Origin of the sequence: Vibrio sp. Vb1755 (assembly GCF_033338635.1) — a bacterium.
Classification (GTDB): Bacteria; Pseudomonadota; Gammaproteobacteria; order Enterobacterales; family Vibrionaceae; genus Vibrio; species Vibrio alginolyticus.
Genome location: NZ_JAWOTA010000002.1, coordinates 173,015 through 288,357 on the forward strand (window position 1 = coordinate 173,015; position 115,343 = coordinate 288,357).

Sequence of the window (115,343 nt, forward strand, 5' to 3'; positions counted from 1 at the left end):
GGATTGCTGCAAAAAGCACAGCGTCATTTAGAGCAAGTCATCACCATCAATGAACATCAAGATAGGCTCAATCACCAAGCGATAGCAGACATCAAACAACTGCTATCAGAGCTAACAACGTTAATGGCATCACATCCGAACTGGGCGAGTTTGGTCGAGCAAAAGAAAACAATGAGTGTGGAAGCCCAAGAAATCCTCACCTCTTGCTTGATCGAACTCTACCCATCTTTAGTGGATGAATTTGCTAGCCAAATGAATACGGATGAAACGTTATCTATTCCGGGCGGGAAAAAGATCCAAGATTTACTGGAAGTGTTGCAAAGCAAGTACCGCTGGGCGATTGATGCGGATTACTCACTAGCCGAGAACAACTACTGGTTCTGGTATCGCTCACAAGATAAAGAAGAGCCAAGGCTTGGTGTTCGCGGGGAAGAGGCTGGAGAAGAAAAAGAACTGCCGCTTGATATCGGCAGACAAGTGAATCGCTTGTACCAGGCCTTGCTTGACTGTGATGTAGAAATGTCCGTAGCAGAGTTTCTATTGCAAAAACCGGCTTATCGTTCGATCACACGTCGCGTATGGACGCTAGGCAACCGTGCGATGGGGGATATTCAAATGAACGTGCTGCGTAAAGATGCGTTACCAATGCACTTACTGCGCTGTAAATTGGCGATCTTTGGTGCGACTAAGTTTGATCCGCGCTCGGATCGTTGGGTTCGAGTAACTTTCTTCCAAGGTGCGCCGTTGTTAGATGAAATTCACGATCCTAAACTGGCAGACACATGGATTTTCCCTAGCATGCCGCCGCGTGACGAAATTGCGCAAAGTGACAATCAAAAAATCAACGGAGGATTTGCATTATGATCGTCTCTCACAACGAATTGGTGGCCGCGGTTAATAAGGCATTTCTTGGCATGCGCCGTCACTGTGGTGAGGCGGATGTCATCGCGAATATGGTGGCGGACTTGCAAATGGTTGGCTTACATGGAGTTCGCCATTTTAATAACGCCAGTCTGTTTCTTGGGTTAGATTCAGACTGCGCCGTATCGGTGACCAACAGCACACCGTCAAGCATAGAGGTAGAACTGCACAACGGGAGTGTAGCGTGTCATTTACCCGCTGTGTTGGATTTCGCGCTCGAGAAAATGATCAACCGTAAGTCGATTACCATTACGTTGAAACAGTGTCATAATCGTTGGCTGGGTTTCAGTGAGTTGTTGAAGCTCTCTGCGAAAGGCATCGCGTGTCGCGCACAATGGGTCAATGGCTCTAGTCCCAAGCGAACGCTTTATGTGTTAAACCGCGGACGAATCGCACCAGAAGTCTTTTTCTCGGATCAGTTTGATGGGCATGATACGGATTTGCATAGTATGGTTATCGAGCTCTCCGTGAACGATTTCGATATCGAGAAAAGTGCACAAGGATATACCACCCACATTGAAGGCGATGAGTTAAGCCGTACGCAACAAGCTTCTTGGCAAAATGGTATCTTTGTCGAAGACCAAGAATGGGAAACACTGAAACAAACCGCAACCGCGTTGCTGGTGGAGAACAGTGAGCGTTCTATGCTCGGTGCTGGTGGTGTGGTTTAAGCTATGAAAGGCGATGATTCCAAGTAGAAGTGATGAAGGCTGCTGTTTAGCGGCCTTTTTTGTGCGCGATGTTCAGTCACTTCTGAAGTTCGAAGACTATGATTACCGTTATCCGCAAGATGGAGCAACACAGGTAAGAAAAATGGATCTGCAAGAGAATAAAAGAAATGCCATTGCGTTTTACGAAACCGCCTATCGAGGTAATCCAAGAAAAGCGGTTGAAGACTATGTTGGCGATGAGTACATCCAGCACAATCCATTAGTTGGAAATGGCCCCGAGGCTTTTATCGAGTATTTTGAGCGGATGCAAAATGAGTATCCCAATAAAGACATTACGTTTGTGCGAGCCATTGCTGAAGGGAACTTGGTGGCACTACACACTCACCAAACATGGCCTAATGATATTGAATACGTGACGATGGATTTCTTTCGTTTTGATCACAATGGGAAGATCGTTGAACATTGGGACGCTCTGCAAGAGATTCCTAAAGAAACATTGAATGGTCACACCATGTATTAACGAGTCGTTGACGAGTCTCCCATGCCGTTTATTCAAACGGTATGGGAGGTTAAATGATTTGTGGCACTTTAAGTATTAATCATCAAAGCGCTTTTTCGATTCTCACCGCGACGTCTTCAGATACCCAGCCTTTCCACAAGTCAGGGTAGGTATTAAAGAAGTAAAACATCGCTTCTTCACCGTCCGCGTAGTTATCTTCCATCCATGCCAGCATTTCACTCATTTGCTCGTTGGTAAATCCGCGTTTCTGCAAGTACGCGAATGCTTGGGGTTCTTTGCTCGCAAACGCCTCAGTTGTTACTGTGCGAACTGGAGAAGGTGGGTACATTGTTACTTTTGGTGAAGCGCAATCAGGCTGAGTGGTACAGTTGCGATACTCTTCTAAATCTGTTCCGCTACCAAAATCCACTTTGACCATATCATACTTGCCCAATACGGGGGTCGGTGACCAGTAGTAACCAAACCAAGGCATTTTGCGATCATAGGCTTTGGCGATGGTGCCAGCTAATGCTGCGCCAGATCCTGGGTCAACCATCTCAAAGCCGTGCTCACTTAACCCTAATGCATTAAACAAGTGACCGGAGGTGATTTGGCATGTCCAACCAGCAGGGCAGCTATAGAACGCGAACTTGTCATCATCTTCTGGGTGTTCAAATAGTTTGGCGTGCTTGATGACGCCTTCTATCGTCGCGAGTTCTGGATACTGTTTTACCAGATAGGCGGGAACCCAAAACCCTTCTTCACCACCATTGACAAGCGATTCACTAGCGATGCGCAAGCGTTTATCCGCAATCCCTTTATCAAGTGCTTCTTTAATACCGTTTGTCCATAACTCTGGCGCAACGTCAGGCTGTCCCTTTTCAATCATAGAGGTGCCTGTAGGAACGCTATCACCAGGAATCAATTCCGCATCGCACTGGTAGCCTTCATTTAAGACAAATTGGTCGATGTGCGCCATTAAGCTGGCCGAATTCCAATTCATGTCTGCGATGGTTATTTTTCCGCATTCGTCCGCATTTGCATGAGTAGATAATGCTGATAGCAGCAGAACAGAGAGCATTGAAGGTGTCGTCTTCATGTGACTGAATTTCCTTGTCGTTGTCATTTACTTCAGTATATACATCGGTTTATAAAGATTCAGTGAACAAGTTTTTTTCAGTGACGTTAAGCATAAAAACGGTGATTTATGAAGCGTTTGGTGAGGCGTGTTGAAAGGGAGTTAATACAGCAAGAACACTCCTTCGTAGCCGCCAATCTCAATATGAGAAACATAGTCGCCGATGTTACCGTCTTGATCTACAGGTCGCATAGGCTCTGGAAGCACGATTGTCATCTTCGGTGAGGTGAAATAATCGATATTCTTGCCAAAGAAATCAGTTCGATACAGCACTCGGCCTTTAGTGAATTCGCGGGCTAACACCATCTCTGTAGGGCCATGCATCACTACCATATCGTCTGAGTGATACGCAAAGTACGTATGGGTTGGTAACAAATCGATAGCGCCATTGGGCAAGTCAGGATGAGCCACTTTGCTCATAGAAGCATCTCCAATCACCGTGTAATCGGCAGGATAGGGCGTGCTGGTGGACATCATTACCGGAGTCGCCTGATACCCCTCTGGTATTTGATTGGCAGGCTCTCCCAAATCAACGGCAAGCAAGGTGCTAGGTTGATAAGCAATATTCATTGGTACGCCTGCCTTCCAGAAGTTGTCACTTGTTGTGTTATTACTTCCATATAAGTAGCCATTGTTCCACTGATTAAAGTAACTGCGCTCAGGGTGATAGTTTAAGTAGAACACTGCTAGTGCAGAGTATTGGTCCTGTTTCCAATTGTCTTCTTTGTTCCCAAAGTATTGAACGCGACCATAACGCGTTGTCGCTTGATAAATCACTTTCTGGCCCGCTTTGGCGAGTGCAGAGTTATCCCAAAATTTAGCCAAGCCAGCATAGCCACTAAAGCCGGTAGCAGGGAAAAGGTAGTGCTCGCGCAAGTACAAGGAGCCAGCGTTAACCAAGTGGTTTTGCCCATTACGACCGAATAAGTTTGCCGTACCTATGTTGAGGCCAATTAACGCATCTTCATCCAGCGTTGCCAGTTTATTCAAGAACGCCGAGAATTGCGCTTTGTAAGCATCGTCAGCGGCTTGGCTTCCCGCCACCAAACCAAGTTCATCCACTGTGCCTCCGGAATATATGTAGAACTGACTTGCACCGAGTAACTTATTCGTATCGTCGTTGTACGCACCATTTAAACCTTGTTTCGCCCATTCAGCTTGGTAAGAGTGGCGCATTGTATTGGCAAAAAAGGGATTGCCGAGATTGGTCAATGCCCAAGAAGAGGTTTGATTCCACATACGACCAAATGGAATAACGCGTGACTCCCAACGAAATCGTGCGGTTGCATTCTTATTTGAACGGTTTTTGTATTCATTCCAAGAAAGATAATTGTCTTGGTTTCGATCTGCAGATTTGTCGAAGCCACGAATTTTACGCCAGCGTTGAATGGTTTGACCTTCCGGTGTCTCCGTTGGTGCTCCTGAGATATTGACGGCAGGGAAGCTATTTTTGAGTTGAATGTTTTCGAGACGTGGGCGGTTTTCTATGTTGCCGTCATGCCAAGTAATTTTCGCAAAGTAAAGGCGGCCGCCGTCGCGTAAAAAGGTGGAGCCAAAGTACTGACCGCCACCATAAGTTTTTCCGCTACCATCATGCGTTGTAGCGCGAACCCAATCCGAAGGAACAGACCAGTTTACTGTTTGGTTTTTAGTCATGTTCTCAGTTTTGTCTTTTTTAATCGCGAAGCGTTTCCATTCTGTTACCCGACCAAACGAGTCGATAGCAGAAGGGTATTCAATCGTGAAGCTGCCGCCTTGAGCAAACTGAGAGAACGTAAAGGCTAAGCGGTCGAACTTCTCTGAGTGATAGACATAGAGGGCTCCACCATTATTCGCCTGGCCAAATACATCAGCATCCCATGGCGGTGGTTGATATAGCCAAAAGCCGGCGTGGTCAGCGCTGGCGGTATAGCCAACGATCATCGGTTTTCGATTGAGTAATGTATTTTCACCATGGCTTGAGTCGACTTCAGCTAGGATAGTGTCTTCAGAAAAGTGGAGAAAGAAATCTTCGTAGTCAATTCCATTCAGTTCTGCTTGGTTACGTATATCGTTTTCCAGCCAACCTGAGTTAAGTTCCAGCTTTTGGTTGTACATGTAACCAAGTGCTTGTACACGCTCATTATGACTTTTACTTTCGTAAGCGCCGAATACGATATCAGCATAATCCAGTTCCCATTCACGTGTAGCCGCAGCAGAGATAGGCTTATCTTGAAGATCAATACCCTGTTCATGCAATCCAGGTAACACGATTGCTGTTCTACTCCAAACGCTGGGTATAGAAAGTAAGCTCAGAGAAGCAAGTGCAATGAGAGAAAAACAATGCGACTTCAACATGGAGTTATCCCATTAATACTTAGATGACTCAAATTAAGAGTCAGATACAAAAAGAAATTATAGTCCATTCACAAAGTCCTAATCAGGAACTCGCCGATAGAAGGCTTTACCGGAAATCGAGGGGGGAAGCCCGGCAAAAATGAGAAGGTCTGCGTCGGGTGTAGTACGTTCAAAGACTCAAAATTCCGTCTACACAAGCACAAAAGTAACCAGAATTTTAACCTTGTTTCGATTGCCATCATATTGTTGGATTTTCATCAACAATTTCAGTTAAAACCAACTGATTAAACCAGTCATATTCTCTGTTGTATTGATTGCTTATCATACAAAAATTTAACAAAATTAATTTTTATACATTTTTATTGCATAAAAAATCCTTTTGAGTAATATAAATGCCAAGTGACAATTAATGCGGTATGTCAGCATGACTATTCAGGTAAGCGGAATCAATAAATCCTACGGTGAGACACAAGTCCTTCACGATGTCAGCTTTAAGTGTGAAAGCGGCGAAACACTGGTGTTACTCGGTCCGAGTGGTGCAGGGAAGAGCTCTCTACTACGTGTTCTTAACCTTCTTGAAGGAGCGGATAACGGCCAGTTAAACATCGCTAATGACGCATTCGACTTTTCAACTGAAATCAAAGAGAAGCAAGGTTTAGCGCTTCGTCGTAAAGTGGGCATGGTGTTCCAACAGTACAACCTATGGCCGCATATGACAGTGATGGAGAACCTGATTGAGGCTCCGGTAAAAGTCGCTGGCATGGATAAAGAAGAAGCGAAGAAGCAGGCAATGCAAATTCTTGCGACGCTGCATTTGGCAGACAAAGCGGATGCATGGCCTATGCAACTTTCTGGTGGTCAGCAACAACGTGTGGCGATTGCCCGCGCTCTGATGATGAAACCAGAAGTCTTGCTTTTTGATGAGCCTACCGCGGCGCTTGACCCTGAAATCACGAACCAAGTGGTCAAAATCATTAATGATTTAAGCGAAACCGGAATTACACAAGTAGTTGTGACGCACGAAGTGGATTTCGCCAAGAAAATCGCTAGTCACGTACTGTATTTAGAAAAAGGACACATCGTTGAGCACGGCACAAATGATTCGTTTTCTAACCCGCAAACCGCCCAGTTTGCTGACTACTTAAATCACTAAATCACGTTTTTAAAGTTCAGTCTATTTAACAGATAAGCTCGGCTGTCATTGCGAGTGTCAGCCCACTAAGTACACACGGAGTATTGCAATGAAAAAGATTCTACTAGCTTCACTAATCGGACTTGTCTCAGCAAACGCAGCAGCACAAGAAGAGATCAAATTCGCGATGGAAGCGACGTACGCCCCATTCGAATACATGGATGAAAACAACCAAATCCAAGGTTTTGATGTGGATCTGGCGAATGCACTATGTAAAGAAATCGAAGCAAAATGCACCTTCCACAACCAATCTTTTGACAGCCTGATCCCAGCATTAAAATTCAAGCGCTACGATGCGGCAATCTCTGCAATGGACATTACTGAGGCGCGTTTGGAGCAAGTGAATTTCACGAATGCATACTATGACAACTCAGCAGCGTTTGTTTCTATCAAAGAAAAAGTGGCTGATCAAAAAGCACTAGAAGGTAAGCGTGTTGGTGTTCAAAACGGTTCAACACACCAAAGTTACCTGATTGAGCAAATGCCAGGTGTAACTGCGGTTCCTTACTCAAGCTACCAAGACGCATTCATCGATATGAAGAATGGCCGTATTGATTCTGTATTCGGTGACACAGCAGTCGTAGCAGAATGGTTCAAGAAAGAAGACAACCTAGCTTACGTGGGTGAGCACGTCACTAACCCTAAATACTTCGGTAACGGTTTCGGTATCGCAGTAAATAAAGGTAACGACGAGCTAGTGAACAAGCTGAACACAGCACTGAAAACAGTGAAAGCAAACGGCGAATACGACGTAATCTACAACAAATACTTCGGTAAGTAATATGGCACTAACGGGTTACTCTTTATCGCTTGTTCAAGCTAGTTGGATGACTGTCCAGCTAGCCTTCACAAGCCTCTTAGTCGGTTTGATTCTGGCAGTGGTATTCGCCAGTGGTGAAATGTCTCGCCGCGTTTTCGTTAAATGGCCAATGACGGCGTTTGTGACGATTGTACGCGGTTTGCCAGAAATCCTTGTCGTGTTGTTCATCTATTTTGGTTCGACGCAGGTTCTGTTTTTAATCACCGGCGACTTTATTGAAGTTAGCCCGTTCTTGTCTGGCGTGGTGGCGTTGTCATTGATCTTCGCTTCTTACGCTTCTCAAACTCTACGTGGCGCATTAAAAGCGGTTGGAAGAGGGCAGAGAGAAGCAGCAAGTGCACTTGGTATCAGTCAAGCACACGCTTTTGTTCGCATTGTTTTGCCACAAGCAGTAAGACACGCACTACCAGGTTTAACTAACCAATGGTTGGTTCTGCTGAAAGACACCGCGCTTGTATCACTGATTGGCGTGACGGATTTGTTGAAACAAGCGCAGCTAACATCTGCAGCGACCCATGAAGCGTTTACATGGTACGCAACCGCTGCGGCGATTTACCTAGGCATTACTTTGATTACACAACGTGCCGTCAAACTGATTGATAAGAAGTTCTTAATTCAAGGCATGAGCATGGGACAGGAGGTAACCGCATGAACGAACAACACGTTTGGCAAATGCTGGATGGCTTAGGTACCAGCCTTCAATTGACCGCCGCTTCCTTGGTTGTGGGCTGTCTCTTAGCTCTGATGATGACGCTGACTCTGATCCTACGTACTCCGGGTTTGCATTGGGTAAGTCGTGGCATCATCACCTTGTTCACTGGTACGCCTTTGTTGGTGCAGATCTTCTTGGTGTACTACGGTCCGGGTCAGTTTGATGCTGTAAGAGAAAGTGTATTTTGGACATGGTTAAGCCAACCTTGGTTCTGTGCGATGTTAGCGCTAGCGTTGAATACCGCGGCGTACAGTACTCAGTTGTTCAAAGGGGCGTTTAACGCGATTCCTTCCGGTCAATGGCAAGCGTGTCGTGCATTAGGTATGAACAAAACCGCAACACTGAAAGTGCTGTTGCCATACGCTATTCGTCGTGCAGTTCCGGCATACTCGAATGAAGTGATTTTGGTCTTCAAAGGTACGTCACTAGCAAGCACGATTACGATCATGGAGCTGATGGGTTACGCGCAGCGCATTAACGCACAAACTTACGATACGTTGACGGTATTTGGTATTGCGGGCGCATTTTATTTAACGGTAAATGGTGTGCTAACTCTTATTTTCCGTCAGGTAGAGAAGAAAGCATTGGCGTTCGAAGCCGCATAAACCTTCAATCAACACTCATCATCTCGTTCCACAGTGCCTTTGCAAATGACTCTCTTGCAGGGGCATTTTTTATATTCGTTATGGCAAATCCCTCAAGTTCCACCAAACTTAATTCAATGCAATTGTATTGGTGGCACCATGGAAAGAAGACACTTTTTAGCGCTGTGGACATTGTTGTTCGCACCCTCTTTAAAAGCGACGACACCAATGCGGCCGACGCCAGCACAAACAGAAGGGCCATTTTATCCAGTAGTGGATATTCCTCTTCGTCAAAACTTGATTCTGCAATCAGAAGGCTTGGTCGGTGAACCTATCGTGTTGCAAGGCAGAGTAGTAGATACATCGGGAAACCCTGTCTCAGGCATCAAAGTAGAAACCTGGCAATGCGATGGGCAGGGGATTTACGATCATCCTAAGCAGCCAAATAATGATAAGTTTGATGCTCACTTTGCAGGCTTTGGCGCATTCGAAACTCAATCGGATGGTCGCTACTTATTCCAGACTTTGTATCCTGTGCCTTATGCCTCTCGTCCTCCGCACATTCACGTTAAGTTGTGGCGGGATAACCAAGAGCTTCTGACCACTCAGTTGTACTTAAAAGGCAATACTGGTGACGAATGGTGGGGTGGTAAAGCCCGTGATTATCTACAGTTTGAAACCATACGAATCGACGGGCGATTAACGGGCGAATTTAACTTTGTCATTGGCTAGCGAATCCAGTTAAGCCATTAACTCAACCAATTGCGCCAAGCATTCTTTATCCAGTATCGGATGAGGCTCGACGCCCGTGACCAAAACGATATCCACGGAAGGTAGCGATGGCATATCGTCTAAGATCTTAAGATCCTCGCTAACGCTAATACTGCCCATCGCACCGATAGCCATGCATGAACGTACAATTGCTCGTTGTGCAGAAGCCGTATTGCAACATGCCAGTAGTTGATAAGGAGTGCCACGTTTGGTTAATCCGTCTACTGCTGCCGCATGGTATTTACAGTCGGTTTGGAATAGGGCGAGAGGGAGAGGTTGGGCGTTCTCAATGTCAAAATCAGGATGAGCAATCCACACGCCTTTGTCGCTTGCTAGCCAGTAACCTTCCTCACTGTCCGGTGCTCTTGTCACAATAGCGGCGTCTAGCTTTCCTTCATCAAGTTTTTCTCTCAAGGTGATGCTTGGCTCACTGAAGACTTGAATTGAACATGTGGGCTCAGATTGCTGTAATACGCGGATGACTTTAGGCAGGATATTGTCGTTGTAATCCTCGGGGCAACCTAAGCGAAGAGGGCGCTTGTTTTCATAGCGCCTCACTTGTTTCAGTGCTTGATTGTGCAAGCTGACCAATTGCTCGGCGTGAGAGCGCAGTGCCAGTCCCGCTTCACTCAATACGAGGTTACGGCCTTCTTTTTCAAACAAGCTGACGCTGAGTTCGTCTTCTAGCTTACGCATTTGTGCACTGAACGCTGATTGGGTGCGATTAATCTGCTTGGCTGCACGAGTGAAACTGCCCGTTTCTACAAAAGCCAGAAAGCTGCGTAACGCATCGATATCCATATCTAAAACTCATCCATCGTTTTTGTTGAAGTGTTCTATCAAAACTATCCGTTAGTCCCCTTAAATACAATCAGATATTGTGAATGGGTAATCAAAACACGAACCGCATGGAGGCGTCATGAAACTGTTTATTGCTAATCAAAACTACTCAAGCTGGTCACTGCGCGCATGGTTGATCTTTTCTCAATTCAAACTAGATGTCGAAGTCACCAAGCTCAAATTATTCACAGAAGATTTTTATAAGACCTTGGAAGGTATTACACCAACCGCGAAAGTACCTACCTTGGTGGATGGTGACGCAACCGTGTGGGATTCATTAGCGATTTTGGAATACGTTAACGAGCAATATTTACAAGGTAAAGCTTGGCCAAGCAACTCCGCAGAACGAGCTAAAGCACGCGCCATTGCATCAGAAATGCATTCGGGTTTCTTTGATTTAAGAAACGAACTCCCAATGAACATCCGCGCACACAGAAAAGTCGACTTAACGAAGGGTGCGCTTAAAGATATTGCTCGTATTGACGCCATTTGGGCAGAGCAAGAAGAACTGCATCCAAACGGTTGGCTATTTGGAGAATGGTCGATAGCGGATGCTATGTATGCACCTGTGGCATTGCGTTTCCAAACTTACGGCATCGAGTTATCGGAAGGTGCCAAAGCTTACCAACAAAAGGTGCTAGCAAGTGAATCTTTACAGCAATGGTTGGAAGAGGCGAACCAAGAAACGGATATCGTAGAAGAAGATGAAGCAGGGGTAGAAGTATAAGCGCATCTTGCGATCGCCTGTAGCAAGGGAAAGCATGACAAAGCACGCTTTCCTCTTCTAGGATGGTTGTAGTTTCCGGCGCGTTTAAGCTAGGTGTTCAACAATCGCTCTGCCTACGCCGTGTGCGCTCGTTGGGTTTTGACCTGTGATGACACGATCATCCACAATTACAAACTCTTGCCATGGTTGCACTTTAGAGTAGCGCGCTGCGCCACGAGCAAGAGACTCTTCCAATAGGAATGGGATGTCGTTGATGGTGCCGAAGTCGATTTCTTCTTCACGAGTGAAACCTGTTACTGATTTAGATGAAAGCAGTTTTTCGCCATTGCTAAGCGTGATAGGGAGAAGAGCGCCTGGACCATGACAAACTGCTGCCACAATACCGCCATCTTCATAGTGTTTTGCAGAAATCTTGGCAAAATCTTCGTTGCTTGCTAGGTCTGAAAGAAGACCAAAGCCACCCGGATAGAAGATCGCATCGTAGTTGTCACCGTTGATTTGTGATACTGGAATCGTGTTGTTGATGCGGTTCTGGAAATCATCATCCGCTAAGATTTTCTCGTTGACTGCGTCGCCTTCGATGTCGGTTCCGTACAGTGGTGCTTGCCCGCCTTTGATAGAGGCAATGTCGTAATCGAAGCCTGCACCTAGTAGCTCGCTAAGGGCATGAGTGAGCTCTGGCGCGTAAGTTCCATTTGCTTGGTCAGTTTCACCTAGGGTCGCATGGTTCGTCACAATGATGAGTACTTTCTTCATGATGGTTTCCTTTTTGGCTTACGTGTATTTGTTGAACACCTTCATACTAATTGCTAAACAAATAAGTGATAATACGATTAATTGGCAAAACATTATTGCTATATAGCAAAGGTAAGTATGGACAGTTTTGAAGGCATCAATGAGTTTGTTACGGTTGCTGAGAGCTTAGGTTTTTCTGCAGCGGCAAAACAGTTAGGTTGCAGTACCAGTCATGTCAGTCGCCAAGTCACAAGATTAGAAGAGCGATTAGGTGTCGCTTTGTTAGCCCGTTCGACAAGAATGGTGAGTCTAACGGAAGCGGGGCAAGCGTATTATCAGCAGTGTAAAGAATTGGTGATTGGGCTTCAGCAAGCCAATGAACAGCTCACCACGCAGCAAACTCAGTTGAGTGGTACGTTACGCGTGAGTGCCGCTGGTGCGTTTTCTGAGAACCATGTAGCGCCTGCCTTGATGGCGTTTGCCAAGCAACATCCTAATCTCACGGTTGAAATTAACTTCAACACCAGCATGGTCAACTTTATTGAAGATGGTTTCGATTTTGCCATTCGTTACGGCAGGTTGAGTGATTCAGGCTTGGTTGCGAGAAAGCTGGTGGATCGTCCCATGGCAGCGGCAGCCAGTCAGCGTTATCTCGATGAACATGGTTTACCAACGCACCCAGAGCAACTCAAGCGTCATAGCTGCATTATTGCCAATAAGGACGTTTGGTTGTTTGAAAAAGACGGCAAGCCTTTAGATGGCGTAAAAGTGCAGGGCAGATGGAAGAGCAATAACGCACACACGGTCTTGCAAGCCTGTGCAGAAGGATTAGGTGTGGCGTACTTACCGAAGAGTAGTTTCAACGATGCTATTTCGTCTGGTCGTTTGGTGCCAATACTAGAGCCGTATTGGGGAAGCGGCAACAGCAGCTGGATTGTTTATCAGAATCGTCACTTTCTACCACTACGAGCGCGATTGGCTATCGACTTCTTGCTTGATCATTTTGTCGATTGGCAGGAGTAATGAGGCTCTGCCAATCGGTTTGTTTATCCATTTGTTAGATCGTCAACATACTAACGTATCTACATGTTTTGATAGCTCGGTCCACCGCCGCCTTCTGGTGCTTTCCATGTGATGTTTTGTGAAGGATCTTTGATGTCACAGGTTTTGCAATGCACACAGTTGGCGGCATTTATCTGAAACTTCAACTTATTGTTCACTTCCACCACTTCATAAACCCCAGCGGGGCAATAGCGCTGACTTGGTTCGTCATACATACCTAAATTCACATCAATTGGAATGTGAGGGTAAGTCAGAACAAGGTGACAAGGTTGATTCTCTTCGTGCTGTGTTCCCGACAAAAATACCGACGAAGGCTTATCAAAACTGATTTCACCATCTGGTTTTGGGTATGCAATTGGGTGGCACTCTTGTTTAGGTTTTAACTGCTCATGATCGTGCGAATAGTCCTTGATAGACCAAGGTAACGGCTTCTTAACCAGTGGTTGCCACAGGTTGTGTTCAAAAGTCGAAAGAGCACCGCCAAGTATGCTGCCCAACTTATGAATGTTCGCGCCAAAGTTACGCGTTTCGGCGAGTTCGTCATACAACCATGATGATTCAAACAACGACTGGTAGTCTGGCTCAGAAGCTCCAGTTTGTCGGGCCGTATGTACCGCTTCTGCTGCAATGATTCCGGATTTCATTGCTGTGTGGCTGCCTTTAATTTTTGCGACGTTCAAAGTCCCCGCATCACAACCAATCAATAAACCGCCAGGGAATTGCTGTCTCGGCAGAGAGGAAAGCCCACCTTTCGCAATGGCTCTTGCGCCGTAAGCGATGCGCTGAGCACCTTTCAAATGTGTTTCAATAGCAGGATGGTGCTTAAAGCGTTGAAATTCGTCAAACGGACTCAAGTAAGGATTGCTGTAATTCAAGTCGACAATAAGCCCGACGGCGATTTGGTTGTTCTCCATGTGATAGAGAAAACCGCCGCCTGTGGTATTTGTTTCACTCAAGGGCCAGCCAGCGGAATGGATAACACTGCCAGATACATCCTTACTGTCAGTGGGTAACTCCCATATCTCTTTTAGGCCAAGCGCGTAGTGCTGTGGTTGCTTTCCTGCGTCTAGGTCGAACCTTTGAATAAGTTCTTTACCCAGATGTCCGCGACAACCTTCAGCAAAAAGGGTGTATTTTGCCCTTAGCTCGATACCTGGTTCAAAGTTAGGTTTGGCCTGGCCGTTCTTATCTAGTCCCATATCGCTCGTGTTAATGCCTGTCACGGCGCCAGTCTGATCATAATTGATGCTTGCAGCGGCAAAGCCCGGAAAAACTTCCACCCCAAGATTTTCTGCTTGGTTAGCGAGCCAACGGCAAAGGTTGGCAAGGCTAATTACGTAATTATTCTCGCCATTTATCATTGGACGCGGTGTAAGGATGTGAGGAACTCGAATATGGTTTTGTTCAGTAGTAAGATAAAGGAAATTATCTCGTTGAACCGAGGCTGCTAGCGGGGCCTCCATTTCTTTCCAGTCGGGGAAAAGCTCATCTAAGGCACTAGTTTCAAAAACAGCGCCAGATAAAATATGTGCGCCCACTTCTGAGCCTTTTTCTACAACGCAAATTGAAAGTGCGTCACCTTCACTGTCTTGGTTGAGTTGAGCTAGCCGACAAGCGGCGCTTAAGCCTGCGGGTCCGGCCCCCACGATCACGACATCAAACTCCATGCATTCTCGTTCCATCTTTATGCTTCCTTTCTATTATCGTCATCTGCGTGACAGGTTTTGGTTTCTATACAGAAAACTATAGCTCAGTTGACGTTAACGTGAAGTGGACTAAGCTCAAGTAATGGAGCTGACGTGTTATATGAGGCATGACCATGGAAGACCGACCATTAGCAACACTTGTGCTCGCAGAGCATGACAACCAATCGTTGGCTGTAGGGACGCTGTGTGCAATTAAAGCGGCATTTGAGATTAAGGATGATGATAAATCGCTTCCTGTTTCTGTGTTGCTTATTGGTTATCAGTGCCAATCAGTTTTGGATGAGTTGAATTGTGTTCAAGGTGTTGCAGAAATTATCTGGGTTGATGCGAAGGGATATGAACATGGATTAGCGGAAAATATCGCACCTTTGATCTCACAAGTAGCCAAAAACTACTCACACATTCTTTCTCCTGCCAGTACATTTGGTAAGAATGTGATGCCTCGTGTGGCGGCGTTGCTTAATGTTGGTCAACTTTCTGACGTGATGACAATCGAGTCTATCGATACGGTGATTCGTCCAATTTATGCTGGAAATGCATTGGCGAGAGTCACGTCGAATGATCCCTATAAAGTGATGACCATAAGAAGTACGGCTTTTGATGCCGCAGAGCTATCTGACACGCCAGTTGTCCCTAAGCTTACTCAAGTCGACACGGTGATTATCAATAAACTTAGTGAGTTTGTTTCGCAACAAACGCCAGAAAGTGAGCGACCAGAATTGCCAGTGGCTAGAGTAGTGGTGTCGGGGGGGCGTGCATTCGGGAGTAAAGAGAAGTTTGTTTTAGTAGAACAATTGGCTGACAAGCTAGGTGGAGCGGTAGGGGCGTCACGAGCGGCGGTCGATGCGGGCTATGTGTCTAATGACCATCAAGTCGGGCAAACCGGCAAAATTGTTGCACCGGAGTTATACATTGCCGTCGGAATTTCTGGCGCGATCCAGCATTTGGCGGGAATGAAAGATTCCAAGGTGATTGTTGCAATTAATAGCGATCCTGATGCGCCTATTTTTGACATTGCAGATTATGGATTGGTCGGCGATTTGTTTGTGGTAATGCCTGAGCTGTTAGAGAAGCTGTAGATATAGTCTTGTTCCCTAAAACAAAAGGCTTCCAAATTGGAAGCCTTTATCATTTGATTTTAATAAGTTACTTTTCGCTCGGACGTTGCAGGTGCTCTGCAAGTACTTTCGTAAACCTTGCAGCTTCACCACCAGTACAAGCGCGATGATCAAACGTTACGGATAGCGGCATTGCTTTCACCGAAATTGCCTGACCATTTCTTATCACAACTCGGTCGAGTATTCGGCCCGCGCCTACAATAGCGACTTGTGGCGGTGTGACGACAGGTGTTGCGTAAATACCGGCAATCGCGCCGAAGTTGGAAAGCGTAATCGTCGCGTGCTGCAATTGCTCACGACCGATTTTTCTCTCTCTGATCCCTTCAACGGTTTGATCGAGCCAACGACGAACATCTTGTGGCTCGTATTCATCTGCGTGGCGCAAGACTGGTACGTACAATCCATGACGGCTATCTACTGCAATTCCTACATTGACCGTTGTGTGTACACAGCGTGTCATGGTTTCGGCATCAAACCAAGCGTTTAAAGCAGGCTCTTCTTGACACGCATGAACAATCGCTTGAACAAGGCGGATACTGATATCTTCGTTTGGCAGCCAATCTTCCAACAACGCTTCTTCCGTAATGGTTACGGCGGCAACATGTTCGTGCGACTCGGTCATAGACGATACCATGGTACGTCGAGCGCCTTTCAAAACTTCGGTGCCTGGACGCTGTTTTCCGGCTTCGTCGTAAATATCGGCATCAACGATAAGTCCGTTCGGGCCACTACCTGACACGAGGTTAAGATCTACCCCAAGTTTTTGTGCCAACAAGCGAGCCGAAGGCAGGGCGGTAACGAGGTTACTTTCTGTCGTGTTGTGGTTGCCACCTATCCAGAAATCATCAACGTTTACATGATGCGCTTGGTGAGAAACGCTGCCGACGACGGTTGCGGCGTCAGCAGTGGCTTTTTTCTCTGTCGTTACTTCTCTCCCGGCACCTGTTTCATCAATCTCTAGCAGTAATGCACCAATATTGACGATTTCACCTTCCTCACCATGACGGCTGACCACACGGCCCGAGTAGGGGGCAGGGACGTCGACCGTCGCTTTTGCTGTCTCTACGGTTAAGATCACTTGATCTAATTTAACCATGTCTCCGACATTAACGTGCCATTTTACAATTTCTGATTCAGCGAGGCCTTCGCCGAGATCGGGTAAGTTAAACGTCTTCATTTCCAATCCTCCACGAGTTCGCGCGCCGCGGTCACAATGTCTTCTTCCTGAACCATGAAATAATCTTCGTTACGGTAATAAGGCATAATGGTGTCCATTCCAGTTACTCGTTTAGGTGGGGCTTTAAGTAAGCACATGGCATGTTCAGCGGTTCGAGCTAATAGCTCAGAGCCCACACCACAAGTTTTACTCGCTTCATGAACAACGAGTAAACGTCCAGTTTTTTCTAGTGAGCTGAAAATCGTCGCGGTATCAATTGGCTTAATACTCGCCAAATCAATCACCTCGACTTCAATCCCCTGACTAGACAAGGTTTGCGCGGCCTGAAGTGACTCTACGACGCATGCGCCCCAAGTAACGAGCGTGATATCTCGCCCCTTACGCAAGGTGAAGCAGGTGTCGAGTGGGAGTGCTTCGCCGTTATCAACGACTTCAGATTTAACTGTGCGATATATGCGCTTCGGTTCGAAGAACATGACGGGATCATTGCTTCTAATTGCAGCGAGAAGTAAGCCGTATGCGCGTTGTGGAGAAGAAGGAATCACTACTTTAAATCCAGCAGTGTGAGCAAATAGCGCTTCCACGCTTTCTGAGTGGTGTTCCGGAGCGTGGATACCGCCGCCAAATGGCGCACGAAAAACCGCGGGACAAGTGAGCCGACCGCGAGTTCTGTTACGCATTCGAGCCGCGTGGCACATTAAGTGCTCCATCGCAGGAAAAACGAAACCTTGAAACTGAAATTCGGCGACAGGTCGTAATCCTTGCGTTGCCATACCGACCGCAACCCCGCCGATTAAGGCTTCAGCGAGTGGCGTATCGATGACTCGTTTAAGACCAAACTCTTGCTTGAGTCCAACAGTGGCACGAAATACACCACCATTATCGCCCACGTCTTCACCTAATACGACAACATTGGGGTCTTGTTGCATTTCGTGGTGCAGGGCAAGGTTTACTGCTTCAACCAACGTTAGCTCAGCCATGTCTGCCTCCCTGCATTCTCATTGCCTTGTTGATGAGTTCATCTCTTTGTGCATGAAGCTCTTGAGGTAGCGATTCATACAAATAATCGAAACCGGTTTCTGGTGCTTGTGGCGGTAAGCTCAGATAGCGTTCAACAGCTAACTCTACTTGCTCTTTACAGTAATCTAGCCATTGCTGTTCTTGTTCGTCGCTCCAAGCGCCTTGATTAAGGAGATACGTTTTAAGACGTGCGATAGGTTCGTATTGCCATGCGGTTTGAACATCATCTTCTTTACGATAACGAGTCGCATCATCGGCCGTAGTGTGGTCACTCAGTCGGTAACTCACCGCTTCGATGAGTGTTGCGCCTTTCCCTTTTCTTGCTCTCTCAAGGGCGGTTTTAGTTGCATCATAAACGGCGACGACATCGTTACCATCGACAGTAATACCCGGTATACCTGCACCTTGCGCTTTTGCTGATAAGAAATCGGCGGCACATTGTAGACTACGCGGCACTGAAATTGCCCACTGGTTATTGTTTACGACGAAAACAAGTGGAATATTCCAAGTACCTGCGCAGTTTATTGACTCAAGAAAGTCCCCTTTGGATGTACCACCATCGCCGCACATGACTAGCGCAGCTTCATGGTTACCTTGAATTTTTAGCGCGGAAGCCACCCCGACAGCATGCGTACATTGCGTCGCTATGGGTACACAGTAGGGAAGGTCTCGGCTAGGAACCGGACTGCCTTCAGGAGCAAAATCACTCCCGCGCTCATCGCCACCCCAGTATTGAAGGTTCTTTTCCATGCCAATGCCACGACACCACATCGCAGGCATATCGCGGTAGTAAGGAACAAACACATCATCGGCTTTAAGTGCTCTGCCGACCGCAATGCCTATGGCTTCCGCGCCTAAGTGTGAGGGATAGGTCCCTAGCTTACCGGTGCGTTGCAAGGCAACTGCTTTGTTGTCGTAAGTGCGAGTTAATACCATATCTCGGTAAAACCCGACCAATGTTTCAGTGTCAGCCCAGTTGGGTAGTTGGCCGACTAGGTCCCCACGATGGTCGATAAACCGATGCATGGGTAATGCCTGAACGTTCATCTCAAGCTCCTTTTGACGCTGCGGGTCTTTTGGACTGCAGCTGTTCATACAAAACCAGAGTTTGTATGGGTACTCAAACTCTGATATCAGCGCAAAGGCCATACCTAAGGTTGCGTGTGCTTTCGATAGCGGTAGGCATCTGTTCGTCCCTTAAACTATTTGTCGATAACATCGCTGCGACTATTTCACCGCAAGATACAGAGAAAGGCTTTTCTGTATCTAACCCTCTAACTAAATCGTGGTATAGCCAGATACAATAAGTGTAAACAAATTGTTAAATTATGCTTCATTTTGACTTTCGAACAGTAGTAAAGTTTTGCTTACACCCTGATTTTGCAGAGTAATATGCTGATATTTTGTTGGTGGTATTTTTAAACTCGAATTTAATTACTGGTTAATGAAACATATTTGCAACAAAATTTGGCTGTAAAATTTGACAAAGTGAGTCATTATTAATGAATCAACTCAAACAGTTGCTATATGATGAATTGCAAATTTTTGTTGTGCTCGAAGCCTCGACCTTATGAGAATGCATAACTTCTTCCCAACTGAGTGGAATCAAGGTAGGGTGACGGCATTACAAATGTATACCCTCGGCAGTCCTTGAGCTTATCCAAAGTAGGTGGTGCTCAAGCGGAAGTGATTATGGAGAAGTTATGTACCACGCTCATGTTTATTTTCCCCTAAGAGAACAAGATAAAGCGCAAGCCTTGAACGAGATCATCCGTCAAGAGCGTCAAGATGTGCTGCGTGTGTTTCCATTAGTTGGAAGGTTAGTTGGCCCACACAAAATGCCGATGTTTGAAATTCACCTAGAATCATTGAGTGAAGAGTTCTTGGCGTGGCTTGATACGATTCGAGGCGATTTTTCTGTGCTTATTCACCCAGTAAGCGAAGAAGAGTTGCTCGATCACACAGAACGCGCGATTTGGTTGGGCAGAGAGATTGGTGTATTTGAAGAAAAGTTAGAGAAATAGTTGCTCCTCCCGCCCATGCATGACCGCTTTGAATCCTTCTCTTCTCATTGCGGTCGCAGCTTCTGCTTAACGCCTCATCTTCATTGATGGGTGCGGAATCCCTATCTTACGCTTTGTTGTAGCTATTTTTATGCTAAACCTAAAAGTAGGCTTTCGAACTTCACGCACAAAGCGTGAAAATGTTGCTGTTTAGCATGCCATTAAATGAATTTTGGTGGTAATAAAATAATAAGTCATTGATAAATCAAATAGGTATAGCAGGGAAGTGCAGTTTACGACCCCAACGCCATTGGCAGTGGCGCCGATAATTTATGAGGGGGAAGGGTATGTTTTCAATACTCTTGGTTATACTTGCACTCTATATATTTTGGCTGTTGTTTCGCAACGGGCCTGCGTTTGCCGGGCGTACCGCTCAAAAAAAACGTGACTGGGTTGGGCCTACCGCCAACAAAGAAGAGTGGCGAGGATTTTGTACGGATGTATTTCAGCCGTTCAGTTCTCAAACGACTTTCTACGCCATTGCTTATTTTGCCAATTACGTAGCAGCAGCGAACGCAATATCTTGGTCAACGATATACGAAGGCGATTATCCGGTCATCATAAGCCGATTTGGTAGCTACTTCATTTTAAGCACGCATGATGCACTGGTCGTAGCTGGGTTTATTGCGCTTGCTTTCTTTATCATTAATTGGCAACTTGCCATGCGCTGCTCTGGTATTCTTAGCCAGTATCTAGTGCGGATTCTTATTATTAATCAAAAGCGCTTTGTCGCGATTAGCTTGGTGTTTTGCAGCTACTTTTCGTACCTACTGACGCTTGGTATATTCTGGTTGTTCCATGATGGGTATTCAATCTGGCATGGATTAATGCTTAGCCCCGTGTTCCTGTTGTTAGCTTTACTGGTAGCGGTTGTTGTGCCATCTGCAAAAAGAGAAAGTAGTGTACCTTAGATAGGTTTTCCACGTTAAATTACACTTGATTTTGGGATAGTAATTCTTATGCCATTAAGTTAGCATTGCCAGCTTTTTAACGGTCAAAAGGCCACTAATCAGTGGGACAGTGGGAGAAACAATGTTTATCGGCTTTGACTATGGTACTGCAAACTGTTCAGTGGCTAAAATGGAATCGGGTGATCCAGTACTGCTTAATCTAGAAGGAAACAGCCCTTTTATTCCTTCCACCCTTGCTGCACCGACTCGTGAATCGGTATCCGAGCATTTATTTCGCCATCGAGATATTAAACCATTAGATCAAGTTGGTGAGCAGGTTTTACGCCGGGCAATCAATTTAAACCGAGAAGAAAGTATTGACTTAGAATCCGACGACATCGCGTTTGGTCAGGCTGCACTTAATCTCTATTTGGAAGATCCTCGCGATATCTATTATGTGAAATCGCCGAAGTCTTTTCTTGGTGCATCTGGCTTGCGTGATGTGCAATTGGCTTTCTTCGAAGACCTTGTCTGCGCGATGATGGACAATATTAAGTCTCAAGCCGAAAACGATGCGCAGCAAAGTATTACCGATGCTGTGATCGGCAGACCAATTAACTTTCATGGGCGTGGCGGTGAAACGGCTAACATTCAGGCTGAACGCATTTTGTTGCGGGCAGCGAAACGTGCGGGCTTCCAAAATGTGGAGTTTCAGTTTGAGCCTGTCGCGGCGGGCCTAGAGTATGAAGCGACACTCAGCGAAGATAAAATCATTCTAGTAGTCGATATTGGCGGTGGTACAACGGACTGTTCGTTGATCCAAATGGGACCGTCTTGGCGCGGCAAAGCAGATAGGACCGCAAGCTTGTTAGCTCACAGTGGCCAGCGTGTCGGCGGGAATGATCTTGATATCGCGCTAGCATTTAAGCAGCTCATGTTCCCTTTTGGCATGGGAAGTAAAATGGAGTCAGGCATTGTGATGCCGACTACCCAATTCTGGAACCCGATAGCAATCAATAATGTAGAAGCGCAGAGTGACTTCTATTCGCGAGAGAACCTATCAGCGTTAAAGTTGCTTCAAAAGCAGGCTCAAGAGCCAGAAAAACTTGCTCGTTTGCTAGAGGTGTATCATGAGTCTTTAGGCTACAACATTGTTCGCCGTGCCGAAGAGGCAAAAGTGGCACTTTCAGAACAAGCTTCTTACCGAACTGGCATCAACTTACTATCAGAAACGATTGAAGTTGATGTACAACGTGACGAAATGATCGAAGCGATCCAGTCGCCAAAGAATAAAATGACGGCGTTGGTGACAGAAGCGGTAGAGCAAGCTGGAGTTAAACCCGATGCTATCTTTATGACTGGAGGTTCGGCACGCTCGCCAATCTTGCGCGATGCGGTGCAAACCGTACTGCCAAGTATTCCGGTTGTCAGTGGAAACTATTTTGGCTCAGTAACTGCCGGCTTAGCTCGTTGGGCTGAGGTTTGTTTCAAGTAGAAAGAAAGCCGATTAACCGTGGGTCTTTGTTGCCAAACTTATGATTTCATTTAGGCTTGCCAAGTGATGGTTGGATAACTTTGTCGAGAGGTTGAGTTTTAAGCGGGTAGGGAACCTTTTTAGGATCTTAAGTCTTTCAAGGTCATTCTGAATAGCGAGGAACGAGCGTGATTTAGAATCTCTTGCCCGAGCACGCTGTTATGATATATGACGCCGTTTCGCCAAGCGTTATTTATCACCATTGTTCTGAAGAGTCGAGTTAGGACCTGTTGGATAATGATTTTGACTAAGCTGAGATAAAAATGCCCGCTAACTCAGCGGGCACTTTTGTTTGCGTCATTAATGATGCATGTGTTTTTCCATGTGGCCTTGTTTCTCAACCGCCATTTCCACTTCAACCTTACCTGCGTTTTTAAAGGTTAATGTCATAGGGAAGCGGTCACCCTCTTTAAGAGTTTGTGTTGGATTGAAAATCATTAAATGGAAGCTGCCTGGCTTAAACAACACTGAGTCATTGGCTGGAACGCGCACTTCGTCAATCTTAATCATTTTCATCACACCATCTTCTTTCTTATGCGTGTGAATTTCGACATGCCCTGCGATTGGGCTTTCTGCTGCGATCAATGCATCTTCACTGTCACCGTGGTTGGTTAATTGAAAAAAACCACCGATAACAGGTGCGTTTGGTGGCGCTTCGCGGCTCCATGGATGGTCGATATGAATTTTTCCTGCTTCATAATCGTGCGCTAAACTCAGTGGGCTAGCGATGACAGCAATAAGCGCGATAGCGGCGGTTTTAAATGATTTAAGCATGTGTTTTTCCTTTTGAATGAATAGCTTCTCTGAATGGACAACAAACAGAGTCATCGTTATTTTTGAATAAAGTTGTCAATGATTAGATGCCTGTTAGGCAGGAAAAACACTCGGCGGAGAGTGCTTAGGCGCGATGTGTTTGTAAACGAACTTATCGCATTTTGAAAAATGATAAGTCGTCAGTGCATACTTTACTCGGCGCAGCCAATGGATGGTTGTCAGGTAAAGCCCAATCGCAACCAGAAGAAAGAATTGAACAGCTTGAAGAAGCGGACATTCAAACTGAAAGCCGTCGTGTAAGTTAAGATCTTGGATGAGCTTAGAAGAAGATTGAGCGTTAGCCTCAATCAACGTATTGATATCCACCCATTTGAAACCATCTGCGGTACACAGTAAAACCTTTTCACTTTGGACTTTGTTGAGCCAAGTTGTGCTGTGAACTTGTGTAGGATTAAGAGCGGCTGTGGACGCTAAATACAACTGAAACAACACCGCGATAATAACCGCAATAGCGTGCAAGCGATGGTGTTTGTGCTGTATTAGAGTGTTTTCCATACAATTGAGTGCTTATCTTCTTCGGCGCGGGATACTAACAAATTAACCAAACAATGTAATTATCAGTTTACTAAAAGGTGATGCAAGTGTGCATTATTTGTTTTGTTGCCTATTTTTAACGCTTTAATGTCTTGATTCGGCTGACATTCACAACCTCCAATTCAACTTGTCAGTCTTGCTTAGTCGCTTCTGAAGATACCGAATTAATCTCTCTTATATGTCACTGAAGCTTCGGTTAGTGGGTGTCGTGGTGGTGTTTTTACGTGCTAGATTTGGCTGATATCGATTCAAAATGCACACCGAATCTTCACTTGTTTTCCATTAACGGAATTATGACAGTAATTTAATAAAGGATACGGTATTCTGCGCTCCTTTGTACATGCCAGAAACGTCCGTCCTACTTAGTCGGAGGGGCGATTAATCTTAAGAAATTTCTCAAATGAAATACGAACAACAGATTGGATATCGATACCCTAAAGGTCGATTTGCCATGGTGAGTGTATATGCATTCACCGGTGCTGCGATTTTAGCATCGACTATTTTTTCTCTATTGCTATTTTTGTCTATCGACGAAAACCCGATGATGCAAACCTTATTTGGTGGTTTAGCGATCATTTTTGAAGCGGGTAAATTTTACGCTTGGTATGAATACGGTGAGCGCCGAGCCCATCGCAACTACACAGGAGCAGCAACCGCTCTCGTGTTTTATTTAGTTTTAGCTGCGATTTCCATTGGCGGTAGTATTGGTGGGATTAATAGTGCAACCAATAGTGCACAAAGTCATATTTCGGTAGAGCAGGCGAAAGTGGAAGCGTTTAATCGTCAGATTGCGGCAATCGATAAGCAGATTGAGCTCAACAATATGGCAGCGCAGAAATACATCGAGATGGAGCGTATCGCGACTGGTGTAACTCGCATTCAGGATCAAAACAAAACCTTACGTGAAGAGCAGCAACGCTTGGCTATGGAGCGTGATAGTTTACCGCCGGTTACGCAAGGCTCAGTGATTGGTTTGATTGATAGCCTAGCCAACGCATTTGGTACTACCTCTCAGCAAGCTCAGCTTGGCTTGGTTGTATTTCTTTCGATTCTTTTGGACTTCTTTGCTGCATTTTTTGTTGGCTTGATTGGTGAAGAGCAACGGTTCCGATATTTCTATCGCAGAAATGAGGGCATGATATTGAAAACAGTTCGCGATATAGACCCAGCGCCTGCGGGTTATCTTCCTCATATAAAAGAGGAAGAAGAGCAAGAAATACCAGCTGCGCCGGAGCCAGAAGAACCAAAGGAACCGAAAACCTTGTTAGAGCAAGTTAGCGATGCACTTAAAACGCATCAAATTACGTGCACCAAAAAAGCCGTTGCTAAACAGTTTAGGCTGTCTGCGGAAGAGGTAGACAAGGTATTTGAAGAATTGGCAGAGCTCGGTTTAGTGGGGAAAAAAGCCAACCACCATTATCATTGGATAGGTGAAGCAGAGACCGCATAATTGGTTATCTATTAAAGTTCGGAAAGAGCGTCAATCGGCGCTCTTTTTTTTGGGAGGGGGGAGTTTCGCTATTAAAGTTAACTACAAGAAAGCGTATCAATCTTTATTGAGCTTTTTGGTTACGTCTTTCACCGTTTTCTTCTCTTTTTCCGGTGTCATTGCATCAACAGCTTTACCCGCCATCCCTTCATCTGGCAATTTGTCTTTTCCTGCATCAACTGCGGTATCTTTCAGTGCCTCTTTAGGCGTACAGCGCCCCCCAACACCAACCACGGCTTTTGTCGCAGCGGCTTTAGCTGCCTTTTCTGCATCGCAGTCAGGATCCATCACGCTAGCTAAGCTCGTGGCTGAACCAAAAAACAAGATTAACAAAATGAGGTTGCGTTTTTTCATAGTTGTCACCAATGTTGTGAAACATAGGTAAAGTGTAACGGAGAGAAAAGGTTTTGGCTGAGAATTTGTTGGTTTGAGCTTGGGAAGCAAAGTAAGGTAAAAAGAAAAAGTGCCATCGAAGTGACACTTTTTCTTAAGCGTAGAAGGGATTAGTTGTCGTAAACGTCTAACTCCACTTCACGGGCAATATTTTGGTCGTTAATGATCACACCTTCGACTTCGACACGAGCACCATTTAGGTTAAGTTCTTCGATGCCTTGGAAGCGTGTTTGTGCATCAATCACAACGGTCGTGTTGTTTAGCAATTGATCTGCGTCGTTTTCGCAACGCTCGATTTCAAATGTTCTTGCTTCAGCATCGTAGTTTGATACGTATCCTTCACATTCAAATTCTTTACCTTGCCATTGGTTGTTATCGTCAAAGTCTGGTTGCTCAAACTCAATAACGGTAGCGATGCGTTTGCCATTTTTCATCACAGAGGTCACTTCTACTTCTTGACCTTGTTCTAGATTAGCTTTGCTACCATCCTCAAAGCGTGTCGCGTTATCAATGAAGAATGCTCCTCGGTAGTTTAGAGAGAACTCACTATAATCCTTGGCAACCCAAGTCACGATACCTTCCACATCGCTGTCATTTTTTAGATCGTCGTAGTCTTCAACTTGTACCTCATGTGCCATGAAGATACCGTTTTGCATTTCACCTTCTACTTCCACCCATTGGCCGATGCTAAGTTGGCTAATGTTGTCGTAAGATACGGTTATATTTGTACCAAGCTCAAACGTGCCAGCATTTTCATCGGTACTAGTAATGCGACCTTCCAGTTCGTAGTAGCTTCCAAGGGCTGGGTAATCGTTATCTACGTCGATTTCGACCACAGACAGCACTCGATAACCCGCATCAGCAGTTGGCAATGATGACACCATCACCCAGTCGTTGACCTCTATATCATCACTTAAACCGTCAAACTGCAGATCTACGCCGTTTACCGTAAATGTTTTCTTCACATGATCAATCGCTGTGACACGTCCTGTAATGGTTGGTTCAAGTGTGACTCGGACGCCATTATTCGAAGCTTGCCGAATATCTGACCCCACGCGAACCACCATTTTTGGTTTTACATCGGCCAGTTGCACTTGTGTGTCGTCATAAACCACCTCAGACACACGATACGTATGTCCATTGACGGTTAACGTGCTTTCTTCAGCGTTGACCGCTTCAACAGAGCCAATCGCTACACTTGGTTTCACTGCTGGTTGAGTTGATGTGCTATCGCTATTGCTGCCACCACCTGAACCACCACAACCAGACAATGCCAAACCTACTACAGAAATAAGAGCGAGTTTTTTCATTGTATTAACCTCAATTTACGAGCGAGTTTAGGAAATTGCCTGTATCTTATTGGGCATATCGTGAAGAGATCGTGAAGAAATGTGATTTTATGAAAATTTTAATTGTAGATGACAACCATAACGTCTCGGAGACGATTGCAGACTATCTTGAGCTAGAAGGCATGATTATCGATTGTGCGTTTCATGGAGAGGCTGCGATTAAGTTAATCGAGGAAAATCATTACGATGTAATCATCATGGATATCATGATGCCGAAGCTCGATGGCATCAGTACGGTACAGAAGCTTCGACAAGATAAGTTATGTGGAACGCCAATTCTCTTCCTAACGGCAAAAGATACGCTAGAGGACAAAATCGCGGCTTTTAAAGCGGGGGGAGATGATTATTTAATGAAGCCATTTGCGATGGAAGAGCTCAGTTTGCGTGTTCATGCTTTGGCTAATCGTGGTCCAAGACAAGATATCGGAACGCTCAAATTTGCAGATATTTGTTTAGATGCGCGGACAGGAAAAGTAACGAGAAAAGACAAAGAAATTAAGCTGAGTCGAATTCAAACTAAAATTTTAAAATTGCTCCTCCAACGTGCTCCAGCAGCGGTCACGCGCACAGAAGTGATCGATAGTGTGTGGGGAGACGAACCACCCGGAAGTGATGCACTTCGTAGCCATATTTACGGTTTAAGAACCGCGCTAGACAAAGGTTTTGAAGAATCACGATTAGAGACTATTCATGGACAAGGTTACCGACTTAAAGCATAACGAATATCCAAGCATTTATCGCAAGATCCGTTGGGGTTTTGGGGTCATGACGTTTGTGATGTTTACTCTTTTTTGGTCGCTGATTTATGTGGCAGAAAACAAACTGGAAGTGCTGAGTTTACATCACTGGCTAGATACTGAAGCTGCGCTTTATAGTGAGAATTTCGAGAAACAGGGCTGGGATGCGCCATTGCCAAACGTATTGGAATTCAACTCATATTGGAGTGAAGCACCGACACCCGATTGGTTGCTCTCTTTTACTTCACCTGGTTTTTACGAATACCTGCTTGGTGAAGAAGACAAACACTTTGTTGTATTGAACCACCCCTCAGGGAAGGGGCTTATGTACATTGTATTTCAAGATGACTCAGATGATTACTTGGACGAATACGAAAGCTCGCTGCATCAGTTTACGCTGCTGCTCGGTGGTTTGTTTTCATTTGTCATGGTTGGGTATGGCATTTACATGGTGCGAATATTGTCTCGGCCATTAGCGCAAATTGAAGACAAAATTAGCCAAATGTCACCGGATCAACCCGCTTTCCAAGTTGAAACTAAGTTCAGCGAAACACGCCAGATAGAGCAGACTTTGCTGGATAATAAGAACGATATCGCGGGCTATTTCAAACGAGAGCAAGAATTTAGCCGTTTTGCATCGCATGAGTTGAGAACGCCAATCATGGTGATTAAAGGCTCAACAGACATTCTGACGCGTCTTCCTGATCAACCTCGAGTTGCGCAAAAAGCCATCACGAGGATGCAGTCAGCTTGTGACGAGATGCGTGTACTGACAGAAGCGTTTCTCTTACTTGGTAAAGAGAAAATAGAGCCTCAGCATTACGGAGAGCATCAGCTTCTTACTTGTTTACAAAAACAACTGGAAGAGCTGGCTCCTTTATTTGCCAAGCAAGATTCGAACTACGCTTTGCACGAACAACATAGTGGTGTAGTGAAGGCACCGGAGAGTTTTGTGACCATTGTAATCAACAATCTGATTAAAAACGCCTTTAGCTATAGTGTGGGAGATATTGAAATTGAGTTGAAAGGTCATGCGCTTAAGATCCTAAACCGTCACGATGGCAACGAGACGTACAACGCTGGTTATGGTTGTGGGCTTGTTATCGTACAACGAATATGTGAACGGATGGGGTGGGCGTTAGTACTGGACGATGATGGTGTTCGATTTAGTGCAAAAGTGGAGTTCTGCTCTTAGCTTTGTGCGTATTGATTCAAGTGAGACTTAACGCTCTGGCTTTTTCTTGTCGTACGCATCTAACCCGCAGTCAAACAAGAAAAAACTGGAATTTGAATTAGACTGAAGTTAGTGAAGCGGAAACTCGAGGAACCGTTATGCTCTCTTATCAGGTCAGCCGAAGTATTGAAATTAATAAGAATCAAAGTGAAATTATTGGCTATCTCAAGAACTTCAAACACTGGCCCAGCTGGTCACCATGGATCATTCTTGAACCAAGCTGCGAGCTGACATTCAGTGATAATCAGGGCCACGTTGGAGCTGGTTATCAATGGAATGGTCAGCGTATTGGGACTGGCGCGATTGTACTGGAAAGTACTCAAGAGCATCGATTAGATATGGAGCTGCATTTCTTTCGTCCAATCAAGAGCCATGGAAAGGTGACTCTAATCGTGACGCCGTCACAAAATGGCTGTTTAGTCGAATGGCAAATGCAATCTCGCGTCCCTTGGTATCTGTTCTTTCTGAAAAGTATGTTTAAGTCGATGATAGAGATGGATTATCAACGTGGGTTACGCATGCTTAAAAGTAAGCTTGAAACCGGAAGAGTGCATTCAGACTTAGTCGAAATTGGGAACCGAACGTTGCCTCAAATTCATTATATTGGGATCAAGGGTGTGGCTAGCTTGCAGGAATTAGGTTCGGTAATTGAGAAGCATGTTCAGCAACTAGAACAGTTAATTAGTGACGAAACCCTATCCGTGAATGGTGAATTGTTTTGTTATTACCAGTCGATGGATATGCAGAAAGGTACATTCGAGTTTATCACTTGCTTTCCTCTTCATAACTCAGTACCAGCGCCTCAAGGGGCGGTTACCGGTACCATTCCTGAGAGTGAAACATTTGTCGTTGAACACCGAGGTGAATATCAGTTTTTGGGAAATGCATGGGCTTTAGCGATGAACTTGGTTCGTCAGAGTGGTATGAAAGTCAAAACCAGTCCTTTAGGAATCGAACGCTATCTGAATAGCCCGAAGGAAACCACGGAAGAAGAGCTAAGAACGGAAATTATTTTGTTTAAGAAATGACAGGCGCAGGCGAGTAGGGTGTTTAGGTATCATACTGGTTATGCGAAATGTTATTAAAGAATAATAGCCTATCTGTTCCTACCCATAAAAATGCCTCAGCAATCGCTGAGGCATGGTTTTACAGGCCAACTTCTCTTGTTAGAGAATTATTGTGCACGGTATTTACCGCTGTTTAGTTCAATTTTAGACGCTTTTACCCGGCTGTCTGCGTTTAGGTAGTCGCTAATACTTAGCAGATCTTGATCTTGAGATGCTTTTAACACCGCTGATTCCCCCTCTGCGAAGATAACTTCTAATTTTAACTCTTTGGCGACTGCTTTCGCTTCGTTAGGATTGTTTACGGTGATATAAACCAGTCCAGTGGCTTTGGATACGTTACTAAACGCATTCTTAAACACCTCATCACCCGCTTGAAGTTTTACGTCTTCAGATAGGGTTCTAATAGTGCCAGTTTGCACTTTTCGATAATCTTGGCCATTAATCTCAACCGCTTCTGATGGCACAAACAGTTCTGGTGCAGGCTGTTGAGAGAGCTGTTGCTCAGCGTATACACTCGACGTCATGATAACGAGAGCCAGCATAGAAAATGATTTGTATTTCATGTTATTGACTCCTTAGTGTCCAAATATGCGCATCGACCAGTTCTTAATAACACCGGGCTGAGCGTTGTTTGCCATCGGAACGTCATAGATGGTGGAAGAGTTGAAATATGCAATGTAAGAATAGACTTCATCGCCGTTCGTATCTATTGCTCGCAACGTCCATTCGCCTTTTGCATCTTCGCCATAAAATTGGTTAGACAACATTAATTGATCTTTGTAGCCAGTAATCGATGAATCAAGAGATTGACCAACAAGACCATTGCGCGGTGTTTGCAAAACGGAACGAGTCCCTGATGGCGAAATGAGCTCGATAGCTAAGTCGGGCAGACGAGCGTGGTCCAGTGTCAATGTCACTTGAACGGATTCTACTGTCAGCTCATCGGCAATGGCGATACTTGAAGAACCACCAACTAGACTTGCATCGGGTACACTTACTTCTGTAGCGTTATTAACCCATGGCGTAATGACTTGAGTTGGCAAAACACGATTCGTCATGCGAGCACGTTGCATCGCTTCATCTAAATCTACAGCGCCGAAGCCATAAAAAGTATGGAAATCTACGCCTGCTGCGTTTTTTTGCCAAGGGGCAATTGCCTCGTAGCTAACCTGTTCACCTTTATGGTTAGTAAATTCAAGCTGTACGCCTGGATGCGCTTTATCCGTTACTTTTGCTGTCTCCGCTAGTAAAGCACGTACATCACGAGCAGAAAGTGCGTGGTTGGTTGACATGATTGCCGCGATGGCACCCGATGTGTTCGGCGCAGCCGATGAGGTTCCGTTCATCGTACTGGTATAGTTACAGTTCGGATCGAGCTCCGTTCCGCCGTGTAACCCATTAATGCCAAGGCCATCACTGGTATTTTGCCCTTCTTCACAACCCATTAAATCAGTGGTGACCATAGCAGGGAAATCTTGCCCATATTCACCTGCTGGTGCTGCAACCCACACGTTCGAACCCACAGATGAGTAACTCGCTCGCGTACCATCCGCTCGTAGTGCACTAGTGACTAAATTGAAGTAATTGGCGTTATCATAAGACTGAGCAGAGTTGTGCATCGGTAAGCCTTGATTGTCTCCACCAGCAAAGAAGTTACTTGGCAATACGAAGAATCGCCCTGCATTGAAATAACGGTAACCATTACCTGCTGACTTTACAAATACAGCACCTCGACCCCAGGCGTTACTCTCGCTGACGTTTTTCATCACGTCCATTTCAAGTTTTAGTTGAGGGTCGCTTTCATCAAAAGTAATCGGGTTTATAGGGCTGAAACCGTAACTTTGGTTAAATACGCGAACATCACGTGTTGCTGGGTCCATGCCATGGGAGATTAACCAGCCTTCTAATGTCTGGTTGGCTAACCAGTTAAAACCGATGAGGGAAGAGAGAGAAGCGACACCGCGTCCGCCTTCACCGTTGTTGCCGACGGCGCTAATCAAACCGGCTACAGCAGTGCCATGACCATTAGTATCAACCGGATAACTTGGTGGGAATGAAGAGTCTTCGACGAAGTTTCTGCTACCTGTAACTATATTACCTGCAAGGTCGGGGTGATCGATCTGCACTCCAGAATCAATAACGGCAACTTTCACACCAACACCTGCAATCCCCATTGCCTGAGTGAGCTTAGTGTTTAAGTCGTTCCCAGCAACAGCAGGATTAGCCGCAAACGCAGTTTGCCCCGTGTTGTCTAAGTGCCATTGTTCAGAATAGAGTGGATCAAACGCCGAGACGGCAGGTGCAATGCCTACTGCCAACATAGCAGCAAATAGGCGATTAATGCGTATTTCCATTTTTGACCTCATGTCTTTGTTTGGAATTTTTTAGTTCCTGTTTCATATTCCGCTAACAGGAACAAACAAAGCTAACGACAAAGAATAAGGACGAAAACCATTTACAACTTGTTTACATTAAAAGTTCGATGGACAACATAAGTCTTTGTTAATTTACTGAAACTATGAGGTTTTTATATGTCGCATCGAGCATGCATGAAAAGTGAAAAGCAGAAAATACGAGTGTACCGTCTGCTTCAAGAGGGGGGGTTATTTAGTTGGAGCGGGTTGAATAGTTGCCATTGGTTTCTTAGGTTCGGCTTTTTCCTTAGGCAGCACGTTATCAATCCACTTTTTAATGTACAACTTATCGAATTCTTTATCACACCACTTTTTGTTTAATCCACGTCGATTGAACTCAGCACCAATCGCCACTTTGGTTTGGTTAGTTGCACGGTTGTAGTAGAGAGTTTCACATAGTTGAGTGTTACTCATTTGCTGGGCATATACGTTGACACTGCTGCTGCGCATTCCCAGTTGAGATGCTTGCTGATTACTACACGCCATAAGAAATAGAGGCGCAAAAGTAATAATGATTAGATTTTTTTTCATGTGTGCTTTTTTATGATGTAGGGTGAATGACGAACTGGTTTCTACCAGCTTGCTTCGCATCATACAAAGCTTGGTCTGCCAAGAAAAACCATTGATCCCATTCTTGTTTAATTATTTGTGCCGACAGTTTGTCCACTGCTCCAAGGGAAATTGTCGCGTTTAATGGTTTAGAGTCAACCACCAATGGCGTGTTTTCAACAGTATATCTCAATCGCTCCAAAAACTTAGCGCAATCTTCAGCTCGCTGTACTTCGAATAATAGGACAAACTCTTCTCCACCCCAACGAATGAGTAGGTCACCAGAGCGAGTGGATTCATTAAATAGCGTGGCAATATGAGTCAGCATTTTATCGCCAATATCGTGTCCATATTGATCATTAAAGGTTTTAAAATGATCAACATCTAAAACTGCTAAGGCAAATGTTCTATCTGGGCTTCTACGAGCCATTTTGTCCAGCCAAATGTGAAGATAGCGACGGTTATGCAGTTGAGTTAACGGATCGGTAGTATTTTCTTGAGTGAGTGCTTTATTAATACGTCTAACGCGCAGTACGTAACGAAAACCAACGACACCAATTGCCGTAATAGCGATAAAGTAGAACATTTCTCGATAGCGCTGCGAACGCAGTTCAGACGCTTGTAGCGCATTTTTTGTTTCTAGCAATTTGAGTTCTTTCTGGGCTAACTTAGCTTCGAGATCAAACTTAATGTTAATCATCTCTTCACCATGAATATGATGAGAAAACTCAGCCTCCAGCTCTCTTAATTGGGTTAAATAATGAAAAGCGGCTTCATAGTCATTAAGAATTTGATGAGCGTTTACCAGTACCGAAAGCATATCAATACGCTGCCGCAGCTCTAATTCACTGGTTGACTTGGTTTGTTCTAGAACGTTAAGCGCTGTTGTAATAGCTTTATCGTATTGTTTGTTTGCGAGGTAAGCCTCTGCAAATGCCTCGTAACAAGACGTTTTTAGCATTTCTAGATTTTTTGGAATGGGCAGTTCTACGCAACGTTGTGCGACCATTAATGCATCATCAATTTTTCCTACCGAGCTCAACATTTGTGAAAAGCTGGATAAAGAGTGGTGCTTGACTGTGTCAGACCCCGTTTGCATTGAAAGTCGAATGGCTTCATTGAAATAATATTCCGCTTTTTTGTTATCTCCGAGGCTCGAGTGAACGATGCTAAGGTTTGCGTAGATAACCCCCATAAAAAAGCTATTATCGTATTGATATTCGCTCTCTAGGTAAGTGTCGAGAGCTTGCGTTAGGTAACTGTTGGCCCGAGCCCAATCTGATGCGTCGATGTAGACCGTCCCAATGTTGTTCAGTGTCATCGCGACTTGTATTTCAAATACTGTTTTTTCTAATAACTCATAGGCATTGCGATAATATTTTAGGCCACTGCGTAGTTGATTTCGAGATACTTCTAGATTGCCTAACCAGCGGTAAGCACGGCCTTCTAATGCTAGATAACCAAGATCACGGGCTGTAGAAACAACGTCATGGAGTAACAATTCTGCGTTCCAGTTATCGTCTTGCTCAATCATTGTTACAGCCTTATTGAGCTGTGCTTCAGCGACGACCCATTCCAAATGGTGCTTTTTACCGAATTCGATTAAATCGGGCATATCTTTCGGTAATGGAACGCCTTCGTAACGCTTAAGGTACTTTCGTGCAAAGTAATACAGAGCAAGAGACTCCGCTGATGCATTCTGTGGCGCATTTAACTCACCTTTTTGAATTGATCGCGGCTTACCCATCGAGCGAAAGTAGAGTTTTAACATGGGCTTGCTTTCTGCTGAAATGTGTTCTTCCAGATAAGCTTGCTTTTCGGTACTCGCCAGTACGTTGGTGGGATGCAAGAAAAGTCCAAGTGCAGTACAAAGTGCGCAAGCCAGTTTTTTAATTGAGAAGTGCATGAGCGTATTAATAAAATGTGATCTCTTAACCGAATACCAGTTAAGTCTACCATTTCTTGTTGGTTAAGTGCGGATGGATTCCCAGTGGCAAAGTGTTTTGGGAGTGAGATACGAGAAGGAGCTCTATAATATTATGATTTATAAAACAAAATCTATTGAAAACTTATGCAATGATTAGGCGATGGTATAGACAAGGTAACGATGACAGGTAGGCGAGCATATTCGGTGGACTCAATCTAATGATTTAAGCCGCGGATTCATCGCTCAAAATCAGGGCGAAGTGTAAAAAATTACGTTTCTGTCATAAATATTTAATGTTTGTATGGGTTGTTAAAAAACTGGATATTAGACATAGTGTTATTAAGCCAATAAAAAATGGCTTTTATAATAAATAGGAGATTAACTATGCATAATGAAATGATTCAACCTTCGCACTTCGGCATTATCGGCCGTACCTGCATCGCTTCAGTACTTATGATTGCGGGTGTTTTCGCTCTTATTTAAGAGTCAAGGGTAACGATGATTACCTTTTAAAGAGTAAGAAAATTCAGGGAATCACCTTAACCTTGTGTAAGGTATTCCCCTGAAAATCCAAGCTAGTCTTTAGTTATTAGCTGAAGAAGCTAAAAATCAATGCACTTACCGCCACAATGCCTGCTGCTAGAACAAAGTAAGTAGAGACATTTCCTCGATATTGTTTCATCGCCTCGATTTTATACACCGCTAACATTGGCATAATAAATAAGATCATTGCAATAACAGGCCCTGACAATGCTTCCATCATACCAAGAATACTTGGGTTCATGATCGCGGCCGCCCAGATTGAGAAGAACAGTGCTACCACGCTGATACGATCAACACGCTTCTCAGATAGGTTAAAATGCTTGTTAATTAAACCATTTAAGCTTTCACGCGCACCTAAAAAATGCCCAAGGAAAGATGAAGTGATAGCAACAAACGCTACTAAAGGACCAAGTGTTGCAATAAATGGATTATCGGTTGCGTTCGCTAAGTAAGACAATACGGATACGTTTTGTTCTTTTGCTTGAGCCAATTGTTCAGGTGACAGTGTTAGTACACAGGAAAATACAAAAATAAGAACAAAGGCAATCAGCATGATGCTAGTGCGACGAAGAATAACTTCGGATTTGGCATCTGCCTGCTTACCGTAATGGCGACGTTGTACATTTGCAAAGCTTGAAATTGCAGCTGCGTGACTAAACGAGAAAATCACTACAGGAACTGCTAACCACATAGTGCTAGCAAAAGCTGACGCTTCTGGCACATCCATGACAGGCATGGTCCAGTTCGGTATTAAGTAAAATGATAGAAAGGCAAGAATGGCAACAAGTGGGAACACCATAATGGCAAAGGCCCGTAGCATTACTTTTTCACCCGCCATCATAATAGCAATTAGTGCAAACACTAGTACGCCAGAAAGCAAAGGTCTAGGTAAAGAAGCCATATCAGCCTGATTTACCATGAAGCTATCTACTGTGTTTGTTATTCCAACCCCATATATCAACAGGATCGGGAAGATCGAAAGAAAATACAGCAGTGAAATAGAACGGCCTGCTTTTGCGCCGAAGTGCTCTTCCACTACATCAGTGAAGTCTGCGTTTTTGATCTTAGAAGATAGTACAAAACGAGCTAAGCCACGGTGCGCAAGATAGGTCATTGGAAAAGCAAGTACTGCCATCGCGACTAAAGGCCAAAAACCACCAATCCCAAGGTTAATTGGCAGAAACAGGATGCCTGCGCCAACGGCCGTTCCAAATAGGCTAAGAACCCAATGTGTATCATGTTTTGACCAAGCTGTGGTTGTGTTTATTTCACTAGGATTTAAGGCATTTCGAGATTCTTTCACTTTAAAACTCGCTTTTATAAAAATAATAATGCTGAAAATGGTAAAGGTTTTAGTGTTTATTATCACATGCGAAGCTTGGTGAATAATGCTGTGGATTTGGTGTGGTTGTAAATTATCCAACTATGAATTTTTCAATAAACCAGAATAAAGTTCTTAATTTTAATGCACTTAATGGTTGTATGTATTGAAATTTTCATCTTGTGTGGTTTTTGATTTTGCGGTCAAAACTTAATCACGGATGTATGTTCTAAGTGAGTTAGGCCTAATTTTCAGGAAGAATATTACATTTCTTAAGCACTTAATTGAGATGTTTGTGTCCCGTCATTTAGATGAGATTTAGGTATACTGCTGCCATTCATGTTAAAGAAGGAGTCATTGAATGGACATCTTGTCTGCGCAAAAAGAGGACTTATTTGCCATATATAAGCTCGAAAATACTTTATTTGGAGAACACGCCTATCCTCAATTTTTCTTTCGGCAAGCTTTTGATTGTTGGGGAGAGACCTTACTGGTAGCAAAAGAGGGAGAGCAGGTCGCAGGGTATATATTGCTAACGACTAGCACAAATGCACATCAATATTGGATCATGTCATTGGCCGTCGATATTCAACATAGAGGTAAAGGTATTGCGCGTTCCCTCCTTGAAAACGTTATTGCGCCGTTGACGTTAGGCTCAAGCGTGAAATTGACTGTCGATCCTAAGAACCAACCTGCATTGTCTTTATACCTCTCCCTTGGCTTTAAAACGTTAGAAGAAGAAGCGCATTATTTTGGTGACGAAGAATCCAGGTTAGTCATGGAATTAGTAAAGTAATACTGCACGATAATGACCGAAATTTGCACACAATCAGTGCGTAGCATTACGTTGCTATAATTGGTTTTAAGCTAACCTTTTGTATAGTAATGGTTTTTAATCTTGGCACCTCACTTGCTTTACATAAACGTTCATCGATAACTCGATGCACCGCTCTCAATAGCAGGCGAGAGCGGTATAGGGTATTACTTTTTGAAAATGTACTAACAGCGTTAAAGGCATTGCTGCCTCTCTCGATTCGGGAGAGGCTTTTTTTTGCTAGTAAGTTGGGCTGAATCGCACTGGAGGTGTTATGTCGCAAGGATGCAAAAAAACCACTTGTCCCTATTGTGGTGTTGGATGTGGTGTCGAGGTCAATGCGAAAGGAATCGTTGGGGATGCGTGTCATCCTGCAAATGCGGGATCACTGTGCGTAAAGGGCGTCGCGTTGGCAGAGAGCTTGAATATGCCTTCGCGCTTGCTGTATCCAAAGCTTGTCACCAAGCTGCGACCTCAAGGGCAAGAAGTGCAATGGCAACAAGCCACGGATCTGATTGCAGAAAAGATTCATCAAGCGAAAGCAGAGTTTGGATCGGATTCCGTCGCGATGTATGTGTCAGGGCAGTTGTTGACGGAAGACTATTACGTCGCCAACAAACTCATGAAAGGCTATGTTGGCAGCGCAAACATCGATACTAACTCGCGTTTGTGTATGTCTTCGGCGGCTGCGGCTCATGTACGAGCATTTGGTGAAGATGTCGTTCCCGTCAATTACGACGATATTGATAAGACTGAGCTGTTGATAATTTGCGGTGCTAATACCGCTTGGACGCATCCTGTTTTATTTCGACGTATTCAACAAGCGAGAGAGAACAATCCTAACCTCAAGCTGGTGGTCATTGACCCGCGTGAAACAGTCACAGCGCAGCAAGCGGATTTGCATCTACCGATTAAAAACGATGGGGATGTGTCACTTTTTAATGGGCTGCTCAAGTTTCTTATCGAGCAGCAATGTATTGATTCTGAATACATAAACTCCTATACCGACGGGTTTGATGCGCTTGCAGAAGAAGTGTCTGACTTGCGTTACGATGTCACTAATCTAACGTCTTCCATTGGGATTTCAGAAGAAAAACTCACGACATTCTTCCAATGGTTTGCACAAAGCCCAACCGCAATCACGTTGTTTTGCCAAGGGGTTAACCAAGCCGAAAATGGTGTCGATAAAGGCAATGCCATTATTAATGCACATTTGGCGTCAGGTAAAATTGCCAAGTCAGGTTGTGGGCCATTTTCTATTACAGGTCAGCCGAATGCGATGGGTGGGCGAGAAGTCGGTGGATTGGCCAATCAGTTAGCGGTTCATCGTGCTTTTGACGCAGAGTCTATCAAGCAAGTGCAGGTGTTTTGGGATTCGCCAGAAATTGCCACTCAGCCCGGTTTAAAAGCCGTTGAGCTGTTTGAGGCGGTAGAACGTGGTGAGATTAAAGTTCTGTGGATCATGGCAACCAATCCCGTTGTCTCTTTACCAGATAACCAATTGGTAAAACGTGCACTAGAGATTTGTCCGTTTGTGATTGTTTCCGATATCACAGCGGATTCGGATGTAGCGCATTTTGCGGATCTGTTGCTGCCCGCCGCTGGTTGGGGTGAGAAGCAAGGCATGGTGACCAACTCTGAGCGTCGACTTTCAAGGCAGCGCCAGTTTCAAACGCCTCCGGGTGAAGCAAAATCAGATTGGTGGGCGATAAGCCAAGTTGGACAAGCTTTGTGTGCATTGGAAAAGACACAAAATGGCTTTGCGTTTACTTCTGAGCGGGCGGTATTCAGGGAATATGCCGCGATGACAGGCATGAATGCAGATTCGCCATTGAAGCTAGATCTTTCTCAATACGCCAACTTAACCGAGCAAGAATACGAAGAGTGGGTACCGACACAATGGGGAGGAGAGCGTCCTTTTGCTGATGGAATCTATTCGCACCCAGATGGAAAAGCGCGTTTTGTCGTGACCAGTGAATCTCCAACGCGTTTAGAAAGAACAAAAGGCTGGTGGCTCAATACGGGCAGGCAACGAGACCAATGGCATACCATGACGCGCACAGGTCATATCGCACACCTTGCCGCCTCTGAGTTAGAACCAACCGTGTACATGAACACACTCTCTGCCACTCAAAATCGCTTAAAAGCAGGACAACTCACCAAGCTGTTTCAGCCTACTTCAAACACCGGTATTTATGCCAAAGTTGCCATTGATGAAGGTTTGGGTTTTCAGGAGCTGTTTATGTCAATGCACTGGGCGGGTCGATATGGCGGTGAAAGCGGTGTTAACGCAATAGTAAACAGCGCAAAAGACCCTATTTCTGGGCAGCCTGCGTTTAAGTCGTCTTATGTTGAAGTGCAAGACGCAGCGGTCAAAACCTACGGTATGTTCATCGGTACACAGTTTGATTCCGGAAAGTTTCTCTACAGCGCATTTCAAGCAGAAAGCAATTTGGGCATTTGGCGCTTTGCACACGATAAGCGACCAAAGAAGCAGAGTTTTTGTCGAACGGAAAAGAGCCGCAGAATTACGATAGATATTGCCCAAGGTTGGCTAGCGGTGGATTACGACCTTGTTGGAGACGTTCGTATCATTCGTTCTGTTTTAGTGGTGTCTAGTGAACCGATTCAAACCGACTACACCAACTTTACCGGCTTGATTGGCAAGCCAATGGAGCTATCGCAACTGCTTACCATCACTCAATCGCAAAGCAGTGCCAAACTGGTTTGTAGTTGTTTCCGTGTTACTGATAAACAAATACATGACGCGATGGAGAAGCAAGACTGCACTTCACTGACTCAACTTCAAAACAAACTCAAATGCGGCACTAACTGTGGCTCGTGCGTTTCTCAAATCAAACAAATGGTCGACAGCCATCAGCATCAAAAGGGCAAACAGCAAGCGAACCAGCAAAGTCTGGCTATTCAAATAAAGTAAGTCATAAAGAGGATAAGCACATGGAAGCGTCTTATCAAAAGTCTTGGTTTAAGAAAGGACAAGCGAGTCAGAAACAAGAACGCTCGTCTCGCTTTTCTAAGCATGATCAAGCAAGCAAACTGAACCAACTTTTAGAAAATCACTCCACAGATCTAGATGCGAACCACAAAGGTTTTGTCTCGATTGTTGGAGCAGGGCCGCACGATCCTGACTTGTTAACGGTAAAGGCTGTGAAAGCGATTATGTCGGCAGAGGTTCTGCTGTACGACCGTTTGGTTAACAAAGATATTTTGGAGTTGGCTTCGCCACAAGCCGATTGGATTTACGTGGGCAAACGATGCGGACAACCTAGTATTGGTCAGGAAGAAATTTGTGACTTGATGGTATCGCTCGCTCAGCAAGGAAAGCGAGTTGTACGCTTAAAAGGGGGAGATCCTTTCGTATTTGGCCGTGGAGGTGAAGAGGCATTAGCACTCGTAAAACAATCAATCGCTTACGAAGTCATTCCCGGCATTACCGCTGCGATTGGATGTTCAGCAAACAGCTTGATTCCGCTGACTCATCGTGGCGTTGCTCGCAGCGTTACCTTTGTGACAGGGCAAGTGGTAACAGGCGCATTTGAAGCGTGGAGTCAACTGATGCAAAGCGGGCAAACATTAGTCTTCTATATGGGGTTAGAAAAGTCATCGCAAATACAAACGGGATTAATCAACTCCGGTTTGAGAGCAGATTTCCCAGTCGCGATCATCACTCATGGTTGTAGTCCACAGCAACAAGTATACGTTACCCAACTCAATCAGCTCAATGATTTATCGATTACACTTAAAGGCGTGAGCCCAGCATTGATTGTGATGGGAGAAGTTGTCAAACTGCGCGAACAACTAATAGAAACCGTACAGTCAGTGACGGAATACGAGGGAATATGAGCAGCATTTTGGAATGTATCAGAACAGTCGGTCGTGGCGAGCGTGGCAGAAAACCACTGAGCTTTGACCAAGCGTTTCGAGTTATGGATGAATACCTAAACGGTGAGTGCGATGATGATCAGATGGCGATGTTATTGATGCTGATCCGCGTACAGAACGAGACTCAACAAGAAATCGCTGGTTTTGTGAAAGCATTCCAATCCCGCATGCCAGCTATTGGTGCAGACATTGATTGGCCATGTTATGCGGGCAAACGTGAAGCGGCAGGTCAGCCTTGGCACCTGTTGGCAGCGAAGATCCTTGCCGATAATGGTCATAAAGTGTTAGTGCATGGCTATCACGACCGTCAATCTGGTCGTTTACACGCCGAAGATTACCTCGACACTTTTGCTATCAAGAAAGCGGAATCAGCAGAAGACGCAAAGCGTGTGTTAGAAACACAAAACATTGTGTATCTGCCGCTGAGTGCGTTTGCGGCTCAAGCAGAAACCATGATCGGTTGGAAGAATCGTTATGGGCTTAGAACGCCGATCAATACCGTGGTTCGAGCATTGAATCCGGGGCAGGCGACGGTTGGTATTCGTGGTAGCTTCCATCCTGGATTCCAACAACTTCATGCTGAAGTCGAATACGAGATTGGTCAAACTGCGCACGCCGTTGTGTCATTCAAAGGACAATCTGGTGAGTCAGAATACAACCCAAAAGTAAGCCAAACAGTATGGTTAAGCCAAACAAGCGGTGTGACGTCGCATTACTGGACGGAGCAAATGCTGTCTGAGGTGCCAATACCTGTGAACTGCCCATTTGGGACGTCAGAAGATGACATGAACCAAATGGCAAATACGGTTCTTGCTACGATGACAGTGGTCTTGTTTGCACAAATGCATGATCGAGAAAAAGCCTTTGAACGTGCCTTTAGTTATTGGCAGACGTACTGTCATTACGAGTAATTTTGAGTTGACTGGCTAAACCAAAGTATTGGTTTTAGACAAATCCACTCAAAACTAACAACGCAAAGTTGTTGAATCTGAATCCATTATCTATTGTTTGAAGAAGGTTAAAGATCCTAGCTCACCAGTGATGTGTTTCACCACCTTGCTCCGTATCAGAGAGGTGAAACTGCAGTTTTGACCTCAATTGCGCTCATTCTTTACTTCGCGTTTGAGAATTAGAAATTCCCATATGGTAAGACACAGAGGACATGGATAATGGTTCTAAAGCATACCACTCCCACTAAAAAGGCTTCTCATCCTATCCCGCAAGAAGCCTTCGATTGGTACGATGAATACGCACACGGAAAGATCTCACGCCGCGAGTTCCTCAATCGACTCGGTGGGCTCGCAGTGCTGGGTTTTAGCATGACGGCACTGGTCGATGCGCTAACCCCGAATTACGCACTCGCAGAACAAGTTTCGTTTAACGATCCTGACATCAAAGCAACTTACGAAACCTTTCCATCTCCAAACGGGCATGGAGAAGGGCGCGGTTATTTGGTTATGCCACAGAAGAAGACCCTGAAATCGCCGACCGTGTTAGTTATTCATGAAAATCGCGGATTGAACCCTTATATCAAAGACGTGGCTAGGCGACTCGCCAAAGACGGTTTTATTGCTTTTGCTCCAGATGCGCTATACCCACTTGGTGGCTACCCGGGGAATGATGATGAGGGTCGCGCAATGCAGAAAGAGATGGACAGAGCCAAGATTGAACAAGACTTTATTGCCGCAGCTAATTTCCTCAAACAGCACGAGGATGGGAACGGTAGGTTGGGGGCGGTCGGGTTCTGCTTCGGTGGATACATCGTCAATATGCTTGCAGCAGTAATGCCAGAAGAGTTGGATGCAGGTGTGCCTTTCTACGGAACACCAGCGGCGCAAGAGATTCAAAAGCAGGTCAAAGGGCCGTTGATGATTCACTTCGCAGGGCTCGATAAGCGCGTCAACGACACATGGCCTGCCTATGAGCAGCAATTAATCGCGAACGATGCGCAATATCAGGCGTTAATGTATGAGAACGTCAACCACGGCTTCCATAACGACTCAACAGCACGCTACGCACCGGAAGAAGCGGCGCTCGCTTGGGAACGCACACTAGGATTCTTCCAACAACATCTCGCTTCCAGTTAATAACGCTTCAAGTTTAGTTGGCACAGTCCTTGTTATGTCTCTCTTAGTGAGTGAGATATAAACAAGGAATGTGCATGACTCAATCAACGTCAAAAACACCCATCATAGTATGCTGTGATAGCCTCCAAGAGCAGGCTCGATTGTCCGGCTTATTGAGCAAAGATTACGACGACATCATCGGTTGCCAATTGGCACAGCTAGAAACGCTTATGCAGCGAGAGCCGTCAGCAAGCGTTGTGGTTGGATGGCAGCAACCAACCGCGGAACTGCGTTTGATCGTCGATTTCTGTCGCAGAAAATCGGCACCACTTCTTATCGTCTTAAAGCAATTATCATCCAATGATATCAATCGGTTATCAGAAAAAATGGACTATGTTCTCATGCCACATGATAGTGAGTTTGCACTTCAACCTTGGATTGAACATGCGACATTAGTGAGAGCGAAATTCGAAAGTATGCAATCGGAAATTGAATCGCTGACCCATAAGATCGAAGAGCGCAAACTGGTGGAAAAAGCCAAAGGTCTGCTGATGAAGATGCACAGCGTTGATGAAGAACAGGCTTATAAAGCACTTAGAAATTCAGCCATGCAATCGAGCCAAACGCTCGCACAAGTTGCCAAGAATTTGATAACTACTTTGGAGGTGCTTGATTAGTCGGTCTACCACTTTGGGGTTAGGGTGCGTTTTCTAACGTGGTGCGTGTTGCACTATCAGCAAGCAATAACAGGGAATAAGAAACGGTGGAATAATCTAATTTATTGTATTTAATGTAAAAAATAAGTTGGCACAGTAATTGGATTAGTAGAATTGGGTTTATTGTTGAATCGCTTATCTCAATTATCAACGGCGGTAATTGTAGACTTAGCAACGGCGCTACTGCTCTTCGGAGTAGTGGCGCTTTTTTTATGGGAGCAAACCAATGAAATGGAGTTCGATGCTGAAAGTGTCAGCAATTTCGTTATCGGTATTCACCACGGTCAGCGTAAAGGCAGAGTTGGGTGAGCCAGAGATTGAAGACCTGAAGTTTGGTTTTATTAAGTTAACCGATATGGCACCGCTGGCGGTTGCTTATGAGAAAGGCTTTTTTGAAGACGAAGGCTTGTACGTCACTTTAGAAGCGCAAGCAAACTGGAAGGTGCTTTTAGACCGAGTCATCGACGGTGAGCTTGCTGGCGCGCACATGCTTGCTGGTCAGCCATTGGGCGCGACGATTGGTGTCGGCACAAAAGCAGAAGTGATTACCGCGTTCAGTATGGATTTGAACGGCAACGCAATCACGGTTTCCAATGATACTTGGGAGCAGATGAAGCAATACATTCCAAAACAACCAGATGGCAAACCTGTTCACCCAATCAAAGCGGATGCACTGAAGCCTGTGGTCGACAGCTATCTGGATAAAGGCAAACCGTTCAACATGGGCATGGTGTTTCCTGTATCGACGCACAACTATGAGTTGCGATACTGGTTAGCGGCAGGTGGGATTCATCCAGGTTTTTATGCACCAGACTCAGGTGATAACAGTGGTCAATTGGATGCTGACGTTCTGTTGAGTGTTACACCGCCACCACAAATGCCAGCCACAATGGAAGCGGGCACGATCAAAGGGTACTGCGTAGGCGAACCATGGAACCAACAAGCCGTATTCAAAGGCATTGGTACGCCAGTCGTGACTGACTACGAAATCTGGAAGAACAACCCAGAGAAAGTGTTTGGTGTTTCCAGAGCTTGGGCTGAGAAGTATCCAAACACGCACATTCGTGTAGTGAAAGCCTTGATTCGAGCGGCACATTGGTTGGATGAAAACGACAATGCCAACCGCCAAGAAGCAGTGAAGATGCTATCAAAAAGTGAGTATGTTGGAGCGGATGCCGAAGTTATCGCCAACTCAATGACCGGCACGTTTGAATACGAGAAAGGCGACAAACGAGACGTGCCAGACTTCAACGTGTTCTTCCGTCATAACGCCACTTATCCGTATTACAGCGATGCGATTTGGTATCTGACCCAAATGCGCCGCTGGGGGCAAATCTCAAGCGAAAAGTCCGATGATTGGTACATGGATGTGGCCAAAGAGGTTTACCGTCCAGATATCTACCAACAAGCGGCTCAAGCGCTAATTGAAGATGGTGTGTTGAGCAAAAAAGACTTCCCAGATTTTAGTGCTGAAGATGGTTTCCGTGCGCCACAAACACACTTTATCGACAACATCGTTTATGACGGTCGCGAGCCAAATAAATATCTAGAGAAGTTCTCTATCGGGCTTAAAGGAAAAGACAAGGTTTAACCATAACGATAAACGCCACAGGCGAGGGAATTCGCTTGTGGCAACAAGGATGTAAATTTCTTAGGAGTGAGTATGTCTAGTAATGTCATTTCCCTGTTTCCTGCTAAGCAGGTAGTGAACCGAAGTCGGCTGGTGCTTTTGCCCGTCATTGGCTTGCTGATCTTTTTGGCAATGTGGCACTTAGCAGCGAGAGAAGTGCAAACCTCATTAGGTACGCTACCGGGGCCTGTGCAAACTTTTCAGCAGTTCAACAACCTTGTCGATGACCATTGGCAAGAGCGAGAAAAGGAACAAGCGTTTATCGAACGTCAGGAAAAACGCAATGCTGCAAAATTAGCCAAAAATCCAGATGCGGAAGTGAAGATTCGTCCTTACACAGGTAAGCCGACGTTCTTCGACCAAATCATAACAAGCCTAGTGACTGTAACTGCCGGCTTTCTGTTGGCGACTGTCATTGCGATTCCACTTGGCATCGTGCTTGGTCTGAATCAAGGGCTGTATCAAGCGTTCAACCCAATCATTCAACTGCTCAAGCCCGTATCACCTTTAGCTTGGCTGCCTATCGTTACCATGGTGGTGAGTGCCACTTACGTGAGTGATGACCCGATGTTTGCTAAGTCGTTCATTAACTCTCTGATCACTGTGGCGCTGTGTAGCTTATGGCCGACGCTGATTAACACCGCTGTGGGTGTAACAAGCGTTGATAAAGACTTAATCAACGTAAGCAAAGTGCTTCAACTTTCGTGGTGGCAGCACATTCGCACTATCGTTTTACCTTCTGCCATTCCAATGATCTTCACAGGTTTACGTCTCTCTTTAGGTATCGCTTGGATGGTGTTGATTGCGGCAGAAATGCTCGCTCAAAACCCGGGGTTAGGCAAGTTCGTTTGGGATGAATTCCAGAACGGCAGTTCAGCATCATTGGGGCGCATCATGGTGGCTGTCATCACCATTGGTTTTATCGGTTTGATGCTCGATAGAGGCATGCTGCAACTTCAAAAGTGGCTGTCTTGGAATAAACAACAAGCGTTGAGATAAGGGAAAAGATCATGGAAAAAGCATTATTAGATCTAACGCGTTTAGGGATGCGATTCCCAACGCCAGATGGCGAGTTCATCGCGCTTAAGAACGTTGATTTACAAATCAATAAAGGTGAGTTTGTATCGCTGATTGGCCACTCTGGCTGCGGTAAATCAACGGTATTGAACTTAGTCGCAGGGCTGCACATGCCAACAGACGGCGGCGTGATCGTCGATGGACGAGAAGTAGCTGGACCGGGACCTGACCGCGCAGTGGTGTTCCAAAACCATTCATTGTTGCCTTGGCTCACCGTATATCAAAACGTTGAGCTCGCAGTAAAACAAATTGCTGGCAAAAAGGGCAAAGCGTGGATTCAGGAGCAAGTGAATCACTATTTAGAGCTGATTCAAATGCAGCATGCCGCGCACAAAAAGCCGGATGAAATCTCTGGGGGCATGAAGCAGCGAGTCGGCATTGCGAGAGCACTGGCACTTCAACCAAAGGTTTTGTTGATGGATGAACCATTTGGCGCATTGGATGCGTTAACTCGTGCGCATTTGCAGGATGCACTGATGAAGATTCAAGCCGAGCTAAACAACACCGTCATCATGATTACTCACGATGTGGATGAAGCGGTGCTGCTATCTGACAAAATCGTGATGATGACTAACGGACCGGCAGCAACCATTGGAGAAGTGTTAGAAGTAAATCTACCTCGCCCTCGTGAGCGTGTCGCACTGGCAGATGATGCGCAGTATCAGAAGTGTCGACAAGCGGTGCTGAAGTTCCTTTACGAGAAGCAATCCAAAGTCGAGATTCCTGCTTCGAAAGAAGACAAACCCAAAACCGCAGCGCAAACGGCATAAGGAGGCAGCGATGAACAGTCCTTTAACGATTCCAGTAAAGAACGCATTGAGCCATATCGTTGTGGTAGGCAACGGTATGGTCGGGCAACATCTCGTCGAGCAATTAGTGCAGAAAAACGCGCATTTGGAGCACCGAATTACCGTTATTGGTGCAGAGCGCTTTATCGCGTATGACCGTGTACAGCTGTCCTCTTTGTTTGCGGGTAAGTCTCATGATGATTTGATGCTGAGTAACCAAGAATGGTACGACATGCATGGCATCCAACTCGTACTTGGCAGCCAAGTAACAGGCATCGACAGAGAGCAAAAGCGCATTCTGCTTGATGGTGAAGATGTGCTGGGTTACGACCAACTCGTGCTCGCGACCGGCTCGTACCCATTTGTGCCGCCAATTGAAGGTAAAGACCGCGACAGCGTGTTTGTCTACCGTACGCTTGATGACCTTTCACAAATCAAGAAGGCATGTGAAGGTGCAAGAACAGGTGCAGTGATTGGCGGTGGCTTATTGGGTTTAGAAGCGGCAAACGCACTCAAACTATTGGGGTTAGAAACTCACGTCATTGAATTTGCGCCTCGCCTGATGCCTGTACAGTTAGATGATGGTGCTGGCTTAGTGCTAAAAGAGAAGATTGAAGCGCTAGGGCTAACCGTTCACACCTCAACGGGTACGGAACGAATCTGCGATGGTGAAACGGCTAAGCATCGTATGGTGTTTAAAGACAAAGATCCTCTCGAAGTGGATGTGATTGTCTTCTCCGCAGGCATTCGTCCTCAAGATGAGTTGGCAAGGCTGGCTGAGCTAGAAATAGGCGAGCGAGGCGGCATTGTGATTAACAACCAATGCCAAACCAGCGATGAGAACATATACGCGATTGGTGAATGTGCCCTTTGGGAGCAGAAGATATTTGGTTTAGTCGCACCCGGTTACACCATGGCGAGAACCACTGCCGATGTCTTGACTGGGATGCCGAGCGATGGTTTTAAAGGTGCAGACATGAGCACTAAACTTAAGCTGCTTGGGGTAGATGTGGCGTCTATCGGCGATGCACAAATGCAAACCGAAGGCGCACAAGAAATGGTATTGCAAGATGCGGTTGCAGGCATCTACAAAAAGCTGGTGGTTGATGCGAGCGGCACCCAATTACTTGGTGCGATTCTCGTCGGTGATAACAGCGATTACGATGCGCTCTTACAGTGTTATTTGAACAAAACAGTCTTGCCAGACCACGCGGCGAACCTGCTATTTGATACCGGAATGCTGGATGGAGAGATGCCAGACAGCGCCATCATCTGTTCTTGTCACAACGTCACAAAAGGTGACTTAGTTGCCGAGATACAAGCTGGAACCACCAACCTGACAGATCTTAAAGCCAACACCAAAGCCGGTACTGGCTGTGGTGGGTGTAGTAATATGGTGAAGTCGGTATTGGATACTCAACTGGCAGCCATGGGGGTAGAGGTTAACAACCACCTTTGTGAGCACTTTGAGCTCAGTCGCCAAGAGATGTTCCATATTTGCCAAGTGGAACAAATCAAAGACTTCGAAACCTTAATTGCACTGCATGGCAAGGGGCATGGGTGTGATATCTGTAAGCCGACAGCAGCATCTGTGTTTGCTTCTTTGTGGAATGAACACATCATGGAGCCTCAACATCAATCTCTGCAAGATTCCAACGATGCCTTTATGGCGAACCTGCAAAAAGATGGTTCTTACTCGATTGTACCTCGTGTTCCGGGCGGCGAAATCACACCAGACAAACTCATCGTGCTAGGCGAAGTTGCTCAGCAATACGATCTATACACCAAAATCACTGGCGGTCAGCGCGTGGATTTATTTGGCGCGCAGTTAGAGCAACTCCCAGAAATCTGGCAAACCTTAATTGATGCTGGTTTTGAAACAGGGCACGCCTACGGCAAGTCGGTGCGCACCGTGAAATCTTGCGTCGGTTCTACTTGGTGTCGCTATGGTGTTGATGACTCGGTCGGATTAGCTATTGAGTTAGAGAACCGCTACAAAGGATTGCGAGCGCCCCATAAGCTTAAGTTTGCCGTATCGGGCTGTACTCGCGAGTGTGCAGAAGCGCAAAGTAAAGACATTGGGGTGATCGCCACTGAAAACGGCTGGAATCTATACGTTTGCGGTAATGGCGGCATGAGACCAAGACACGCTGATTTGTTTGCATCCGACTTATCTAAATCAGAGTTGATCACCATGATTGACCGAGTATTGATGTTCTACGTCAGCACCTCAGATCGTTTGCAGCGTACGTCGGTGTGGATGGAGAACATGGAAGGGGGCTTAGATTACCTTAAACAAGTGATTTTGGATGACTCTCTGAATCTATGTGACTCGTTGGATGAACAAATGGCGCGCGTCGTAGATACCTATCAATGTGAGTGGAAGAGTACGTTGGATAATCCTCAAAAATTGCAACGCTTCCGTCCTTTCTTGAACAGCACGTCGGGCAGCAAAGTCTTGCCGTACCAGCGTGTGCGCGGTCAGCGTATTCCAGTGAAACAGGAGGTGTAAATGGCAGCGTTAACCAAAGTGAATTTGTGTCAGCTTGATGACTTAATGCCGTTTATCGGTGCTACTGTATTGATTGAAGGCGAGCATGTGGCGTTGTTCTACATTCCAGATAGCGGTGTTTACGCTGTTCAGGACTGGGACCCAATAGGTAAGGCTTATGTAATGAGTCGAGGGATTGTCGGTGATATTGATGGTGAGATGTGTGTTGCATCACCACTGTATAAACAGCACTTCAGTTTAAAGAGTGGGCAATGTTTGGAAGACGAAGCGCACTGTCTAAAAACGTGGCAAGTAACGATCGACGATAATCAGGTTTGTTATTTAGCCGAAGAATGATCCTCGAAATTAGCTTGCTCGATATGAGTAAATTCTTAGCGTAAGAGACAAGCGAATAAAGCTCCAGAGACAGCACAGTATGGCTCTGGAGCTTTTTACTATTTGGAAGGATTCACTTTCAGCTCGGTATAGCCAGTCGAGTCGTCCATCGTTCTGGTAAACTCAAGTTCTGAGTAAGAATGGATGATCAATTCTGCGGTAGTATCAATCACTGTGCCTTCCAGCAAATGCCCACCCCAAACTAGTCCATCACGATCAGACACTGAGATATGAACGTGCTGATGCTCAGGCGTTAGTGTTCCCATCACAGAGACGATTTCAAATGGCTCTTGTTTGGTTAACGTACTCTCTGCACCTGCCAAACGAAGGTTGAGGTGAGAGATACAGCCAACGCATGAAGCAATCGAGCCTGCTTTGATACCATGCTGCTCGACCAATTTCGCTAGGCTCAGCTTTAAGTCCATGCCTTTGGTAAGGCGTACTGCTATCACTTCAATCGACATGTTATTTCCTAATCAAAACCAGTAAGCAGGAAAGCGCGGTATCCAAGTCGGCATAACGTTTGGCTTTGCCAAGCACGCGCATGCCTTGCATGTTGTTGAGAACAAAACGAGCAAGCTCTTCTGGTTTCAGCGTTTTCGGCACTAAGGTTTCTTTTTGTGCATTGGTCAGCGCATCCGCAATGATGTCGATAAGATGGTCAAACAAAAAATGCCCTTTACGCAGTACATCATCGTCTTCACCAGCGTGCTCAATCAACGCATTTTGGATAAAACACCCACAGTTGCGTTTGCGTTGCAGCTCAGCAAAAGATTTAAGGAACGATTCCAACTCAGGTAAAGACGCATCGTCTTTTTCCAAATCATTCAGTGACGGTAGCGAGACCTTTTTTAAGTAAGTATCGAGCGCTTCGTAGTAGAGCTGTTGCTTGTCACCATAGGTGTTGTAAAGACTGAAGCGGTTGATGTTTAACTCGTCGGTGAGATCCGAGATCGACGTGTTCGCAAAGCCCTTGCGCCAAAACACATCCATAGCCACGAGAAGCTTTTCATCTCGGTCGAAGTTGGCTTTTCTTGCCATAAATTACCTGCCTGGGTCTGCTTATCGGGTAATTAAATTGCTTTGGAGGGATGGTACAGAGAACCTCTAGCGTTCGAACTGAACCAATATGATGAATACCCATCTATTCTTGGGTATCAGCCTCCAAATTCATGTGAACTCACAAACGGCATCAAAAATCTCGCTCAGCAAACAGACCCACAACTGTTTGAAAATTTTTGATAGTGAAGTTCTTGACTGATCGTTTATAAACTGGCTACAGTATATCCTAACCAATCGGTTAGAAAAAGATAAAAGGATGTGAAATGAAGCTCTATGAAACCGCAATGACTCCAAGTTGTAAGCGAGTTAGCATTTTTCTAAAGGAAATCGGTGGCGAGGTTGAGCGAATTGCGCTGAACGTTCGTGAGGGCGATAACCTATCTGAACCGTTTAAATCGAAAAGCGTGAACGGCAAAGTGCCTCTGCTGGAATTGGATGATGGTACGACGATCTGTGAAAGCGTTGCGATTTGTCGCTACCTAGATGAAGCGTTTGAAAATGATCTGGCGCTGTTTGGTGCTAACCAGCTTGAACGTGCTCAGGTGGAAATGTGGCATCGTGTGGTGGAGTTCCAAGGACTAAATGCGGCATTTCAGGCGTTTCGAAACATGACCGGAGTTTATGGAGACAGAGAACGTTGCGTTGAAGCATGGGGCGAAGAATCAAAACAACGCGTCTATGAATTTCTGCCTGTCTTAGACAAGCGGCTTGAACATAATTATTTTATCGCCGTAGACCATTTTACTATCGTCGATATAACAGGCTTTATTTTGATCAGTTTCGCAATTAAAGGCCTAGAAATTGATGTGCTATCGACGTCGCCAAACATTGCTCGATGGTATAACCAAATTTTAGCTAGACCAGCATTTCAGAGTTAATGTATTGCAGCGAGTGGATGATAGCTCGCTGCTACCACCTTACCGATTCTTAACTCAGCAGGATATTCAAATTTTTTCAGATTTTTCTTATTTTTTCTCCTATCGCCTATAATTGGAAAAACAACCTCAATTTGCTTCGTTGCGTTTTAGAGCCTTGGGCTCTTGGTCCGTAGACGCTCTCTTTCATCATGGAAAGTCTAATAATAGACAAGGAGAGGTCATGAGTATTCAAGTGAAAACTATCAATAATATTCTAATCGCCCTGTTAATGGTTTCGGTTTTTGGTCTATTCGCACTGTACCTCAATTACACACAGCAGAATGAACAGATTGAAAGGCTACAAAGTCAGTTAATCGAAAAAGAGCATCAGATACTAATTTCTAATGAAGCGTTGTCTTACACTCGATATCAACACCAATTATTAGCCGAAGACTACAGCCGTTTTAGAAATGAGCAGTCAGTGACTAGTGTTTTGCGTTAGCCAGTAAAGCAACCGTATTAAGGAGGAAGATGAAACCCATTCTTTTGGTCGATGATAGTAAAACAGTACTGCTTTACATCAGCAGTGCATTGGAAAAGCAGGGCTATGAAGTGGTTGCAGTTGAAGACGGAAGAGCGGCGCTTGAGGTGCTAACCCACCGCCCTGATATTCAGTTTGTGCTGAGTGATTTAATGATGCCTGGAATTAATGGTATTGAATTGTGTCGCCAATTAAAATCTAAAGTTAGCGAACGTTACATTTTCTTTGTTCTACTGTCTTCTAGAAATGACCAAAGTTCGATCGTGAAAGGCATTGATGCTGGCGCAGATGATTTCGTAGATAAGAAGACGTCTGTAGAGGAACTTCAGGCCAGAATCCGTGCGGGGTTTCGTACTTTAGAACTGCACAACAAACTCGTTGAGAGAAATAAAGAGCTAGATGCGGCCTATCAAACAATTCACCAAGACCTACAGTCTGCTAGTCATCTGATGGAGCAACTACTCCCTGCTGAATCAACTATCCAAAATATACAGTTTAGTTATGTCTACAAACCATGCTCCCAGATTGGTGGTGATATGTTGGGGTATTTGGAGCTCGATGAACAACATGTTGCGTTTTATGTATTTGATGTTTCTGGTCATGGTATTTCTTCAGCTTTGATGGCTTTTTCTATTCAACAGACGCTATCTCAAAGTCAGGGGCCTGATTCGATCACGATGGAGTTGAGAGATGACGGCTATTGCGTAAGTGAGCCTGCATCTGTGATTGAACGGCTAAATCGGCGTTATCAGCAAACTAGAAACAGTCAACTTTACTTTACTATGGCTTACGCCATTCTTAACACAAAATCAGGGCGACTTAGCTATTGCACGGCTGGCCACCCCAGGATCTTAGTTTGGCGAGCGAGTACGAAAACGATGGAACAGATAGGTGACGATAACTTTATCGTTGGTGCAATGCAGCCGATGGAATATATCGGTAACCAAATTAGTCTGGATGAGGGCGATGCATTGTGGCTTTATTCGGATGGTTTGATTGAAGCGAGGCAGGGTGAGGAGATGTTTTCACTACAACGATTGGCATCGAGTATAAAAGCTGTTTGCACGCTGACAGTTGAAGACCAAGTGGGAGACGTCTTTAAAAAAGTACAATCTTGGCATAACGAAGATGAGTTTGATGATGATGCCAGCCTTTTACAGGTAAAATGGCATGGTGAGAGGCTCGATTTAAGGAAAAGAATGTCAAAGAGCGAATTTAAACGAACTTACGGGAGCTCCCTTACTCACTCACGAAGTGCGAGCAAAGACGTTGTTCGGTTTTTGATGGGTCATCAAATCCCCTTAAATGCAATTCAATCATTGGAGCTTTGTGTCGTTGAGCTCATGAATAACGCTTATATTCATTCTTACAGTGAAATAGAAGGCCTGCCAATTGAAGTGGAGTGTAGGGTTGGGGATGACCAAGTGTCCGGTTTCGTGGAACTGAGAGTCTCTGATTGCGGAGCGCCGATCAATGAAAAGACGTTCATCCAACATAAAAACAAACAGATTGAGGCACCTAACTTAATGGATGACGATAGTTGGTCCTCCTCTGGTCGCGGACTGATGTTAGTCGCTCAATTATCTGACCTGTTTAAATTGGAAAAAGGTTTCGAAAACAATACGTTTGTTGTAGTGAAAAGGAATAGGGAGAGAAACTAACAACCAAGCAAAGTCGATTTCCTTCACTTGGTCCCTAGCGTTAATCTGACGGTTGCGTTGTATATCATTGTTATTTTGTATTCGTTGTTGGTGCCGGTGATAGTAACGCCTCCAACTCTTCTGGTGTTAGAATATCACTGATGTTTAACATATTACTTTCATCATCTAGCGCCATCTTTGTACGGCTAAGTAAGTACCTTTTTTGAGTTGGTGTTAGGTCTTTGAGAGACTCAATCAACTCCCTGAAATTGCTATTATTCATTGCCATATTTCCCCCAGTTAAGCCTTGAATTTCTTTATTGCATATTCTTCAAGTAAGCGAAGATTTGTTGATTAATTGCAGCTAGCTCTTTAGTAACTATAGCTATATCTGAGCTATCTGGCGCTGTATCGTTTCTGGTTTTTTCTTCTATTCTTTGAAACGCAATGACCGCGGTGTCTTCTCCGAAACTCTCTAGAATGCCCTTTAAACTATGAGCTAATAGATAGAGTTCTGACCAACATCTGCTTGCATATAGCTCATCTATACGCTCTATATCACTCGTGTGATCTTCAAGGTATGTAGAAAAAACAGTGACGATGAGATCTACGTCGTTATCCATGTATGTATTGAGAACATCAAAATTAATCATGTATACCCCTATTAAACGTTGAGGTAGAGGAATGTTTCGGATAATGAAGGCTTAGCCGAAGGTATGAATGGCATAACCAGTATTTGAGCAGAAATAGTTTGCTTGTCGCTTGAGATAAACTTACAAAAAGAAAGTCATTGTTAAAGATATTTTGACTTATATCCAAACGGCAATGGTCGAAATGTAGGGATGAAAAAACTTCAACTCGCGTGTTTTTAACACAAGTAGCAAAGGGGACGTTTCCACGTAAAACGCCGAGTCGGTAAGTGTCTTGCAGTCCTAGTTTAAGGCTATCGTTACATACGGACGCCAGACGTTCGCCAACTTTGACTATTCCTTCAGTCAAGGCTAACTCTCCTCATTAAGTACAAGTATAAACTAGCAATCTAGTTGCATATTGGCAAGTAATCTGCGGCAAAAAAAAGGGACTCGCGTCCCTTTTGTATTACTAGCTTTGCTTAGAGTCCTGTTCTATTTGCTTCATAAGCTCGTTGGCTTTCTTCATAGCGCGTCTTGCGCTTGAAGTCCTTCGCTTATTAAGTAGTATATCGGAGAAGCGTAAGTATTTATCAGCAGTTTTGAATCTTAAATCGTTAACATCCTGAAAACCAATAGGAAAGTTTTTCGAGAACAGATCCACATCCTTCACCAAGTTATCGAGATGAGTTGTCGTCCTTGCCTTTTCTAGGCGAGAATAAAAGTTTTCAAACTCTTCTTGGAACAGGATTCTAGCGGCATCTTCTGGAAACGGTAGAGGGCTGTTGGAATCTAGCGCTGTCTCATATAATTTCATTTCCAGCACTGCATCTTTCATCGCATTACTTATCTGTAAGTTCTCTTGATGCTCTTCTACGTTTGAAAAGAAGGTGTTCCCAACCTTAATAAGAGCAACAAGTGCAGCTGCGTCTTTCTTTTGGAGTGCTTCAGTGAGGTGCTGACCGAAAACATCGCTAGATAACGAACTTGGCGTGAAAGGATAACCTTGATGAATCTGATTTAACTCATCCTTGAGCTCATAGATGGATTTACTGCCATCTTCTTTACTGTACCGAGACTTTTCAAGTTGACTGTTGATTTGCCTTGCTATCGAAAGTAACGTGGAGTGCTTGCTTGACTGAATATCTAAGGCAAGAACTTCTATTTTATGTGAGTCAGGGTAGTAGGTTTTTGCTTTATCAAGTATGGACTCAATTTCATCATAATTCGGGTAGTTGTTGGCATCAGAATTCAAAACCTGATCAATTTCAGATTCAAACTCGCTGAGAATATAGGTCTTGTGTAATCGTAATAAGCCAGCCTTAACGACTGGATGTAAGCTTTTTTCACTATCAATCAGTGCCAAACTTTTTTCTTCTGGCGTATCAAGCTGCCACTCTTGTCCGGCAATTTGATCATTTTGCTTGCTAATAACGGTTTCCAAATTGGCGATGGTTTCTTGTTGCTGCTGATAACCAAATACAATGCCGCTAACTAATAATATGCTCGCTGCCGCGCCGCTAGCGATAGGCCAATAGCGCATATTCAATTTGCGTTTCAACTGCTCAGGGGTCAGCTCGTTCGGAATGATGCCAGTTGAAAATACGCTTGAAAATATTGGCCACTTAGATGCAGGCATGTTAGTTGGTTTAGAGACCTTGATCTTCTTTTTGAGAGCTTCATTAACTGGAGTTCTTGCGTAAGGGTGTTTGCAACTCAATAACTCATAAGCAATACAAAATAGAGCAAACATATCGTCGCTTAAGTTCGGTTCCTTACCGGATAACAGGTTGAGTGATGCATAGTTGGGAGTATAACCAAGCGTTTCAACATTTTCGGATTTACGTTTAGCCGCATATTGATCCTGCTTTAATTGATGTGTTTTAGATACACCAAAATCAAGCAGCTTAACGTTACCCTCAGACGTTAAAATCACATTAGCGGGCTTTAGGTCGGCGTGCACTACACCAAGAGAGTGAGCATATGAGAGTGCATCGAGTACCTGATTTAGGATTGATAAAGTTGCATTAAACTTCAGCCCATGGGGCCTAGAACGCTGTATTAAACTCTCTAATGTTTCTCCGTTAATATACTCCATAACTAAAAAGTATATTTCGCCATCAACACCAAAATCAAAAACCCTAATGATATTAGGGTGGCTTAACCTTTGAGTTTGTTGAGCTTCACGTATTAACATGCGTGCAGTCTCTGGTTGAGAAGCAAACTCTTTCTGTAATATTTTTAACGCAACGTAGGGTGTTTCTGAACCTGAAGATTCAAGAATCTTATCTTTAGCTAAGTAAACATCGCAAAGCCCACCATGCCCAATAACCGACTCAATTTCATACCGATTTTTAACGGTCGTTCCTATTAAGCTTTTGTTAATAACATCTTTGTTATTATTTAATGAGTCATCTTTATTGTTTTTTTTCTTATTAACTAACGGAGTGTTTTCTTTTTGAGACAGTTTTGTATTTGTTTCATTTTTATTTTTAACGGAGGTTTCATTATTAGTGAGTTTAGTTGTTTTAATTGCATTGTCTCGTTTTTGAGTCTTTACAATTTTAGTTTTATCTCCGCTTTCTTCGTTATTTATAGAATTGTTTTTATTACTGTCTTCCATCACAAGAACTCCGTATAAATGATGGGGGAATATATACCTTTCTGCTCAATGAAAAGTCATTATGTTAGAATTTCTCGGCCAAACTAACATTCGTTTTTTTATTGATGAAAGTCTAAGTGTCAAAAATTTGAACTTGGTTGGATAATTAAAATTGTTGAACAATACGTGATTGCTTTGATAAAAAAATGATTCATTATTCCGTGCATGATTTTCAATGGCAGTATTAAGGTTTTTATTAATCTTACTGTTAATAAGAAAGCAGTTAATAATAAAATTAAAAATAATATCTAGCAGGTCTTTGGCGAGGTTTACATGAAGTTGGTTTTAACCATAACAAGTTTTCACAAATTTACTCCAGAGATTGAGAGTGAGTTCGTGTTTGAATCAAGTGATGAACATGCCAAGGTTACATTTGGTAGGTCTGAACAATGTGATTGGACACTACCAGATCCTGAAAGAGTGGTATCCGGAACCCACGGAGAACTGATTAAGTTTGGTGACAAATACTTGATAAAAGACCTCTCAACTAATGGTACTTTTGTAAATAATGCTGTAACTCCTGTGGGTCAAGGAAATGAAATAGCACTAAGCAATGACGATATGGTTAGCTTAGGGGATTATCAAATTTCAGTTTCTGTTCAAACAGATACAGATGTATTCAGCCTTGAGACAAGTAAAAGTCTTTCTAGCGCCCCCCCTGAAGTAGTCTCAAGTCCATCAGAAGAGGAATTTGTTGACCTAGGCCTTAGTGCTAGTGAACTCTTAAACGAAAGTGTTCCTTCTGACTTTCAGCTAGATATTGGTTTAGTCGATGATTTTATTGATATCCCAAAGCCCGAAAAACAGAGCACCGTATCTGAAACTTTACCGAAAGTTAACCGACAATCAGAACACCTATCGACTCCCAACTTTGATACCAATGGGGGTGAACTTGCGGCTTTTGTTAGAGGGGTGGGTATAGATCCAATGATGATTCCCAGCGATAACCGAGAGGAATGGTTCGAACAACTGGGGGAGTCATTTTCTTTGATGCTAGTTGGTTTAATGGAAACACTGCATAACAGAGCAGTGTTTAAACAAACAAATCGACTTAGTCATACCGCATTTCGTAAGTCAGAAAATAACCCTTTAAAGTTTTCTGCAAACTTAGAAGATGCGATTCATAACTTATATAACCGTCAAACCGCTAGCTTCTTAAAGCCAAATGCAGCCATTAAAGAAGCATTTAATGACATCGAAAGTCATGAGCAAGCCTTAATGAAAGGTGTTGAAGGTACGGTTTCGAGTGTTATGTCACTTGTTGAACCTACTTCTATATACTCAGATGCTTTAGCGAAAGACACGGTTATTAATAAGGTTATTCCAGCTAGAAAATATGCTCAAAGTTGGAAGAGGTTTGAGGATATTCATGAAAAGTTATCCGATGATATTATCAATAAAGAGTCTCCGTTCTATTTAGAAGACTTCGCTAAGCACTATGAATTAGCATTAAAAAACAAAGGCTAGGAATTAGGGTGATGAAAAAGTTTTACCAATATATTTTGTTATTAATTTCAATGGCTTTATTTGGGTGCTCAGCAGCGAACCTAGTTGTTGATCCATACTCAGATTTAGAAATAGCAGCAAGTCATAACATTAATCCTGATTCAAACGGCAGGCCTTCTCCTGTAGTGGTGTATGTATTTGAATTAACGTCAAATACCATTTTCGAAAGCCAGGACTTTTTTTCTATTTATGAAGAAAGTGAAAAAGTCTTAGGACCTGATTTAGTGAATAAATATGAAGTTTCATTAACTCCAGGTCAGAAAGAAACATATCAAGCAAGTATGTCTCCAAAGACAGAATATTTAGGCATTGTCGTAGCGTTTCGAGATATTGAAAACTCAAATTGGCGACAAGTCATTAAAGTGGATAAGACCGGTTACAACACATATCAAGTATTGTTAGAAGATCTGTCTTTGGTCGTTAAATAACGTTTAGTTGGCTAATTATAAATGACGCAATACTCCAAGACGGCTTGGTGCGAAGGAATGTTTTTACGTCCCCAGCACTTCCAACAACAAGAACGCGCAACCTCTCAAGAATTCAAGGGCTTACATCAGTTAGGTGGGGTTTACAATTGGGGAGTTTGGAAATGTCGAGTAAAAAAACACGCGCTAAAAGATGGTCTTATTGAACTTGAGCATCTTGAAGCTGTTTTGCCAGATATGACGTTGGTTAATACGTTAATATCCAACGATTCAGTTTCGCCTCTACTTATTGATAAAAACACTGAAAATACGTTAGTAAAAATAACTCTCCCTCTTTCAAGTGTTACAGGTAAAAACGTTTCGGATGTAAGCGAATCGATCGTCTCTCGTTATGTACTTCAAGATATCGACGTGATAGATAACCTTACAGGACAAGATGAAGAAACCATCCAAGTTGCAGCCCTTAACCTAGAGTTGAAAGCGAGTAATGACAAATTAGCGGGTTATGTGGAGTTACCTATCTTAAGGATCAAAGAGGTAACTCCTGAAGGGGAAGTTATACTAGACGATGAGTACGTTCCTCCGCTTATCAACCTCCTTAGCGACAAAGTTATGTCAGCTTATCTACGTAACGTTATCGCGATGACAAAGATGCGTGCTGACGTTATTGCACAGCGCTTGATTAAGGGTAAATCTGCATCGGCATCTGCTGTTGATTTCATCATGCTCCAAATGCTGAACCGATATGAGGCGAAGTTAAAGCATTTCAGTGAGTTAGATAGGTTACATCCACTGGAATTAGCGACGACACTTAAAGGTTACATTGGTGAGTTAGCCACTTTTTCTAATAAAACTAAAAGAGTCCCAAGTTTGCTTGCGTATGATCACTTAGATGTATCAAGTGTCTATAGCGAGTTGAATCAGATACTCAGTCAGTACCTCAGTGTTGTCCTTGACCAAACTGCGACCAAACTTCCGTTGGAGCCTCGCCAATACGGTATTCAAGTGACGCCGCTTCCAGATAAACGCTTGCTTGAGTCATGCCAATTTGTGCTAGCAATTAAAGCAGACACCACAACAGATGAAATAAGACGCCTGGTCCCAGCGCAACTCAAGTTTGGCCCGGCAGAACAGATTCGCGATCTAATTAATAATCAGATCAACGGTATAAACGTAGTGCCGTTGAGTGTCGTCCCGAGACAGATTCCTTACCAAACGGGCTATGTTTATTTCGAAGTTGTCAAGAAAGGGCCATTTTGGATGAGGCTAAAAGATAGTGGCGGTATTGCGCTTCACCTATCAGGGCATTTTCCGAATGCTGAACTTGAGCTTTGGAGTATTAATCAATAGGCGCGCTCTGTATGGAACAAACGATAGTAAAACCAACACCGGGTGGAAGAGCACCCGCATCGAAACCACAATCAGAAAAGTCTGTGGATAATACCGTAGTTATCTCAAAAAGTCCTGAATTGGTGAACAATGATTCAGTGGTCGCTTATGGGAATAACTCTCTACTAGCAGAGGCGAATGGCCTGTTATCTATTATCGGTCAAATTCGCTCGACAGCGACTCATTCCGATCCGTTGTTTCTAAAAGAGACATTGGCACAAAAGCTTAGAGATTATGAGAACCGATTACGTCAGCATGACGTTGATTTGGATACCATTGATACAGCTCGTTATTGTTTATGCTGTTCACTAGATGAAGTTGTCCTTAACACCAATTGGGGTGGGAATTCATTCTGGAGTCACGATTCATTACTTAGCTCCTTCTATGCTAGCAGTCAAGGCGGGGAAGCGTTCTTTAAGCATCTTGATAAGTGCATGGCGAAACCAGATGTGAACTTAGATTTGCTTGAACTAATGTATGTGTGCTTATCTCTCGGGTTTCTGGGTCAATACCGTTTAGAAAAAAATGGACTGGAATCGCACCGGAAATTGAGAAGACAGGTTATTGCTACTCTTAAGACTTATGGGAGAGGAGTCCCTCAGGAACTAAGCAATAGTATCGACCAACACATTTTGAATGGCTCAAAGGCTTCTGATAGAGCTCCTCTTTGGGTTGTATGTTCTGTAACGGCGGCACTATTGGTCTGCATATATATGTATTTTAGTTATGAGCTAAATAAGGCATCCAATCGCACCTTTTCTCAATTAGTCAATTTGATTCAACCGCAACAACTTAACCAAGATGCAACGTCAGAATCAAAATCAGCGCCAATTGCAGAAAAGATTTCAATGTATCTAGCAACTGAGATCGGTAAGGGGCTAATCAATGTTGAGCCGCTGCAAGACAGGGTAAGAATTTCGTTAAAGTCTCAAGATCTATTTGAATCAGGTAGTGCTGATGTTGTCGCTTACATCCAACCCGTTATTTCTAAGCTTGCGAGAACATTGGAGTCGACCCAAGGCAAGATCATTGTTACTGGTCACACCGACGATAGGCCTATTTTCACGAGTAAATATCCCTCGAACTGGCACCTATCATTAGCTCGAGCCACTGCTATGTCTGAACAACTGATCTCGAATAGTGCATTAGAAGGGCGAGTGATACCCGAGGGATTGGGGGATGCAAGACCATTAGTTGAAAACAGTAGTGATGAAAACCGAGCTATTAACCGCCGGATTGAAATCGACCTTCTTGTCGCGAATTAATAATAGGTAGATAGAGATGCGTATTAAAGAAATTGGCAGAATATTTACTCAAAGATGGTTTCTCGGTCTTATAGGTGTCGCTGCTTGTTCTATTTTCATTTGGGTTGTTGGTCCACTTATTGCGATAGCGGGATATGAGCCCCTAAAGAGTGACTTTCAACGGCTAGTCACTATTCTAGTGTTGGTGTTGCTTTGGGCGATATTTAACGTTACCAAGCAGCATAAGCAAAAGGTGAAAGAAGACGAAAGTATTCAAACGTTGCTTGAGGTTGATAGCCTATCAGATAAAGAAGCGGCAAGTGAAATTGACTTAATGCGCGAGCGTATTGAGCAAGCTGTCAAAGTAGTGACGAAAACACACAAAGGCAAGAGAAGCTTGTATGACTTACCGTGGTATGTGTTGATTGGCCCTCCTGGAACGGGGAAAACAACCGTATTAAAGCAGTCGGGGTTAGAGTTTCCATTAGGAGACAGCCTTGGCTCTGACTCTATTGCCGGTGTAGGTGGCACTCGCCACTGTGATTGGTGGTTTGCAAATAAAGCAGTTCTTATAGATACGGCTGGCCGGTATACGACACAAGACAGTCAAGAAAAGGTCGACTCTAAAGCGTGGCATGGTTTCTTAGGATTGTTGAAAAAGTATAGAACGCAAAGACCAATTAATGGTGCGATTGTTACGATAAGTTTAGCCAGCGTGATGTCTCAGACTCGAACCGAGCGAAGTCTTCATGCTCGAGCAATTAAGTCGAGACTTCAAGAACTGAAAAACCAGTTAGGCATGCAGTTTCCGATTTACGTATTGCTCACCAAAATGGATTTAGTTGCCGGTTTCAATGAGTTTTTTGCCGATTTAAGTAAGGAAGAGCGAGAGGAATTATTTGGTTTCATGTTCCCTCGTGAAGTGGATGATGAAAGAGGCGTTATTTCTCTATTCAACAAAGAATTTCATGGCATGTTGGAGCGCCTTGATGCCCGTATGCTTAGAATACTTGAAACAGAGGACGATTTAGATAAACGCGCGCTTATCTTTGAATTTCCAAAGCAATTAAGAGTGCTACAAGCTAATCTTGACGAGTTTTTAGCTGAAATTTTTGCACAAAACAGTTTTGAAGAGCCTGCCTTGATTCGTGGTGTGTTTATGTTGAGTTCGGTTCAAGAAGGCTTACCAGTCGATAAGCTGATGAATGAATCAACCAATGGACTTGGGTTAAATCGTTTAGCTCTAGCAAAGAGTCAGACTGGTTCTCATAGTTATTTCGTAAAGAATCTTTTTGACAAGGTTATTTTCAAAGAGCAACTGTTAGGAACAGTTAATCGTCACTATCAAAAGCAGTCAGGTTGGATGCGTCGAGGTGTTTACATTGGATGTACAACGCTACTGCTAGGAGCTTCTGCGCTTTGGTTTATGAGTTATAAGTGGAACTCACAGTTAATTGTCGATACCAATGAACAAGTGAGCCATATTGATGCAATGATTGGCGCTCAAAGTTTAGATTTTGAAGCGGATATTGTTTCAGCTGTAGAAACATTAGATAGGTTGATGACGCTTCCTCTCGGAAAGCAAAGCGACTACGGTGATGCCGACTCTGTAAAGAGGTTTGGTCTCTATCAAGGAGACAAAGTGTCTCAGGCGGCAAACAATGCATATTCTGATGCTTTGACCCAATATTACGCCCCTCTGCTTCTTGATAGCTTGGTGTCAGAAATGGAGAGCAATCAACAGCATCGTGAGTATTTGTACGAAACGTTAAAAACGTATTTGATGTTATTCAATCCAGACAAATATCAACAAGATGAAGTGTTGGCTTGGTTTAACTTTTATTTCGAACGTCAATATCCGGGTGAGCTAAACGCAGACTTAAGAAGACGTTTGCTACAGCACACTCAATATTTATTAGGCAACGATGGACAAGGCTTTACTTACAACACTGCTGCCGTGACGAGTGCTCGAGAAGTGTTGACTCAAATGTCTCTACCTGAACGTGCTTATCAGCGAATGAAAATACAATTTTCTAAGAGTCATGTACCTTCATTTCGCTTGACTGATGTATTGGGACCTAAAGGGCTTGAGCAGTTCGAGCGAGCTAGTGGAAAACCGCTATCACAAGGCATTTCGGGTTTCTACACGTACAATGGTTTTCATAGCATTTTTCAGATTCAGATCAACCGTACAGTAAAAAGCCTAATGGAAGAGAACTGGGTTTATGGTGACGATCTTAAGGCCCATGAAATTGATCAAGATAGTGCCATCCAAGGCGTTCAGTCTCGATACTATCAAGATTATGTTAATGAATGGAAAACGTTGATCGAAGATATTCAATTGAAGCAGGCTCCGAGCCTAGAACTTGCGACAGAGCAAGCGAGGGTTTTATCTGGAGTTGAAAGACCAATCGAATCTTTGTTGAGAGCAATCCAAAAAGAGGTTGCTCTATCAAAAGTATCATTGTCAGAAAATCAAAAAGCCGCTTCTGAAGTTGCTGGTAAAGTTGCCAAAGTTAAGTTTTCAAATACGGCAGATAGACTAGACATGTATTTACCTGAAGAAAACGGTTTCAATGTTGCTCTGCCAGGTAAAGAAGTCGAATCGCATTTTTCAGAGATCTTACGCCTTGGTGAGCAAGACTTTGATGATATTCAACAAGCAATGGTTAACTTGCGTTCGTATTTAAGTGACTTATCAAGCTCTGGTAACAATCAGAAAATTGCCTACAAAAGTATTTTAGATGGAACCGTTACACAAGATGTCGCAGCTTCCTTTGCTCGTGCTAAAGAACTTTTGCCGAGACCATTTAATCAATGGCTAGGTGAGCTTTCTCAAGAGTCGGTCAAGTTTGCGGAGAGCGGTTCGAAGGATCATCTAAATCAACTTTGGGTAACACAAGTGGTGCGCCCTTATCAGCGGACTATTGCTGGCAGATATCCATTCGAGCCCAATGCGAGCAGAGAAGTCAGATTGAAAGACTTTAAGCGATTCTTTGGTTATGGAGGCACGCTTGACGCATTCTTCCAAGAATACCTCGAACCGTTTGTGGATACTTCGAAAAGTCGTTGGCGATTAGAAAAGGAAATTGGAGTTCGTCCAGAAACACTAATGGTCTTTCAAAGAGCGCAACGTATCAGGCAGTCTTTCTTTGAATCTGATAATTCCTTACGCGTAGAGTTTGGGATGAAGCCTGTTTATCTAGACCAGCACATTACTCGATTTGTCTTAGAGTTGGGTGGACAAGATTTGGTTTATAAGCATGGACCAGCAAGAGCTAAATCGTTGAGTTGGCCTGCCGGTCAAGATCAGACTCGAATTGTGTTCACACCACCTGAATCTAAACGCGAAATTGCGCATACCTATGAAGGTGAGTGGGGCATATTCAAGCTTTTGGATCAATCACTTAAAGCAAGGCCAGAATCGCGTAAAGACAATATAGTTATGATTGATTTAAAGGGAAATAAGGTGCAGCTAGAGCTTATTCCTTCTAGTGCCATTAATCCGTTTTGGTCAAATGAAATGGAGAGGTTCAGATGTCCACGAACCTTATAACATCAGGCTGGGGCTATATCGGTAAAATGCCTGCAAAAGGGGACTTTGTGAAAGATGGTTTATCACAAGATTTCTCGGAGCGTTGGCATGATTGGCAACAGGCGGTTATTGCAGTCAGCAGGGAACAACTGGGTGAAAGCTGGAATGAGCACTTTTTAACGGCTCCTGTGTGGCACTTTGCTTTGGATATTAGCTATTTAGAAGACTCAACCTACATTGGTAGCATGATTCCTAGTGTTGATGCATGCGGTAGATACTTTTTCTTTACTATAGCTCGTGCCGTAAAAGGTGAAGCTGCGCAATATTGGGGTGACAGAGCTTGGACAGAGGACAGTGCCGCTCTTGCTCTTTCAGTACTTGAGGACGACTTTGTCTTTGATGTTTGGCATAAGAGTACTCAAGAAAAAAATGACCTCGTTGCGAATGTAACAAGTGAAGTTAGGCCTCTAGAGTTTCTTTATCAAAGCCAAATATCTACAGTTTTTCATGATCACGGCAATACTGATCAAAATACGCTTTTGAATTACCTCATTAAAGAAAGATTGAGTAAACCATGTTTTTGGTGGACTGAAGGTTCAACGAAGGTTGAACCATGCATGTTCATTACTAGTGGATTTCCTTCAATTGGTCAGTTTTCAGCCATGCTTGATGGCGGCTGGAAAAAGTGGAATTGGTAGGATAGAAGAATGAATTGGAACTATTTTACCTTTGCTAAATCGCACGCAGGAAAAGTACGCCCTTATAACGAGGATGCTCTGTTGGATATGACAGAGCAGCATATTTGGGTGGTTGCCGATGGAATGGGTGGACACAGTGCTGGCGATATAGCAAGCCAGATGCTAGTGGATAGAGTCGCGCGCCACATGCAGGATGTCTCCAATACTAATATCGATGATATCCGAAGAGTGGTTCAAGAAGCGAACTTAGAAATTTACCAATACGCACAAAATCACTTAGACGGTAAAACGATGGGAACAACACTTGTTTTGTTGTTTATTCAGGATGGGTATTACCACTGTCTTTGGGTGGGGGATAGCCGAATTTACCAGCTTAGAAGTGGTAATTTTGTCCAAAAAACACGTGATCATAGTCAAGTCATGGACTTAGTGGATCAGGGCTTATTGGCATTTGAAGATGCCGAATCTCACCCTCTTGCAAATGTTATTACCAGAGCTGTTGGGGTCGACGAAAGTGTCACTATTGATCAAGTTTCAGGGCAGTTGGCTGACGGCGATCAGTTTCTACTCTGTAGCGATGGACTCTCTAAGGAACTTACGAGTGATGAAATTCATCGGACATTGTATGCAGACTCAGTCAACCAAGCTGGATTAGCGCTCATGCATTCGGCTTTGGTTCGGGGCGCAAGTGATAACGTAACTTGTGCTTTGATCAAAGTTCGCCAAGCGCAAACGGAGTGCGAAACAGTAGCTAGAGAAGACGCGACAATACCTGTCTTTCTAAGAGGGAGAGCTTATGAGTAATGAAATGTTTGATTGGTATGAACAAGCGTTGGCTCCTATATCTCAAGAAAATCCTACAGGTGTTGATCCTAGAGAGGATGTATCACCACAGTCTGCTTACTATCGGTTGAAAGATCAGCGTATGGCCGCCCGCAACGCTGAACGTAATGCTCTTATAGAAGAAGAAAGTATCTATACCCACAGTAATTTATGGCGAGTATTTATTGAAGATGTCCCAGAAATACTCACGAATCAGTCTAAAGATTTGGAATTTGTTGCCTGGCTTATAGAAGCCCTAACTCGATTGTATGGTTTTCGTGGTATGGGCGTTGGCTACAAACTCGCAACCAGTTTAATTGAGAACTTTTGGGATGATCTGTACCCAATGCCTGATGAAGATGGTATTGAGACAAGAATATCGGCGATTATTGGCCTCAATGGTATCGATAGTGAAGGAACACTTATTTTTCCAATTGCTTGTATACCATTGACTGACTTAGGCGTGGAGCAAGCTTATGCCTATTGGGAATATCAGCAAGCTATAGAGCTTGAGCGCTTAGACGAAGATAAGCGCCGAAATCGAGTCGAGCTTGGGGCTGTTGAGCTATCTGAAATTATAACTACGGTTAAGTCGACTTCTGATACGTTTTATCGAGAATTAATCACGGATTTGGAGTTCGCTACGGAATCATTTAATGAATTCAGTCAGCGATTAGATGAAGCGGTCGGTGATGTGACTCCTAGTTCTTATATATCAAAAAGACTTGAATCAATACACTCGGCATTAAGGCACCTTCTTGGAGATCGTTTTAATCAACCACAAGCAGTGATTGAAGAGCTAGAGGATCTTGATGAATCTTCTTCTGAACAACCGTTAAGTTCACAAAGTTGTGATGCATTATTAGCGACAAACATGAAATCACGAGAGCAGGCAATTAGACAATTGCAGCAAGTAGCTGATTTCTTCCGAGAGAGTGAACCTCACTCACCAGTTTCTTACTCCATCGAACAGATCATTCGTTGGTGTGGGATGCCTCTGCCGGAGTTACTGGCGGAACTTATCTCCGACGGGGATGCAAAGAAAAGCTACTTCCGTTTGGTTGGCATAGCAGAACAAAATGAAAATTAATAAAGGGAGAATGGTATGACGAGTATCCACTCGAAACTATCACGAGTACGGAAGCCTCGTGTCCACATTACCTATGATGTTGAAACTGAAGGTACAACTCTTAAGAAAGAACTGCCTTTTGTTGTAGGTGTAATGGGTGATTTCGCTGGTCAAAACACAGAAGCGTTGAAGCCATTAAAAGACCGCCGTTTTATTCAGATCGATCGAGATAACTTTGACGATGTACTCAAAAAAATGAATCCATCGGTGAAGTTTAAAGTTGCGAATAAGCTTGCGAATGACGATTCACAGTTTGAGGTCGATTTAAACTTTAAATCAATGCAAGACTTTGAGCCTGCTGCGATCGTAAATCAAGTTGATCCACTACGCCAATTGATGGAAACGCGTAATAAACTGCGTGATTTGATGACAAAAGTTGACCGCTCAGAAGAGCTTGAAAATATCCTAGAGGATGTTTTGAACAATACGGACAATCTGGCAAGACTTGCAGGCGAGTTAGATCTTGACAAGAAAGCGAAGTCAGACAGTACTGAAGGAGCGGAATAATGACGACTGAAGCTGAAAAACAGTTAGATCCAACAGTTAATGAACAGACAACTTCATTCTTAGATCAAGCTATTGGTGCGACTAAGCAGACCGAAGCTTCTCGTGCTGAGGAGCTGATTAAAACGCTCGCTGAAGAAGCAATGAAAGGGACAGTTACTTGGAACAAAAACCTAACAGTAACTTTTCGTGAAGCGATTAATTTGCTCGATAGGCAGATTTCTGATCAGTTGTCTGAAGTAATGCATCACCCAGAATTACAGAAACTCGAAGGTTCTTGGCGCGGCTTAAATTATCTAGTGATGAATTCAGAGACCAGCTCTACTCTGAAAGTTCGCATGATGAGCATGACCAAGAAAGAGCTACATAAAGACTTGAGCAAAGCTGTTGAGTTTGATCAAAGCCAGATCTTTAAAAAGGTTTACGAGTCTGAGTTTGGTAGTGCTGGTGGTGAACCGTATGGTGCATTGATTGGAGACTATGAGTTTACCAACCACCCAGAAGATATTGAGTCGTTACGCCTAATGTCAAATGTAGCGGCTTCTGGCTTCTCTCCATTCTTGTCCGCAGCTTCACCAGCACTATTCGGCTTTGATGAGTGGACTGAGTTGTCAAAACCACGCGACCTAGATAAGGTATTTGAATCACTAGAATACGCCCAATGGCGTTCGTTCCGCGAGAGTGCCGATTCGCGCTTCGTTAGTCTGACGATGCCAAAAGTCCTTGCTCGTTTGCCATACGGACAAGCTACCGCTCCAGTCGAAGAGTTTGGGTTTGAAGAGTTCGAAGTAGATCCTGTTTCAGGTATTGCTGTTAACGCTGAACATAACGACTACTGTTGGATGAACTCTTCGTATGTTCTTGGTGTTAAGTTAACCGACGCATTTTCAAAATATGGATTTTGTACTGCCATCCGTGGTGCAGAAGGCGGCGGTCGAGTGGATAACTTGCCAACGCATTTCTTCATGAGTGATGATGGCGACCCTGATATGAAGTGCCCAACAGAGATTGGTATTACCGACAGACGTGAGGCGGAGCTTGGTAAGCTTGGTTTCTTACCGCTTTGTCACTACAAAAACACCAACTATGCAGTGTTCTTTGGTGCGCAAACCTGTCAAAAACCAGCGAACCATGAATCCCCTGAAGCAACGGCCAATGCGGCCATTTCTGCCCGCCTACCTTATATGATGGCAACATCTCGTTTTGCGCATTATTTGAAAGTAATGGCTCGAGATAAAATTGGTAGCTTTATGGAAGCAGAAGACGTTGAGTCTTGGCTGAACCGCTGGATCCTAGGTTACGTCAATGCTTCTGAAGGCGGTGGTCAAGAGATCAGAGCGAAATACCCTCTAGCAGACGCTCGTGTTCAGGTTAAGGAAATTCCTGGCGCACCTGGTTCTTACAATGCCGTAGCATGGCTGAAGCCTTGGTTACAAATGGAAGAACTGACCACATCTTTGCGACTTGTGGCAAAGATCCCTCAGTCAGGTGGATAAGAAATGAATTGGCTGGTCGAAAGGCCAGCCATGACCAATCTTTATGTTCTAGATGGAATTAGCAGTGTCACTTAACTTTCGCGACCCTAGCAAGCTAAAACATGAGTTCAGTACCGGAGGCTATGCTGAACTTGATAGCCCGTGGTTGACTCGATTCAATGAATCTTCTGATCTTGTAGCGTCAGCGCGAATTTGGCTAGAAGGTACACGTTCAAGAGATTTGGACAGCTTTCGTCATAGTGTGATGAACACAATTAACCGCATTGATGAGCTATTAGAATCTCAACTAAATGAAATATTACATCATCCTGAGTTTCAACAGCTCGAAAGGGGGTGGGTTGGAGTTAGGTATTTATGTGAACAGGTTGATTCTCGTTCATCGGACTCTGTAAAAGTTAAGGTTTTAACGGCGACATGGAATGAAATCAGTAAAGATGCTTTAAAAGCCATCGAGTTTGACCAATCAGCACTATTTAAGTTGCTCTATCAAAATGAATATGGCATGGCAGGGGGAGAACCCTTTGGTGTGGTGGTTGGAGATTATCAGCTTCGCTGTGATCCTAGTAAAAATTATTTTGATAGAGATCTGTCTGTGTTGAGTAAGATCTCTCAGTCTGCAGCTGCAGCATTCAGCCCATTTATCATGTCTGCATCGCCAGAGATGTTTGGTGTTGATAGTTTCGCTCAACTCTCTGCGATAAGAGATATAGCAGCCCAATTTGAACAGGAAGATTATGCAAAGTGGCGTAGTTTGAGAGATAACGATGACGCTAAATTTATTGGTTTGACTGCACCTAACGTCTTGTTCCGTCAGCCATACAAAAGTGATGGCTCGCGGAATGATAAATTCAATTTTCAAGAACACATCTACGACTCCAACCGAGATTTGCTATGGGGGAGTAGTGCGTACTGTTTTGCTGCCGTATCAATTAGAGCATTTCAGGAACATGGTTGGTTCACGCATATGCGAGGGATTAAACAAGGCGATTACAGTCAGGGCATTATCGTCGCTCCTACAAGGAGCAAGATGCGTGTTAACGGCAAGAATGATCGTGAAAGATGTCCGTTAAACTTGAAAATCTCTGAGAGAAAAGAACAAGAATTGTCTGAGTGCGGTTTTATTTCTATTTCTCCAATACCTGAGACTGATATGGTAGGGATGACCTCGAATGTATCTCTCTACAAGCCCAAACAATACGCAGAAAAGCATATTTCAACGAATGCAAAACTGACATCGATGTTGCAATACACATTGTGTGTATCGCGAGTCGCACATTATCTCAAGGTTATGGGGCGTGACAAAATTGGTGGGTATCAAGATGCAGAAAGCCTAGAGCGTGACTTTCAACGCTGGTTACATCAGTACACTACCGCATCAGATGAAGCGTCTGATGAGCTTCGAGCTAAATATCCCCTAAATGAAGCGAAAATTACAGTTCGAGAGAAAAGAGAAACTCCTGGACATTATTACTCAGTTATCCATTTGCGACCGCATTTTCAACTCGATCAAATGGTATCTAGCATTAAATTAATTACCGAATTATCACCAGAGCACATGGTGTAAGGAAATAACAATGACTCAATGGAAAAATGCTTTGTCCCAAGGCCTATTGCAACACGCTCTAGAGCAATTAACTGATGAAATTAAAGCAACACCTAAAGATGCGAGCTTGAGAAGTTCCTTCATTGAGCTTCTTTGCATTGATGGGGACTTCGAGCGTGCGGACGCTCAGCTCATGCAATCGATTAAATTGTTTCCTGAGTATCTGCCTGGTGCAAGTCAGCTACGACATTTAGTGAAAGCAGCTCAAGCTAGAAAGGATTTTATCAATGGTGCGGCTAGTGCCAAAGTAATAGGTGATGAGGAATTAACTAAAGAGCTTGTTCGATTTAATCTTGCTCTCGGAAATCAAGAGTACGAAGAAGCGTCACGTCTATCGCATCGCATTGAAGAGCATCGTACTATTAAAGGGTTTAACGTAAACGGCACAAACTACGAAGATGCTAGAGATATTGATGATCGTTTAGGTGGTTACATTGAACTGTTTTCTACAGCAGGTAACTATTTTCTTGTACCCATATCGAGCATCCATACGCTAGAAGTTAAAGCACCTACTTCATTGTTAGAGAGTATTTGGCGACCTGTCGAGTTTGATATCGATGGACTTGGTGAAGGCGAAGGCCATATGCCGTTGACATATGTTGACTCAGAGACCGATGCGCAAAAGTTAGGTCGAGAAACGGATTGGAAGCAGATTGGTGAGCAAGAATCTTTTGTTGGCTTGGGTCAAAAATGTTGGTTAGTCGGTGATTCGGCGCTTCCAATCTGTGATTTGACTACATTATTAGAACAGAAACAAATAGCGTAGAAATATCATGTCTTTAACCGTTTCTCTGCTCGACAAATTGATAGATAGTGATCCTCTCACTCGAGATGAGAAAGACTTCCCTGCAAGCCAGCAACAGATGTTGAGCAGCTTACTTAGAGATCTAGAGTCGATGCTGAATAGTCGTATTGGATGGAAAAACATTCCTGATGATCTTTTAGAGGTTCGTTATTCAATATTGAATTATGGGCTGCCAGATTTTTCCTCAATGCCCTATAGCAGCCAAGAAGGGCAGAATCAGCTTTGCGACATCGTTCATGATGCAATTAAAGAGTTTGAGCCGAGGTTAAGGAACCCTCATGTCCAGATTTCAGACGAGAAAAACGCTATTGATAGGGTATTGAGGTTACAGATAAATGCCACTTGCTTAATTGATAACAGTATTCATGAAGTGCGATTCAATTCTGAAGTAGAGCCGGTAAATTTAGGTATGAAACTGAGTAGAGCAAAATGAGTGAAGAGTTTCTCAAGTACTATAATCGCGAGTTAGCTTATTTGCGTCACAAAGGGCAAGAGTTTGGTGAGCAGTATCCCAAGATTGCCGCGAGACTTCGTATTAGTGAGGAACAGGTTGACGATCCACACGTAGAAAGATTGTTAGAAGGCTGCGCATTTCTAACAGCAAGGATTAGACAAAGCTTAGACAATAGTTACCCTCAGTTTACAGAGTCTTTGATGGGACAGTTATATCCGGATTTTCACGCCCCAATCCCGTCAATGTCAGTCATTAAAATGAGCTGTTCTAACTCCACTTCCTCTTATTTTGATGTAGAAGAAGGCGAGCGAGTTGTTATCGGTGCTACTGGATATCATGAATGCGAGTTTAGAACTTGTTATCCGGTCAGAATGTATCCTGTTGATGTGACCTCTGGCGTTTTTAAAAATGCGCCTTTCAAGCCAGTTGGCTCACGATGGGAAAGCAATGCTCATTCAGTTTTGAAAGTACAGCTCACGGCTCAAGATGAAGAGACTCCTCTTGGTGAAATGGGGATAGAACGGCTGCGCTTCTATTTAAACGGTCAATCTCAATTGACTTTTAAGCTCTACCAAATGCTGTTTCAAAACCTAATTGGTTTATCTGTTGTTGTGGATGGCAAAGAAGTTCGTCCTTTAACCAAAAGACATCTTTCTGAAGTAGGATTTTCAGAAGATGAGAAAGTTGTGCCATACAGTAAAAGAAGCTTTTCAGGAGCAAGATTACTTGTTGAGTATTTGCACTTTCCTGAGAAGTTTATGTTCTTTGATATCACCGAACTTGGATTATCTGAGCTAGATCTTGGAGAGCAAGTCGAACTGTATTTTTACTTTGATACCAACGATGACTGGCTTCCAAAGCAAGTGGACGAAGAAAGCTTAATGGTAGGTTGTGTGCCTGTAATCAACTTATTTAAAAGTATTATGGAGCCTAAGCGTATTCTACCAACTGAATACGATTACCACTTGTCTCCGCAATACCAAGAATCTGAAAGTAATGAGGTTGTCTCAATTTCTGACGTAACGTTGAGAAACTGGAACAAAACGTACCACAATTTGCCATGTTATCACGCTGGTGAGCACACGCATTATACAAACACTAGTGAGATTTATTGGTTGATGAGACGTGAGGATAAGAACTGGGCTGGTGGGTATGATGAGCCAGGTAGAGAAACTTACATTTCTTTTGTTGATAAAAAACATCAATTGTTCAGCCCGGATAGCCGGGAAAACTGGTTAATGTACGTGGAAGCTGAGTGCTGTAACCGCAACTTAGCGCAGAAACTTCCATTTGGAGGTGGGCTGCCGCAAGTATCTTTACCGGAGGTAAATGACAATTTCGAATCTGTTCGTTGTTTAGTTTCTTTATCAGAAACTATTCGGCCAGAAATGGATGAAAGCACACGATGGCAGTTAACTAAGCTTTTAACTTTAAACCATTTTACCGAGGAAGATGGTTTAGCAACTTTGAAGCAGACCCTTAATCTCTATGCATTTTCTGGGACAGCAGAAACGAAAGCGGTAATCGATGCTTTAACTAAGTTAGAGTTTGAGCCTACTACAGGAAGAATTAGTCAGAAAGGCAAAGTTGGATTTGCGCACGGTATAAAAATTATTTTGACGGTTTCTGATCAAATTTTACCTAAAGAGCAGATCTTTCTCTTAGGTAGTGTTTTATCTGTTTACTTCTCGCAATATGCTGAAATTAACATTTTTACGCAGTTAGAAATAAGAATTAAGTCCACGGGAAAGTCTTTCCACCTATGGCCCGCATTAACTGGCGATAAGGTGTTGCTATGAGCGCGGAACAATTTTATCGAGAATTAAAGCAACATCCATTGTTTGAAGCGATTCATCTTATTGAACACGAAGTTCTGCAAGCAGAGGCGCAAATAGGAACAGATGCGTTACCGAAGCATGAAAAGCTAAACTTAAAGGTTAATCCATCATTAGGTTTTGAAAATGCTCAGCTTTGTGAACTGAAAAATATAGATGACAGCAAGTTAGAGATTGAGACCAATTTAATAGGCCTAACGGGTGAGCAAGGTGTGCTTCCCCAGCACTATAGTGAATTAGCTTTACATCGCCAAAAAGAAGGCGATACGGCTATGGTGGACTTCTACGATATTTTCAATCATCGCTTATTATCTCTTTATTATCGATGTTGGCAACTGAGTCAGCTGACTGTTCAGTCTCGTGCGCATGCGCAGGGCGCGCGTTCGCCGTTAGAAAGCTGTAAATCGGCATTAACTGGGAAAGGGAGTTCACTGTCCCGGCACTATGGTGGTGTGTTTGCTTCACCAGTGAGAAGTAAAGGTGGACTGAAAAGTATTCTTGAATGTTTATCTGGATGCCAAGTAAAAGTTCATGAATTTCAAGGACAATGGTTACACCTTACGAAAGAAGAGCAAACACGCCTTGCATCCCGAACTATGCCTGAAGGGCAGTTTGCTCAACTTGGTTTAGGAGCGTCTTTGGGTTCGAAAGCATGGAACATCAACGCGGGGACAACAATAGAATTTCTGCCAAAAGATAAACAGCTAGTTAGTAAATTGCTTCCTAACCAACCCAATATAGCAATCATTAAGAACGCTGCTTATGAGTTGATTGGAAAACATAAACAACTGAAGTGGCAGCTCACCACCAAACATAGTTTGCTACCACAAGCTTGTTTATCGAAACAGCAGGGGCAGTTAGGTATTGGTTCTGTGCTTAAAAAACACGAACGTACAAAAGATCGAACTATAACAATTACTATTTAAAGGAAATGTAATGGCTTCACTCTCACTTTCAGCGTTGGTCGAAAGATTGTCTCCTCAGGCTAAGGAAACACTTGAACAGGCAGCTGCGATGGCAAGCTCCCGAACTCATCACAGTATTGAAATGTCTCACTGGTTAATGATGATTATCCGCCATCCTGACGATATTTACTCTGAAGTTTTTGACGAATTTGATGTCGATAAAATCAAGGTTGAAACCGATATTCAAAAGGCATTAGAAAAATACAAAACAGGATGCCAGTCGGTGCCTGGGCTATCAGCTCATACGGTGACTGTTATGCAAAATGCCTTGTTGTCTGCAACCATTGAATTCAATCAAGAACAGTTGGGGTGCATCCATCTTTTATTTGCCTACTTGTCTGATGATACGTTAGTCAACATGGCTGGTTCGATTAGTCCTGAACTAAACAAGATAGAACCATCTCGCTTATTGAACTTTAAAGAAAGTAATGCGCCTCAATCAAGATCGAATGACTTAGCGCAGTCAAACGCGAATTCCGCCTTGAATCAATTTACAACAGACCTTACTGAGCAAGCTAGGGAAGGTAAAATAGATCCGGTGATTGGTAGAGATAATGAAATTCGCCTAATGATCGATATTTTATTAAGACGCCGACAAAACAACCCGATTCTTACGGGAGAAGCTGGTGTTGGAAAAACAGCCGTTGTTGAAGGTTTGGCGCAAAAGATCATTGATGGCGATGTACCTCCCGCTCTGCAAAATGTGGCAATTAAGTCTCTGGATTTGGCGTTACTGCAAGCCGGCGCAGGCATGAAAGGTGAGTTTGAAAACAGGCTTAAGAACCTTGTTAAGGAAGTAAACGACGCTCCACAGCCTATTATATTGTTCATTGATGAAGCTCATGGCCTAATTGGCGGTGGTGGGCAAGCGGGCCAAGGTGATGCGGCGAATATTCTGAAGCCAGCATTAGCGAGAGGTGAACTCAGAACGATCGCAGCAACAACGTGGGCAGAGTATAAAAAGTATTTTGAAAAAGATGCAGCTTTAACTAGGCGTTTTCAAGTCGTAAAGGTTGATGAGCCTGCCCCTGAACTCGCGATCGAAATGTTACGAGGCTTACTTGATGTAATGGCACAACACCACGATGTTCATATCACTAACCAAGCTCTCAATGCAGCGGTCCAACTGTCAGCTCGATACATTAATGGTCGTCAACTGCCAGATAAAGCGGTTTCTGTTTTGGATACGGCCTGTTCTCGAGTTGCGTTAAGTCAGTCATCTACACCGGGAGGCCTAGATGCGAAAAGAAACAAACTTAAAGCAAAGCAAGCTGAGTATGAGCATCTTAGCCAAGAGAGTCGGCTAGGAGCATCTCTTGATGTGCAGCTGCAAGGTGTCCGAAAAGAGATTGATGCGCTATCTAATGACATTATTGAATTAGAAGTACTTTGGGAAAAAGAAAAAGAATGGGTAAATGAAGCTAAGTCACTTAGAACCCAAATAATCCAGGAGGGTTCTGAAACTGCTAGAGACAAGTTACAAGAGCTTGAAAATAACCTTTCCGCTAACTCACAGCCCTTAGTTTTTTCGCATGTAAATGAAGCGCTAATCGCAGAAGTTATTTCGGATTGGACCGGTATACCGCTAGGTAAACTTCAGGATGATGAAATCCAAGCAGTATTGGGTTTGAAAGAAAGTTTGTGTAAGCGAGTTGTCGGGCAGGATCACGCTTTAGAGCTCATGTCTGAAGTGATAAAAACCGCGAGTGCGCAGCTCACGGATGAGACACGACCAAATGGTGTATTTCTCCTAACCGGACCAAGCGGAGTGGGTAAAACCGAATCGGCTTTGGCGATTGCAGAGAAAGTCTATGGTAGTGAAGAAAATGTCACGACTATCAATATGTCGGAATTTAAGGAAGAGCATAAAGTCTCATTGCTATTAGGTTCTCCTCCTGGTTATGTCGGTTATGGAGAAGGAGGTGTACTGACTGAAGCTGTTAGACGTAAACCTTATAGTGTAATTCTCCTCGATGAAATGGAAAAAGCGCACCCTGGTGTTCAAGATATTTTTTATCAGGTGTTTGATAAAGGCTCAATTAAAGACGGTGAAGGTCGAGATATAGACTTTAAAAACACTATTATTATTATGACCGCGAACACAGGGACCGAAACGACGATGTCTTTGTATTCTGATCCTGATTTATCTCCTGAGCCGTCAGCACTAAAAGATGCTTTACGCGATGATTTGTTGGTCGACTTTAAACCTGCATTTTTAGGGCGTGTGAACGTATTACCTTATTTGCCTCTATCAAGAAAAGTATTGATAGAAATAACAAAATTAAAGTTGGATAAAATTACGACTCGTATTCGTAAGCACTATAACGCTGACCTGTTTTTTGATGAGGAACTAATTAATGATATTGTAGACAATAGCAATGAGTCTGGCAGTGGTGCGCGTGTGGTACAAACAACCATAGAAAATACATTGCTTCCGAAGATTTCTCATGAAATATTGCATGCAATTCTTAATGATAAGACGTTTGATGAAATTATTGTTAAAGGTACAACTAGTGGACTTGATGTCTCAATAGTTTAACATCCTTTACACTCTCAATAATAATTGGGAGTTGGTTCATATTAACTATTATTTTTTATAAAAAACGCTTAAATTAAATCTTATTTAAAGATATAACAGGGCGTATTTAAAATGAAGTTTTTGATACATTAATCACTAATTATCACCAAACGTCAGATAATTAAATTACTACGATATATGTCAATTAATAATGCTATAGGAGATTAGCATGCAGTCTAATACGTATCTTAAATACGCAGATATTAAGGGTGAGGCAACAGCCGAGCAATACAAAGATTTGATTACACTACTATCTGTAGATTGGAGTGTAGGTCGTGAGATCTCATCATACACTGGTACAGCGATGGACCGTGAAGCGAGCGCTACTCGTCTATATGATTTGACTATCACTAAACTTCAAGACCGTTCTTCTCCTGACTTATTTAAAGAAGCGACGATTGGTAAAGGTAAACCAGCGGTTTTCCATATTACTAAGCAGGGTGAGAAGGTTGAAGAGATCATGAAGATCGAACTGACTGATGCGATGATTTCTAACTACTCAGTTTCTATCCAAGACGATCGTCCAGTTGAAACTATCACAATTTCTTACACAGAAATGATGATGACAGTGACTCCTACTGACGATAAGAACAACACTTCTGCTCCATTGGTATACGGCTACAGCGGTGTTAAAGGTCAACAAATGTAATTTTCATGCGGGGGAGTATTCCTCCGCATTTTTTTGAAAGAAGTATTTAATGAAAAGAGCAACTCAAGATAACAATTTCATCCGAATTTCTTCCCCATTCGGTAAAGATGCCATCATACTAAACTCGTTTGAGTATAAAGAAGAGATCTCAGAACTTTTTTCATTGCGTGCTAAAGCTTACTTTAATGATCAACGAAGTGAGTTAAACGAAATTATTGGTAAGGAAGTTACCATTACCCTTGAAAATAATGAGGATGTTTCTTCAAATCCTCGTTATATGCATGGTTACGTTTCTGCTGCAAGATTAGAAGGGAAAAGGGTTTCTAATACACATAAAGGCGAAAATTATAAAAACATAGAATTATTAATAGAGCCTAAATTACGTTTCGCTGAATATCGAAAAAATTGCAGAATATTTCAGCATAAAGATATAAAGGAAATTATCTCTGAAGTACTATCGGAGCATAGTGTTGCCTTTAGTTTTGAGCTAACCAAGTCCTATCCTAAATACACGTACAAAGTACAATATGAAGAATCAGATCTTGAATTTGTTCGACGTCTGTTATCGGAAGAGGGGCTATCATTTTGTTTTACACATACTAAGTCTGCCCATACGCTCAATATTTTTGATGACATCAGTTTTTATAAGCCGGGTACTGAGTTTTTAGTCGATTTTGATACAGGTACGGCGAAATCTAGCCACATTTCTTCTTGGCATGAAACGCAAATTCTGACTACTAAAGCGAGTCAAAAGTCAGGCTATAACATGCTCAAGCCTTCTTCGAATCCTAAAAATACTGCAAAGGGTGAAAGTGATTTTTTTACAGTACCTGGAAGCGAGTATTTTGAATACATGGGTGAAATGGAGAGCAATGATCAATACGCACTGAGAAACACGCATGCAATAGAAGCACTACAGCAAAATGCATATTTGTGTCGTGGCGAGGCTACGTGCAGAACATTCAGTGTGGGCAAGTGCTTCAAGTTTAAAAAGCATGAAGATAAATCTCGAGTCGGCAAAGAATATGTACTGTCTTCTGTTTTTTTGTCTGCTGCTGTTTATAACCAGACTGGTCAAGGTGGGACCGGTGCGCAAGGTGTCAAAGTCTCGTTTAGTTGTGTTGACTCAAAGACAATCCTGCGTCCTTCAGTTAACTACCCGAAACCTCAGATGAAAGGTTTGCAAACCGCAGTAGTTACGGGGAACAAAGATGGTGAAATTTACATAGACAAACATGGCCGTATCAAAGTTCAGTTTCACTGGGACCGTGTTGGTAAATACGATGTAAATAGTTCATGTTGGATTCGTGTTGCGCAAAATATCGCAGGTAACGGATGGGGGTCGGTGTTTCACCCTAGAGTCGGACAAGAGGTCATCGTCGAGTTTGTCAACGGAGACCCTGATCAACCAATCGTTACGGGGTCACTATATAACGGTAGTCAACTCCCTCCTTACGCTTTACCAGAGCAAAGTTCTCAGAGTGGTTATAAATCACGCTCTGTACAAAAAGGTACATCCAATTTTAATGAGTTGCGCTTCGATGATAAGCCTGGTGAAGAGCACATTTATCTTCATGCTGAAAAACTGTTCCAAATGCTAGTTGAAGACTGTGTTGATATCGCCGTTGAAAACAGTAAAACCGAAAAAGTGACCAATGATGTTAATCAAGAGGTTGGTCAGAACGCGAGCTTGAAAGTAGGTAAAAACTTTTCGAATGAAACGGGTGAAGTACTGTCTTTTAATGCAGGAAAGAGCGTCGAGATCAAAGTAGGTGGTGCTTCTATTCAGATGTCTAGCTCTGGAGAAATCAATATCAAAGGTAATAAAATATCCATTAACGGCTCAGCTATTGCTCTTAAAGCTGGGCAAATTTCATTGAACTAAGGTGATTTAAAGTGGGTAAACCAGCCGCAATTTTGGGCAGCTTTCATCTTTGCCCTAAAAAAACAGGAAAGATACCGCATGTCGGTGGTCCCGTCGTTGTTGGTTCACCAAACGTAACGATTGGCGGGATACCTGCGGCAAGACAAGGCGACAAGCTTATTTGTATCGGTCCTCCGGATAGTATCTCAGCAGGTTCTTCTAGCGTAACAATCAACGGTAAACCAGCCGCGAGAGTCGGCGATTCAACGTCTCATGGTGGCAAAATTCTATCTGGTATGCCTACGGTTTTAATCGGAGGCTAGATGCCACTCGCATTTCAAACGCATCTTCTATCCTTTAATGGCCGTTCACACACCGTTCGCGAGATAGCTGATGATTCTTTTAGATTGTCCGAGGAAATCCGACCCCCTGACTTTGCTCAATCAATAGATGAGCATATATTAAGCCTCGTGCGCTCTGAGCGCGAGAGTCTTGAGCAAGCTGATATCAAGGGGAATCTCTGTGTTCTTTTACCATCTTCGGTGGACAAAAGTTTGCTTAAAGCATTGATAAGCGAGCTTTCTATTTTCGTTGACCAAACTGTCAATACTGAAATTTACTTTTATCCTTATGGCCAAGCTGCATTTTTGATGGCACTAAATCGGATAAATCGTGAAGTTAATGAAACGCAAGCGACTTGGATACTGGCTATAGAGGTTACGAGTGATGTAGAAGGGCATGTCAAACCTCAAAGCTCTATCATTTTAACCAAGTGTTTTTTTCGACATTCAGGTCTTGTGCCTGATGTTGTTCGAATTGATTTAGATGCCAAACAACAACGCATCGCCGTGGACAAGGTGTTTAAGCAATTAGGAGTAAGTTGTGAACATCCACTCAGTCAATTGTATTTATCCGTTAATAAGGAAGAACCGCAATGGTTAAACTCAATGCAATTCTTGTCTCCGTGGGTGACCGAGCAAACTCAGTATCAATTTGTTGATATCAAACTTGGCGGATTGGGTGCATGTGGCGGCGTTTTAAAAGCGTTAGTGATTGATGAGCTTCAAAGAAGCAGCCCCTGCCCAGACTTTCACGTGTTGCAAGCGGACATCGAGTCAGATGGCTATGCAGTAGGAGTAATATACAATTGGCGTAGTGAATAGGTCTGGCTATTGCTTTTCCTTCTAGTAGTAGTTGAGGTTTTAGTGATGCAAATGTTATGGGGGATTGACTCGAAACTGGCCCTTTAATGATGTTTGGACAATGACTAGGCGCAGCTTGCTTTTCAAAATAGCTTTGCTCACCGCGTTTTTACAGTGTTCTTCTCGCTTTCTGATTAAATAGCCAGCCATAGAACACAAACCACATGAAAAGCTGTTCGACTCAAGATATCCTTACCGAAATAAAATAACTTGAGTTTTGGCTTGTTCGAGATCCCACCCGTGACGCATTCCTTTTTATAAACGGTACATGGACTCTGACAGAAGCAAGCCTACTCATAGAATTGGCGGAAAGTGAATTCGAATGAAGTTTATCCACACCTCAGATTGGCATCTTGGTCGACAATTCCACAACGTATCACTACTCGAAGATCAACAAGCAGTACTCGAACAACTGATTAACTATATTGAACGCAACCCCGTCGATGCAGTTGTAGTGGCGGGAGATATCTATGACCGTTCGGTGCCACCAACGGTTGCAATAGAACTGTTAAATCGAGTCGTGAAACGCATTTGTACCGAGTTAGAAACACCAATGATATTGATATCTGGCAACCATGATGGTGCAGAAAGGTTAGGTTTCGGCTCAGAGCAAATGAAAAATGCAGGTCTCCATATTGTTAGCAACTTTGAAGAGATGCTCACTCCCATCATCATAAAAACGGACTCTGCGGACGAGGTCGCGTTTTATGGTATGCCTTATAACGACCCTGAACAGGTCAGGTTTGCCTACAAAGCCTCGGTATCCACTCATGATGAGGCTCATCAATTGCTTGTTGAGCAAATTAAAGAGCGCTTTATCTCTAAGCAAAAGCGCGTGCTCGTGAGTCACTGCTTTGTTGATGGGGCTATCGAGTCAGACTCTGAACGACCATTATCTATTGGTGGTTCTGATCGCGTGAGTCATGAACACTTCTTAGATTTTGACTACGTCGCACTTGGTCATTTGCATCAGCCTCAAAAGAAAGGCGCAGAGCATATCCGTTACTCTGGCTCTCTCATGAAGTATAGCTTTGGTGAACAGAACCAGAGAAAAGGTTTCACGTTAGTTGAACTGGACAAGAAAGGATTCGTTTCTGCAAAGCATATTGATCTTACGGCTCCTCATGAAATGCGTATTGTAGAGGGCGAGCTGGATAAAGTTATTGAGCAAGGGAAAACAGACCCCAAGAATGAAGATTATTTGTTAGTTCGTTTGATGGATAAACATGCGATTTTAAACCCAATGGAAAAACTTCGTTCAGTGTATCCAAACGTTTTACACCTTGAGAAACCTGGCATGTTAATTGGGGTAGAGCAGGAAATGGCGCAAGCAAAGTTGGCGCGAAGCGAAATTGATATGTTCCGAGATTTTTTTATTGAGGCGCAAGATAGCCAGTTGTCTAAAGAGCAAGAGCAAGCTGTTACTGACATTATTAAGCAATTATCACAGCAATAGGGACCAAAGATGAAACCAATTAAACTAACCATGCAAGCCTTTGGTCCGTTTGCAAAAACTGAAATCATTCATTTTGAGAAGCTTGGCAGTAACCCTCTATTTTTGATTAATGGTCCTACAGGTTCCGGTAAAACGTCGATCTTAGATGCCATTTGCTTCGCCCTTTATGGTGAAACCACAGGTAATGAGCGACAAGGTATTCAGATGCGGTGTGACTTATCCGCGCAAGACTTACCAACCGAAGTAGTTCTCGAATTTTCGTTACACGGCAAACAATACCGAGTTGTTCGATCCCCTGAGCAGGAAGCGCCCAAGGCCCGTGGTGAAGGGATGACGATTAAAAAGCACACTGCGGCTCTTTATGAACTCGGTGAGACTGAAACGCTTATCACCAGCAAGACGACTCAGGTTAAAACTGAAGTTAGCAATATTATTGGCTTGAATGAAACTCAATTTCGTCAAGTTATGGTGTTGCCTCAAGGAAAATTCCGAGAACTGTTGCTTGCTAGCTCTAAAGAGCGTGAAGAAATTTTTGGCCAGCTCTTTCAAACTGACATATATAAAAAAATTGAGTACGCGCTCAAAGATAAAGCGAGTGCAATTAGTAAAGCGAAAGGCGAATTTGATAATCAAATTCGAGGTGCTTTACAAGTTGCAGAAGCGAGTTCTGAACAAGAACTATTACAACAACTGGAACAAGTAACTAAGCAATTAGAGTCTGATAAAAAGAATGAGCAAGCAGCGTTAGATAAGCTCAATACTGCTAAATCTGAATTGCAAAAAGCGGAAACCTTGAATGGAGAGTTTTCGAAACGAGAGCAAGCAGAAAGCGCACTCAAGCTGCATCTAGAACACTCAGATTCGATAAAAGCTCGTCAACAGCAATTAGAAAACGCTAAAAATGCCAATAAGATAGAGTTGCCCTACATCTCATTACAAAATGCAAAAGCTCAAACGCAAGAGCTTAGGCAAAAAATCGTAGCTTTGGAAGAGAGTCTCGAAAAAGCTAATGTCGTTGCGAGAGAACAAGAAAACTTGCAGCAAAGTGCAAAAAAGGCAGCGGCAAAGGTCCCGCAGTTAACGCAACTGCAGTATCAACTTGAAAGTATGAAAAACAAGTTGGTCGAGAAAGACAATTTGGAAAGTAAAATAACGGCGGGTTATCAACAAAAACAACAATTTGAAGCAACGTTAAAACAGTACATAGAACTAAAAGATAAGTTAACGTTACAGGCCCAGCAGGGACAGAAGGAGCTAGAGAAAGCACGAGTTGATGTTGCGCTTATTGGCAGCATCGATGCGGAAATAAAACAAAAACAACGGCTGTTACAGGATCTACAAAAGCTGCATGATCTTACTTTAGAGCTCTCTAAACTCAATGCGCTAACTGTAGGCAAGCAGCAGTCACTACACGAAGCCAGTCAGCGCTATATGCAGCGTCAACAAGCCGCTGATACGATAGAGCTTAAGTGGCACAACGCTCAAGCGGCAGTATTAGCGCAGCGACTAAAAGCAGGTGAAGCATGCCCGGTGTGTGGTAGCGAAACGCATCCTAACCCCGCAACGTTTGTTGAAGAAGCCGTTACAAAAGAGCAAGTTCAGGCGGCTAGAGCTAAAGAGCGAGAAGCTCAAACCTTGTTGAACCAACTAAGCAATCAGCTAGAACAACATAACGTTGTCATTAGTCAGTATCAGAATCAGTGTAACCAGTTGAAAGAGGAGTTGGGTGAGTATGCTACATCTGAGATCTCGACGGTTCAAAATGATTTGCAAGCGATCAATGCTCAACTCCTACGTCTACAAGCTATTGATATTGAAAAGCTAGAAAAGAACGTTGAACAGCTTAATCAACGCTGCGTCGTGGGTGAAAATAAAATTCATGAGCTGCAGAATAAAATGGCGGCAAATGAATCAACCGTTAAAGCGAACCAAGAACAATTGGCTCAATTACAAGCTTCTATTGACCCAAAATACAGTTCCGCTGACTTGCTTGAACGTGAAATTTTGCTGACAAAAGAGCAAATTCTGAGTTTGAACACAGGCTTAGAAAAGGCGCAAACCGCTTTGCAGCAAGCGATATTGGAGAAATCAAATGCGGAAAGTCACTTAGCGACGAACAAGCAGTGGTTATCTGAGTCAGAGCAAAAACTTAGCCAAGCAGAATTAGCGTGGAATGAGGCACTACAGGCGAGTAAATTTGAGGATGAAAGCCATTATCTAAGTAGTCGAGTGGGAGATGATGAACTTCAAGCCTGGCAGCAAGAAATAGACAGCTTCAAACAGGCACAAACCAAGCTTGAGCAAACACTACATGATTTAAATCATGCATTGAAAGATCTTGAAAGGCCTAATTTAGAGTCGTTTAACGATAGGTTAACCACTCTGCAGGCGCAATATATTGAAGTAAGGAATCAACTTGATACCACACGCTCAATATTTGAACGTCTTGAAAAGGTTCGTAAAGATATTGCCGTGTTGCATGAGAAAAATAGTAAGTTAGAAGAAGAATACAAAGTCTTTGGTACGTTGTACGACGTTGCTAGCGGTAAAACAGGCAGCAGGGTTAGCCTACATCGCTTTGTTCTTGGTGTACTGTTGGATGATGTGCTGATTCAGGCCTCTCAACGCTTAAGCCTTATGAGTAAAGGGCGCTATATTCTTGCTCGAAAAACAGAGGGCTTCAAAGGCGCTGCGGGTCGCGGCTTAGATTTAATGGTTGAAGATGGCTACACAGGAAAAACGCGTGATGTTGCGACACTTTCCGGCGGTGAATCATTTATGGCAGCGCTTGCTCTGGCACTTGGTTTGTCGGATGTTGTGCAATCCTATAGTGGCGGTATCCGTTTAGACACTTTATTTATTGATGAGGGCTTCGGTAGTTTAGACCCAGAGTCTTTAGATCTTGCTATTCAAACACTAGTGGACCTGCAACAGACTGGGCGCATGATCGGTGTTATTTCTCACGTTTCTGAGCTGAAAGAGCAAATGGCGCAGAGGATTGATGTTGAACCATCAAGACTTGGTTCAACGGTGTCGATTAAATCTCAATGTCGCTTCGCTGTCTAATTCAGTGACTACTGTTAGATCAAAAAGCCCCTATTGTTAGGGGCTTTCTGACTAAGTCGCTACTGTTCGCAAAAGTAGCCTTCTTTTGGCGATTGGGTAATCGCATATTCGCCATCGAGGTTGCGATAAACAATCGTGTTCCAAACAGAGCCATCATCCAATTCAAACTCAATAGCATAGTTGACGCCGCTAACGATTTGCGCGTGAACATTCAGTATTTGTTTAAACGACGCTATTGTGTCCATTTTCTCTAAAACAAAGGCCATTGCCTTTTGTGCATCAGGGGTCGCGTTAAACTCATTCCACCCACCTGGCATGTTTCCTTGTGCATTACATACATCTGCTGAGGTCGTTAATTGTGTCGTTTCGCTCGGCTTTTCCTGCTGACAACCTGCAAGTAACACCAAAAGTGCACAAACTGACACTGTTTTTAATTTCATAACAATAACCTCTGTCTATAACGCAACGTATTATAGGAGGGTGATATGCCTACGAATGTCTATGTTGTGCAAAGTTTCTATATGCATAGGGTTAAATGCTGACAAAATGTACAAGCATGGTCAGCTTGTAAGTCAAAAATAGAGCAATCTTGTTAACGATTTGCTGAGATGACGAGGTTTCGGTGTTCAGTGCGCTATTGATGAAGAATTGTGATGTGTACCTATGAAGGTGATGGTGCGGCTTAGTGATCGATTTGTTATCTTCTAGAGTAAAATCAATCACTAATTAAAATTTAGGTGTTGTATGAAATCGATAAAAATATTTTTACTTTTGTCACTTGCAACTTTATTTGGTTGTACCTCGAAGCCGGATGGGGTGGAACCCGTCAATAATTTCGATTTAGAGCCATATCTAGGTAAGTGGTACGAAATTGCACGCCTAGACCATTCATTTGAGCGAGGCTTATCCAACGTTACCGCTGAGTATCAGGTTCGCGAGGATGGTGGGGTTAAGGTGATAAACCGTGGATATTCCGAAGAAGAGCGACAGTGGTCAGAAGCTGAAGGCAAAGCTTATTTTGTTGAAGATAAAACGGTTGGACACTTAAAGGTTTCCTTTTTTGGGCCAATATACTCTTCTTACATTGTTTTTGAGCTAGGTGAAAACTATGACTATGCGTTTGTTTCCGGTTACAACCACGACTATTTGTGGCTATTGTCTAGAACGCCTAACGTTGATGAGAGAGTAGTGGAGCGCTTTAAGTACGTAGCTAAAGAGAAAGGTTTCGCTATCGACGAGCTCATTTTTGTTGAACAAGAGAAACAAAGACAGCTTTAAGTTCATCAGCGTGGCTGAAAAAGCGGACAGAGGGGCAGCTTCCTAATTAAGAGCTCGGTTTGTCATTTCGCTTAACAGTAATTTGTTACCGCGTAACTTAATGTGGTCAAAATGGATATAGCCCCATCATTTGTGATTACTCGTGATGGGGCTTATATAAATTTGAGTGAGCGTCGAAAGGTTGATCTATCAACAAACGGTTATGGTTTACTTAATCAAACGAACGATCAGGGAACCTGGTGCTCGAATAGATTCAACATTGTGGCTAAGTACTGTGCCGCTTGTTGGGGCGGTGTAGCGTTTAATCTCAGCGCCAAAGCTGTCGTATTGAATCGCAAGAAGTTGGCCTTGCTCGACAAAATTCATCAAACTGACATGAGGCAGTACAAAGCCGCCGTGTGTCGCTTTCACACTGATGATTTCGTTTCCTTCCAAGCATGACGTAATAGGGTCCATATCACCTTCAACAATGTTATGCTTTTTCAGCACATTAAAAATGCCTGTTACAGTTCGACTGATAAGTTCTTGCTCGGTATATCGCCCCATACCTACTTCAACAGTAATACTTGGGACACCATGGTTATTCCAGACCGTTTCAAGGACGCCAGCATCTCCAGGATCATTTAAAATCGCATCAGGATTAATGAGGCGAGCCATTTCTAATGATTGCTCGATTCGGAAATCTGCAAACACGTAAAGTGGATAGGCCGCACCACTGGTTTGAGTGTGAAGGTCAATGGCTAAATCAGCATTTGGCTTGAGCAAATCATTCCACAATGCATATAAGTAACGTTGGGCCTCATTGCCGTTTTGGTCACCAGGAAAAAAGCGGTTTAAGTTTGCAGGAGACGCATCAGGGTCTGCGGAATAGAAATCGCGGCTGTGGTTTAGCATACCAGGCATGTTAATGGTTGGAACAATAGTGACAGTACCAGCGACTTCAGTGCCGATGAGCTCTCGAGCAGTTTTCTGCGCTGCTAACACACCATTGTACTCATCACCATGAACCCCTGCGGTAATCATGATCTTCTTGCCAGGTTTTTCACCTTTGAACACTAGCACAGGTAGGTGTTGCCACTGAGAGAGAGCATTCGTTGCGATGCGAAACCAAAACTTATGCTCGCCCGAATTTAGGTCTGCTACATTGAGAGACTGAATCACTTGATGACCTTGAATCACGTCATCGAGAAATTGTGTTGCCATTAAAGTTACCACTCCAAAACCATAAGCTAATCTAAAACCTTAGCGTCGTCATACCATGAATATTAATAAGGCGAGAACATGTCTCGCCTTAATTACCAATTGGTTTCGTTTTACGCAAAACCCATAATATGAGCTGCGATAACGACGATACTTGATAGGGTAAAGAGTAATAGAATAAATCGCCAGCAGAATTTTGCCCAGTCACCCCAGTCGATACGGCAGACACCAAGCGTTGCCATGAGAGATGCCGAAGTAGGGACGATAACGTTAGTAAAGCCATCGCCAAGTTGGAATGACAAAACTGCCACTTGGCGCGTAACTCCTGCAATGTCTGCCAGAGGGGCCAGTAGAGGCATCGTCAGTGCCGCTTGTCCAGAGCCCGAAGTGACGAAGAAGTTGAAGATAGATTGGAATACATACATTAACCATGCCGCAGCCACGTCAGGAAGCCCGCTAATCACGCCGCCAGCACTGTTTAGAATTGAGTTCAGTACACTCGCTTCATCAGTTGTACCACCACCAAGGATCAACAATACACCTTTTGCACAACCCACTAATAGGGCAGGTGCAAGCATAATAGCTGCACCTTCTTTAAATGCATCAGCTGCGCAGTTTAGCGTCATACCGTTTAGGCGGAAAATCGTACCGATGATCGCGACAACAAAGCCCATAGTGAAAAATTGAGACGCGATTTCTGGGATGTACCATGCGTTAGCGACTACGCCCCAAACAACCCACACCGTGGTCGCAATAACCGTAAGGATAACGAGTGTGTCACCTAGGTTCCAACGAGAATCTTGATTGCCAAGCTCTTGCTGACGGAAATACTGGTCTGTGCGATGGCTGTAAGAAAGTTTAGGATTTGACTTCACACGAGCGGCGTAGATCATTGTGAAAGCGATACCGATTAACGTAAAGCCAGCCCATAACCCCATGCGTACTGTCATGCCGGATAAAACAGGTACACCCGCAATGCCTTGCGCAATAGCTACGGAAAAAGGGTTCATCCAAGAAGTAGCGAAGCCAATTTGAGTCGCAACATAGGTAACCATTACCGTAGTGATACCATCATAACCAAGGCGAACCATAAGCGGCGCGATAATAATCGCAAACGCTACGGCTTCTTCACCCATACCAAATACCGCACCGCCTAGCGAGAACAGCAAAAATAGCACTGGAATGAATAGCGCTTCGTTACCTTTGGTCTTATCGATAAGGCGCAGGATACCGTTATCGATTGTGCCTGTGCGCATTACAACGCCGAAAGCACCGCCGATAACCAACATGAACATAATCACGCCGATTGCGCTGCCCCATTTAGAGCCAGAAACTAGCCCTTCGAAAGGGAAGTTCATCAGACCAATGCCACCACCAGAAGCAAACAGGCCAACCTTGTTGTAAACCAGTTCACCGTTTTCGTCGGTTGCATAAGAGAAAGAAGAAGGATCGATAACTGTGCGAGTTTTTTCTGCACCGTCGACCATGTAGGTCACCTGTTGGCTATCAAAATGACCAGCAGGAATTAAGTAGGTAAGAATCGCAGCAAGAATACCAACAATGAAGATCAAAATGAGGGTATCTGGCATCTGCCACGACTTAGGGGTAGCAACCGAGTCTGCTGGTTGCGCATGTGTGTGAGACATAACTTACTTCACGTCAAATTCAATAAAGCATGAAATATCGATAAAATAGAATAAAAAGTCAATATTAATGCTTGTGTTGAACTATAAATTCATCAAATATTTGAAGTGAAGTTAATTTGATTGTTTTGTGGTCAAATGTTGGGTTAATGTTTCAGTATGCGTTGAGTTTGGATGATTCACGAGCTTTCATAGTACATCTACAGGTGATCTAATCACTTGATTTCTGTCTGTTCTGCATAAAAAGCAGCGACATCACGAAGGTCTTCATCATTTAACATTTTTAACTGTGCTGCCATCATTTCTGCAAGTGGCCCTTTACGCTCACCGGCTTGATAAGATTTCATTGCATTGTAAAGGTACTGAGCATTTTGACCAGCAAGGCTTGGATAGGTGTTGTTCGTTGCGATGCCTGTAACACCGTGACAATAGACACAGCTAGGTGATTTGATTTTACCTTTATCAGCATCACCAAACGGCTCGGCATGGATAGCGGAAGAGAAAATAAAAGAGATTAGAAGTATAAATCTGAGCATGGAGGTTATCTATTCGCTAAAAATCATGCCGATACAATAAAGCTTCCCCTTAGGGGAAGCTCAATGATCAAAATCAAATTAAAGTAGAGATTTTATACTTGATAAGAAAGTGTCGATGTCTTTCGCTGAAATATCTTTATGAGTTACAAAACGAATTGGATTTCCAGGGGTTATCGTGATGTTTTGTTCCTTTAGTTTCGCAGCGATACTTACTATGTCCACTTGAGGATCAAGCTTCGCGAACACGATGTTCGTTTGAACAAATTCAGGGTTGACTGAAAAACCAGGCAGTTCTGCTAAACCTTCCGCTAAGGTTTTTGCGTTGGTGTGATCTTGTTTTAGCTGTTCCACTTGTTCGGTAAGGGCAAGTTTGCCTGCTGCGGCAAGAATACCCGCTTGACGCATACCACCGCCGACCATCTTTCTTAAGCGACGTGCTTTTGCGATGTAGTCTTTGCTACCAAGTAGTAGCGAGCCAACAGGGGCAGCCAGACCTTTCGACAGACAGATCGTCATTGAATCAAAGTACTGACCGATCTCTTTTACCGGAACATCAAGTGCAACGGCTGCGTTAAAAACGCGAGCGCCATCTAGATGCATCTGCAAGTTATGTTTATTCACGAAGTCACGTGCTTCTGCTAAGTAAGACAGAGGTAGTACTTTACCATTAATTGTGTTTTCTAAGCTGAGAAGCTTAGTGCGAGCAAAGTGACAATCATCTGGTTTAATCGCAGCAGCCAGTTTATCAAATGGTAGCGTGCCATCTGGGTTATTTTCGACTGGTTGAGGTTGAATTGATCCCAAAACCGCCGCGCCACCAGCTTCGTATTTGTAGTTATGTGCTTGTTGCCCACATAGATATTCATCTCCCCGCTCGCAATGCGCCATTAAACCGAGCAGATTGGCTTGAGTGCCTGAAGTGGTAAACAAAGCTGCTTCGAAACCAGCAAGCTGCGCAGCAAATTTTTCAAGCTCATTGACCGTAGGGTCATCACCATAAACATCATCCCCAACGGGGGCCTTAAACATGGCTTCTCGCATGGCTTGGGTGGGCTGTGTAACGGTATCTGATCGAAAATCCATGAATGTCTCCTTGGTCAAAGTCCTAAATATATCCGCAAAGGCGCGCTTTGCTTAAGCAAGCGATCGTTTTGGCATCGGTGATCGTGCCATCGACAATCTTTTCTTCGAGTTGCTTGATTGACAAGGTGACGACCTCAATCACTTCGTCTTCATCGCACTCGTAACGGTTTGTTTTATTGAGCTTTTCGGCAACAAATAGATACTGTATCTCATCACAAAATCCGGCAAGAGGGGTGACTTGGCCGAGAGACGTGAATTTCTCTGCACTAAACCCAGTTTCTTCCTCTAACTCTCTTTTGGCGCAGCAGAGTGGCTCTTCGTTGCCTTCCCTGGTACCAGCAGGAAGTTCCAATAGCCATTTATTAAGTGAAGGCCGAAATTGGTGGACAAGGACAATCTCACCCTCCGCTGTAATAGGGAGAATCACTGCAGCGCCCGGATGATGGATTGTGGTGTGCGTAATTGCCTGTCCTGTAGGAAGCATAACGTCTTCTTCAATCAGAGAAATTTGCTTCCATTTATAAATTATCTTGCTCATGCAGTTATGAACCCTAGCTGTTACCGCATTTTTGACGTTTTTCGACATTAACCACAAATGGTGGGAAACAAAAGCAAAAAATACTGCAACACGACGAAAGCGTTTGCACTTTAAGTGAGCAATGTCTCATAAATGGAAACTTTGATTGCTTCGTCAAGAAGCGGAAAAGCATCTGCTATAAGGGGAATTCGACAAAATACATTTGTAACAAAGTTATAACAAGTGTATAAAAATGTTAACGCAATACCACTTCAGTAGCCGGAGAACGTATGACACAAACCTTATTTGCCTCAAATGCCGAAAAAGCGCTTCTCTCAGAACGCATCAATAAATTGGCGAAAGCGTTAACGGATGGCGTTTATGAGCGTGAACATACGATCAAGCTCTGCCTTCTTGCTGCACTTGCTGGTGAAAGTGTTTTTCTTTTAGGTCCCCCTGGTATTGCAAAAAGCTTAATTGCCAAACGACTCATCCAAGCGTTCGATAACAGCAGTTACTTCGAATATCTGATGACGCGCTTCTCAACCCCTGAAGAGGTGTTTGGGCCACTGAGTATCCAAGAGCTAAAAGACAACGGCCGTTATGTTCGCTTAACTAAAGGGTATTTGCCAACTGCACAAGTCGTATTTTTGGATGAAATCTGGAAGGCGGGCCCTGCAATTCTTAATACATTGCTGACAGTGGTTAATGAGAAAACATTCAAAAATGGCAGCGATATCGAGCGTGTGCCAATGCGCTTGTTGGTATCGGCTTCCAATGAATTACCCGATGAAGATAGTGGATTGGATGCGCTCTACGACCGCATGTTGGTGCGTGTGTTTGTGAATCGAATTCAGAATAAACAAAACTTTAAGTCGATGTTGACTGTGGGCACATCGCAAGAGGCACAAGTACCAGAAGGCCTAGCGATAACTGATGAAGAATATCATCAATGGCAACAACAGCTCGACAAATTGACGTTAACCGACAATGCATTCGAAAAGCTTTTCCAGCTTAAAACGATGTTAGAAGCCAAAGTTGAAGCTCAGTTTGGTGATGTGGCCAATACCGATATGTATGTCTCTGACCGCCGCTGGAAGAAAGCCGTGAAGTTGTTAAAAGCGAGCGCGTTTTTTAATGGTCGCGATGAAATCAATCCGCTTGACCTTCTACTGCTGCAAGATTGTTTATGGAACAGTCCTGAATCGCGAGATGTGGTACGTGAAGTGGTTCAAGAGTTCGCCTTAAAACATGCATTTGATCAACAAGACGCGGAGCAGGAAATTGAGTACTGCCGAGAGTCTTTGGTTGATGTTCAACATGAACTTGAAGATGCCTACCGCATGACGTTAACGTCTGAAGCGGCAACGGGCATTTTGCGTAAAGAAACCATGCGCTTCGATACCTCTAAAGCCAAGATGTACAAAGTTGGCGCAGCCGTTAACTTAGTTAAATTGGTTGTCTTGCAAAGCAACATGTCGGTTTCAGAATCAGAAAAAGGTGATAGCCGCTGGGTTTATGTACCCAAAGATGAGTTAGATCGAGTCATTAAAGAGGGAAGCGGTGATGTGTATGGTTACGTCAATCAAAACACCAACATGTGCCGTTTACGATTTGATGTTGACGCGGCGAATAACCTAGTTATCCGTGATATCGCGAACCGAGGCATTTTGGTTAGCCTAGTGACTCAAGAGGGCTTGGATGTAGAGCTTTACCAAAAGTGGTTAACGCAGAGCGAAAAAGCCGTAAATCAGCTTAGTGAGGCAGAACACCATATACGCAAGGTGAAAGCGAACTTTCATGATGCGCTTCCGCATAGCTTTGTTGATCCTGAACTACCCCGCCTAATGGAGTCGAGTCTGCAACAGGTAAGTCAGAGACTTGAATCAATCCAAGCAGAAAGTGAAAAAGTTATCCAACGCTTTAAAAACTTAAATCAGTTTTTCTCATAAGGAGACGACATGCTAGGTGCAGACGGACTTAACCTCGCGCTGATGGTGGCCGACTCCGGCATCATCGATAGCGCAGTTAATGATTTGATGGCGCGTTCACAAGTCATGATGATGGCAGAAAACCGAGGCGTTAAATCTTCGGTCAAAGGTCACTTGTTAAAGTGGCGAGGCAGCGTTAAAAAACGGATCACCAAGGTATGTGAGACAGAGCGTTTCCAACAAGAGCTGTCTTTATATCAAGAGGTCATTCACTGGGATGAAGAGGCGTTTTTTGAAAACATCGAAGATGTGATTAAAAAGCTGGAATGGCACTCTGCGTTTTACATGCAAGCTCGCCGAATGATGGAAAAGAACAAAGGGATGAATAACCCTATGTTCCCTCATTACTTTTGTGATCAATGGTACAAAAGCCTCACCGATGCTATAAAACAAGCGCAAGTAAGCGAGCTTGAAGCCAATAAAGAAAAGGTGCTGAATGACCTGTATCAACGTATGGAAACCATGCGTAATATGGATAAAGTCACGGAGTCGGGTGACGCTGAAAGTGTAGGGCGCCTGTGGGATATGGCATCTGCCAAGTTGAGTAAAACAGACTTAACGGTGATGAAACGCCATGCTGAGTTTCTGAAGAAGCACCAAGGCTTGCAAGAAATTGCGGAGCAACTCGGTCGTATGGCGGGGCAAGTAAATGATCCTGAACTAAATCGTGCGCCCACTGAAGAACTTCAATTGGTCGAAGAGAAAAGTGATGAGGCGACGGATGATATTGTTGGTATTCACGAAAGCGATGATCTAAATAAGCTACTTCCCAACGAAACGATGTTTTTGGCGTATCCTGAACTTGAAGTTGTGTTCTATAAACACTTAGTTGATAAACGGCTCATGAACTATCGTACACAAGGCAAATCGCGCACGTTACGTAAAGTTAAAGCTCACCGACCTGACCATAAAGCGGTAGATATCGAAAAAGGCCCCTTCATTGTTTGTGTGGACGCGTCCGGTTCCATGAGTGGCTTTCCTGAGCAATGCGCCAAAGCCATGGCTTATGCTCTGATGCAAATCGCACTAGCGGAGCAACGTGATTGCTATGTCATTATTTTTTCTACGGAACACATTACCTACGAACTAACCAAACAAGATGGTCTGCGCGAGGCGGCGGACTTTCTAACTTATAGCTTCCATGGTGGTACAGACTTAGAGCCAACTTTGATTAAATCTATCGACTTGATGAGCGGTGATAAATATAAAAACGCAGACATGGTAGTCATTTCCGACTTTATCGCGCCAAAACAACAAGACGAGTTACTGGCCAAAGTGGATGCGCTCAAAGCGAAGAAAAACCGTTTTCACGCGATTAGCTTATCGAAATACGGAAATCCTGCATTAATGTCGATGTTTGATCACACTTGGTCTTATCACCCTAATGTTGTGGGAAGATTGCTAAAAAGGGTCAGCAACTATTAAACACCTTAATGTTTCATGGGACAAAACGAACTGAAAGCGAGATTTATATTGCTTCGTTTTAAGCCAATAAGATCGAACTTTGGTCGAATTGACTTAAAAGAAATCAAACGAACAGAAAATGAAATGTTTTTGTTTGACTATCTTCTCTCAATCCGTAAAGTAGCCACCAACGCAACGGGGTAGAGTCCTGAAGCGTAATAAAAAGGCGCCTTGGCAGAGTGGCTATGCAGCGGATTGCAAATCCGTGGACCTCGGTTCGACTCCGGGAGGCGCCTCCATTATTCTTTTGAGAGCGAATGGCTTTCGAGAATAAATGCGACACTAGCTCAGTTGGTAGAGCGCAACCTTGCCAAGGTTGAGGTCACGAGTTCGAACCTCGTGTGTCGCTCCAAATTATTCAGATATGGCCATGGCGGTATCTCGATGCCAAGTGCATCAACTTAAAACCAGCGAAAGCTGGTTTTTTTGTATCTGAAGACTGATAAATTCACACCATCTCTTTTTCATTACCTGTGAGCTTAGCAACCTCATCTCTGTCACGAGTTTCTGATATTAAGTGTGACCCGATGTTTCGCACCTCAGCCAATTTCAGTTTACAATACGGGCTTCCAAAGGATTTGACGAAGACGCATGAGAAATACCGACGATTACATCATTTTTTATCACTTGATCGAGCAAGGTTCATTCAGTGCTGCCGCGAGACATATGTCACTGACCAAATCGGTCGTCAGTAAACGGATTGCCAAGCTTGAACAAGAGCTTGGTGTACAGCTTCTCTACCGAACAACGCGAACGCTAACGTTGACTGAAGCAGGACGAGCGTTTTTTACTCATGCAAAAGCGGTTTATCAAGCGGTGGCAACGGCGGAAGAATCCATTGTGGGTTTAGGTAAAAACTTATCTGGAAACATTAAAATTTCGGTGCCTACTATCTCTGGTGAATTAATTCTTCCTCAAGTGATTAATGAATTTAATCAGAAATACCCAGACATCAATATCGATATGGATCTAGATAATCGTTTCGTCGATATCGTGAATGAACGTTTTGATTTGGCAATTAGAACGGGTGTGTTGCCAGATTCTAGTCTGATTGCAAGAAAGCTGGTGGATGCGAATTGGATCATTTGCGCGTCACCCCAATACCTAGCTAAACATGGCATACCTAAACAACCTCAAGCCTTGGCTAAACACAATTGTTTAGTCTATTCCTACCAAGAAACCGGAGCGCATGAGTGGGCGTTTAAAGATGGAGACGAGGTATATCAAATCACCGTCGACGGTAACCTCTGTACCAACAATTCTTCGGTATTGAGAAATGTGGCGCTGTTAGGGCAGGGAATCATCTATGTACCGCGTGTCTTGGTTTATGAAGACTTAAAGCAAGGCAGTCTGATTCAGTTATTTAAAGACGAAACCGCCAAATGTTTGGGTATTTATGCGGTGTATCCTTACACTCGTCAACAACCAGAAAAAATTAAGATCTTCATTGATCATCTATACACAAGCTTTCAAAGTCAAAACCATCGATTTTAAGCCAATAACTCAACACCGATCGTTATATTGGTGTTGAGCTTATGTTTCCATCTTCATTTCTAAGAATCCTCTTAAATTTAGGGGCTTACGCTTCTCCTCGTTTTCTTCACTAATATTGATAACAAGATACCCCGCACAACTGTTAACAAATGGTTTTGCTATTGTTTCTTTTAAGAAACGGTCTGTTTCTTACGTTAAATTTCTCAAATGTGAAAGATAAGTGACAGAAAAATAAAGAATTATTTTGTTTGTTGTTTATTGATTACGTATTGGTCGTCCGTCTGACATAGACGCAGAGAAATGGACTGCTTATAGTGGCTCAAACGCCATGCCTGCCGCTAAGCGGTGTTGTGAGCGAAGTACAATAACTAGAGATACGGATATGAAACAAAAGCAGCTGATTGAAGAATTTAAAGCCATCGTTGGGGAAGAAAATGTTCTAACCGACGAGGTTAAAACGAAATATTACCGCTCGGGGTTTCGTTCGGGTAGTGGTAATGCGCTTGCTATCGTGTTTCCTAACACTCTTCTGGAACAATGGAAGATTATTAAACAGTGTGTTGAAGCAAACTGCATCATTATCATGCAGGCGGCTAAAACAGGTTTAACAGAGGGCTCGGCTCCGAGTGGTAATGATTATGATCGCGATGTGGTTGTGATCAATATTACCAAAATCAAGAAGATTCACTTATTAGATGGTGGTAAGCAGGCGGTTTGCTTGCCTGGTGCGAGCTTACACTCTTTGGAGAAAGAGTTGAAGGCAGTGAACCGAGCACCGCATTCTATCATCGGCTCTTCATCGCTAGGTGCCACTGTGGTCGGTGGTATCGCCAATAACTCAGGCGGTGCGCTAGTTAAGCGTGGTCCTGCTTATACGGAACTGGCGCTCTACGCGCAGGTCGATAAGCAAGGCCAGTTACATTTGGTGAACCACCTTGGTATTGAAGGGTTAGGTGAAACGCCAGAAGAAATTCTAACAAACCTGCAAGAAGGGAACTTTGACCCAGCGAAGATCATTCATGATGAGCGAATGGCATCAGACAAAGAATACGATGAACGTGTTCGAGACGTGACTTCTGACAATCCTTCTCGCTTTAATGCCGATGAACGCCGATTATTTGAAGCCAGTGGCTGCGCTGGTAAGTTGGGGGTTTTTGCCGTTCGGGTTGACAGCTACCCAGTACCCGAAAAAGAGCAGGTTTTTTACCTTGGCACCAATGACCCTGCGAAACTAACGAAGTTGCGAAAAGACTTCTTATCTACGTTTGATAACTTGCCTGAGATGGGAGAATACTTGCATCGAGATATCTTCAACATGGCAGAGAAGTACGGCAAGGATGTGTTCTTATCAATCGACTTGTTAGGCACAGATAAGCTGCCAAAAATGTTCGCACTCAAAGCTAAGGTAGAAAACTTCTTAGAGCACATCCCGTTTGTCAGTAAATATCTGCCAGACACCATTTTGTACTACGCGAGCAAGTTGTTCCCACAACACTTACCAGAGCGAATGCTGGATTTCCGTGACAAGTATGAGCATCACCTGGTATTGAAAATGAGTGATGGTGGTATTGCTGAAGCACAAAAATACCTCAAAGAAGTTTGGGCTGTTGAAGACGACTGTGATTTCTTCGAGTGTACGCCGGAAGAGGGTAAAAAAGCTTATTTACATCGCTTTGCAGCAGCAGGTGCAGCAATTCGTTACGAGACGATTCACCGAAAAGACGTAGAAGACATCGTTGCACTTGATATTGCATTGCGACGCAATGATGAAGAGTGGCTAGAAACTTTGCCTGAAGAGGTGAGTAAGAACCTTGTTCAAGCGCTCTATTATGGTCACTTTATGTGTTACGTCTTCCATCAAGATTACATTTTCAAAAAAGGGACTGACACGAAGTTGATGAAAAAGCTGATGCTAGAGCACCTCAATAGCCGTGGTGCCAAATACCCAGCAGAACATAATGTGGGTCACTTGTATGAAGCCGAAAACTCGTTGCAGAAGTTTTACCACGAATTAGACCCAACCAATACCTTTAACCCTGGTATTGGTAAAATGGACAAATATAAGCGCAATTGTAACTGCTGTGCGTAATGTGCTGTCTCACTATGATTAATAATCGTTGTTCATCGTTCAAATGATGAGCATAAGATAAGCCCTGATGACACTTGTGACATCAGGGCTTTGTGTTTTGGGTCTTTTATTGATGACTGGTATCGGCGTTGAAACAGCGACTAAAGAGCACGTACCGCGGCGGCGGCGATGATGCCTGCTGCAATTGCTGGTAGAGGCTTTTTCACGATGAACATGACAACAGCAGTAGAAAACAGTGCTGCTCTAGCACCATTATCACCCTCTACTGCTAGCGGAGCTAAAAGGGCAACCAGTACGGAGCCTGACATCGCAGTAATGAAACGTTGAACCCGTTCGCTAATTGGAATGAATGACATAACATACACTCCGCCCCAGCGGGTTATGAGCGTGACTAACGCCATAGCGATGATGATAAGCAGTGTGCCACCTATGGTTGTTTCGATGTTCATGCTTTCTTCTCCTTCCAACAAGCACCCAATACTCCGCCAGTAATGGCGCCAACCACTACGTGGCTATTCTCTGGCAAATACCAATACGCCAACATAGAAGAGGCTGCTGCTATGGCCCAAATCGCAAAGATTCTTAAGTCTTTCGGCCCGGCCACCACCATAGACAGCAGGAAGCATCCCATAACCATATCGAGCCCGAGGCCCACCGGATCTTTGATTGCGCTACCAAAATAAATGCCGATCCAGGTGCCCACAATCCAAAAAGACCACATCGCTAAGCCGCCACCAACAAGCAAGCCAAAGCCTGGTTCTTTTCTACCAAATGCATTGAGTGCCATTGCCCAGTTAGCGTCTGATGCTACCAGCATTACACCGTAACGTTTTGTTGGTGGGAGTTGTCGTAACCATGGATAAAGTGTGGCTCCCATCAAGAGGTGACGAGCATTAATCGCAAATACAGTAATAAGTACTGGAATGAAAGGGACTTCCGCTCCCCACATTTCTAACGTGGCAAATTGTGAAGCACCGGCGAAGACCAGTGTGCTCATCAACATAGTGGGAAATACATCTAGTCCAGTCTGTACCGCAGCAACACCGAAAGCGAGGCCAAATATGACCACGAACATAGAGAGGGGTAAAAGTTGGGTGAAGCCGTTCCAGACGTCAAGCCGATTAAATTCGTGCAACTCAGTGGAGGAGCGTTGAAGATGTTGAGTATTTTCTGTCATAGAGATACCTAGCTAGCAGGCAAAGGGGCAGTGCCATACGAGTGTGTTTGTTATTTTTTTGTAAACTTCATGTTTAACATCAATTAGAGGGGCTTTCAAACACTAAGTGCTATATAAAAATGAGCCATCCAAGCGGCTTTAAGAAACAGAGTGTAGAGAGTCGCACTTGGTAGTGCTAAAGGAGAGTAAAACAACAGAAATAGTAAGCTCTGTTTAATTGATAGAATCACGAGCTAGTACAAATTAGTAGATAAGAAAGAAAGCGAGCACCAGGCTCGCTTTTTCGCTCTGTTACGAATAACTGAATAGGTTTATTTTACGTAGACACGAGGGTTCGCGCTTCCCCAAACCGTGTAGAGTTCAGGGAAGATGACTTCTGCGTGTTTTTCCATCTCAGCAGCTGAAATCGTTTTGCCTTGTTGGGAGCCAAACAAAACAACTTCAGAACCAGGCTCAACATCTTTGATACCTGTAACATCTACCATTGTAGTGTTCATTGAAGCAACGCCCGCAACTTTTGCACGTTGGCCATTGATCAGAACTTCTGCCGCATTCCCCATTTTTCGTGGGTAACCATCAGAGTAACCAACAGGAATGTTCGCCATTAAGCTTTCTTTGCTTGTTGTGTAGCTACTGTCGTAACCGACTGTGCTATTTTTTGGCAGGTGGTGAACGGATGCCACGCGTGTTTTGAAAGACACGATAGAAGGGTACTCAGGGTTAGTCGGTAGGTCTCCGTATAAAACGCCACCAGGGCGAACCATATCAAGCTGCGCTTCAGGAACATTAAGCGCGGTGTAAGAGTTTGCTACGTGCAGTAAAATGTTGTCGCGTTTTAGATTCGCTTCTTTAATCAGCCATGCAGAACTGTCTTTGAATGAAGCTAACTTTTGGCGCACGTCGTCTGCATTGTAGTTAGGGAAATGAGTCATGATACCAACAATATTTACGCCAGCTTGTTGAGCGATTTTTAGCGCTTCTTTCTTGCCTGCTTCTGTCGTCATATCAACACCATTACGTCCCATACCACCGTCGTTCAGAGCAAGGTGAACTTTGATTTCTTTACCAGCTTTCTCGGCTAGTTTAGACAGTGCTTTAGCTTGCTCTGCTGTGCCTATCAACTCTTCGACATTTAGGTTGATTGCGGCTTCAATCTCGCCAATATCCGCTGAGCGTACACGCATAAGTTGGCCTTTAAAGCCACTGTCGCGAACAGTTTGTGCTTCGGCGTTACTTGCAACGGCAACGCAAGGAATTTGTTGCTCGATAATAGTCGGCATCAGGCCTGCGATACCATTGCCGTATGCGTCGGCTTTCATCACGGCACAAATTTTCGTTTTGCCATCCATGTGCGATTTAAACTGCTCAATATTATCGCGGAACTGACCTAAGTTTATTTCTAGCCAAGCGTTAGCACCTTGAACTTGCTCTGCTTTTGCTGCTGTATTGCTAATTTGAAGAGGAGCAGCAGTAGCTTGCATTACAGGAACCGCGATTGCAGCAGCGATAGTCAGTGATAGTAAGGTTTTATTTAAGCGCATAAAGTCTCCGTACGCGTTTTTTGTATTGGTTATGTTATTGAGTACTTGGGGAAAGTACCTGACGAAGTAAAACGCTCCAAGTGGTGCTTTGGAGCGTTTATTAAGATAGTGATTTAATATATACCTAAATATACCTCAGTGATGACATTCAATTTAAGCAAATCGGGATTGATTTGATATCTACTAAGGTACCCACTGAGTTTAACTCAGTTTAAAGCGGCTCATTACATCTTTAAGAGAAATGGATAGCTGGCTTAGTTCGCGGCACGCCTGTGCGGTTTGCTCCGAGCCTTGCGAGACCTCTTGAGATGCTAAATGTATGTTTTCAATGCTGCGGTTAAGCTCTTCCGCAACAGAGTCTTGCTGGTTACAAGCCGTGGCGATTTGGGTACCCATGTCTGAGATGTCCGAAATCGAATGCTCAATGTCGCTCATCAGCTGTTTTGATTGAATGCCTTGTTCTGCACATTCTGAGATACTGGTTCTAGAAAGTTCAGTGGCTGATTTTGCGTCTTTTGCAAGTGATTGTAGCTGCTCAATGATCGAAGTGATTTCACTCGTTGAATCTTGCGTACGGCCAGCAAGAGTTCGAACTTCGTCTGCAACGACGGCAAAGCCACGACCAGACTCACCAGCACGCGCCGCTTCAATGGCTGCATTAAGTGCAAGTAGGTTGGTTTGATCGGCGATGTCGCGGATAACATCCACGATAACGTTAATTTTATTCGATTGCTGTTCAAGCTCTGCTACGGTATCGCCTGCAGCGCCAATTACATTTGAAACTTCTTGAATCGCGTCAACCATACCTTGGGTTTCACGAACACCGTGTTGTGTGCGGCGGTTTGCTTCGTTAGCTTGGTTCGCTGAGTCTTCAGTGTTACGAGCAACATCGGCTACGGCCGCTTTCATTTCTGTCATTGCTGTTGCGATGTGCGTAATTTGCAGCTGTTGATCTTTCATACCAGACGCAGAAATATCGGAGATTTGGTTCATCTCTTCGACAGCGCTGCTTAACTGAGTAACTGCAGCAATCACATTATCGATAACTTGGCGTAAGTCATCTTGCATCTTAGTGGTCGCGTCTGCCAGTTCACCAAGCTCATCATTGCCGATTGCTTTACGGTCAATGTCACTTGATAGATCACCTGTCGCGATGGCATTTGCTTGCTCAACAACAAGTTTAAGTGGGCCACAAATTAGCCGAGTCAGCACGTATGTCATGCCTACCATGATCAGTAGAATAATCACGTTACTTGCAATTGAAGAATTACTCAATCCATTTACAGAGGACAGGATATGAGTTTTGTTGCTGTCCATAGCTTCTTTAAGGAGACGGATTAGTTCGCCTAACTCTGAGTCAACCGCTTCGAAAGCAGACAAAGAGTTCGCCAAAATAGGGTGGGCCTTGCTTTTGTCGTTAGCTAGCATCGCTTCATTGTACTGGTCCATAGTATCCAAGTACTTTTTCCACTGACGCATAAGACGCTGGTAAGTTTGCTGCTCTTCGCCAGGCCAGATAGTTTCACCGTAAGCGTTGAGCTCTCTAGTGATCTTTTCGCGTTCTCTAATATTGTTAGAAATTTTAGTTTTGACTTGGTCTGCGTCTTCATAAGTGTACGCAGCAAATTGAGCTCGGCGCCAGCGAGACAAGTGGTCTCGAATCGAATCGACCCTTTCCATTGCAGGAAGCGTATCATCGGTATAGTTTAAAAGCTCAGATTTGATGCTTTTGAGCTCTGTAGATAAAAACACGCCAAATGCAATGTTGACGATGGCAATGAGTAAAAACGATAGCGATATCTTTTTCGCTATAGAAAGATTCTTGATAGACATTAGTGATATACCTTGTTTTTCTTATGTTGTGTCGCCAAAGTAAACCACATCCTTATATGTGATATATGTCCATTAAATTACTGCAACTCGTGTAACGTACCATTATTTATTGATATTTTCGATAATGAATTGAGCTTTGTTTGAAAATAAAAAAAGTCAATGATTTTATAAAGGTACGACCACATTCGATATAAAGTTATCGGTAACAAAATATGATGTTCTGTACGCAGTCGTGCCAAGAGTAGGGAATCAAATTGTTACAGATGTTACAGCGGTGAAAAGATCAGCGTTCATAACGTGATAGTCGTGTGTTTACCTCGAAGCAGTTACGGGCACTAGTATGCGTATGACTTAATAGACAATGAAAGGGAACGGGTGCTTATTGGTCTAATTGAATGCCAAATATACTAGGCAGATCGCTTTTTAAGCACTTAAATCAAAAAGATAAAATTTATTGTTGACCAGATAAATTAATCCGTTAAAGTACGCCTCGTTCTCACGGCAAAGGTCGCTGAGACAGATGGTGTCTAACCCATCGCATGATTGCGTTGCCCTGGTGGTGGAATTGGTAGACACAAGGGATTTAAAATCCCTCGGCGTTCGCGCTGTGCCGGTTCAAGTCCGGCCCGGGGCACCATCAAAATCTTTGGTGACAGAGATACAAAATCAGAAAGGCGCCTTGGCAGAGTGGCTATGCAGCGGATTGCAAATCCGTGGACCTCGGTTCGACTCCGGGAGGCGCCTCCACTATTTCGAAAGCCAGTCTTAAATGACTGGCTTTTTTCGTTTTTAGTCCGCCTTTTCGTAACCCTTCGCGCTTTCCTAAAGTCTCCCATGTTTTGATCACCATTCAATATTTTTAACGCGCTAATCATTGATTTTATAAATGTTAGACAACTCAATAATTGTATAGTGTGATTGGTGATAGTTTCTCTTCGATTGTAATCCGAACTTTTTGTATTACAGGCAGCAACCTAGCTAGCGTCATAGTTAGTATCGCTTGGTGCGTATATGCAGAAAGGAGGATTCTAGTCCTTAACGTGAGAGAAAAATAATGAAAACATTCAACCTTAAACCTACACTTTTACCCTTAACTTTGCTGCTCAGTTCGCCTGTAATGGCGGCACAAAATGGCACCATGATGCAGTATTTCCATTGGTATGTGCCAAATGACGGTGCACTCTGGACACAAGTTGAAAACAACGCTTCGGCACTATCTGACAACGGCTTTACTGCGTTATGGTTACCGCCCGCCTATAAAGGTGCTGGTGGTAGCAAGGACGTCGGTTATGGCGTTTATGATATGTACGATTTGGGAGAGTTTGATCAAAAAGGTTCGGTGCGCACCAAGTATGGCACCAAAGATCAGTACCTAAGCGCCATCAATGCTGCCCATAAAAACAATATCCAGATTTATGGCGATGTGGTGTTCAACCATCGCGGTGGTGCGGATGGAAAGTCTTGGGTTGATACCAAGCGAGTAGATTGGAACAACCGAAATATTGAACTTGGTGATAAATGGATTGAAGCGTGGGTAGAGTTTGATTTCCCTGGGCGCAACGACAAGTACTCAAACTTTCATTGGACGTGGTACCACTTTGATGGCGTGGATTGGGACGATGCTGGCGAAGAAAAAGCTATCTTCAAATTCAAAGGTGAGGGTAAGGCATGGGATTGGGAAGTTAGCTCGGAAAAAGGCAACTACGATTACCTTATGTACGCTGATCTAGACATGGATCACCCTGAAGTGAAGCAAGAGCTGAAAGACTGGGGCGAGTGGTATATCAACATGACGGGTGTGGATGGGTTTAGAATGGACGCGGTGAAGCACATCAAATATCAATACCTGCAAGAATGGATTGATCACCTACGTTGGAAAACAGGGAAAGAACTATTCACGGTCGGAGAGTACTGGAACTACGATGTTAATCAGTTGCATAACTTTATCACCAAAACTTCTGGCAGCATGTCTCTATTCGACGCACCGTTACATATGAACTTCTACAATGCGTCTAAATCGGGTGGTAGCTACGATATGCGTCAAATCATGGATGGTACGCTGATGAAGGACAATTCAGTCAAAGCGGTAACCTTAGTAGAAAACCATGACACTCAACCTTTGCAGGCTTTGGAGTCGACGGTTGATTGGTGGTTTAAGTCGCTCGCTTACGCGTTTATCTTATTGCGTGAAGAAGGCTATCCATCCGTGTTTTATGCAGATTACTACGGCGCGCAGTACAGTGATAAAGGGCATGACATCAATATGGTCAAAGTGCCTTACATTGAAGAGCTAGTAACACTGCGTAAAGATTATGCGTATGGCAAACAACATTCTTATCTCGACCACTGGGACGTAATTGGTTGGACTCGAGAAGGTGATGCAAAGCATCCACATTCAATGGCCGTGATCATGAGTGATGGACCTGGCGGCTCGAAGTGGATGTATACGGGTAAACCAAGTGCTCGCTACGTAGACAAGTTGGGTATCCGAACTGAAGAAGTTTGGACTGATGCGAATGGTTGGGCTGAGTTCCCAGTAAACGGCGGATCTGTCTCGGTTTGGGTTGGCGTTGAATAATCCATTCCTGTGATTTTGATACAGAGTAGGCAATTCTTGATAAAACTCTTCAATGAATCAATGTGTTATTTGATATTCATTCGACAAATGAGTAACTTATAGTTGAGCATAATCTAGAGGAAGATAAAGAATGGAATCTATTGCTGATGTATTGGTTGTGGCTATTGTGTTCGGTGCCATATTTGGGGGCGGGATAATAAAGTTAATCTTGAACCATCGTAAAGAAGTAAGAGCGTTGGAGATATCTGAACGTAATACGATGAGCCGAGAAGAACAAGATAACCTTAACAAGCAAATTGGTGACTTGAAGCGACGTGTTGAAGTGTTAGAGCGAATTGTCACAGATAACAAATATCAACTTGAAAAAGAAATCGCCTCTCTGTAGATCACCACTTAATCGTAAAGCCGGCGAAGTCCGGCTTTTTGGTGTCTGTACGTCATACCTTTCGGATGTTTAACTCAGCGTTCATCAAAAAAGTCTTTGTCGCGAATGTATTTACTCATAAAGTGATAAGAGAACGGTCGCATTAACCAACTAAATAAGGAGCGCCCAAGCCGTATGAGCGTTGGGGTGTTCTCGTATATTCTCCCGTTATATAACCATAGCATTTTGCCTACATGCCAATACAAAAAAGGTACGGGCGGCATAAAGGTCACGATGTCGATGTCGCAACAAATCCTGTATGTTTTGTGCCCCAAACGGTAGCGTTTCTTAAACGTCCAATCTCCGACAGCGGGCTGTCCGAAAGTGACCACGCGTTTAATGCTTTTGGGGTATTTTTTCTCAATATAGTCAGCAAAAACACTGCCAATCGCGCCACCTGAAGAGTGGCCAGTAATAGTGATTCTTTTTCCCCTGAGAATAAGTGGTACAACGATACCTTCGAGGCGTTCGATCACGGTCAACCCTAACCGATCTTCATTCCGGCTCGGTAAACTTTCTTGGAACAACAGATGATAGAAACCCGCGTGAATGCGATAGTTTAGTCCCAACCTTCGACAACTTCTCGTCCACATCGCGAAGTTCAACAACCAATCACTGATACTGTGTGAGCCTTTAATCACTACGACCACTTCACTCTGTTTTTTACTCCAGAGCACGCGAATCATAATCTTACCGTGTTCATTTCTAATGACTCGTTGCCCATTAGGATCGAATCCATATTGAGTTTGTCTGAAGACGCGAGGGTAGGCGAGATTACAAAGCACCGCATAGCGCTCGTATTGGTATCGTTTTAATGGTTTCACGTTATCTTTCTTAGTGGAGCCCAACGATTGACTGTAATTAATGAATATTAAGAATACGTGAACCTTGATTTAGGGTCGGTAGAGATTTTGTGTATTGGAATCGCGAATGAAAGACTCAAACTGGCTTAAATGCGTCAAGATGGTTTGGCGAGAGAGTTCATGATGTTCGCTAAGTACGTTAATTAGCTTTTTCAAAGCCTTACGATCTTGTTTATTGAGATTTGCTGTTTCTTTGAGTTGTGCGAAAAATTCAATTTGACTTGAAGTGTCGTTAAAGTCACCGAGCTTGTCTTGCAATAGTTTTAGTTGTTTCACGTTGTTTTTGTGCTGTTGGGAAGGATAGAGCGTGGAAAATCCTTCTAACAAATAACGAAGCGCTTTGCACTTTATCCGCATCGAATGAATCACGCTGTCACGACTTTTGTCCGAGATTTTGCGTCGTGCTTTATCAACTTTTTTAAATTGAACGGAGATTTTTTGGCTTGCGAAAAGTAACGCAGGTACGTTGCTATCCACTGGTTCGTGTTGCGTACTTCGCAACATACTATTCCTGATCAAAGTGCAGTGCGTTGTGTATTCTTGTGTAGCTAGCCAACGCGTAACTTTTGCTTGTTCGTAAGCACGTTCAGATTCTATAAAGCAAAAAAGTTGCTCAAGAGACGATTTGTGATTTGGGAGCATTTCAATGTATTGGTTTTTGTCCAAGATAAATACGTCCAAATCACGCAGCTTGTTTGTTTTCTTCATCATTATTCTTAAATGAGGTTTCAAAATACGCTGTTCAAAAGGAGGGATCAGTTCGCGAAGTAGTGAGCATAGTGAGCGTATGCGCCTCAGTGTGACGCGATATTGGTGTGTATATTCAGGATCCAAGTCGTCGATGACTCCCTGCTCCAGAGAGCGTGCATAATCAAATTCAGTAAGGAAGAAGTGGGGCACTACGAAGTCGAGTTCGGAGTCGGCATGTAAGGGTAAGTGAAATGATGGTTTTCGAAACATGATGAGCGCTATTTTGTTCTCTGAAATACACGTTAAGTTTATACCCATACTGTTAACTTGCGCGATTTGTTGGCTCTTCATTGATATAAAATGAGAAGGTTAAAAGGCACGAAAGCAAAGCGTATTGATGATCAAATAAGCAAAATGATCGCCCCTTGTTCGTTAGAGTCGTCTTTTTAACCATTTGAATAAAAAAGACTAATTTTTTGTTGACCAGATAAATTAATCCGTTAAAGTACGCCTCGTTCTCACGGCAAAGGTCGCGAGATAGATGGTGTCTAACCCCTCGCATGATTGCGTTGCCCTGGTGGTGGAATTGGTAGACACAAGGGATTTAAAATCCCTCGGCGTTCGCGCTGTGCCGGTTCAAGTCCGGCCCGGGGCACCATCAAAATCTTTGGTGACAGAGATACAAAATCAGAAAGGCGCCTTGGCAGAGTGGCTATGCAGCGGATTGCAAATCCGTGGACCTCGGTTCGACTCCGGGAGGCGCCTCCATTCTTTTACTTGTCCATGAGTTCCGATAGTAACCTGTAGGATCTCAACTTCTCAGATTGTTCAAACACCATCGTGTTTACCATAATTTCATCTGCCCCAGTGCGTTCCAAAAGTTTCTCAATTTTCTGTCTTACATATGTTTGATCACCATGGATAGATTCACGTAATTGAGTTTCAACGTGAAGCTTTTCCTGTGCTGACCATAGTGGTGCCATACTTTTCACTGGTGCGCGAAGTTTTTCGCGATTGCCGCGAATCATTTTTAAGAATTTTTGCTTCTCTGTTGTCGCGAGAAAATCTGCATGTGACTGAGTATCCGCTACGATAACGTTGGCACAAATCATCACATAGGGTTGAGCTAAATGCTCGGATGGGACAAACTCATCTCGATAAAAGTTTAGAGCACGAGACATTGCATCTGGAGCAAAGTGTGCAGCAAATGCGAAAGGTAAGCCTCTCTTAGCTGCTAAACGTGCGCTGTATGTACTCGACCCCAGAAGCCAAATCGGCAGAGATGTGTTGTTACCTGGATAAGCCGCGACTGGTTGATTTCGAGATACGGGACCAAGAAAGAAATTAAGTTCCTCCAACAGCTCTTCAAAGTCAGGATCCATATGCTCTGGTTCCCGCCTTAATGCATGCATTGTTTGGTAGTCGGTGCCTGGTGCGCGTCCTAATCCGAGGTCAATACGACCAGGGTATAATGCCTCTAACGTTCCGAATTGCTCTGCAATAACTAGTGGTGCATGGTTAGGTAACATGATTCCACCTGATCCTAAACGGATCGAGTTCGTGTGCGCTCCAATATGACTGAGTAATACACTGGTTGCGGCACTGGCGATGTCGGGCATGTTATGGTGTTCAGCCATCCAAAACCGATGATAGCCCCAGGACTCGATTGATTGAGCTAATTCAACGGAGCGTTCGAACGTTTCGGTGAAGTTTGTTCCGTCGGACACGGGTGCCAAATCCAGAACAGATAAACGAGGAAAAGACATAGGATAGTTATAGCCTGTTAATGAATCTTAACTATCATATGGTGGTGAAAGTTGACGTTTAAAAGGGGAGGATTAACCATTCACAATGGATTATTTTTCTTCAATGCCTGGAGAGCGTTTAGCTTACGAGTTTAGCTTTTGCTATGTGATAAAAGCGGCTTTATTACTGTAAGTGGCCACAGTGGTCGATGTCGTTGAATATTCGCATGTAGAACGTTTCCACAGCTACTTTAGATTAAAACATAGGCCTCTTTAACAGCGAACTGCTGTTGTCGACAATAGTGAACGAGCTAGCTTTAGAACGTTTTGACTGATACATAGACTTGTCTGCCGCTGTTAATAATTCATGTACATTCGACCCATGCTCAGGATAGAGTGCAATACCAATGCTAGCTCCGACGCATAACTCTTTACCTTTAAAATGAATTACTTTTTCTATTTCTTGGATATAGCGTAGTGCACATGCAGACAGAGACGTACCTGTTGTGTGTGAACGATGAATAATAATAAATTCATCTCCACCAAAGCGGCCTACCATGTCTGATTCGTCGATAATACTTGATAATCTACTAGCTACAGATTTTAACACTGCATCACCTGCCTCATGGCCATGGCTATCGTTAATATCCTTAAATAAATTTAAATCTATAAAAAACAAACTAAAACTATTCTCACTGCCTCTGAAATTACGCGTAAGCTGGATCAAATGTTTTTCTATTGCTCGACGATTGTAGATATTAGTTAAGGAGTCGTGCTCAGACAAAAATACCAAACTTTCTTTTTGACGATTTAGAACTGAAGTTTGATTCTCTACTTCTTCTTTAAGTTTTGATTTTGATATTGTTGTGTGGTTTAACAATGCCGCCATTTTATTGAAGTAACAAGACAGATTTTCAAATTCCGTGAATTGATTTTCTGAAGGGATTTTATAGTCAAAATTTGACCTGCTTAATTGTTTTATTCCATTTATAAACCTTTGAAAGCTTCTCTTGAACTTTATTTTTATATAAAAGCATAATAGCATAACAACCAGAGAGATAAAAATAATACCTGCTTGAGTGTAATAATTTAAATTTTGTAGTTTTGTAGACTTATTATTAAGTATTTTTTTATAAATATATATTATTTCATTATTCATATCCTGGGATACAATGTTTATTCTGGATTGTATGACAGGATTTGATTTATTATAATTTACGACTGAATCATAATGGCGATCTTTGTCTAGTAAATGATTATTTTCGTATTGAACTAAAAAATACAGTTCGAGATTCATTTTTTTTAGGTCTTTAGTAAGGTATAAAACATCTTCATTTTGAGATAATAATTCGTTTAATTTGTTATGAGAAATCATGAATTGTGTGAAATTGTTTTTTCCCCTATTTTGAGTGTAAGCCCAAAGATAACTACTTAATGACTCTAATGATATTTGTATGTCCATTATTTGGTTTAATTGTTTCTTGGCTTTATAATCTTCTATTTTTATGAAGCTTATGTATACTATAACGCTGATACATAGTATTACGCTTAGACTGAATAGTGATGCTAAATAGTGGTTTAACGAACGATGCATTTTAATCTAGACCATCAAAATATGAATTGATATAGTTTTCTTTAAATATTTTTCTGTAATTTGGAATCTGTCCTTCTACATAGTTTTGTTTTAATGCCCAATTAGCTTCTGATTGTAATGTAAATAATAAAGAATTCGTTAAATTTAATCGAAAGTTATAATCATCCCAACTCCAAGATATTTCTTCAACTGTTGTGTTAAGTTTTTGTGATAGTATTTTCATTGTTAAATGAGGGTTTTTATCCATCCAGTTAATTGAGTGATGAAGTGACTTTATTATTTTCATTACTTCTTGATCTGATTTTTCAATGTGTATTTCTTTTGATACAAGCAAAAAGTAAAGTTTATACACGCCAATAATTCCTATGTTCTTTACTTCTTCATTTATTCTATTCTTGGCCATAAATCCGTATGGCTCCCAAGTAGATATTGCATCGACGTTTCCTTGCATTAAATGATTTATAATAACCTGCGTTGTTGATGATATTTTTTCTACTTTTTCTAAATCAATGTCATTTACCTGTAGCAACAAGTCTAAGTAATATTCGCTAGCGCTCTTTTTTATTACACCAACCTTTTTTCCTGGTAATTTATCTATACTTGCTATGCCAGACCGCTTTTTAGTTAGCAGCTTAATATCATTCGTAGAAGATGCAAAAGAAGTGATTAATGCTAAATCTTTGTATTCAAAGCTTTTAAACATCAGTACGCTTTCAGAAAAAGTGGCGTAATTAACATGGTTTTCTAGAAGTAGGTTTGAACATTCGACCCCTCCAAAGCACATGATAAGTTCGACGTTTAAATCGTTTTCTTCAAACGCACCTATGTGCTCTGCAATGATAAAAGGGGCTGACAGAGGCGTCTTAGATATACCGATTGTTGTAGGTTTGTGGATAGCATTTGATACCGTTGTTAATTTTAAATAAGCAACTACTAATGCAGAAAGAACTAAAATTATGATAACTGTAGAAATCTGTTTTGTATCCATCAAAAACAACTCCCTTCATAATAGTAGTAATTAATCTATCAGTTAAATGAGTGTAGTTGCTTATTGGGTTGATGCTAGGAGAGGAGAGGATTTATTTGTATCGTGCCAAATTTATGAGTACCTAGGGGTAATTTCGGTAACTGGCTTAGATATAAAGAATTTATCTTGAGTTAGTTCAAGTTGTAGCAAATGACTGATTTCATAACATGATGATTTATGGAGAGATATCAACTTTTTAAGTTGAAAAATTGTACTCCATTTTTGCCATTTTTCTTTATCTCATACATTGCGTGATCGGCTTTTTGATACACTTCATTAAACGGTTGCTTTCCTTTGTTAAAGAGACAAACACCGATACTCATTCCTATCGTTACTTTATGTAAGTCTTGATTTATCGCTGGAATGATTGAATCTAAGAGTTGATTGCAAAGTTGGGATATTTCCTCTCGACTTGAATGCCAGTTTAAGATAACAAATTCATCGCCTCCTATGCGTCCAACTTGAGACTTGCTTGACGCAAGCTCTGTTAAGCTATTGGCGATATTGATGAGGAGGGTGTCGCCAGTATGATGGCCTAGCTGGTCGTTAACTGCTTTAAAATTATCTATATCAACAAACACTAAAGCAGACTGCTGAGACGGTTCGGTTTGAGGTTGATGATTAAAGTTTTCCTCAATTGCTTTTCTATTTAACAATCCAGTCAATGGATCACTCGAAGCCAACTTGGCCAGTTGCTGCTCATAACGCTTTTCTTTTGTAATATCGATATGAGTACCCATCATCCGTAGTGGTTCGCCATCAGAACCATACTCGACGATGCGCCCTCGATCGTAGACCCAGCTATCACTGCCGTCTTTATGAATCATGCGATGTACTACCTCATAAAGGTCGGTCTTGCCTGCTAGGTGATCTTCAAATGCACCCACTGCAAGATCGTAATCTTCAGGGTGGAGATTGCTTTTCCATGTTTCAACCGTGGCGGTTAACTCATGGGGCTGATAACCTAGCATTTTGCCCCATTGCATATTGAATATCGTCAAAGTACCTGAAGGAATATGCTGCTCCCACAAACACAGTCCATTACTGTCGAGTGCAGCATTCAACTTTTCTTGTAGTCGCGCATTCTTCCGCTTCAGCTCTTCATTTTCTTTTTCTAAGCAGGCAATTCGAGTTAGATATTCTTCCATTTTGCGCATAATTTACGTCGTTT

General features: G+C 43.5%; 100 protein-coding genes and 6 tRNA genes (1 of these 106 cut by a window edge). 68 read left to right on the top strand and 38 right to left on the bottom strand.

What is annotated here, in order from left to right:
* The 3 genes from R7E00_RS03310 to R7E00_RS03320 all read left to right on the top strand — a co-directional run.
* Positions 1-864 carry the final stretch of a hypothetical protein gene (locus R7E00_RS03310; protein WP_017634250.1) on the top strand. Its footprint begins 873 nt before the window's first position, so only the last 864 of its 1,737 coding nucleotides appear in the window; the start codon falls outside the window, past its left edge; its stop codon occupies positions 862-864.
* The gene (locus R7E00_RS03315; RefSeq protein WP_025767672.1) at positions 861-1,592 is read left to right on the top strand and encodes a DUF3726 domain-containing protein; all 732 of its coding nucleotides are present in this window, start codon (positions 861-863) and stop codon (positions 1,590-1,592) included. Before R7E00_RS03310 ends, R7E00_RS03315 begins: the two co-directional genes overlap by 4 nt.
* Positions 1,593-1,734: 142 nt before the next feature.
* Positions 1,735-2,112 (top strand): nuclear transport factor 2 family protein, encoded by a 378-nt coding sequence (locus R7E00_RS03320; RefSeq protein ID WP_005390944.1) that lies wholly within the window; start codon positions 1,735-1,737, stop codon positions 2,110-2,112.
* A gap of 82 nt (positions 2,113-2,194) precedes the next feature.
* Here R7E00_RS03320 and R7E00_RS03325 read toward each other — a convergent pair whose 3' ends face one another.
* Positions 2,195-3,190: an ABC transporter substrate-binding protein gene (locus R7E00_RS03325; RefSeq protein WP_005375798.1), complete on the bottom strand. Its 996-nt coding sequence runs from the start codon at positions 3,188-3,190 to the stop codon at positions 2,195-2,197.
* Positions 3,191-3,331: 141 nt separating this feature from the next.
* A complete protein-coding gene (locus R7E00_RS03330) occupies positions 3,332-5,566 on the bottom strand; it encodes a hypothetical protein (protein WP_262606006.1) in 2,235 nt (744 codons plus the stop codon).
* A gap of 424 nt (positions 5,567-5,990) precedes the next feature.
* Between R7E00_RS03330 and artP the strand changes: the two genes are divergently transcribed.
* The 5 genes from artP to R7E00_RS03355 all read left to right on the top strand — a co-directional run bounded on the left by artP (position 5,991) and on the right by R7E00_RS03355 (position 9,606).
* Complete coding sequence (gene artP / locus R7E00_RS03335) at positions 5,991-6,719, top strand: arginine ABC transporter ATP-binding protein ArtP (RefSeq protein ID WP_155604249.1); 729 nt, start codon at positions 5,991-5,993, stop codon at positions 6,717-6,719.
* Between the two features lie 88 nt (positions 6,720-6,807).
* Positions 6,808-7,539, top strand: coding sequence for an arginine ABC transporter substrate-binding protein (locus R7E00_RS03340; RefSeq protein WP_085568965.1), 732 nt, complete (start codon positions 6,808-6,810; stop codon positions 7,537-7,539).
* A gap of 1 nt (position 7,540) precedes the next feature.
* Positions 7,541-8,230 (top strand): arginine ABC transporter permease ArtQ, encoded by a 690-nt coding sequence (gene artQ, locus R7E00_RS03345; protein ID WP_262606007.1) that lies wholly within the window; start codon positions 7,541-7,543, stop codon positions 8,228-8,230.
* The gene (artM, locus tag R7E00_RS03350; RefSeq protein WP_262606008.1) at positions 8,227-8,895 is read left to right on the top strand and encodes an arginine ABC transporter permease ArtM; all 669 of its coding nucleotides are present in this window, start codon (positions 8,227-8,229) and stop codon (positions 8,893-8,895) included. Before artQ ends, artM begins: the two co-directional genes overlap by 4 nt.
* 138 nt (positions 8,896-9,033) lie before the next feature.
* Positions 9,034-9,606, top strand: coding sequence for a protocatechuate 3,4-dioxygenase (locus R7E00_RS03355; protein ID WP_262606009.1), 573 nt, complete (start codon positions 9,034-9,036; stop codon positions 9,604-9,606).
* 9 nt (positions 9,607-9,615) lie between these two features.
* On the opposite strand, the gene R7E00_RS03360 is transcribed toward R7E00_RS03355, so the two are convergent.
* On the bottom strand, positions 9,616-10,446 hold the full coding sequence (locus R7E00_RS03360) for a LysR family transcriptional regulator (RefSeq protein WP_186585230.1): 831 nt from the start codon (positions 10,444-10,446) through the stop codon (positions 9,616-9,618).
* Between the two features lie 118 nt (positions 10,447-10,564).
* On the opposite strand from R7E00_RS03360, the gene R7E00_RS03365 reads away from it, so the two are divergent.
* Complete coding sequence (locus tag R7E00_RS03365; protein WP_262606010.1) at positions 10,565-11,212, top strand: glutathione S-transferase family protein; 648 nt, start codon at positions 10,565-10,567, stop codon at positions 11,210-11,212.
* 84 nt (positions 11,213-11,296) lie between these two features.
* Here the strand turns inward: R7E00_RS03365 and R7E00_RS03370 are convergent, their stop codons facing one another.
* Positions 11,297-11,968, bottom strand: coding sequence for a type 1 glutamine amidotransferase domain-containing protein (locus R7E00_RS03370; protein WP_262606011.1), 672 nt, complete (start codon positions 11,966-11,968; stop codon positions 11,297-11,299).
* Positions 11,969-12,085: 117 nt separating this feature from the next.
* On the opposite strand from R7E00_RS03370, the gene R7E00_RS03375 reads away from it, so the two are divergent.
* Entirely contained in the window at positions 12,086-12,970 is an 885-nt protein-coding gene (locus R7E00_RS03375) for a LysR family transcriptional regulator (RefSeq protein WP_042521059.1), read from the top strand.
* Between the two features lie 59 nt (positions 12,971-13,029).
* Here the strand turns inward: R7E00_RS03375 and R7E00_RS03380 are convergent, their stop codons facing one another.
* Positions 13,030-14,691: an electron transfer flavoprotein-ubiquinone oxidoreductase gene (locus R7E00_RS03380; RefSeq protein ID WP_062730961.1), complete on the bottom strand. Its 1,662-nt coding sequence runs from the start codon at positions 14,689-14,691 to the stop codon at positions 13,030-13,032.
* Between the two features lie 137 nt (positions 14,692-14,828).
* On the opposite strand from R7E00_RS03380, the gene R7E00_RS03385 reads away from it, so the two are divergent.
* Complete coding sequence (locus tag R7E00_RS03385) at positions 14,829-15,794, top strand: electron transfer flavoprotein subunit alpha/FixB family protein (RefSeq protein ID WP_161440802.1); 966 nt, start codon at positions 14,829-14,831, stop codon at positions 15,792-15,794.
* A 67-nt stretch (positions 15,795-15,861) separates the two neighbouring features.
* Here R7E00_RS03385 and R7E00_RS03390 read toward each other — a convergent pair whose 3' ends face one another.
* Genes R7E00_RS03390 through pdhA form a run of 3 tightly spaced genes read right to left on the bottom strand, consistent with a single transcriptional unit; the run spans position 15,862 to position 19,077 of the window.
* Positions 15,862-17,010 carry a dihydrolipoamide acetyltransferase family protein gene (locus tag R7E00_RS03390; protein ID WP_161440803.1) on the bottom strand — a complete coding sequence of 383 codons (1,149 nt, stop codon included), beginning with the start codon at positions 17,008-17,010 and terminating at the stop codon, positions 15,862-15,864.
* On the bottom strand, positions 17,007-17,990 hold the full coding sequence (locus R7E00_RS03395; protein WP_017634235.1) for an alpha-ketoacid dehydrogenase subunit beta: 984 nt from the start codon (positions 17,988-17,990) through the stop codon (positions 17,007-17,009). The genes R7E00_RS03390 and R7E00_RS03395 overlap by 4 nt, the downstream gene beginning before the upstream one ends.
* The gene (gene pdhA, locus R7E00_RS03400; RefSeq protein ID WP_104980762.1) at positions 17,983-19,077 is read right to left on the bottom strand and encodes a pyruvate dehydrogenase (acetyl-transferring) E1 component subunit alpha; all 1,095 of its coding nucleotides are present in this window, start codon (positions 19,075-19,077) and stop codon (positions 17,983-17,985) included. The genes R7E00_RS03395 and pdhA overlap by 8 nt, the downstream gene beginning before the upstream one ends.
* 65 nt (positions 19,078-19,142) lie before the next feature.
* On the opposite strand from pdhA, the gene R7E00_RS03405 reads away from it, so the two are divergent.
* The 4 genes from R7E00_RS03405 to yegD all read left to right on the top strand — a co-directional run bounded on the left by R7E00_RS03405 (position 19,143) and on the right by yegD (position 22,478).
* Complete coding sequence (locus R7E00_RS03405; protein WP_127891143.1) at positions 19,143-19,337, top strand: hypothetical protein; 195 nt, start codon at positions 19,143-19,145, stop codon at positions 19,335-19,337.
* 396 nt (positions 19,338-19,733) lie between these two features.
* Positions 19,734-20,054 carry a DOPA 4,5-dioxygenase family protein gene (locus R7E00_RS03410; protein ID WP_005375836.1) on the top strand — a complete coding sequence of 107 codons (321 nt, stop codon included), beginning with the start codon at positions 19,734-19,736 and terminating at the stop codon, positions 20,052-20,054.
* Between the two features lie 326 nt (positions 20,055-20,380).
* Positions 20,381-21,004 carry a hypothetical protein gene (locus R7E00_RS03415; RefSeq protein ID WP_206969268.1) on the top strand — a complete coding sequence of 208 codons (624 nt, stop codon included), beginning with the start codon at positions 20,381-20,383 and terminating at the stop codon, positions 21,002-21,004.
* A gap of 121 nt (positions 21,005-21,125) precedes the next feature.
* Positions 21,126-22,478: a molecular chaperone gene (gene yegD / locus R7E00_RS03420; RefSeq protein WP_005375838.1), complete on the top strand. Its 1,353-nt coding sequence runs from the start codon at positions 21,126-21,128 to the stop codon at positions 22,476-22,478.
* Positions 22,479-22,817: 339 nt separating this feature from the next.
* Here yegD and R7E00_RS03425 read toward each other — a convergent pair whose 3' ends face one another.
* Complete coding sequence (locus R7E00_RS03425) at positions 22,818-23,291, bottom strand: copper chaperone PCu(A)C (protein WP_042521048.1); 474 nt, start codon at positions 23,289-23,291, stop codon at positions 22,818-22,820.
* Positions 23,292-23,384: 93 nt separating this feature from the next.
* The gene (locus R7E00_RS03430; RefSeq protein ID WP_005375842.1) at positions 23,385-23,846 is read right to left on the bottom strand and encodes a hypothetical protein; all 462 of its coding nucleotides are present in this window, start codon (positions 23,844-23,846) and stop codon (positions 23,385-23,387) included.
* A gap of 439 nt (positions 23,847-24,285) precedes the next feature.
* Here R7E00_RS03430 and R7E00_RS03435 point away from each other — a divergent pair, with 439 nt between their 5' ends.
* Positions 24,286-25,335, top strand: coding sequence for a hypothetical protein (locus R7E00_RS03435; protein WP_017634220.1), 1,050 nt, complete (start codon positions 24,286-24,288; stop codon positions 25,333-25,335).
* Positions 25,336-25,431: 96 nt separating this feature from the next.
* Here the strand turns inward: R7E00_RS03435 and R7E00_RS03440 are convergent, their stop codons facing one another.
* Both R7E00_RS03440 and R7E00_RS03445 read right to left on the bottom strand, forming a co-directional pair.
* A complete protein-coding gene (locus R7E00_RS03440) occupies positions 25,432-25,728 on the bottom strand; it encodes a hypothetical protein (RefSeq protein ID WP_017634219.1) in 297 nt (98 codons plus the stop codon).
* A gap of 149 nt (positions 25,729-25,877) precedes the next feature.
* Complete coding sequence (locus R7E00_RS03445; RefSeq protein ID WP_213972796.1) at positions 25,878-27,077, bottom strand: DUF5666 domain-containing protein; 1,200 nt, start codon at positions 27,075-27,077, stop codon at positions 25,878-25,880.
* An 89-nt stretch (positions 27,078-27,166) separates the two neighbouring features.
* Between R7E00_RS03445 and R7E00_RS03450 the strand changes: the two genes are divergently transcribed.
* From R7E00_RS03450 to R7E00_RS03460, 3 genes are all read left to right on the top strand, one after another.
* The gene (locus R7E00_RS03450; protein WP_025998582.1) at positions 27,167-27,835 is read left to right on the top strand and encodes a response regulator transcription factor; all 669 of its coding nucleotides are present in this window, start codon (positions 27,167-27,169) and stop codon (positions 27,833-27,835) included.
* Positions 27,807-29,048 carry a sensor histidine kinase gene (locus tag R7E00_RS03455; RefSeq protein WP_017634216.1) on the top strand — a complete coding sequence of 414 codons (1,242 nt, stop codon included), beginning with the start codon at positions 27,807-27,809 and terminating at the stop codon, positions 29,046-29,048. Before R7E00_RS03450 ends, R7E00_RS03455 begins: the two co-directional genes overlap by 29 nt.
* 137 nt (positions 29,049-29,185) lie before the next feature.
* Positions 29,186-30,115 carry an SRPBCC family protein gene (locus R7E00_RS03460; protein ID WP_005375849.1) on the top strand — a complete coding sequence of 310 codons (930 nt, stop codon included), beginning with the start codon at positions 29,186-29,188 and terminating at the stop codon, positions 30,113-30,115.
* Between the two features lie 146 nt (positions 30,116-30,261).
* Here the strand turns inward: R7E00_RS03460 and R7E00_RS03465 are convergent, their stop codons facing one another.
* The 5 genes from R7E00_RS03465 to R7E00_RS03485 all read right to left on the bottom strand — a co-directional run bounded on the left by R7E00_RS03465 (position 30,262) and on the right by R7E00_RS03485 (position 36,890).
* The gene (locus tag R7E00_RS03465; protein WP_005375850.1) at positions 30,262-30,717 is read right to left on the bottom strand and encodes a hypothetical protein; all 456 of its coding nucleotides are present in this window, start codon (positions 30,715-30,717) and stop codon (positions 30,262-30,264) included.
* Between the two features lie 12 nt (positions 30,718-30,729).
* Positions 30,730-32,508, bottom strand: coding sequence for a S8 family peptidase (locus R7E00_RS03470; protein ID WP_017820240.1), 1,779 nt, complete (start codon positions 32,506-32,508; stop codon positions 30,730-30,732).
* A 249-nt stretch (positions 32,509-32,757) separates the two neighbouring features.
* The gene (locus tag R7E00_RS03475) at positions 32,758-33,099 is read right to left on the bottom strand and encodes a hypothetical protein (RefSeq protein WP_017820239.1); all 342 of its coding nucleotides are present in this window, start codon (positions 33,097-33,099) and stop codon (positions 32,758-32,760) included.
* Positions 33,100-33,109: 10 nt separating this feature from the next.
* Complete coding sequence (locus R7E00_RS03480) at positions 33,110-35,023, bottom strand: tetratricopeptide repeat-containing diguanylate cyclase (RefSeq protein WP_132936405.1); 1,914 nt, start codon at positions 35,021-35,023, stop codon at positions 33,110-33,112.
* Between the two features lie 610 nt (positions 35,024-35,633).
* Positions 35,634-36,890, bottom strand: a complete 1,257-nt coding sequence (locus tag R7E00_RS03485; RefSeq protein ID WP_258457130.1) for an aromatic amino acid transport family protein — start codon at positions 36,888-36,890, stop codon at positions 35,634-35,636.
* 379 nt (positions 36,891-37,269) lie between these two features.
* Here R7E00_RS03485 and R7E00_RS03490 point away from each other — a divergent pair, with 379 nt between their 5' ends.
* The 11 genes from R7E00_RS03490 (at position 37,270) to nirD (ending at position 50,750) form a co-directional block, all read left to right on the top strand.
* Positions 37,270-37,704: a GNAT family N-acetyltransferase gene (locus R7E00_RS03490; RefSeq protein ID WP_054574324.1), complete on the top strand. Its 435-nt coding sequence runs from the start codon at positions 37,270-37,272 to the stop codon at positions 37,702-37,704.
* Between the two features lie 292 nt (positions 37,705-37,996).
* On the top strand, positions 37,997-40,660 hold the full coding sequence (locus R7E00_RS03495) for a nitrate reductase (protein ID WP_258457129.1): 2,664 nt from the start codon (positions 37,997-37,999) through the stop codon (positions 40,658-40,660).
* 20 nt (positions 40,661-40,680) lie between these two features.
* Positions 40,681-41,586 (top strand): uroporphyrinogen-III C-methyltransferase, encoded by a 906-nt coding sequence (gene cobA / locus R7E00_RS03500; RefSeq protein ID WP_213972792.1) that lies wholly within the window; start codon positions 40,681-40,683, stop codon positions 41,584-41,586.
* The gene (locus R7E00_RS03505) at positions 41,583-42,536 is read left to right on the top strand and encodes a glycosyl transferase family protein (protein ID WP_258457128.1); all 954 of its coding nucleotides are present in this window, start codon (positions 41,583-41,585) and stop codon (positions 42,534-42,536) included. The genes cobA and R7E00_RS03505 overlap by 4 nt, the downstream gene beginning before the upstream one ends.
* A 258-nt stretch (positions 42,537-42,794) precedes the next feature.
* Positions 42,795-43,712 carry a dienelactone hydrolase family protein gene (locus R7E00_RS03510; RefSeq protein WP_258457127.1) on the top strand — a complete coding sequence of 306 codons (918 nt, stop codon included), beginning with the start codon at positions 42,795-42,797 and terminating at the stop codon, positions 43,710-43,712.
* Positions 43,713-43,786: 74 nt separating this feature from the next.
* The gene (locus R7E00_RS03515) at positions 43,787-44,368 is read left to right on the top strand and encodes an ANTAR domain-containing response regulator (protein ID WP_038886791.1); all 582 of its coding nucleotides are present in this window, start codon (positions 43,787-43,789) and stop codon (positions 44,366-44,368) included.
* Positions 44,369-44,633: 265 nt separating this feature from the next.
* Positions 44,634-45,998: a CmpA/NrtA family ABC transporter substrate-binding protein gene (locus tag R7E00_RS03520; protein ID WP_033907000.1), complete on the top strand. Its 1,365-nt coding sequence runs from the start codon at positions 44,634-44,636 to the stop codon at positions 45,996-45,998.
* 72 nt (positions 45,999-46,070) lie between these two features.
* Positions 46,071-47,036 (top strand): ABC transporter permease, encoded by a 966-nt coding sequence (locus tag R7E00_RS03525; RefSeq protein ID WP_025507436.1) that lies wholly within the window; start codon positions 46,071-46,073, stop codon positions 47,034-47,036.
* A gap of 11 nt (positions 47,037-47,047) precedes the next feature.
* Positions 47,048-47,884 carry an ABC transporter ATP-binding protein gene (locus tag R7E00_RS03530; protein ID WP_005450080.1) on the top strand — a complete coding sequence of 279 codons (837 nt, stop codon included), beginning with the start codon at positions 47,048-47,050 and terminating at the stop codon, positions 47,882-47,884.
* 10 nt (positions 47,885-47,894) lie between these two features.
* Entirely contained in the window at positions 47,895-50,414 is a 2,520-nt protein-coding gene (nirB, locus tag R7E00_RS03535) for a nitrite reductase large subunit NirB (protein WP_213907636.1), read from the top strand.
* The gene (gene nirD, locus R7E00_RS03540; protein WP_171342577.1) at positions 50,415-50,750 is read left to right on the top strand and encodes a nitrite reductase small subunit NirD; all 336 of its coding nucleotides are present in this window, start codon (positions 50,415-50,417) and stop codon (positions 50,748-50,750) included.
* 98 nt (positions 50,751-50,848) lie between these two features.
* Here nirD and R7E00_RS03545 read toward each other — a convergent pair whose 3' ends face one another.
* Positions 50,849-51,253, bottom strand: coding sequence for a PPC domain-containing DNA-binding protein (locus R7E00_RS03545; RefSeq protein ID WP_054701378.1), 405 nt, complete (start codon positions 51,251-51,253; stop codon positions 50,849-50,851).
* A gap of 1 nt (position 51,254) precedes the next feature.
* A complete protein-coding gene (locus tag R7E00_RS03550) occupies positions 51,255-51,830 on the bottom strand; it encodes a TetR/AcrR family transcriptional regulator (RefSeq protein ID WP_005375904.1) in 576 nt (191 codons plus the stop codon).
* Positions 51,831-52,114: 284 nt separating this feature from the next.
* On the opposite strand from R7E00_RS03550, the gene R7E00_RS03555 reads away from it, so the two are divergent.
* The 3 genes from R7E00_RS03555 to R7E00_RS03565 all read left to right on the top strand — a co-directional run bounded on the left by R7E00_RS03555 (position 52,115) and on the right by R7E00_RS03565 (position 54,910).
* Positions 52,115-52,729, top strand: coding sequence for a glutathione S-transferase family protein (locus R7E00_RS03555; RefSeq protein WP_005387550.1), 615 nt, complete (start codon positions 52,115-52,117; stop codon positions 52,727-52,729).
* Between the two features lie 220 nt (positions 52,730-52,949).
* Positions 52,950-53,210: a hypothetical protein gene (locus tag R7E00_RS03560; protein ID WP_017820228.1), complete on the top strand. Its 261-nt coding sequence runs from the start codon at positions 52,950-52,952 to the stop codon at positions 53,208-53,210.
* Between the two features lie 29 nt (positions 53,211-53,239).
* Positions 53,240-54,910, top strand: coding sequence for a SpoIIE family protein phosphatase (locus R7E00_RS03565; RefSeq protein ID WP_170896997.1), 1,671 nt, complete (start codon positions 53,240-53,242; stop codon positions 54,908-54,910).
* 70 nt (positions 54,911-54,980) lie between these two features.
* On the opposite strand, the gene R7E00_RS03570 is transcribed toward R7E00_RS03565, so the two are convergent.
* The 3 genes from R7E00_RS03570 to R7E00_RS03580 form a co-directional block, all read right to left on the bottom strand.
* A complete protein-coding gene (locus tag R7E00_RS03570; protein WP_025767706.1) occupies positions 54,981-55,172 on the bottom strand; it encodes a hypothetical protein in 192 nt (63 codons plus the stop codon).
* 34 nt (positions 55,173-55,206) lie between these two features.
* Complete coding sequence (locus tag R7E00_RS03575) at positions 55,207-55,542, bottom strand: Hpt domain-containing protein (protein ID WP_017820226.1); 336 nt, start codon at positions 55,540-55,542, stop codon at positions 55,207-55,209.
* A 448-nt stretch (positions 55,543-55,990) separates the two neighbouring features.
* Positions 55,991-58,141, bottom strand: coding sequence for a serine/threonine-protein kinase (locus tag R7E00_RS03580; RefSeq protein WP_262606012.1), 2,151 nt, complete (start codon positions 58,139-58,141; stop codon positions 55,991-55,993).
* Positions 58,142-58,453: 312 nt separating this feature from the next.
* On the opposite strand from R7E00_RS03580, the gene tagH reads away from it, so the two are divergent.
* The 22 genes from tagH to R7E00_RS03690 all read left to right on the top strand — a co-directional run bounded on the left by tagH (position 58,454) and on the right by R7E00_RS03690 (position 87,405).
* Positions 58,454-59,647 (top strand): type VI secretion system-associated FHA domain protein TagH, encoded by a 1,194-nt coding sequence (tagH, locus tag R7E00_RS03585; RefSeq protein WP_053307738.1) that lies wholly within the window; start codon positions 58,454-58,456, stop codon positions 59,645-59,647.
* Between the two features lie 11 nt (positions 59,648-59,658).
* Positions 59,659-60,114, top strand: coding sequence for a type VI secretion system lipoprotein TssJ (gene tssJ, locus R7E00_RS03590; protein ID WP_017820223.1), 456 nt, complete (start codon positions 59,659-59,661; stop codon positions 60,112-60,114).
* A gap of 21 nt (positions 60,115-60,135) precedes the next feature.
* Positions 60,136-61,461 carry a type VI secretion system baseplate subunit TssK gene (gene tssK / locus R7E00_RS03595; protein WP_213869732.1) on the top strand — a complete coding sequence of 442 codons (1,326 nt, stop codon included), beginning with the start codon at positions 60,136-60,138 and terminating at the stop codon, positions 61,459-61,461.
* An 11-nt stretch (positions 61,462-61,472) separates the two neighbouring features.
* On the top strand, positions 61,473-62,765 hold the full coding sequence (tssL, locus tag R7E00_RS03600) for a type VI secretion system protein TssL, long form (protein WP_005375939.1): 1,293 nt from the start codon (positions 61,473-61,475) through the stop codon (positions 62,763-62,765).
* Between the two features lie 16 nt (positions 62,766-62,781).
* On the top strand, positions 62,782-66,300 hold the full coding sequence (tssM, locus tag R7E00_RS03605) for a type VI secretion system membrane subunit TssM (protein ID WP_005375942.1): 3,519 nt from the start codon (positions 62,782-62,784) through the stop codon (positions 66,298-66,300).
* The gene (gene tagF, locus R7E00_RS03610; RefSeq protein ID WP_017820219.1) at positions 66,282-66,977 is read left to right on the top strand and encodes a type VI secretion system-associated protein TagF; all 696 of its coding nucleotides are present in this window, start codon (positions 66,282-66,284) and stop codon (positions 66,975-66,977) included. Before tssM ends, tagF begins: the two co-directional genes overlap by 19 nt.
* 9 nt (positions 66,978-66,986) lie before the next feature.
* Positions 66,987-67,781, top strand: a complete 795-nt coding sequence (locus tag R7E00_RS03615) for a PP2C family protein-serine/threonine phosphatase (protein ID WP_017820218.1) — start codon at positions 66,987-66,989, stop codon at positions 67,779-67,781.
* Complete coding sequence (gene tssA, locus R7E00_RS03620; protein ID WP_017820217.1) at positions 67,774-68,889, top strand: type VI secretion system protein TssA; 1,116 nt, start codon at positions 67,774-67,776, stop codon at positions 68,887-68,889. The genes R7E00_RS03615 and tssA overlap by 8 nt, the downstream gene beginning before the upstream one ends.
* A gap of 15 nt (positions 68,890-68,904) precedes the next feature.
* Entirely contained in the window at positions 68,905-69,435 is a 531-nt protein-coding gene (tssB, locus tag R7E00_RS03625; RefSeq protein WP_005387524.1) for a type VI secretion system contractile sheath small subunit, read from the top strand.
* The gene (tssC, locus tag R7E00_RS03630) at positions 69,435-70,928 is read left to right on the top strand and encodes a type VI secretion system contractile sheath large subunit (protein ID WP_005375950.1); all 1,494 of its coding nucleotides are present in this window, start codon (positions 69,435-69,437) and stop codon (positions 70,926-70,928) included. The genes tssB and tssC (R7E00_RS03630) overlap by 1 nt, the downstream gene beginning before the upstream one ends.
* A 52-nt stretch (positions 70,929-70,980) precedes the next feature.
* A complete protein-coding gene (gene tssC, locus R7E00_RS03635; RefSeq protein ID WP_064369227.1) occupies positions 70,981-72,492 on the top strand; it encodes a type VI secretion system contractile sheath large subunit in 1,512 nt (503 codons plus the stop codon).
* 10 nt (positions 72,493-72,502) lie between these two features.
* Positions 72,503-73,297 carry a type VI secretion system accessory protein TagJ gene (locus R7E00_RS03640; protein ID WP_005375952.1) on the top strand — a complete coding sequence of 265 codons (795 nt, stop codon included), beginning with the start codon at positions 72,503-72,505 and terminating at the stop codon, positions 73,295-73,297.
* A gap of 7 nt (positions 73,298-73,304) precedes the next feature.
* Complete coding sequence (tssE, locus tag R7E00_RS03645) at positions 73,305-73,769, top strand: type VI secretion system baseplate subunit TssE (protein WP_017635621.1); 465 nt, start codon at positions 73,305-73,307, stop codon at positions 73,767-73,769.
* On the top strand, positions 73,766-75,589 hold the full coding sequence (gene tssF / locus R7E00_RS03650) for a type VI secretion system baseplate subunit TssF (protein WP_017820213.1): 1,824 nt from the start codon (positions 73,766-73,768) through the stop codon (positions 75,587-75,589). Before tssE ends, tssF begins: the two co-directional genes overlap by 4 nt.
* On the top strand, positions 75,586-76,551 hold the full coding sequence (gene tssG / locus R7E00_RS03655) for a type VI secretion system baseplate subunit TssG (RefSeq protein WP_005375963.1): 966 nt from the start codon (positions 75,586-75,588) through the stop codon (positions 76,549-76,551). Before tssF ends, tssG begins: the two co-directional genes overlap by 4 nt.
* A gap of 10 nt (positions 76,552-76,561) precedes the next feature.
* Positions 76,562-79,129 (top strand): type VI secretion system ATPase TssH, encoded by a 2,568-nt coding sequence (gene tssH / locus R7E00_RS03660; protein WP_017820212.1) that lies wholly within the window; start codon positions 76,562-76,564, stop codon positions 79,127-79,129.
* Between the two features lie 208 nt (positions 79,130-79,337).
* Positions 79,338-79,817 (top strand): Hcp family type VI secretion system effector, encoded by a 480-nt coding sequence (locus R7E00_RS03665; protein ID WP_005375967.1) that lies wholly within the window; start codon positions 79,338-79,340, stop codon positions 79,815-79,817.
* A gap of 49 nt (positions 79,818-79,866) precedes the next feature.
* Entirely contained in the window at positions 79,867-81,702 is a 1,836-nt protein-coding gene (tssI, locus tag R7E00_RS03670) for a type VI secretion system tip protein TssI/VgrG (RefSeq protein ID WP_115386668.1), read from the top strand.
* Between the two features lie 11 nt (positions 81,703-81,713).
* Entirely contained in the window at positions 81,714-82,004 is a 291-nt protein-coding gene (locus R7E00_RS03675; RefSeq protein ID WP_005375969.1) for a PAAR domain-containing protein, read from the top strand.
* A complete protein-coding gene (locus R7E00_RS03680; protein WP_262606013.1) occupies positions 82,005-82,844 on the top strand; it encodes an NAD/NADP transhydrogenase subunit beta in 840 nt (279 codons plus the stop codon). It abuts the gene before it with no gap.
* 361 nt (positions 82,845-83,205) lie between these two features.
* The gene (locus tag R7E00_RS03685; RefSeq protein WP_005375971.1) at positions 83,206-84,339 is read left to right on the top strand and encodes an exonuclease SbcCD subunit D; all 1,134 of its coding nucleotides are present in this window, start codon (positions 83,206-83,208) and stop codon (positions 84,337-84,339) included.
* Between the two features lie 9 nt (positions 84,340-84,348).
* On the top strand, positions 84,349-87,405 hold the full coding sequence (locus R7E00_RS03690) for an SMC family ATPase (RefSeq protein WP_262606014.1): 3,057 nt from the start codon (positions 84,349-84,351) through the stop codon (positions 87,403-87,405).
* Positions 87,406-87,464: 59 nt separating this feature from the next.
* Here R7E00_RS03690 and R7E00_RS03695 read toward each other — a convergent pair whose 3' ends face one another.
* The gene (locus R7E00_RS03695; RefSeq protein ID WP_172563844.1) at positions 87,465-87,845 is read right to left on the bottom strand and encodes a cystatin family protein; all 381 of its coding nucleotides are present in this window, start codon (positions 87,843-87,845) and stop codon (positions 87,465-87,467) included.
* A gap of 304 nt (positions 87,846-88,149) precedes the next feature.
* Here R7E00_RS03695 and R7E00_RS03700 point away from each other — a divergent pair, with 304 nt between their 5' ends.
* Positions 88,150-88,683 carry a lipocalin family protein gene (locus R7E00_RS03700; protein WP_054576742.1) on the top strand — a complete coding sequence of 178 codons (534 nt, stop codon included), beginning with the start codon at positions 88,150-88,152 and terminating at the stop codon, positions 88,681-88,683.
* 207 nt (positions 88,684-88,890) lie between these two features.
* Here the strand turns inward: R7E00_RS03700 and R7E00_RS03705 are convergent, their stop codons facing one another.
* The 5 genes from R7E00_RS03705 to R7E00_RS03725 form a co-directional block, all read right to left on the bottom strand.
* Positions 88,891-89,886 (bottom strand): succinylglutamate desuccinylase/aspartoacylase family protein, encoded by a 996-nt coding sequence (locus R7E00_RS03705; protein ID WP_258641607.1) that lies wholly within the window; start codon positions 89,884-89,886, stop codon positions 88,891-88,893.
* 110 nt (positions 89,887-89,996) lie between these two features.
* Positions 89,997-91,529: a putative basic amino acid antiporter YfcC gene (gene yfcC, locus R7E00_RS03710; RefSeq protein ID WP_005387492.1), complete on the bottom strand. Its 1,533-nt coding sequence runs from the start codon at positions 91,527-91,529 to the stop codon at positions 89,997-89,999.
* A 212-nt stretch (positions 91,530-91,741) separates the two neighbouring features.
* Positions 91,742-92,062: a c-type cytochrome gene (locus R7E00_RS03715; RefSeq protein ID WP_104976059.1), complete on the bottom strand. Its 321-nt coding sequence runs from the start codon at positions 92,060-92,062 to the stop codon at positions 91,742-91,744.
* Between the two features lie 78 nt (positions 92,063-92,140).
* On the bottom strand, positions 92,141-93,145 hold the full coding sequence (gene ltaE, locus R7E00_RS03720; protein WP_170890076.1) for a low-specificity L-threonine aldolase: 1,005 nt from the start codon (positions 93,143-93,145) through the stop codon (positions 92,141-92,143).
* A 22-nt stretch (positions 93,146-93,167) separates the two neighbouring features.
* Positions 93,168-93,683, bottom strand: coding sequence for an NUDIX hydrolase (locus R7E00_RS03725; protein ID WP_213969379.1), 516 nt, complete (start codon positions 93,681-93,683; stop codon positions 93,168-93,170).
* Positions 93,684-93,952: 269 nt separating this feature from the next.
* On the opposite strand from R7E00_RS03725, the gene R7E00_RS03730 reads away from it, so the two are divergent.
* From R7E00_RS03730 to dld, 6 genes are all read left to right on the top strand, one after another.
* Entirely contained in the window at positions 93,953-95,614 is a 1,662-nt protein-coding gene (locus tag R7E00_RS03730; protein WP_213874063.1) for an ATPase RavA domain-containing protein, read from the top strand.
* A 9-nt stretch (positions 95,615-95,623) separates the two neighbouring features.
* The gene (viaA, locus tag R7E00_RS03735; protein ID WP_005375981.1) at positions 95,624-97,078 is read left to right on the top strand and encodes an ATPase RavA stimulator ViaA; all 1,455 of its coding nucleotides are present in this window, start codon (positions 95,624-95,626) and stop codon (positions 97,076-97,078) included.
* 204 nt (positions 97,079-97,282) lie between these two features.
* Positions 97,283-97,356: transfer RNA gene (locus tag R7E00_RS03740), tRNA-Cys, on the top strand.
* A gap of 37 nt (positions 97,357-97,393) precedes the next feature.
* Positions 97,394-97,469, top strand: a tRNA-Gly gene (locus R7E00_RS03745).
* 239 nt (positions 97,470-97,708) lie between these two features.
* Entirely contained in the window at positions 97,709-98,611 is a 903-nt protein-coding gene (locus R7E00_RS03750; protein WP_017633645.1) for a LysR family transcriptional regulator, read from the top strand.
* Positions 98,612-98,993: 382 nt separating this feature from the next.
* Positions 98,994-100,700 (top strand): D-lactate dehydrogenase, encoded by a 1,707-nt coding sequence (gene dld / locus R7E00_RS03755; RefSeq protein WP_262606015.1) that lies wholly within the window; start codon positions 98,994-98,996, stop codon positions 100,698-100,700.
* A 140-nt stretch (positions 100,701-100,840) separates the two neighbouring features.
* Here the strand turns inward: dld and R7E00_RS03760 are convergent, their stop codons facing one another.
* The 4 genes from R7E00_RS03760 to R7E00_RS03775 form a co-directional block, all read right to left on the bottom strand.
* The gene (locus R7E00_RS03760) at positions 100,841-101,149 is read right to left on the bottom strand and encodes an AzlD family protein (RefSeq protein WP_005375985.1); all 309 of its coding nucleotides are present in this window, start codon (positions 101,147-101,149) and stop codon (positions 100,841-100,843) included.
* On the bottom strand, positions 101,146-101,877 hold the full coding sequence (locus R7E00_RS03765) for an AzlC family ABC transporter permease (RefSeq protein ID WP_005375986.1): 732 nt from the start codon (positions 101,875-101,877) through the stop codon (positions 101,146-101,148). The genes R7E00_RS03760 and R7E00_RS03765 overlap by 4 nt, the downstream gene beginning before the upstream one ends.
* Before the next feature lie 311 nt (positions 101,878-102,188).
* The gene (gene alr, locus R7E00_RS03770; RefSeq protein WP_258481694.1) at positions 102,189-103,418 is read right to left on the bottom strand and encodes an alanine racemase; all 1,230 of its coding nucleotides are present in this window, start codon (positions 103,416-103,418) and stop codon (positions 102,189-102,191) included.
* Positions 103,419-103,619: 201 nt separating this feature from the next.
* Positions 103,620-105,251 carry a methyl-accepting chemotaxis protein gene (locus tag R7E00_RS03775; protein ID WP_053303666.1) on the bottom strand — a complete coding sequence of 544 codons (1,632 nt, stop codon included), beginning with the start codon at positions 105,249-105,251 and terminating at the stop codon, positions 103,620-103,622.
* Positions 105,252-105,801: 550 nt separating this feature from the next.
* Between R7E00_RS03775 and R7E00_RS03780 the strand changes: the two genes are divergently transcribed.
* The 4 genes from R7E00_RS03780 to R7E00_RS03795 all read left to right on the top strand — a co-directional run bounded on the left by R7E00_RS03780 (position 105,802) and on the right by R7E00_RS03795 (position 108,214).
* Positions 105,802-105,888, top strand: a tRNA-Leu gene (locus tag R7E00_RS03780).
* Positions 105,889-105,924: 36 nt separating this feature from the next.
* Positions 105,925-105,998: transfer RNA gene (locus R7E00_RS03785), tRNA-Cys, on the top strand.
* 307 nt (positions 105,999-106,305) lie between these two features.
* Complete coding sequence (gene amyS, locus R7E00_RS03790) at positions 106,306-107,829, top strand: alpha-amylase (protein WP_206952902.1); 1,524 nt, start codon at positions 106,306-106,308, stop codon at positions 107,827-107,829.
* A gap of 130 nt (positions 107,830-107,959) precedes the next feature.
* The gene (locus R7E00_RS03795) at positions 107,960-108,214 is read left to right on the top strand and encodes a hypothetical protein (RefSeq protein WP_005375990.1); all 255 of its coding nucleotides are present in this window, start codon (positions 107,960-107,962) and stop codon (positions 108,212-108,214) included.
* A 74-nt stretch (positions 108,215-108,288) separates the two neighbouring features.
* On the opposite strand, the gene R7E00_RS03800 is transcribed toward R7E00_RS03795, so the two are convergent.
* Positions 108,289-109,077, bottom strand: a complete 789-nt coding sequence (locus R7E00_RS03800) for a lipase family protein (RefSeq protein WP_005375991.1) — start codon at positions 109,075-109,077, stop codon at positions 108,289-108,291.
* Between the two features lie 69 nt (positions 109,078-109,146).
* Entirely contained in the window at positions 109,147-110,076 is a 930-nt protein-coding gene (locus R7E00_RS03805; RefSeq protein WP_025767733.1) for a CHAD domain-containing protein, read from the bottom strand.
* Positions 110,077-110,377: 301 nt separating this feature from the next.
* Between R7E00_RS03805 and R7E00_RS03810 the strand changes: the two genes are divergently transcribed.
* Both R7E00_RS03810 and R7E00_RS03815 read left to right on the top strand, forming a co-directional pair.
* Positions 110,378-110,464, top strand: a tRNA-Leu gene (locus tag R7E00_RS03810).
* Positions 110,465-110,500: 36 nt separating this feature from the next.
* Positions 110,501-110,574, top strand: a tRNA-Cys gene (locus R7E00_RS03815).
* A gap of 5 nt (positions 110,575-110,579) precedes the next feature.
* Here R7E00_RS03815 and R7E00_RS03820 read toward each other — a convergent pair.
* The 4 genes from R7E00_RS03820 to R7E00_RS03835 form a co-directional block, all read right to left on the bottom strand.
* Positions 110,580-111,572, bottom strand: a complete 993-nt coding sequence (locus R7E00_RS03820; RefSeq protein ID WP_005376038.1) for an LLM class flavin-dependent oxidoreductase — start codon at positions 111,570-111,572, stop codon at positions 110,580-110,582.
* A 235-nt stretch (positions 111,573-111,807) separates the two neighbouring features.
* Positions 111,808-112,848, bottom strand: a complete 1,041-nt coding sequence (locus tag R7E00_RS03825) for a GGDEF domain-containing protein (protein ID WP_225455651.1) — start codon at positions 112,846-112,848, stop codon at positions 111,808-111,810.
* Between the two features lie 298 nt (positions 112,849-113,146).
* Positions 113,147-114,133: an ABC transporter substrate-binding protein gene (locus R7E00_RS03830; protein WP_213987609.1), complete on the bottom strand. Its 987-nt coding sequence runs from the start codon at positions 114,131-114,133 to the stop codon at positions 113,147-113,149.
* Between the two features lie 227 nt (positions 114,134-114,360).
* On the bottom strand, positions 114,361-115,320 hold the full coding sequence (locus R7E00_RS03835; protein WP_170890245.1) for a GGDEF domain-containing protein: 960 nt from the start codon (positions 115,318-115,320) through the stop codon (positions 114,361-114,363).
* Between the last annotated feature and the right edge of the window lie 23 nt (positions 115,321-115,343).

Coding starts and splice junctions, on each gene's coding strand:
- R7E00_RS03730 (WP_213874063.1), top strand. CDS start 93,953: ATGACACAAACCTTATTTGCCTCAAATGCCGAAAAAGCGCTTCTCTCA.
- R7E00_RS03355 (WP_262606009.1), top strand. CDS start 9,034: ATGGAAAGAAGACACTTTTTAGCGCTGTGGACATTGTTGTTCGCACCC.
- R7E00_RS03550 (WP_005375904.1), bottom strand. CDS start 51,830: ATGGCAAGAAAAGCCAACTTCGACCGAGATGAAAAGCTTCTCGTGGCT.
- R7E00_RS03680 (WP_262606013.1), top strand. CDS start 82,005: ATGCCACTCGCATTTCAAACGCATCTTCTATCCTTTAATGGCCGTTCA.
- R7E00_RS03440 (WP_017634219.1), bottom strand. CDS start 25,728: ATGAAAAAACGCAACCTCATTTTGTTAATCTTGTTTTTTGGTTCAGCC.
- R7E00_RS03415 (WP_206969268.1), top strand. CDS start 20,381: ATGTTTTCAATACTCTTGGTTATACTTGCACTCTATATATTTTGGCTG.
- R7E00_RS03395 (WP_017634235.1), bottom strand. CDS start 17,990: ATGGCTGAGCTAACGTTGGTTGAAGCAGTAAACCTTGCCCTGCACCAC.
- R7E00_RS03825 (WP_225455651.1), bottom strand. CDS start 112,848: ATGAATCTCGAACTGTATTTTTTAGTTCAATACGAAAATAATCATTTA.
- R7E00_RS03835 (WP_170890245.1), bottom strand. CDS start 115,320: ATGGAAGAATATCTAACTCGAATTGCCTGCTTAGAAAAAGAAAATGAA.
- R7E00_RS03490 (WP_054574324.1), top strand. CDS start 37,270: ATGGACATCTTGTCTGCGCAAAAAGAGGACTTATTTGCCATATATAAG.
- R7E00_RS03615 (WP_017820218.1), top strand. CDS start 66,987: ATGAATTGGAACTATTTTACCTTTGCTAAATCGCACGCAGGAAAAGTA.
- R7E00_RS03425 (WP_042521048.1), bottom strand. CDS start 23,291: ATGCTTAAATCATTTAAAACCGCCGCTATCGCGCTTATTGCTGTCATC.
- R7E00_RS03380 (WP_062730961.1), bottom strand. CDS start 14,691: ATGGAACGAGAATGCATGGAGTTTGATGTCGTGATCGTGGGGGCCGGA.
- R7E00_RS03560 (WP_017820228.1), top strand. CDS start 52,950: ATGAGTATTCAAGTGAAAACTATCAATAATATTCTAATCGCCCTGTTA.
- tagH (WP_053307738.1), top strand. CDS start 58,454: ATGAAGTTGGTTTTAACCATAACAAGTTTTCACAAATTTACTCCAGAG.
- tssH (WP_017820212.1), top strand. CDS start 76,562: ATGGCTTCACTCTCACTTTCAGCGTTGGTCGAAAGATTGTCTCCTCAG.
- R7E00_RS03330 (WP_262606006.1), bottom strand. CDS start 5,566: ATGTTGAAGTCGCATTGTTTTTCTCTCATTGCACTTGCTTCTCTGAGC.
- R7E00_RS03315 (WP_025767672.1), top strand. CDS start 861: ATGATCGTCTCTCACAACGAATTGGTGGCCGCGGTTAATAAGGCATTT.
- tssE (WP_017635621.1), top strand. CDS start 73,305: ATGTCTTTAACCGTTTCTCTGCTCGACAAATTGATAGATAGTGATCCT.
- R7E00_RS03435 (WP_017634220.1), top strand. CDS start 24,286: ATGAAATACGAACAACAGATTGGATATCGATACCCTAAAGGTCGATTT.
- R7E00_RS03360 (WP_186585230.1), bottom strand. CDS start 10,446: ATGGATATCGATGCGTTACGCAGCTTTCTGGCTTTTGTAGAAACGGGC.
- tssB (WP_005387524.1), top strand. CDS start 68,905: ATGACGAGTATCCACTCGAAACTATCACGAGTACGGAAGCCTCGTGTC.
- R7E00_RS03760 (WP_005375985.1), bottom strand. CDS start 101,149: ATGAACATCGAAACAACCATAGGTGGCACACTGCTTATCATCATCGCT.
- R7E00_RS03375 (WP_042521059.1), top strand. CDS start 12,086: ATGGACAGTTTTGAAGGCATCAATGAGTTTGTTACGGTTGCTGAGAGC.
- tssK (WP_213869732.1), top strand. CDS start 60,136: ATGACGCAATACTCCAAGACGGCTTGGTGCGAAGGAATGTTTTTACGT.
- R7E00_RS03340 (WP_085568965.1), top strand. CDS start 6,808: ATGAAAAAGATTCTACTAGCTTCACTAATCGGACTTGTCTCAGCAAAC.
- amyS (WP_206952902.1), top strand. CDS start 106,306: ATGAAAACATTCAACCTTAAACCTACACTTTTACCCTTAACTTTGCTG.
- R7E00_RS03525 (WP_025507436.1), top strand. CDS start 46,071: ATGTCTAGTAATGTCATTTCCCTGTTTCCTGCTAAGCAGGTAGTGAAC.
- R7E00_RS03455 (WP_017634216.1), top strand. CDS start 27,807: ATGGACAAGGTTACCGACTTAAAGCATAACGAATATCCAAGCATTTAT.
- R7E00_RS03480 (WP_132936405.1), bottom strand. CDS start 35,023: ATGCACTTCTCAATTAAAAAACTGGCTTGCGCACTTTGTACTGCACTT.
- R7E00_RS03575 (WP_017820226.1), bottom strand. CDS start 55,542: ATGATTAATTTTGATGTTCTCAATACATACATGGATAACGACGTAGAT.
- R7E00_RS03765 (WP_005375986.1), bottom strand. CDS start 101,877: ATGACAGAAAATACTCAACATCTTCAACGCTCCTCCACTGAGTTGCAC.
- R7E00_RS03640 (WP_005375952.1), top strand. CDS start 72,503: ATGACTCAATGGAAAAATGCTTTGTCCCAAGGCCTATTGCAACACGCT.
- R7E00_RS03445 (WP_213972796.1), bottom strand. CDS start 27,077: ATGAAAAAACTCGCTCTTATTTCTGTAGTAGGTTTGGCATTGTCTGGT.
- tagF (WP_017820219.1), top strand. CDS start 66,282: ATGTCCACGAACCTTATAACATCAGGCTGGGGCTATATCGGTAAAATG.
- tssC (WP_005375950.1), top strand. CDS start 69,435: ATGACGACTGAAGCTGAAAAACAGTTAGATCCAACAGTTAATGAACAG.
- R7E00_RS03405 (WP_127891143.1), top strand. CDS start 19,143: ATGGGTACTCAAACTCTGATATCAGCGCAAAGGCCATACCTAAGGTTG.
- R7E00_RS03505 (WP_258457128.1), top strand. CDS start 41,583: ATGAGCAGCATTTTGGAATGTATCAGAACAGTCGGTCGTGGCGAGCGT.
- artP (WP_155604249.1), top strand. CDS start 5,991: ATGACTATTCAGGTAAGCGGAATCAATAAATCCTACGGTGAGACACAA.
- R7E00_RS03565 (WP_170896997.1), top strand. CDS start 53,240: ATGAAACCCATTCTTTTGGTCGATGATAGTAAAACAGTACTGCTTTAC.
- R7E00_RS03370 (WP_262606011.1), bottom strand. CDS start 11,968: ATGAAGAAAGTACTCATCATTGTGACGAACCATGCGACCCTAGGTGAA.
- R7E00_RS03775 (WP_053303666.1), bottom strand. CDS start 105,251: ATGTCTATCAAGAATCTTTCTATAGCGAAAAAGATATCGCTATCGTTT.
- tssG (WP_005375963.1), top strand. CDS start 75,586: ATGAGCGCGGAACAATTTTATCGAGAATTAAAGCAACATCCATTGTTT.
- viaA (WP_005375981.1), top strand. CDS start 95,624: ATGCTAGGTGCAGACGGACTTAACCTCGCGCTGATGGTGGCCGACTCC.
- pdhA (WP_104980762.1), bottom strand. CDS start 19,077: ATGAACGTTCAGGCATTACCCATGCATCGGTTTATCGACCATCGTGGG.
- R7E00_RS03685 (WP_005375971.1), top strand. CDS start 83,206: ATGAAGTTTATCCACACCTCAGATTGGCATCTTGGTCGACAATTCCAC.
- tssJ (WP_017820223.1), top strand. CDS start 59,659: ATGAAAAAGTTTTACCAATATATTTTGTTATTAATTTCAATGGCTTTA.
- nirB (WP_213907636.1), top strand. CDS start 47,895: ATGAACAGTCCTTTAACGATTCCAGTAAAGAACGCATTGAGCCATATC.
- R7E00_RS03555 (WP_005387550.1), top strand. CDS start 52,115: ATGAAGCTCTATGAAACCGCAATGACTCCAAGTTGTAAGCGAGTTAGC.
- artM (WP_262606008.1), top strand. CDS start 8,227: ATGAACGAACAACACGTTTGGCAAATGCTGGATGGCTTAGGTACCAGC.
- yegD (WP_005375838.1), top strand. CDS start 21,126: ATGTTTATCGGCTTTGACTATGGTACTGCAAACTGTTCAGTGGCTAAA.
- yfcC (WP_005387492.1), bottom strand. CDS start 91,529: ATGTCTCACACACATGCGCAACCAGCAGACTCGGTTGCTACCCCTAAG.
- R7E00_RS03450 (WP_025998582.1), top strand. CDS start 27,167: ATGAAAATTTTAATTGTAGATGACAACCATAACGTCTCGGAGACGATT.
- R7E00_RS03830 (WP_213987609.1), bottom strand. CDS start 114,133: ATGGATACAAAACAGATTTCTACAGTTATCATAATTTTAGTTCTTTCT.
- R7E00_RS03320 (WP_005390944.1), top strand. CDS start 1,735: ATGGATCTGCAAGAGAATAAAAGAAATGCCATTGCGTTTTACGAAACC.
- R7E00_RS03520 (WP_033907000.1), top strand. CDS start 44,634: ATGAAATGGAGTTCGATGCTGAAAGTGTCAGCAATTTCGTTATCGGTA.
- R7E00_RS03410 (WP_005375836.1), top strand. CDS start 19,734: ATGTACCACGCTCATGTTTATTTTCCCCTAAGAGAACAAGATAAAGCG.
- R7E00_RS03510 (WP_258457127.1), top strand. CDS start 42,795: ATGGTTCTAAAGCATACCACTCCCACTAAAAAGGCTTCTCATCCTATC.
- R7E00_RS03475 (WP_017820239.1), bottom strand. CDS start 33,099: ATGAAAAAAAATCTAATCATTATTACTTTTGCGCCTCTATTTCTTATG.
- R7E00_RS03495 (WP_258457129.1), top strand. CDS start 37,997: ATGTCGCAAGGATGCAAAAAAACCACTTGTCCCTATTGTGGTGTTGGA.
- R7E00_RS03665 (WP_005375967.1), top strand. CDS start 79,338: ATGCAGTCTAATACGTATCTTAAATACGCAGATATTAAGGGTGAGGCA.
- tssI (WP_115386668.1), top strand. CDS start 79,867: ATGAAAAGAGCAACTCAAGATAACAATTTCATCCGAATTTCTTCCCCA.
- R7E00_RS03570 (WP_025767706.1), bottom strand. CDS start 55,172: ATGAATAATAGCAATTTCAGGGAGTTGATTGAGTCTCTCAAAGACCTA.
- R7E00_RS03700 (WP_054576742.1), top strand. CDS start 88,150: ATGAAATCGATAAAAATATTTTTACTTTTGTCACTTGCAACTTTATTT.
- dld (WP_262606015.1), top strand. CDS start 98,994: ATGAAACAAAAGCAGCTGATTGAAGAATTTAAAGCCATCGTTGGGGAA.
- R7E00_RS03705 (WP_258641607.1), bottom strand. CDS start 89,886: ATGGCAACACAATTTCTCGATGACGTGATTCAAGGTCATCAAGTGATT.
- R7E00_RS03365 (WP_262606010.1), top strand. CDS start 10,565: ATGAAACTGTTTATTGCTAATCAAAACTACTCAAGCTGGTCACTGCGC.
- R7E00_RS03715 (WP_104976059.1), bottom strand. CDS start 92,062: ATGCTCAGATTTATACTTCTAATCTCTTTTATTTTCTCTTCCGCTATC.
- alr (WP_258481694.1), bottom strand. CDS start 103,418: ATGCGCTTAAATAAAACCTTACTATCACTGACTATCGCTGCTGCAATC.
- artQ (WP_262606007.1), top strand. CDS start 7,541: ATGGCACTAACGGGTTACTCTTTATCGCTTGTTCAAGCTAGTTGGATG.
- R7E00_RS03460 (WP_005375849.1), top strand. CDS start 29,186: ATGCTCTCTTATCAGGTCAGCCGAAGTATTGAAATTAATAAGAATCAA.
- R7E00_RS03805 (WP_025767733.1), bottom strand. CDS start 110,076: ATGTTTCGAAAACCATCATTTCACTTACCCTTACATGCCGACTCCGAA.
- R7E00_RS03390 (WP_161440803.1), bottom strand. CDS start 17,010: ATGAAGACGTTTAACTTACCCGATCTCGGCGAAGGCCTCGCTGAATCA.
- tssM (WP_005375942.1), top strand. CDS start 62,782: ATGCGTATTAAAGAAATTGGCAGAATATTTACTCAAAGATGGTTTCTC.
- R7E00_RS03430 (WP_005375842.1), bottom strand. CDS start 23,846: ATGGAAAACACTCTAATACAGCACAAACACCATCGCTTGCACGCTATT.
- tssA (WP_017820217.1), top strand. CDS start 67,774: ATGAGTAATGAAATGTTTGATTGGTATGAACAAGCGTTGGCTCCTATA.
- R7E00_RS03795 (WP_005375990.1), top strand. CDS start 107,960: ATGGAATCTATTGCTGATGTATTGGTTGTGGCTATTGTGTTCGGTGCC.
- R7E00_RS03515 (WP_038886791.1), top strand. CDS start 43,787: ATGACTCAATCAACGTCAAAAACACCCATCATAGTATGCTGTGATAGC.
- R7E00_RS03725 (WP_213969379.1), bottom strand. CDS start 93,683: ATGAGCAAGATAATTTATAAATGGAAGCAAATTTCTCTGATTGAAGAA.
- R7E00_RS03465 (WP_005375850.1), bottom strand. CDS start 30,717: ATGAAATACAAATCATTTTCTATGCTGGCTCTCGTTATCATGACGTCG.
- R7E00_RS03470 (WP_017820240.1), bottom strand. CDS start 32,508: ATGGAAATACGCATTAATCGCCTATTTGCTGCTATGTTGGCAGTAGGC.
- tssC (WP_064369227.1), top strand. CDS start 70,981: ATGGAATTAGCAGTGTCACTTAACTTTCGCGACCCTAGCAAGCTAAAA.
- cobA (WP_213972792.1), top strand. CDS start 40,681: ATGGAAGCGTCTTATCAAAAGTCTTGGTTTAAGAAAGGACAAGCGAGT.
- R7E00_RS03385 (WP_161440802.1), top strand. CDS start 14,829: ATGGAAGACCGACCATTAGCAACACTTGTGCTCGCAGAGCATGACAAC.
- R7E00_RS03820 (WP_005376038.1), bottom strand. CDS start 111,572: ATGTCTTTTCCTCGTTTATCTGTTCTGGATTTGGCACCCGTGTCCGAC.
- R7E00_RS03580 (WP_262606012.1), bottom strand. CDS start 58,141: ATGGAAGACAGTAATAAAAACAATTCTATAAATAACGAAGAAAGCGGA.
- tssF (WP_017820213.1), top strand. CDS start 73,766: ATGAGTGAAGAGTTTCTCAAGTACTATAATCGCGAGTTAGCTTATTTG.
- R7E00_RS03690 (WP_262606014.1), top strand. CDS start 84,349: ATGAAACCAATTAAACTAACCATGCAAGCCTTTGGTCCGTTTGCAAAA.
- tssL (WP_005375939.1), top strand. CDS start 61,473: ATGGAACAAACGATAGTAAAACCAACACCGGGTGGAAGAGCACCCGCA.
- ltaE (WP_170890076.1), bottom strand. CDS start 93,145: ATGGATTTTCGATCAGATACCGTTACACAGCCCACCCAAGCCATGCGA.
- R7E00_RS03695 (WP_172563844.1), bottom strand. CDS start 87,845: ATGAAATTAAAAACAGTGTCAGTTTGTGCACTTTTGGTGTTACTTGCA.
- R7E00_RS03325 (WP_005375798.1), bottom strand. CDS start 3,190: ATGAAGACGACACCTTCAATGCTCTCTGTTCTGCTGCTATCAGCATTA.
- R7E00_RS03545 (WP_054701378.1), bottom strand. CDS start 51,253: ATGTCGATTGAAGTGATAGCAGTACGCCTTACCAAAGGCATGGACTTA.
- nirD (WP_171342577.1), top strand. CDS start 50,415: ATGGCAGCGTTAACCAAAGTGAATTTGTGTCAGCTTGATGACTTAATG.
- R7E00_RS03530 (WP_005450080.1), top strand. CDS start 47,048: ATGGAAAAAGCATTATTAGATCTAACGCGTTTAGGGATGCGATTCCCA.
- R7E00_RS03750 (WP_017633645.1), top strand. CDS start 97,709: ATGAGAAATACCGACGATTACATCATTTTTTATCACTTGATCGAGCAA.